91 protein-coding genes and 2 pseudogenes (2 of these 93 cut by a window edge) are annotated in these 115,343 nt (G+C 34.4%); 51 read left to right on the top strand and 42 right to left on the bottom strand.

The genetic code is table 11. From position 1 onward, the window contains the following. From LNP81_RS04295 to LNP81_RS04235, 13 genes and pseudogenes are all read left to right on the top strand, one after another. Positions 1-395 carry the 3' portion of a SusC/RagA family TonB-linked outer membrane protein gene (locus LNP81_RS04295; protein ID WP_230033697.1) on the top strand. 2,731 nt of this gene lie to the left of the window's left edge, so 395 of the gene's 3,126 nt are visible here — the last part of the coding sequence; the start codon falls outside the window, past its left edge; it ends in the stop codon at positions 393-395. Between the two features lie 11 nt (positions 396-406). Then, a complete protein-coding gene (locus LNP81_RS04290) occupies positions 407-1,978 on the top strand; it encodes a RagB/SusD family nutrient uptake outer membrane protein (RefSeq protein WP_230033696.1) in 1,572 nt (523 codons plus the stop codon). 22 nt (positions 1,979-2,000) lie between these two features. After that, complete coding sequence (locus tag LNP81_RS04285) at positions 2,001-3,371, top strand: hypothetical protein (RefSeq protein ID WP_230033694.1); 1,371 nt, start codon at positions 2,001-2,003, stop codon at positions 3,369-3,371. Between the two features lie 124 nt (positions 3,372-3,495). Beyond that, complete coding sequence (locus LNP81_RS04280) at positions 3,496-5,985, top strand: glycoside hydrolase family 2 TIM barrel-domain containing protein (RefSeq protein ID WP_230033692.1); 2,490 nt, start codon at positions 3,496-3,498, stop codon at positions 5,983-5,985. A gap of 28 nt (positions 5,986-6,013) precedes the next feature. Further along, the gene (locus LNP81_RS04275) at positions 6,014-8,413 is read left to right on the top strand and encodes a glycoside hydrolase family 31 protein (protein WP_230033690.1); all 2,400 of its coding nucleotides are present in this window, start codon (positions 6,014-6,016) and stop codon (positions 8,411-8,413) included. A 403-nt stretch (positions 8,414-8,816) separates the two neighbouring features. Then, entirely contained in the window at positions 8,817-10,823 is a 2,007-nt protein-coding gene (locus tag LNP81_RS04270) for a glycoside hydrolase family 97 protein (RefSeq protein ID WP_230033688.1), read from the top strand. 205 nt (positions 10,824-11,028) lie between these two features. Further along, positions 11,029-13,008, top strand: a complete 1,980-nt coding sequence (locus tag LNP81_RS04265; RefSeq protein WP_230033687.1) for a glycoside hydrolase family 3 C-terminal domain-containing protein — start codon at positions 11,029-11,031, stop codon at positions 13,006-13,008. Between the two features lie 12 nt (positions 13,009-13,020). Beyond that, a pseudogene (locus tag LNP81_RS04260) lies at positions 13,021-13,185 on the top strand (fibronectin type III-like domain-contianing protein); the annotation flags it as partial. Positions 13,186-13,187: 2 nt separating this feature from the next. After that, positions 13,188-14,768, top strand: a complete 1,581-nt coding sequence (locus LNP81_RS04255; protein WP_230033686.1) for a GH39 family glycosyl hydrolase — start codon at positions 13,188-13,190, stop codon at positions 14,766-14,768. A 45-nt stretch (positions 14,769-14,813) separates the two neighbouring features. Then, entirely contained in the window at positions 14,814-17,054 is a 2,241-nt protein-coding gene (locus LNP81_RS04250) for a glycoside hydrolase family 3 C-terminal domain-containing protein (protein WP_230033685.1), read from the top strand. A 319-nt stretch (positions 17,055-17,373) separates the two neighbouring features. Further along, positions 17,374-18,885, top strand: a complete 1,512-nt coding sequence (locus LNP81_RS04245; protein WP_230033684.1) for a cellulase family glycosylhydrolase — start codon at positions 17,374-17,376, stop codon at positions 18,883-18,885. Positions 18,886-18,989: 104 nt separating this feature from the next. Then, entirely contained in the window at positions 18,990-20,939 is a 1,950-nt protein-coding gene (locus LNP81_RS04240) for a sialate O-acetylesterase (protein ID WP_230033683.1), read from the top strand. A 290-nt stretch (positions 20,940-21,229) separates the two neighbouring features. Further along, positions 21,230-23,635: a glycoside hydrolase family 95 protein gene (locus tag LNP81_RS04235; protein WP_230033682.1), complete on the top strand. Its 2,406-nt coding sequence runs from the start codon at positions 21,230-21,232 to the stop codon at positions 23,633-23,635. 639 nt (positions 23,636-24,274) lie between these two features. On the opposite strand, the gene LNP81_RS04230 is transcribed toward LNP81_RS04235, so the two are convergent. Continuing rightward, on the bottom strand, positions 24,275-24,829 hold the full coding sequence (locus LNP81_RS04230; RefSeq protein ID WP_230033681.1) for a CvpA family protein: 555 nt from the start codon (positions 24,827-24,829) through the stop codon (positions 24,275-24,277). Positions 24,830-25,218: 389 nt separating this feature from the next. Between LNP81_RS04230 and LNP81_RS04225 the strand changes: the two genes are divergently transcribed. From LNP81_RS04225 to LNP81_RS04210, 4 genes are all read left to right on the top strand, one after another. Continuing rightward, the gene (locus tag LNP81_RS04225; protein WP_029270935.1) at positions 25,219-25,575 is read left to right on the top strand and encodes a hypothetical protein; all 357 of its coding nucleotides are present in this window, start codon (positions 25,219-25,221) and stop codon (positions 25,573-25,575) included. 149 nt (positions 25,576-25,724) lie between these two features. Then, a complete protein-coding gene (locus tag LNP81_RS04220; RefSeq protein ID WP_230033680.1) occupies positions 25,725-26,174 on the top strand; it encodes a hypothetical protein in 450 nt (149 codons plus the stop codon). A gap of 85 nt (positions 26,175-26,259) precedes the next feature. Continuing rightward, complete coding sequence (pheS, locus tag LNP81_RS04215) at positions 26,260-27,279, top strand: phenylalanine--tRNA ligase subunit alpha (protein WP_230033678.1); 1,020 nt, start codon at positions 26,260-26,262, stop codon at positions 27,277-27,279. Positions 27,280-27,469: 190 nt separating this feature from the next. Beyond that, positions 27,470-27,877 carry a hypothetical protein gene (locus tag LNP81_RS04210; protein WP_065448758.1) on the top strand — a complete coding sequence of 136 codons (408 nt, stop codon included), beginning with the start codon at positions 27,470-27,472 and terminating at the stop codon, positions 27,875-27,877. Between the two features lie 195 nt (positions 27,878-28,072). Here LNP81_RS04210 and LNP81_RS04205 read toward each other — a convergent pair whose 3' ends face one another. The 5 genes from LNP81_RS04205 to LNP81_RS04185 all read right to left on the bottom strand — a co-directional run bounded on the left by LNP81_RS04205 (position 28,073) and on the right by LNP81_RS04185 (position 36,220). Next, on the bottom strand, positions 28,073-29,212 hold the full coding sequence (locus LNP81_RS04205; RefSeq protein ID WP_230033676.1) for a cytochrome-c peroxidase: 1,140 nt from the start codon (positions 29,210-29,212) through the stop codon (positions 28,073-28,075). A 2-nt stretch (positions 29,213-29,214) separates the two neighbouring features. Next, positions 29,215-30,813, bottom strand: coding sequence for a DUF6850 family outer membrane beta-barrel protein (locus LNP81_RS04200; protein WP_230033674.1), 1,599 nt, complete (start codon positions 30,811-30,813; stop codon positions 29,215-29,217). 11 nt (positions 30,814-30,824) lie between these two features. Further along, positions 30,825-32,132 carry a DUF4876 domain-containing protein gene (locus tag LNP81_RS04195; protein ID WP_230033672.1) on the bottom strand — a complete coding sequence of 436 codons (1,308 nt, stop codon included), beginning with the start codon at positions 32,130-32,132 and terminating at the stop codon, positions 30,825-30,827. Positions 32,133-32,148: 16 nt separating this feature from the next. Continuing rightward, positions 32,149-34,821 (bottom strand): TonB-dependent receptor, encoded by a 2,673-nt coding sequence (locus LNP81_RS04190; protein WP_230033670.1) that lies wholly within the window; start codon positions 34,819-34,821, stop codon positions 32,149-32,151. 403 nt (positions 34,822-35,224) lie between these two features. Beyond that, positions 35,225-36,220, bottom strand: a complete 996-nt coding sequence (locus tag LNP81_RS04185) for an NAD(P)H-dependent glycerol-3-phosphate dehydrogenase (RefSeq protein WP_230033668.1) — start codon at positions 36,218-36,220, stop codon at positions 35,225-35,227. A 183-nt stretch (positions 36,221-36,403) separates the two neighbouring features. Between LNP81_RS04185 and LNP81_RS04180 the strand changes: the two genes are divergently transcribed. Continuing rightward, entirely contained in the window at positions 36,404-38,890 is a 2,487-nt protein-coding gene (locus LNP81_RS04180; RefSeq protein ID WP_230033666.1) for a toxin-antitoxin system YwqK family antitoxin, read from the top strand. A gap of 256 nt (positions 38,891-39,146) precedes the next feature. Here LNP81_RS04180 and LNP81_RS04175 read toward each other — a convergent pair whose 3' ends face one another. Both LNP81_RS04175 and LNP81_RS04170 read right to left on the bottom strand, forming a co-directional pair. Then, entirely contained in the window at positions 39,147-40,304 is a 1,158-nt protein-coding gene (locus LNP81_RS04175; RefSeq protein WP_230033664.1) for an iron-containing alcohol dehydrogenase, read from the bottom strand. Positions 40,305-40,482: 178 nt separating this feature from the next. Then, positions 40,483-41,244 carry a type 1 glutamine amidotransferase domain-containing protein gene (locus tag LNP81_RS04170; protein WP_230033662.1) on the bottom strand — a complete coding sequence of 254 codons (762 nt, stop codon included), beginning with the start codon at positions 41,242-41,244 and terminating at the stop codon, positions 40,483-40,485. An 85-nt stretch (positions 41,245-41,329) separates the two neighbouring features. Here LNP81_RS04170 and LNP81_RS04165 point away from each other — a divergent pair, with 85 nt between their 5' ends. The 14 genes and pseudogenes from LNP81_RS04165 (at position 41,330) to LNP81_RS04095 (ending at position 53,868) form a co-directional block, all read left to right on the top strand. After that, a complete protein-coding gene (locus LNP81_RS04165) occupies positions 41,330-42,235 on the top strand; it encodes a LysR family transcriptional regulator (protein WP_230033661.1) in 906 nt (301 codons plus the stop codon). Positions 42,236-42,424: 189 nt separating this feature from the next. Further along, positions 42,425-43,117 carry an NUDIX hydrolase gene (locus LNP81_RS04160; protein WP_065448749.1) on the top strand — a complete coding sequence of 231 codons (693 nt, stop codon included), beginning with the start codon at positions 42,425-42,427 and terminating at the stop codon, positions 43,115-43,117. Positions 43,118-43,192: 75 nt separating this feature from the next. After that, a complete protein-coding gene (gene prs / locus LNP81_RS04155) occupies positions 43,193-44,020 on the top strand; it encodes a ribose-phosphate diphosphokinase (RefSeq protein WP_230033660.1) in 828 nt (275 codons plus the stop codon). Beyond that, complete coding sequence (locus LNP81_RS04150) at positions 44,017-44,835, top strand: TIGR02452 family protein (RefSeq protein ID WP_230033659.1); 819 nt, start codon at positions 44,017-44,019, stop codon at positions 44,833-44,835. Before prs ends, LNP81_RS04150 begins: the two co-directional genes overlap by 4 nt. Positions 44,836-45,009: 174 nt before the next feature. After that, complete coding sequence (locus LNP81_RS04145) at positions 45,010-45,345, top strand: hypothetical protein (protein WP_031455095.1); 336 nt, start codon at positions 45,010-45,012, stop codon at positions 45,343-45,345. 2 nt (positions 45,346-45,347) lie between these two features. Next, the gene (locus LNP81_RS04140; RefSeq protein WP_230033658.1) at positions 45,348-46,208 is read left to right on the top strand and encodes a hypothetical protein; all 861 of its coding nucleotides are present in this window, start codon (positions 45,348-45,350) and stop codon (positions 46,206-46,208) included. A gap of 157 nt (positions 46,209-46,365) precedes the next feature. Beyond that, positions 46,366-47,448, top strand: a complete 1,083-nt coding sequence (locus tag LNP81_RS04135; RefSeq protein ID WP_230033657.1) for an adenylosuccinate synthetase — start codon at positions 46,366-46,368, stop codon at positions 47,446-47,448. A gap of 9 nt (positions 47,449-47,457) precedes the next feature. Next, positions 47,458-47,985, top strand: coding sequence for a riboflavin biosynthesis intermediates N-glycosidase (ybiA, locus tag LNP81_RS04130; RefSeq protein WP_230033656.1), 528 nt, complete (start codon positions 47,458-47,460; stop codon positions 47,983-47,985). A gap of 8 nt (positions 47,986-47,993) precedes the next feature. Beyond that, positions 47,994-49,466, top strand: a complete 1,473-nt coding sequence (locus LNP81_RS27440; protein ID WP_346432734.1) for an O-acetyl-ADP-ribose deacetylase — start codon at positions 47,994-47,996, stop codon at positions 49,464-49,466. A gap of 139 nt (positions 49,467-49,605) precedes the next feature. After that, on the top strand, positions 49,606-50,076 hold the full coding sequence (locus tag LNP81_RS04115; RefSeq protein ID WP_230033654.1) for a macro domain-containing protein: 471 nt from the start codon (positions 49,606-49,608) through the stop codon (positions 50,074-50,076). A 17-nt stretch (positions 50,077-50,093) separates the two neighbouring features. After that, a pseudogene (locus tag LNP81_RS04110) lies at positions 50,094-50,642 on the top strand (RNA 2'-phosphotransferase). Between the two features lie 37 nt (positions 50,643-50,679). After that, on the top strand, positions 50,680-51,519 hold the full coding sequence (locus tag LNP81_RS04105) for an ADP-ribosylglycohydrolase family protein (RefSeq protein ID WP_230033652.1): 840 nt from the start codon (positions 50,680-50,682) through the stop codon (positions 51,517-51,519). A gap of 13 nt (positions 51,520-51,532) precedes the next feature. Next, a complete protein-coding gene (locus tag LNP81_RS04100; protein WP_230033650.1) occupies positions 51,533-52,267 on the top strand; it encodes a metallophosphoesterase family protein in 735 nt (244 codons plus the stop codon). A gap of 131 nt (positions 52,268-52,398) precedes the next feature. Next, on the top strand, positions 52,399-53,868 hold the full coding sequence (locus LNP81_RS04095; RefSeq protein WP_230033648.1) for a nicotinate phosphoribosyltransferase: 1,470 nt from the start codon (positions 52,399-52,401) through the stop codon (positions 53,866-53,868). A gap of 268 nt (positions 53,869-54,136) precedes the next feature. Here the strand turns inward: LNP81_RS04095 and nadD are convergent, their stop codons facing one another. The 6 genes from nadD to LNP81_RS04065 all read right to left on the bottom strand — a co-directional run bounded on the left by nadD (position 54,137) and on the right by LNP81_RS04065 (position 57,919). Next, a complete protein-coding gene (gene nadD / locus LNP81_RS04090; protein ID WP_230033646.1) occupies positions 54,137-54,742 on the bottom strand; it encodes a nicotinate (nicotinamide) nucleotide adenylyltransferase in 606 nt (201 codons plus the stop codon). Between the two features lie 68 nt (positions 54,743-54,810). Then, a complete protein-coding gene (locus LNP81_RS04085; RefSeq protein WP_230033644.1) occupies positions 54,811-55,233 on the bottom strand; it encodes a DoxX family protein in 423 nt (140 codons plus the stop codon). Positions 55,234-55,308: 75 nt separating this feature from the next. Continuing rightward, positions 55,309-55,884 (bottom strand): guanylate kinase, encoded by a 576-nt coding sequence (gmk, locus tag LNP81_RS04080; protein ID WP_055094037.1) that lies wholly within the window; start codon positions 55,882-55,884, stop codon positions 55,309-55,311. Between the two features lie 77 nt (positions 55,885-55,961). Further along, on the bottom strand, positions 55,962-56,342 hold the full coding sequence (locus LNP81_RS04075) for a hypothetical protein (RefSeq protein ID WP_230033643.1): 381 nt from the start codon (positions 56,340-56,342) through the stop codon (positions 55,962-55,964). Positions 56,343-56,363: 21 nt separating this feature from the next. Further along, positions 56,364-57,224 (bottom strand): YicC/YloC family endoribonuclease, encoded by an 861-nt coding sequence (locus LNP81_RS04070; protein WP_230033642.1) that lies wholly within the window; start codon positions 57,222-57,224, stop codon positions 56,364-56,366. 341 nt (positions 57,225-57,565) lie between these two features. Next, positions 57,566-57,919: an arsenate reductase family protein gene (locus tag LNP81_RS04065; RefSeq protein ID WP_230033641.1), complete on the bottom strand. Its 354-nt coding sequence runs from the start codon at positions 57,917-57,919 to the stop codon at positions 57,566-57,568. Between the two features lie 78 nt (positions 57,920-57,997). Between LNP81_RS04065 and LNP81_RS04060 the strand changes: the two genes are divergently transcribed. Further along, on the top strand, positions 57,998-58,453 hold the full coding sequence (locus tag LNP81_RS04060) for a DinB family protein (RefSeq protein WP_230033640.1): 456 nt from the start codon (positions 57,998-58,000) through the stop codon (positions 58,451-58,453). Positions 58,454-58,492: 39 nt separating this feature from the next. Here the strand turns inward: LNP81_RS04060 and LNP81_RS04055 are convergent, their stop codons facing one another. The 14 genes from LNP81_RS04055 to uvrC all read right to left on the bottom strand — a co-directional run bounded on the left by LNP81_RS04055 (position 58,493) and on the right by uvrC (position 76,284). After that, positions 58,493-58,987, bottom strand: a complete 495-nt coding sequence (locus LNP81_RS04055; RefSeq protein ID WP_230033639.1) for a septal ring lytic transglycosylase RlpA family protein — start codon at positions 58,985-58,987, stop codon at positions 58,493-58,495. Between the two features lie 89 nt (positions 58,988-59,076). After that, the gene (locus LNP81_RS04050; protein ID WP_194617311.1) at positions 59,077-59,499 is read right to left on the bottom strand and encodes a hypothetical protein; all 423 of its coding nucleotides are present in this window, start codon (positions 59,497-59,499) and stop codon (positions 59,077-59,079) included. Between the two features lie 105 nt (positions 59,500-59,604). Continuing rightward, positions 59,605-62,421 (bottom strand): TonB-dependent receptor, encoded by a 2,817-nt coding sequence (locus tag LNP81_RS04045; RefSeq protein WP_230033638.1) that lies wholly within the window; start codon positions 62,419-62,421, stop codon positions 59,605-59,607. 319 nt (positions 62,422-62,740) lie between these two features. Next, on the bottom strand, positions 62,741-64,384 hold the full coding sequence (gene pgi, locus LNP81_RS04040) for a glucose-6-phosphate isomerase (RefSeq protein ID WP_230033637.1): 1,644 nt from the start codon (positions 64,382-64,384) through the stop codon (positions 62,741-62,743). A gap of 137 nt (positions 64,385-64,521) precedes the next feature. Further along, positions 64,522-65,058, bottom strand: a complete 537-nt coding sequence (locus LNP81_RS04035) for a hypothetical protein (protein WP_230033635.1) — start codon at positions 65,056-65,058, stop codon at positions 64,522-64,524. Positions 65,059-65,061: 3 nt separating this feature from the next. Next, positions 65,062-65,217, bottom strand: coding sequence for a hypothetical protein (locus tag LNP81_RS04030; protein WP_230033633.1), 156 nt, complete (start codon positions 65,215-65,217; stop codon positions 65,062-65,064). A 132-nt stretch (positions 65,218-65,349) separates the two neighbouring features. Further along, positions 65,350-65,970 (bottom strand): hypothetical protein, encoded by a 621-nt coding sequence (locus LNP81_RS04025; protein WP_230033631.1) that lies wholly within the window; start codon positions 65,968-65,970, stop codon positions 65,350-65,352. 38 nt (positions 65,971-66,008) lie between these two features. Then, on the bottom strand, positions 66,009-67,229 hold the full coding sequence (locus LNP81_RS04020; RefSeq protein WP_230033629.1) for a M23 family metallopeptidase: 1,221 nt from the start codon (positions 67,227-67,229) through the stop codon (positions 66,009-66,011). Positions 67,230-67,250: 21 nt separating this feature from the next. Beyond that, positions 67,251-68,192 carry a tryptophan 2,3-dioxygenase family protein gene (locus tag LNP81_RS04015; RefSeq protein WP_230033627.1) on the bottom strand — a complete coding sequence of 314 codons (942 nt, stop codon included), beginning with the start codon at positions 68,190-68,192 and terminating at the stop codon, positions 67,251-67,253. Then, the gene (locus tag LNP81_RS04010) at positions 68,192-68,962 is read right to left on the bottom strand and encodes a DUF3108 domain-containing protein (RefSeq protein ID WP_230033626.1); all 771 of its coding nucleotides are present in this window, start codon (positions 68,960-68,962) and stop codon (positions 68,192-68,194) included. Before LNP81_RS04010 ends, LNP81_RS04015 begins: the two co-directional genes overlap by 1 nt. 299 nt (positions 68,963-69,261) lie before the next feature. After that, a complete protein-coding gene (gene hppD / locus LNP81_RS04005; RefSeq protein WP_230033625.1) occupies positions 69,262-70,422 on the bottom strand; it encodes a 4-hydroxyphenylpyruvate dioxygenase in 1,161 nt (386 codons plus the stop codon). Between the two features lie 225 nt (positions 70,423-70,647). Then, positions 70,648-71,805 carry a homogentisate 1,2-dioxygenase gene (locus tag LNP81_RS04000; protein ID WP_055094003.1) on the bottom strand — a complete coding sequence of 386 codons (1,158 nt, stop codon included), beginning with the start codon at positions 71,803-71,805 and terminating at the stop codon, positions 70,648-70,650. Between the two features lie 306 nt (positions 71,806-72,111). Continuing rightward, positions 72,112-74,481 carry a patatin-like phospholipase family protein gene (locus LNP81_RS03995; protein ID WP_230033623.1) on the bottom strand — a complete coding sequence of 790 codons (2,370 nt, stop codon included), beginning with the start codon at positions 74,479-74,481 and terminating at the stop codon, positions 72,112-72,114. Between the two features lie 9 nt (positions 74,482-74,490). Beyond that, positions 74,491-76,284 (bottom strand): excinuclease ABC subunit UvrC, encoded by a 1,794-nt coding sequence (gene uvrC / locus LNP81_RS03990; protein ID WP_230033622.1) that lies wholly within the window; start codon positions 76,282-76,284, stop codon positions 74,491-74,493. Between the two features lie 135 nt (positions 76,285-76,419). Between uvrC and LNP81_RS03985 the strand changes: the two genes are divergently transcribed. Both LNP81_RS03985 and LNP81_RS03980 read left to right on the top strand, forming a co-directional pair. Next, positions 76,420-77,412 (top strand): succinylglutamate desuccinylase/aspartoacylase family protein, encoded by a 993-nt coding sequence (locus LNP81_RS03985; RefSeq protein WP_230033621.1) that lies wholly within the window; start codon positions 76,420-76,422, stop codon positions 77,410-77,412. Next, positions 77,399-77,968, top strand: a complete 570-nt coding sequence (locus tag LNP81_RS03980; protein WP_230033620.1) for a 5-formyltetrahydrofolate cyclo-ligase — start codon at positions 77,399-77,401, stop codon at positions 77,966-77,968. Before LNP81_RS03985 ends, LNP81_RS03980 begins: the two co-directional genes overlap by 14 nt. Positions 77,969-78,329: 361 nt before the next feature. Here the strand turns inward: LNP81_RS03980 and LNP81_RS03975 are convergent, their stop codons facing one another. The 8 genes from LNP81_RS03975 to LNP81_RS03940 form a co-directional block, all read right to left on the bottom strand. Further along, complete coding sequence (locus tag LNP81_RS03975; RefSeq protein WP_230033619.1) at positions 78,330-79,076, bottom strand: tetratricopeptide repeat protein; 747 nt, start codon at positions 79,074-79,076, stop codon at positions 78,330-78,332. Between the two features lie 138 nt (positions 79,077-79,214). Then, the gene (locus LNP81_RS03970) at positions 79,215-80,978 is read right to left on the bottom strand and encodes a BatD family protein (protein ID WP_230033618.1); all 1,764 of its coding nucleotides are present in this window, start codon (positions 80,976-80,978) and stop codon (positions 79,215-79,217) included. Between the two features lie 100 nt (positions 80,979-81,078). Beyond that, a complete protein-coding gene (locus tag LNP81_RS03965) occupies positions 81,079-81,849 on the bottom strand; it encodes a tetratricopeptide repeat protein (RefSeq protein WP_230033617.1) in 771 nt (256 codons plus the stop codon). A gap of 132 nt (positions 81,850-81,981) precedes the next feature. Then, complete coding sequence (locus tag LNP81_RS03960) at positions 81,982-83,016, bottom strand: vWA domain-containing protein (protein WP_230033616.1); 1,035 nt, start codon at positions 83,014-83,016, stop codon at positions 81,982-81,984. A gap of 78 nt (positions 83,017-83,094) precedes the next feature. Then, entirely contained in the window at positions 83,095-84,096 is a 1,002-nt protein-coding gene (locus LNP81_RS03955) for a vWA domain-containing protein (protein ID WP_065448716.1), read from the bottom strand. After that, positions 84,096-85,730 (bottom strand): hypothetical protein, encoded by a 1,635-nt coding sequence (locus tag LNP81_RS03950; protein ID WP_230033614.1) that lies wholly within the window; start codon positions 85,728-85,730, stop codon positions 84,096-84,098. Before LNP81_RS03950 ends, LNP81_RS03955 begins: the two co-directional genes overlap by 1 nt. Positions 85,731-85,917: 187 nt before the next feature. After that, entirely contained in the window at positions 85,918-86,781 is an 864-nt protein-coding gene (locus LNP81_RS03945) for a DUF58 domain-containing protein (RefSeq protein WP_230033612.1), read from the bottom strand. A 95-nt stretch (positions 86,782-86,876) separates the two neighbouring features. Continuing rightward, positions 86,877-87,881, bottom strand: coding sequence for an AAA family ATPase (locus tag LNP81_RS03940; protein WP_059116622.1), 1,005 nt, complete (start codon positions 87,879-87,881; stop codon positions 86,877-86,879). 212 nt (positions 87,882-88,093) lie between these two features. Between LNP81_RS03940 and LNP81_RS03935 the strand changes: the two genes are divergently transcribed. The 4 genes from LNP81_RS03935 to LNP81_RS03920 all read left to right on the top strand — a co-directional run bounded on the left by LNP81_RS03935 (position 88,094) and on the right by LNP81_RS03920 (position 91,600). Then, positions 88,094-88,966 carry an aldo/keto reductase gene (locus LNP81_RS03935; RefSeq protein ID WP_230033610.1) on the top strand — a complete coding sequence of 291 codons (873 nt, stop codon included), beginning with the start codon at positions 88,094-88,096 and terminating at the stop codon, positions 88,964-88,966. Between the two features lie 15 nt (positions 88,967-88,981). Then, positions 88,982-89,488, top strand: a complete 507-nt coding sequence (locus tag LNP81_RS03930; RefSeq protein ID WP_230033609.1) for a GNAT family N-acetyltransferase — start codon at positions 88,982-88,984, stop codon at positions 89,486-89,488. A gap of 92 nt (positions 89,489-89,580) precedes the next feature. Further along, on the top strand, positions 89,581-90,333 hold the full coding sequence (locus LNP81_RS03925) for an SDR family NAD(P)-dependent oxidoreductase (protein WP_230033607.1): 753 nt from the start codon (positions 89,581-89,583) through the stop codon (positions 90,331-90,333). 115 nt (positions 90,334-90,448) lie between these two features. Next, positions 90,449-91,600: an ATP-binding protein gene (locus tag LNP81_RS03920; RefSeq protein ID WP_230033605.1), complete on the top strand. Its 1,152-nt coding sequence runs from the start codon at positions 90,449-90,451 to the stop codon at positions 91,598-91,600. A gap of 136 nt (positions 91,601-91,736) precedes the next feature. Here LNP81_RS03920 and LNP81_RS03915 read toward each other — a convergent pair whose 3' ends face one another. From LNP81_RS03915 to LNP81_RS03905, 3 genes are all read right to left on the bottom strand, one after another. Continuing rightward, complete coding sequence (locus LNP81_RS03915) at positions 91,737-92,045, bottom strand: hypothetical protein (RefSeq protein WP_230033604.1); 309 nt, start codon at positions 92,043-92,045, stop codon at positions 91,737-91,739. A gap of 10 nt (positions 92,046-92,055) precedes the next feature. Continuing rightward, positions 92,056-92,532 (bottom strand): DUF6932 family protein, encoded by a 477-nt coding sequence (locus LNP81_RS03910; protein WP_230033603.1) that lies wholly within the window; start codon positions 92,530-92,532, stop codon positions 92,056-92,058. Between the two features lie 94 nt (positions 92,533-92,626). Then, positions 92,627-93,370, bottom strand: coding sequence for a DUF3298 and DUF4163 domain-containing protein (locus tag LNP81_RS03905; protein ID WP_230033602.1), 744 nt, complete (start codon positions 93,368-93,370; stop codon positions 92,627-92,629). A 105-nt stretch (positions 93,371-93,475) separates the two neighbouring features. On the opposite strand from LNP81_RS03905, the gene LNP81_RS03900 reads away from it, so the two are divergent. Beyond that, positions 93,476-94,618: a cystathionine gamma-synthase gene (locus tag LNP81_RS03900; RefSeq protein ID WP_230033601.1), complete on the top strand. Its 1,143-nt coding sequence runs from the start codon at positions 93,476-93,478 to the stop codon at positions 94,616-94,618. A gap of 84 nt (positions 94,619-94,702) precedes the next feature. On the opposite strand, the gene LNP81_RS03895 is transcribed toward LNP81_RS03900, so the two are convergent. Continuing rightward, positions 94,703-95,497 (bottom strand): THC0290_0291 family protein, encoded by a 795-nt coding sequence (locus LNP81_RS03895; RefSeq protein ID WP_230033600.1) that lies wholly within the window; start codon positions 95,495-95,497, stop codon positions 94,703-94,705. A 326-nt stretch (positions 95,498-95,823) separates the two neighbouring features. On the opposite strand from LNP81_RS03895, the gene gdhA reads away from it, so the two are divergent. From gdhA to LNP81_RS03860, 7 genes are all read left to right on the top strand, one after another. After that, positions 95,824-97,167, top strand: a complete 1,344-nt coding sequence (gene gdhA / locus LNP81_RS03890; RefSeq protein ID WP_194617340.1) for an NADP-specific glutamate dehydrogenase — start codon at positions 95,824-95,826, stop codon at positions 97,165-97,167. Positions 97,168-97,418: 251 nt separating this feature from the next. Next, the gene (porZ, locus tag LNP81_RS03885; RefSeq protein ID WP_230033599.1) at positions 97,419-99,701 is read left to right on the top strand and encodes a type IX secretion system anionic LPS delivery protein PorZ; all 2,283 of its coding nucleotides are present in this window, start codon (positions 97,419-97,421) and stop codon (positions 99,699-99,701) included. 261 nt (positions 99,702-99,962) lie between these two features. Then, complete coding sequence (gene recO / locus LNP81_RS03880; protein ID WP_230033597.1) at positions 99,963-100,676, top strand: DNA repair protein RecO; 714 nt, start codon at positions 99,963-99,965, stop codon at positions 100,674-100,676. A gap of 131 nt (positions 100,677-100,807) precedes the next feature. After that, positions 100,808-102,697 (top strand): outer membrane protein assembly factor BamB family protein, encoded by a 1,890-nt coding sequence (locus LNP81_RS03875; protein ID WP_230033595.1) that lies wholly within the window; start codon positions 100,808-100,810, stop codon positions 102,695-102,697. Between the two features lie 56 nt (positions 102,698-102,753). Continuing rightward, positions 102,754-104,673 (top strand): hypothetical protein, encoded by a 1,920-nt coding sequence (locus tag LNP81_RS03870; RefSeq protein WP_230033593.1) that lies wholly within the window; start codon positions 102,754-102,756, stop codon positions 104,671-104,673. A gap of 202 nt (positions 104,674-104,875) precedes the next feature. Continuing rightward, complete coding sequence (gene ileS / locus LNP81_RS03865; protein WP_230033591.1) at positions 104,876-108,277, top strand: isoleucine--tRNA ligase; 3,402 nt, start codon at positions 104,876-104,878, stop codon at positions 108,275-108,277. A gap of 7 nt (positions 108,278-108,284) precedes the next feature. Further along, a complete protein-coding gene (locus LNP81_RS03860) occupies positions 108,285-108,665 on the top strand; it encodes a TraR/DksA family transcriptional regulator (protein ID WP_007807070.1) in 381 nt (126 codons plus the stop codon). Between the two features lie 235 nt (positions 108,666-108,900). On the opposite strand, the gene LNP81_RS03855 is transcribed toward LNP81_RS03860, so the two are convergent. Beyond that, entirely contained in the window at positions 108,901-109,281 is a 381-nt protein-coding gene (locus tag LNP81_RS03855; RefSeq protein WP_230033589.1) for a hypothetical protein, read from the bottom strand. Positions 109,282-109,315: 34 nt separating this feature from the next. Continuing rightward, positions 109,316-109,672 carry a roadblock/LC7 domain-containing protein gene (locus LNP81_RS03850; protein ID WP_230033587.1) on the bottom strand — a complete coding sequence of 119 codons (357 nt, stop codon included), beginning with the start codon at positions 109,670-109,672 and terminating at the stop codon, positions 109,316-109,318. Between the two features lie 178 nt (positions 109,673-109,850). Between LNP81_RS03850 and LNP81_RS03845 the strand changes: the two genes are divergently transcribed. The 4 genes from LNP81_RS03845 to kbl form a co-directional block, all read left to right on the top strand. Next, on the top strand, positions 109,851-110,066 hold the full coding sequence (locus tag LNP81_RS03845; RefSeq protein WP_230033585.1) for a hypothetical protein: 216 nt from the start codon (positions 109,851-109,853) through the stop codon (positions 110,064-110,066). 124 nt (positions 110,067-110,190) lie between these two features. Further along, entirely contained in the window at positions 110,191-110,787 is a 597-nt protein-coding gene (locus LNP81_RS03840; RefSeq protein ID WP_230033583.1) for a lipoprotein signal peptidase, read from the top strand. 223 nt (positions 110,788-111,010) lie between these two features. Further along, positions 111,011-114,169 (top strand): UvrD-helicase domain-containing protein, encoded by a 3,159-nt coding sequence (locus LNP81_RS03835; protein ID WP_230033581.1) that lies wholly within the window; start codon positions 111,011-111,013, stop codon positions 114,167-114,169. Between the two features lie 81 nt (positions 114,170-114,250). Continuing rightward, a protein-coding gene (kbl, locus tag LNP81_RS03830) for a glycine C-acetyltransferase (RefSeq protein ID WP_230033579.1) crosses the window boundary here: on the top strand, positions 114,251-115,343 show its 5' portion. It continues 101 nt past the right edge of the window; the window shows 1,093 of its 1,194 coding nt (coding positions 1-1,093); its start codon is at positions 114,251-114,253; the stop codon falls past the right edge of the window.

The raw sequence follows: 115,343 nt of genomic DNA, 5'->3' as shown, positions 1-115,343 counted from the left end.
ACCAATCTGGTGCTTACGGAAATTATACTTCTGCGATATTAGATCGTTGGCACGGAGAAGGTTCTTCTAATACGGTACCAAGAGTAACAGAAGACAATAAAAACTTTACACAATTTTCTGATCAATATATTCAGGATGGTGATTTCTTAAGAATTAACACTGTAACATTAGGATTTGATTTGGCAAAAATGAAACAATCAAAACCATTTTTTGCAAGTCAGTTCAGAGTTTACTTTTCAGTATTAAACCTTTACACTTTCACGAAATATAATGGTATGGATCCTGAAATTGGATTTGGATCTTCAAACGATGACCAGAAATTTTCATCAGGTGTAGATGTTGGATATTATCCAAGACCAAGAACATTCATGTTAGGATTAAATGTTAAACTTTAATAAATAAAAAGATGAAAAATACATATTTATATATTTTCTGTTTGAGTTTATTGTCTCTGGGTTCTTGTAGTTTAGAAACAGAGCCTTTGACTCCAATAGATACAAGTTTTTACAAAACCAAAGACGATGCTTATGTAGCATTAGTAGGTTGTTATGATGGATTGCAGGTAGCAACAGGCGGAGCAGGAGTGGGAGTTCCTGTGTTAAGTGAAGTAATGTCTGATAATTGTTTTGGAGGTACAGGAAATTCAGATCCTTACAATTATGCAGTTATGGATGAGTTTGATACTTCAAGATCTCCTTCAGATGTTGACATACTTAATACCAACTGGATCGCTTATTACAAAGGAATTTATCGTTGTAATATGTTATTGTCCAAAATGGATCAGATTGAATGGGAAGGCGATACTGCTTTAAGAAATACATACGAATCTGAGACTAAATTTATCAGGGCTTATCTTTATTTTGAAATGACCCGTATATGGGGAAGTGTGCCTTTGTTGACAGTACCAACTTCTGAAAATGTTCCGCAGGCAACTCCTGAAGAAATTTATAAAGTAATAGCAGAAGATTTGGTTTTTGCATCAAACAATTTACCTACAGAAGCTTATAATGCGAAACCAAACGGACGCATTACAAAATGGGCAGCAAAATCTTTACTAGGACGCGTTTATTTATACTACACAGGATATTACGGAAAATCTGATTTAGTTGGTGTAGTAAGTAAAGCACAGGCATTAGGACATTTAGAAGATGTTATCGCTTCTAGTGGTCATGGTTTAGTAGCTGATTTTTCTACGCTGTGGCCAGCTGCTTCAGTAGATAAATATGCAGGTGAAGGCAATAGAGAATTTGTCTTTTCAATAAAATACACTTATACAAGTGATTATGACGGAAATACAGATAGTAACCAATGGATGGTAATGTTTGGGATGAGAGAATTCTCATCTTATCCATACGGCCGTGGTTGGGGAGTTACTGTAAACTCAAAATTATGGAATGCTTACACTACAACAGATACAAGACGTACTGCAAGTATCATTGGAGTTGATGAAGAAAAAATACCATTTGATAAAAAAAATAGCCAAAGAGAATACACTGGATATTACAACAAAAAATATTCTCCAATGGTAAATAAAGACGGAGTAGATCTTCCAATTGCTATGGGAAGCCGTTTTTGGGATATAAGCCAATTTCAGGATTATGTGGTGTTAAGATACGCAGATGTTTTATTGATGGCTGCAGAACTAGGAAGTGGAAATGCGCAGAATTATTTTGATGAGGTTAGAAGAAGAGCTTACAAAGAGAATTTTGTTGCATTACCAGTAAATGCTGATAATATTTTGAACGAGAGACGTTTGGAGTTTGCTCTTGAAGGAGTAAGATACTATGATTTATTACGTCAGGGTATCGGAAAAGCTTCTTCTGCAATTGCAGAATCTACAACATTATTAAATGGTGGAGTTCCTACAACAAAAACAATTTCGGTAGGTAAAATTCAGGAAACAAAAGGACTGATGCAAATTCCGAATACTCAGATTACATTATCTGGAGGACTTTTGAAACAAAATGCTGGTTGGTAATTTTAACTAAAAAATCAAAGAAATGAAAAATATTAAATTATTAATTACATCATTTTTGGTGTTAGCACTAATGCTGGTTTCGTCTTGTTCTCCAGATTCATATGCTCTGGACAGCGCAATGGACAAATCGGATATACATTTTGAAATTACCCAGGATTTAGTAGTAGATCCGGGTGGAAACACTGTAATACTAAAAAATACAACTCCCGGAGTGGTATTAAACTGGGATTATGTTACAGGAAAATCAAGTAAGGCAGAACAAAAAGTACAATATGCTTTTAAGGGTACTTATACCATCAAAATTTCTGCAACAACTGGTGGTGGTCTTGTCGAGCTTGATCCGGTAACTATTACGGTAAGTCAGGATAATTTAAATTATGTTAATGATCCACTTTGGACTGCATTATCTGGTGGAGTTAACCATAAAAAATCGTGGGTACTTGACAATGGTAAATATGGTTTAGCTCAGGGAGCAATGTCGTATGCAGATCCAGGTACAGTAGTAGAATGGAATAAATTTAGTCCAAACTGGGAACCTACAGGAAATGCAAATTCAAGTACAGATGCAGATATGCACTGGGGAAGATACATGACATTTAGCCTTGATGGTGGACCATTTATGACTACTCATGAAGCTGACGGAACTACTATAGAAAGCGGAGCTTATTTCTTAGATGTTAATGCACATACTTTAACAACTACAGGAGCAACTATCCTAAGACCGGATAATTATATTGCAAATGCAAGTAACTGGAATACTGATATTAAAGTGTTAACGCTTACAGACAATCAGCTAAGAATTGCAATTAAGAGAACCAATAGCGAAGGACCATGGTGGTACATCTGGAATTTTGTTTCTAAAGAACATGCAGAAACCTACGTTCCTCCAGTTACAGTACCAGTTTTTGACGAAGGTTACAATCCAACTTTTGCTCCTGGCGAATTGTTGACAATGCTTACCGGTGGCGCTGGTGCAGGAAGAGTATGGAAATTAGATGCAGCAGGAAACCCTGTTGACTGGGTAGGAAAAGGTATAGGCTGGACAGTTGATGCCAGCAGCTCTTCTGATTGGGGATGGAACCCTGGTTGGGCTACAGTAGCAGGTAATTCATGGATTCGTTTTGATCAATGGGGAGGTAAATTAAACTATACCCGCAGTCAAAATGGTGTAGTAACTACAGGTTTATTTACCATAAATGCAGCAACTAACGAAATTAATTTAGGAACAGAAACATTGATTCAAAATGCAGATAGCTGGATGAGTCCAACTGTAAATGTTATCAAAGTAGTAAAAGCATACAATAAAGATTATCTTCAAAAAGGAATTTGGTTAGGGACATCTTACGATACGACTAAAGATGAGTGGTTCGTTTTCCATTACATCATCCCTTAAATAATGGCGGTTTTTATAACTAAAAACCAAATTGTTTAAAAGTATAAAACAACCGGTAGGGGATTTACAAAGTCGCCTATCGGTATGTTTATATTTGTTTTTAAATATTAAAAATCCTTTCAAAATGAAGAATAAAAGAAAATACTTCAATAATGGACTACCATTATTAATGCTAGTCGGAATTATCTTGTTGGGCTCTTGCAGCAAAAAAGAGGATGCTTTTGCAAACAGAAAAGTTTCTTTTAATTCAGATTGGAGTTTTCATTTAAATGATAGCATAATAGATAAAGATACCATTGGAACTTCTACCAAATGGCGAACCTTAAACGTTCCTCATGATTGGAGTATCGAAGGTAATTTTGATGAAAAAAGTCCTGCCGGATACGGAGGCGGAGCATTAAACGGAGGTTTAGGCTGGTATAAAAAAACATTCAAAGTTGCTGCTGCAGATAGTAGTAAAGTAACTTCAATTACTTTTGATGGCGTTTACAAAGACAGTGAAGTTTGGGTAAACGGACGTTATTTAGGAAAACGTCCAAACGGATATATTGGTTTTCAATATGAAATCTCGAAATACTTAAATTACGGAGATAAAAACAATGAAATTATTGTAAAGGTTGACAATTCAAAACAACCCAATTCACGCTGGTATTCAGGATCAGGAATTTTTAGAAATGTCTGGATCGAAACCACCGATAAACTACACGTTGCACAATGGGGAACTTATGTGACAACACCCAAAGTTACTGCAGAAAAAGCTTCTGTGAATTTTGAAACTACGATTCAAAACCAAAACACAGCTTCAAAAAAAGCAACAGTAACCACTACTATTTTTAAAGAAGATACAAAAGTAACATCGGTTACTCAAAATATAACGATTGCTGCTAATGGCAATCAAACCATCAAACAAGAAGCTCAGGTCGAAACACCAATTTTATGGTCGGTTGAAAAACCTGAATTGTATACAGCAGTTACCCAAATTTCGGTAGATGATAAAATTGTAGATCAATACAAAACCAGTTTCGGAATCAGGGATTTTAAATTTGATCTTGATAAAGGTTTTATTTTGAATGGAAAACAGGTAAAAATAAAAGGAGTTTGTTTACATCATGATTTAGGTCCGTTGGGTGCTGCGATTAATACGCGCGCTATCGAACGTCAATTGGAAATCATGAAAGAAATGGGCGTAAACGGAATCAGGACTTCTCATAATCCTCCCGCTCCGGAACTTTTAGATCTTTGCGATAAAATGGGTTTCATTGTCATGGATGAAGCTTTCGACATGTGGAAACAAACCAAAACCAAATACGACTACGGAAATGATTGGGATAAATGGCACAAGAAAGATTTAATCGATCAATTGCTGCGCGACCGTAATCATCCAAGTATTTTTGTTTGGAGTATTGGAAACGAAATTCCGGAACAATGGAATGAAAAAGGGGTTGAAATTGCCAAAGAATTAGCCGCAATAACACGCCAATACGATAAAACACGTCCGTTGACTGCAGCGATGAATCCGCCGTTAAATATGAATATCGATGACGTAACCTTACAATTCGAAAAAAATAACGTTCAAATCAATCCGCTTGCAGCATCTGGAGTTTTAGATTTAATTGGTTACAATTATGCGCATCAAACATACGAACATCATCAAAAAAACTTTCCAAATACACCTTTTATAGCAACAGAAACTACTTCGGGTTTACAGACAAGAGGTTATTATGATGCTGTTTCAGATACCATAAAAAAATGGCCGGTTAGTTGGGATAAAAAATTTGAAGGAGGAAATCCGGGAAATACCGTTTCAGCTTACGATCAGGTTCAGACACCTTGGGGTTCTACGCATGAAGCGACCTGGAAAGTGATTAAAAAACACGATTTCCTTTCAGGAATGTATATCTGGACCGGTTTCGATTATATCGGAGAACCAACACCGTATGAATGGCCGTCGATCAGTTCTTATTTCGGAATTGTTGATTTAGCCGGTTTCCCGAAAGATGTGTATTATATGTACCAAAGCGAATGGACAGACAAAACCGTGCTGCATATTTTCCCGCATTGGAACTGGAAAGCAGGACAAACTGTAGACGTTTGGGCATACTATAATAAAGCAGATGAGGTTGAACTTTTCCTTAACGGAAAATCAGTCGGCATCAGAAGTAAAAAAGGAGATGATTTACATGTAATGTGGAGAATTCCTTTTCAACCTGGAACACTAAAAGCCATTTCCCGTAAAGACGGAAAAACAGTTTTGGAAACCGAAATTAAAACAGCTGGAAATCCATCAAACCTAAAACTAACAGCAGACAGAAGTACAATCAAAGCCGATGGAAATGATCTGTCATTTGTAACCGTAGACATTCTCGATGCAAGAGGAACTTTGGCACCAAATGCCAATAACGAAATTAATTTCTCATTAAAAGGAAACGGAAAAATTGTTGGCGTTTGCAGCGGAGATCCGGTAAGTCACGAACCGTACAAAGGAACTAAACATACCGCTTTGGCAGGAAAATGTTTGGTCATTGTTCAGTCGGATACGAAAACAGGAAGACTGGAATTAACCGCTAAAGCAAATGGACTAAAACCGGCCACAATTGTAATTACAACAGAATAACCACTATTAATAAACTAAAAAAGACACAATGAAAAAAATACAGATAGCCTCATTATCTCTATTCATGGGTTTTGGATTATTGCTTGCGCCAAAAGCGTCAGCACAAATTCAGAACGCAGATGTGCTTAACGCTCCGATAGACATCAGCAAAGATTTTCAGAATTACCTGAACACCTTTTATTTTGCCGATGAATTAGCTTCTTTTGATCCTGCAACAGGAAAAGGAACGATTAAATATCTGAGATATAACTATAAAACACGTCAGGCTTTCAACAACATGATGATGAAACCAGATGTTGAAAAAGCAAACGAATTTCCAACAACAGAGTATGAAGAATCTCCTGTTTTGCCATTCGAAATCCAGTTTGTTTCAGACAGAACCATCAGAATCAAAACAACTTCAGGACCACAATTTCATCCTCAAAAAGAGTCTTTGATGCTGATAAATGGAGTTGCGCCCAATCATCCTGAATTATGGAAATATTCTAAAATAGAAGGCGGACACAAATACACCAGCAAACACGGAGTTGTAGAAATCTTGACAAAACCTTGGCACGTAAAAATCTACGATGAAAAAGGTAAATTGCTGACAAGTACGCTTCACGATACCGATTTTAAAAACACCTACACACCAACACTTCCGTTTTCGTATGTGCGCAGAAACAGCGATTACTCCAGAAGTATGGGAGCTGCTTTTAGCTTAGAACCGGACGAAAAAATATTTGGTTGTGGAGAATCTTTCACACAATTTAACAAACGCGGGCAAAAAGTTGTTTTATGGACGGATGACGCCAACGGAATCCAGAATGAAACCATGTACAAACCAATTCCGTTTTACATGAGCAGCCGTGGTTATGGCGTTTTCATGCACCATTCGACACCTATTACAGTTGACTTTGGAAAATATTTTTCAAGTGCTAACGAAATGTATATTGGAGACGATGAAGCCGATTTGTTTTTCTTTATCGGAGAACCCAAAGACGTTCTGGATCAATACACAGATTTAACCGGAAAAGCAGCAATGCCACCACTTTGGTCGTTTGGTTTCTGGATGAGCCGAATCACTTATTTTTCTGAAAAAGAAGGTCGTGACGTTGCAAGAGATTTACGCAAATATAAAATTCCAACAGATGTAATTCATTTTGATACTGGTTGGTTTGATGTAGATTGGAGAAACAATTACGAGTTTGCAAAATCTCGTTTCCCGGATGCTACAAAAATGATGTCGGATTTAAAGAAGGACGGTTTCGAGGTTTGTTTATGGCAATTGCCCTATTTCACACCAAAAAACACCTTATTTCCTGAAATCATGGAAAAAAACTTAGCCGTAAGAGACCGCAAAGGAAATCTTCCGTATGAAGATGCCGTTTTGGATTTCTCTAATCCTGAAACCGTAACCTGGTATCAGGCAAAATTGAAAAAATTATTCGATCAGGGCGTTTCGGTTTTCAAAGTAGATTTTGGAGAAGCAGCACCGCCGGACGGAATTTACCATTCAGGAAGAACAGGTTTTTACGAACACAATTTATACCCGTTACGATACAATAAGGCTGTAGCCGAAATTACCCAAAAAGAAAAAGGATATACTTTAATTTGGGCAAGAAGTACATGGGCAGGATCTCAGCGTTATCCGTTGCATTGGGGAGGAGATTCTGAAACCTCAAACGGAGCAATGTCGGCAGAATTACGCGGCGGACTTTCATTAGGATTAAGCGGATTCAGTTTCTGGAGTCATGACGTAGGAGGATTTGCTACAAAATCTCCGGAGAATTTATACAGAAGATGGGCACCTTTCGGGATGTTTACTTCGCACGTAAGAAGCCACGGCGAACCTCCGCGCGAACCTTGGTTGTACAGCAAAGATTTCCTTGAAGGATTTAGAAAAGCAGATAATATGCGTTACGAATTGATGCCATATATTTATGCTCAGGCAAAAGAAAGTTCTCAAAAAGGATTACCAATGATGCGTGCTTTATTTGTAGAATATCCAAATGATCCGGGAGCGTGGTTAGTAGACAACGAATATTTATTTGGTTCAAGCATGTTGGTTGCACCACTTTTTGAAGAAGTTACAGAAAGAGATGTTTACCTTCCCGAAGGAACCTGGATCGATTATCAAACTAAAAAAGTATACCAATCAGGCTGGCATAAAATCAAAGCCGGAGAAGTGCCAATTGTAGTTTTAGTAAAAGACGGAACAGCTTTGCCCCACATCGCTTTAGCACAATCTACAAAAGACATGGATTGGAGTAAATTAACGCTGAAAGTTTATGCAAGCGATAAAACAACTTCGGCGACAGCCAAAGTATTTTTACCGGACGGAGATGCAGTTCAAGAAATAAAAGTGACCAAAAACGGAAACAATTTCGACGTAACTTCAAACCCATTTCAAGGAAAAACGACTCTAAAAACAGAGTGGGTGAAATAAAAAAGTTGCTAATTAAAAGAATTAAAATTGAGTGATTTTTATCCCGTAGGGATTTCATGTCGGTAACAATATCAACCAATGTAGTCATTTTTCCCGTTAGGGAATACACAAAAGAAGAACATGTAGTCCCTGACGGGACATTGAAACCGGTTTTCTGTTTTTCTACCGACATGAAATCCCTACGGGATAAAGAATTAAAAAATTAAAAATTAAAAATCTGCATGATCTGCTAAATCTGCGAGAAAAAATAAATACACAGAAAAAGAAATCATTTAAAATCCTTTAATCTGTGGCAAAAAAAATAATCCAAATTAAGGATAAAAATAAGTTTTTGTTGAGTTTCTAAATCGGGTGAAAGCACAAGCAACACCCGATTTATTAAAAATGAATTAAGAAAAATATCATGAAAAATTACCTCATTCTTCCCGCTTTAATCCTTTCAGTTTCGATGGGATACAGTCAGAAAAACAAAAATGCTTACGAATTGGCATCGCCAAACGGGCAAAACAAAATTAAATTTGAGTTAGTAAAAAACGCACCAAAATATGCTGTTTCACACGGAAAAACCGAAGTGATTACACCATCAGATTTAGGATTTTTACTAAAAGGAAATGAAGACTTTAGTTCTAATTTCGAAATCAAAAATGTAAAAAACTCAACCTTCGATGAAACCTGGGAACAAGTTTGGGGAGAAAAGAAAAACATAAGAAACCATTACAATCAGTTAGTAGTCGAGTTACAGCAAAAAAGCGGTAACAAACGTAAATTAGAAATTCAGTTTCGTGCTTTCGATGACGGAGTAGCATTTCGATATGTATATCCAAAACAAAATGTAAAAGACAGTATTTTCATTATGGATGAAAAAACGACTTTTAACCTGAAAGAAGATGGAAAAGCATGGTGGATTCCGGCAAACAGAGAAAACAGAGATGAATATTTGTTTGAAGAAGCACCGGTTAGTAAACTCGATACCGTTTTAACCCCGTTAACAATCGAAAGTAAAAGCGGATTAGCATTAAGTTTTCACGAAGCAAACCTTATTGATTATGCAAGTACAACTTTGGTAAACAATGTAGGAACACAACTAAAAACAGATCTTGTGCCTTGGTCAGATGGTGTAAAAGTTCGTGTAAAAGATACTTTCACATCTTCGTGGAGAACCATTCAGATTGGAGAAAAACCAACAGATTTAATTACATCTTATCTGATTTTAAACCTGAACGAACCAAATAAGCTAAAAAATACAGACAGTTATTTTAAACCTTATAAATATCTTGGAATTTGGTGGGGAATGCACATTGGAAAATATACTTTCTGGGAAAGCGACAAACAAGGTGCAACCACAAAACACGCCGAAGAATATATCGATTTTACCGCAAAAGAAGGATTTCATCATTTATTGATCGAAGGATGGAACAAAGGATGGACACCAGGTTGGTATGAAAACCGCATGCACATGTTTAGTTTTACCAAAAATGCAGACAATTTCGACTTAGAAAAAGTAGTAGAATATGCGAAGAAAAAAGATATCGAATTAATTGGATATCACGAAACAGGTTCGAACCTAATCAATTATTTACAACAAGTTGATGAAGGTTTTGCCTTATACAAAAAACTCGGAATTCATACGGTAAAAATTGGACACGTAGGTTCTAAATTAAACATGAAAGAAATGCACTTCGGGCAATTTGGAGTAAACTATTTCAGATATATTTTAGAAAAAGCAGCACAATACGATTTAGCTGTTCTATACCACGAATCAATAAAAGATACCGGAGAACGCAGAACTTTTCCCAACATGGTTTCGCGAGAAGCAGCGCGCGGACAAGAATATAACGCCTGGAGCGAAGGAAATCCGCCAAATCATTTAAGCATTATTCCGTTTACAAGATTACTTTCAGGACCAATGGATTTTACACCTGGAATTTTTGATGTTGAGGTAAAACAAGGATATCCAGGAAAAAGAATTCAGGGAACAGTGGGGCAGCAATTGGCGATTTATGTAACAACCTATTCGCCAATTCAAATGTTGGCCGACCTTCCTGAAAATTACGAAGGAAAACCAGCATTACAATTCTTGAAAGATGTACCAACAGACTGGGAAGACACAAAAGTGCTGAACGGAGAAATTGGTCAATACATTACAACAGTTCGTAAAGACAGAAACAGCGCCGATTGGTTTTTAGGAAGTATCACCAATGAAAATGCAAGAGATCTTGAAATTTCATTATCCTTCTTAGATAAAAATGCGACATACGAAGCACAAATTTATGCTGATGCCGAAGGAACAGATCAAAAACACAATCCGGAAGCAGTAGCAATTTCGAAGAAAACCGTTAAAGCTTCAGACTCACTAAAATTACATTTAGGCGGAGCAGGAGGAACAGCAATTAGATTTAAAAAATTATAGATATAGAATTTCAAACCCGACAGGTTTTTAAAACCTGTCGGGTTTATCAACGTAACGATTAGATTTTGTTATCCTAACAGGTTTCCGAAATTTGTTAGGTATTTACCAAGCACAACAATTAGATTTTAAAAATATAATTTATAAAAATTCAGACCCGATACGTTTCAAAAAAAGGTTTCGGGTTTAATAACCACAATTTTTTTAAATGAAAAACCTCACCCTGTATATTGTTTTTCTTTTGTCGGTCAATTTGGTGTTATCACAACAAAAGCAATATCCTTTTCAGGATCCTAAATTAGATACTGAAAAGCGTATTGATAATTTGTTATCGTTGATGACCCTGGATGAAAAAGTTCAGGCTCTAAGCACGAATCCGTCGATAAAAAGATTGGGCGTTACAGGAACAGGACATGTAGAAGGATTGCACGGTTTGGCACTTGGCGGACCGGGAGAATGGGGAGGAAAAAATAAACCACCCGTTACAACCACCACTTTTCCTCAAGCTTATGGTTTGGGAGAAACATGGGATGTTGAACTGCTTCAAAAAGTAGCACAGGTTGAAGGTTACGAAACACGTTATGCATTCCAGAAATACCATCGCGGCGGATTAGTCGTTCGAGCTCCAAATGCTGATATCGCAAGAGATCCGCGTTGGGGACGTACCGAAGAAAGTTATGGAGAAGATGCTTTTTTTAATGGAAAAATGACTGTTGCGTTTGTAAAAGGATTGCAGGGAAATCATCCTAAATATTGGCAAACGGCTTCGCTAATGAAACACTTTTTGGCCAACAGCAATGAAGATGGCAGAACTTATACATCATCTGATTTTGACGAAAGATTGTGGAGAGAATATTATGCTTTGCCTTTTTATATGGGCGTTGTCGAAGGCGGCTCGCGCGCTTATATGGCAGCCTATAATAAAGTAAACGGAATTCCGGCAATGGTACATCCAATGCTTAAAAATATTACCCAAAAAGAATGGGGACAAAACGGAATTATTTGCACCGATGGAGGCGCATTCAAATTATTGCTTTCAGATCATAAATATTACGACAATCAATATCTTGGTGCTGCAGCTGCGGTAAAAGCAGGAATCAATCAGTTTTTAGATGAATATATAGAAGGCGTTTATGGAGCACTTTCGCATGGATATTTAAAAGAAAAAGATATTGATGCTGTTATTCGCGGTAATTACAGAATCATGATCAAACTTGGGATGTTGGATGTTTCAGAAGATAATCCATATTCTAAAATTGGAACAGGAAAAGATACCATTGATCCGTGGAAAACAGAAGCGCATAAAAAAATCGCTTTAGAAGCCACTCAAAAATCGATTGTTTTACTTAAAAATGACTCGGGATTATTGCCTTTACAAAAAGAGAAACTAAAAACAATTGCCGTAATCGGACCTCGTGCTGATGAAGTATTGCTGGATTGGTACAGCGGAACGCCACCTTATATTATTTCTCCTTTACAGGGAATTAAAAATAAATTGGGGAATAATGTTGAAGTTCGTTACGCTAAAAACAATATTGACGGCAAAGCAGCAGAAATTGCTAAAAAAGCAGATGTTGTAATTGTAATTGTAGGGAATCATCCGGTTTGTAACGCAGGCTGGGCAAATTGTCCCGTTCCGAGTGAAGGAAAAGAAGCTGTCGATCGTCAATCATTGACTTTAGAACAAGAAGATTTAATAAAAGTCGTGTATCAGGCCAATCCTAAAACTGTTGTTGCCCTGATTAGCAGTTTTCCGTATGCCATAAATTGGACACAAGAACATGTTCCGGCAATTGTACACATGACACAAAACAGTCAGGAAACCGGAACGGCTTTGGCCGATGTTTTATTTGGAGATTACAATCCTGCCGGACGTTTGACGCAAACCTGGGTAAAAGACATTACCGATTTACCTGCATTATTAGATTATAATATCCGCAATGGCAGAACGTATATGTATTTTAAAGGCAAACCCTTATATGCTTTTGGTCACGGATTGAGTTATACGACTTTCAAATACAATTTGGTTGAAACCAATTCTGAAACCATTGCGAAAAATGGAGAATTAAAAGTTACTGTTTCTATTACGAATACAGGAAATAAAGATGGAGACGAAGTTGTTCAGTTGTATGTAAAACAATTAAATTCAAAAGTAGAACGTGCCCAAAAAGAACTAAAAGCATTTTAGAGAGTTTTCTTTAAAGCCGGAGAAACCAGAAATGTTTCTTTAATTTTAAAAGCTAAAGATTTAGAATATTGGAATACATCCAAACAACAATTCGAACTAGAAAATAATGCAGTTGAAATTCAAATAGGAAGTGCTTCGGATGCTATTCTTCTCACTAAAAATATAACTGTCAAATAATTATGATGAAAAGAAATTTAATACTACTCTATATCTTATTTTGTCTGACAAATATTCAATTGTTTGGACAAAATAATGCTGAAAACAGAATCATAAAGGTAGATTACAACAAAACTTCGGGCGCTTTAAACACCATGTTCAAAGAATGTATTGGTGCCGGAAGAGCAAATGAAGGCCTGCGTGCCGACTGGCAACAGCAATTGGCCATGACCAAAAAAGAATGTGATTTTAAATACATCAGAATGCATGGTTTATTGTCTGATGATATGGCGGTTTATCGTGAAGATTCAAAAGGAAATCCCGAATACAATTATCAATATATTGATGCTTTGTATGATTTTCTTTTAAGTATTAAAATAAAGCCTTTTGTAGAATTGGGTTTTATGCCTAATGCATTAGCAAGCGGAAGTCAGACTATTTTTTGGTGGAAAGGGAATGTAACTCCTCCAAAAGATTATAAAAAGTGGGAAGATTTAATTCGAAATTTAGCCCAGCATTTCACAGAACGTTACGGAGCCGAAGAAGTAAAAACATGGTATTTTGAAGTTTGGAACGAACCTAATTTAACACCTGGTTTCTGGACAGGAACTCAGGCAGAATATTTCAAATTATATGAATATGCAGCACGCGGAATCAAATCTGTAAATCCTGCATACAAAGTGGGCGGACCAGCAACGGCGGGAGCAGGCTGGGTTCCGGAAACAATAGATTTTTGTGTGAAGAATAATGTGCCGTTAGATTTTATTTCGACGCATACTTACGGAGTAAAACAAGGTTTTCTGGATGAATTTGGGACTACAGGAACTGTTCTTAACAAAGAAGAATCGAGTGTGAGCGGTGACGTAATTAATTCGCGCAAACAAATTTCAAATTCGGCTAAGCCAAATCTTGAATTGCATTATACAGAATGGAGTTCTTCCTACACTCCGGCAGATCCTGTTCATGATAGTTACCATTCAGCAGCTTATATTTTGCAAAAGCTAAAACAAGTTGGCAATGCTGCAAACTCGATGTCGTACTGGGTTTTTACCGATATTTTTGAAGAACCGGGTCCTAGATTCACGCCTTTTCACGGAGGTTTCGGATTATTGAATACGCAGGGAATCAAAAAACCGGCCTATTTCTCTTATGCCTTTCTAAATAAATTAGGCGAGACAGAACTTCAAAATAAAGACAGTTCTTCATGGGTAACTAAAAATAAAAAAGGAGATGTTCAGTTGCTGTTTTGGGATTTTACCAATACGCATCCGGGAGATTCAGTTAATAATCAATCGTATTATATTAAAGATTTACCCTCTCAACCCAAAGGAAGCGTAAAGATTGAAATTGATGGTTTGCAAAAAGGAAACTATACTTTAGAAATTTATAAAGTAGGATATAAAGTCAATGACGCTTACGCCGATTATCTGGCTTTGGGAAAACCAAGTCAGTTAAATCGTGAACAAGTTCAAAAGATCAAAGAAAAAAACAATGGTGCTTTGATCGCAACAGAAAAAGTGACCATCAATGCAAAAGGAACTTACAGTAAAGTATATAAAATGAATGAGAACGATGTCGTCTTGTTCAATTTGGTAAAACAATAATTCATTAAAAACAGCTATCAAGAACTAAAAATAAATTTATTAAGCATGAAAAACAAAATCATATACCTATCAGCAGCATTAGCTTTTGCAGTATTTACCTCTTGCAAAAATGATGCAAAAAGTACAACAAGCTCAGATTCAGGTGAAGCAAAAGAGTATCAGGGAAAAGAAATAGGATCAGAATTTGATGCCGAAATCGACAAGTTAGTCGCTCAAATGACATTGGAAGAAAAAATCGGAATGTTGCACGGTAACAGCATGTTTACTTCCGGTGGTGTAAAACGTTTAGGAATTCCGGAATTAAAAATGGCGGACGGACCGCTAGGAGTTCGTGAAGAAATTTCACGCGATAATTGGGCTCCGGCAGGTTTAACAAATGATTTTGCAACCTATTATCCGGCAGGCGGAGGTTTAGCCGCAACATGGAATGCGGATATGGCATACACTTTCGGAAATAGTTTAGGACAGGAAATGCGTGCACGTGATAAAGATATGTTGCTTTCACCAGCCATAAATATTGTGAGAACACCGCTTGGAGGAAGAACATACGAATACATGTCTGAAGATCCGTTTTTGAACAAAAAAATTGCAGTGCCATTGATTGTTGGTTTACAGGACAATGATGTTATGGCTTGTGTAAAACACTTTGCAGCCAACAATCAGGAAACCAATCGTGATTTTGTCGATGTTCAGATTGACGAACGTACACTTCGTGAAATTTATTTACCAGCTTTCGAAGCTTCTATAAAAGAGGCTCATGCGTATAGCGTTATGGGTGCTTACAATAAATTTAGAGGAGAATATTTATGTGAGAATGATTATATGCTAAATAAAATCCTTCGTGACGAATGGGGATTCAAAGGCGTTGTCGTTTCAGACTGGGCTGCGGTGCATTCGACAGTAAAATCTCTTAAAAATGGATTAGATATTGAAATGGGAACTCCAAAACCATTCAATGAATTTTTCCTTGCCGATAAATTAATAGCTGCCGCTAAAAACAAAGAAATCTCAGAAGCAGAAATTGATGTTCACGTAAAAAGAATCCTTCGCACTTTATTTCAGGTAAAAGCAATGGGCGGAAAAGAACGTGCAAAAGGAAGCATTGCAACCGAAGCACATTATCAGGACGCTTATAAAATTGCTGCGGAAGCCATCGTTTTATTGAAAAACGACAACAACGTATTACCATTAAAATTAGACGGAGTAAAATCGATTGCTGTTATTGGAAACAATGCAACAAAGAAAAATGCTCTTGGCGGATTTGGTGCAGGTGTAAAAACAAAAAGAGAAGTTACACCGCTTGAAGGTTTAAAAAACAGATTGCCATCGTCAATAAAAATCAATTATGCCGAAGGATATTTAGAGCGTTACGACGAAAAAAACAAAGGAAATTTAGGAAACATAACCTCAAATGGTCCGGTAACAATCGATCAGTTAGATCCTGCTAAATTGCAGGAAGCAATAGAAACCGCTAAAAAATCTGATGTTGCCATCATTTTTGCAGGTTCAAACCGTGATTACGAAACAGAAGCTTCTGACCGTAGAAACTTAAAATTACCATTCGGGCAAGAAGAATTAATTCAGAAAGTATTGGCAGTAAATCCAAAAACGATTGTAGTTATGGTTGCCGGTGCGCCTTTTGATATTGATGCAGTAGGCAAAAAAACGTCAGCTTTGGTATGGACATGGTTTAACGGTTCTGAAGGAGGAAATGCTTTGGCAGATGTAATCTTAGGAAAAGTAAATCCGTCAGGAAAATTACCCTGGACAATGCCTAAACAAATCATGGATTCTCCTGCACATGCGACAAACAGTTTTCCTGGAGGAAAAACAGTAAACTATGCCGAAGGAATTTTGGTAGGATACCGTTGGTTTGATACTAAAAATGTTACGCCATTATATCCTTTCGGATACGGATTGTCATACACCACTTTTGCTTTCGATAATGCAAAAACAGACAAAGAATCGTACGCACAAAACGAAACAATCACAGTTTCTGTAGAGGTTAAAAACACAGGAAAAGTAGATGGAAAAGAAGTAGTGCAATTATACACTTCAAAATCAGATTCTAAAATAACACGTGCAGCACAGGAATTAAAAGGTTTCCAGAAAACATTGGTAAAATCAGGAAGTTCTAATACTGTAACCATCAAAGTTCCGGTAAAAGAGTTGGCTTACTATGACGTAGCCAATAAAAAGTGGACAATTGAACCAGGAAAATATACTTTGAAACTTGGAAATTCCTCCAGAGATATTAAAAAAGAAGTTGTTGTAACAATAAAATAAGCTAGAAACACTAATGCTCTTTGATTTTTATTAAAGAGCATTATTTTAACCTGTAGGAGTGTAATTATTTTTAACACATAGAAACATAAAATTTATTGAACTCAAAAAGGCATTTCACTTGCATTAACACATCCCGATAGCTATCGGGACTATGTGTGAGAAACTAGTTTCTTTTTGATTTCTTTTTTTCAGAATCATAGTATCTATGTTTCTATGTGTTTAATTAAATTTTATCTATTACACCAACGGTTATTTTAATAAATAAAAAGGATTTTGCGTGAATAAAACTTAAAACTAACTATTAAACCAACCAAACCAAATGAAAAATACTATTAAGAGTTACCTGTTTAGTGCCATTTTATGTTTGTCGTTCTTAACTATCTGGGCTTGTAGTGCAGACAAAGATGCAGCAGATCCGGCACCTGTAGAAAATACGCTGACTGCAGATACCAATAAAATTGATTTTTTAGGCAAAAGCAACGAATCTATTGTAAAAGTTACTGCCAATGTGCAGGTCTGGACAATTACGAGTACAAATGCAAACTGGATACAATTAAGCCAGACATCAGGAGTAAAAGGAACTGTTATCGTAAAAATAACAGCTTTAGAGAACACTACCAAAGAGGCGAGAACGGCAACCTTAACATTAAGCTCAGCTGAAGCCCCATCAATTCAAATTGCAGTTTCGCAAGCAGCAGGAAATCCTGTTACAGGTTTATATCCAAGTTACAACACAAACCCAATTGCGGCTGATGCTTCAGGAATGTCAAGTACCGCAGTGCAATTAGCAGCAAAAATAAAATTAGGATGGAACATTGGTAACACTTTAGAAGCCACTAACGGAGAAACCGCCTGGGGAAATCCAAAAGTAACCAAAGCGCTAATCGATGCTGTAAAAGCAAGTGGTTTTAATGCAATTAGAATTCCGTGTTCTTGGAATCAGTATTTAGAAAATTCGGCTACAGCCAAAATCAAAGCAGATTGGCTCAACCGCGTAAAAGAAGTCGTGCAATATTGTGTAGACAATAATATGTATGTGGTAGTAAACATTCACTGGGATGGTGGATGGTTAGAAAACAATATCACCGAAGCCAAAAAAGAAGAAAACAATGCCAAACAAAAAGCATTCTGGGAACAAATCGCAACACAATTACGCGGATTCGATGAACATTTACTTTTTGCAAGTGCCAATGAACCAGCGGTTGAAGATGCGGCACAAATGGCAGTTTTAACCTCTTATCACCAAACTTTTATTGATGCTGTTCGTTCAACAGGAGGTAAAAACGCTTACAGAACATTAGTAGTTCAGGGACCAACAACAGATATCGAAAAAACAAATAAGTTAATGACTACCTTACCAACAGATGCAGCAGCAAATCGTATGATGGTCGAAGTACATTATTACACGCCATGGAATTTCGCCGGATTAACCAAAGACGAAACCTGGGGAAAAATGTTCTATTACTGGGGAACAGGTTATCACTCGACAACAGATACAGATCGAAATGCAACTTGGGGAGAAGAAGCTGATTTAGAGAAATACTTTAAACTCATGAAAACCCAGTTTGTCGATAAAGGAATTCCAGTTTTACTAGGAGAATTTGGTGCCATTCGCAGAACCACTTTAACCGGCGATGCATTAACTTTACATCTAAACTCAAGAGCTTATTATTTAAAAACAGTGGTAAAAACAGCTAAAGCAAATGGTCTATTGCCATTCTATTGGGACGAAGGAAGTCTGGGAGACAACAGTTTCGGAATCATTAATAGAGCCAATAATACAGTTTCCGACACTCAGGCACTAAATGCAATGATCGAAGGATTACAATAAAAATAATGAATTCACCACATAAGTGATATAAGAAAACATAAGTACAAGCCACGTGCAAAACTTAAATTATCTTATATCACTTATATGGTTTAAACAAAAAAACAATGAAGAAAAACATCATCTTCCTTTTTATAATGTGCAGCATATTGGTGAATGCCAATGTTAGAATGCCTTTATTATTTTCTGACGGAATGGTACTGCAGCGCAACAAAGAAATTCCGGTTTGGGGTTGGGCAGATGCCAATGAAAAAGTCGAAGTTCATTTTAACAAACAAACCAAAACCATCCAAGCCGATAAAGATGGAAAATGGATGATAAAATTATCTGCCGAAAAAGCAGGCGGACCTTTTGAGTTATCCATTACAGGAAAAAACAAAATCGTCATCAAAAATGTTTTGGTTGGTGAAGTCTGGATTTGCAGTGGACAATCGAACATGGAATTCCAGATGTACAAAACCATGAACGCCGAAAAAGAAATGGCAGATGCTGATTATCCCATGATTCGTCATTTTGGCGTTGCACAGGATTTAAGCGGAACTCCAAAAGAAGATCTTAAAGCCGGAAAATGGTTGGTTGCCAACAAAGAAAACATTCGCGATTTTACAGCAGCAGGTTTCTTTTTTGCCAAAAAATTATACGCAGAACTTAAAATCCCAATCGGAATCATAAATACTTCCTGGGGCGGAACAAACGTAGAAACCTGGACAAGCCGTGAAGCATTCGAAAAAAGCGACGACTTTAAAAGCATGATTGCCGATGTGCCTCAGGTGGATATGGATGCTGTTTTTGAAGTATATAAAAAATCGGTTTTAGATAACATAAAGAAAGTTCAGGGTTTTGATGTTTCGATGGAAAACGAAAGCAAGTTTAAGGAATTCAGTTTTGATGATAAAAACTGGCCAGAAATAAAAGTTCCATCTTTATGGGAAAATCAGCAAATAGGCAATATTGATGGCGTAGTCTGGATGCGAAAAACGATTACTTTAACCGCAGAACAAGCCAAAAGCGAAGCCGTTTTACATCTTTCAAAAGTAGATGATGAAGATGTAACTTACGTAAATGGTGTTCAGGTAGGAACAAACAAAATTTGGGAAGCCTTAAGAATTTATAAAATTCCAGCCGGAACTTTAAAAGAAGGCAAAAATGTAATTTCAGTAAGAATTGCAGATTACTCAGGCGGCGGGGGAATTTACGGCGATCCAGTCGATTTGAAAATTCAGTTTAAAGACACCAATATACCACTCGAAGGACTTTGGAAATTCAATGTCGTACAAGTAAAAATTGCCGTTTCACCAAACAGTTATCCATCATTATTATACAATGCAATGGTAAATCCGTTGGTTCCGTATGCGTTTCAGGGCGTTTTATGGTATCAGGGCGAAGCCAATGTCTGGCGCGCAAAACAATACAAAAAGTCATTTCCGTTAATGATCAACGATTGGCGAACAAAATTCAAACAAGGCGATTTTCCTTTCTACTTTGTTCAATTATCAACCTTCAACGAGTTCAACGGAAATAGCAAAGTCGGCAGCCGTTGGGCAGAACTTCGCGAAGCACAATCAGAAACTTTAAAATTAAAAAATACCGGAATGGTCGTAACCACCGATATCGGTAACGCAAAAGACATTCACCCAACCAACAAACAAGACGTTGGTTTGCGTTTGGCCGCAATTGCGCTACACAATGTCTACGGCAAAAAGCAAGTTTATAGCGGACCAACTTTTAAATCTCAGGAAATAAAAGGAAACCAAATCATTCTGATATTCGATAATATCGGTTCAGGATTAGCGACTCCGGACCATTCAGAAAACGTAAAAGGATTCGAAATTGCCGGTGCCGACAAAGTTTTTCATTCCGCGAAAGCGATAATAAAAGACAACAAAATAATCGTTTCCAGCGACGAAGTAAAAAATCCCGTTGCCGTTCATTACGGTTGGGCAGACGACGATACCGAAATCAATCTTTTCAATAAAGAAAAATTTCCCGCATCGTCTTTCAGAACCGACAATTGGGAAATGATTACGGCAAATGAAATATATAAGGTTAGTAAATAATATTTTTGTGTGACATTTGGGCGTGACCGTATTTACAAAAGGCGCTACTTAACAAACCGCTTATGTGCGCCTTTCGCAAATACGGTCGGGCTATCCACATTACTTCGGTAATTGCTCCTATCCCTCGCGCGCGCATATTGGGTTAGAATAAATACGATTAAAAAAGTTCCAGAGGAACGACATATTTCTAGCAACGGATGTTAATCCGTTGATAAAAAAATCAGGAACGTAAAGAGAGTTCCATAGGAACGGCATATATTTAAACGAAATTCAAAATCAAAAAAGAATACATGAAATCAAACCTCATAAAAATATTCTTCATTGTACTATTAACCCCTTTCTGTACAAATATGACGGCACAATCCAGTCATGTTTTGTGGTACAATCAACCCGCAGAATTCTTTGAAGAAAGCTTAGTTCTAGGAAACGGAAAAATGGGAGCAACGGTTTTTGGCGGAGCAAACTCAGATAAAATTTACCTGAATGACATTACGCTGTGGTCAGGCGAGCCCGTAAATGCCAATATGAATCCCGAAGCCTACAAAAACATTCCGGCCATTCGCGAAGCGCTCAAAAACGAAAACTACAAACTAGCCGAAGAATTAAATAAAAAAATTCAAGGGAAAAATTCTGAATCTTATGCTCCGCTTGGAACATTAGAAATCAATAATTCCGAGAAAGGAAAAGCGGTAAATTATCGCAGGGAATTGGATATTTCGAACGCAATATCAAAAGTAAGTTATGAATTAAACGGTATAAAATTTACACGTGAATATTTTGTTTCAGCACCAGACCAAATCATGGTAATTAAACTGACGAGCAGTATAAAAGGCGGTTTAAATTTTGACATTAATTTAAAAAGTTTACTAAAGTCAAATGTCGAAGTAAGAAATAATATCCTGGTAATGACCGGAGTTGCACCAATTCATGAAAATGCAGGATACCAGGTTGTACCAAAATATCAAAAAATACAAGATAGAGGAACAAGATTTACTACTTTAATTCAAATTAAAAAAACAGACGGAAAAGTGACAAGTTCCAGAGATTTTTTAAGTTTAAAAGATGCCACAGAAGCATATGTTTACGTGTCTGTTGCGACAAGTTTTAATGGTTTCGACAAAAATCCAGCAACCGAAGGATTAGACGATGTATCAATTGCTTTGCAAAACCTAAATAAGTCATTTGCAAAATCATTCGATCAATTAAAAGAGAACCATACAAAAGATTATCAAAAATTCTACAATCGCGTAACTTTAGATTTAGGCAAAACAACCGCTCCGGATTTACCAACAGACGAACGCTTATTGCGTTACGCTGACGGAAAAGAAGATAAAAACCTCGAAATCTTATATTTCAATTTCGGACGTTATTTACTCATAAGTAGTTCCAGAACTTTAGGCGTTCCGGCCAATTTACAAGGCATTTGGAATCCGCATTTAAATCCGCCATGGAGTAGTAATTACACCATGAATATCAATCTGGAAGAAAATTATTGGCTGGCAGAAAACACCAATCTTTCAGAAATGCATTTGCCGCTTTTAAGCTTTATAAAAAATCTTTCGGTAACCGGAAAAGTAACCGCAAAGACTTTTTACGGAGTCGATAAAGGCTGGGCTGCGGCACATAATTCTGATATTTGGGCAATGACAAATCCCGTTGGGCAATTTGGCAAAGAAGATCCAATGTGGGCCTGTTGGCCACTCGCCGGTGCATGGTTAAGCACGCATATTTGGGAGCATTATATTTTTACACAGGATAAAGCCTATTTAAAAAATGAAGGTTATCCGATAATGAAAGGTTCTGCTGAATTTCTTTTAGGATGGATGGTAACCGATAAAAACGGAAATCTAATCACATCGCCATCCACATCGCCCGAAAATCAATACCTGACACCTGATGGTTTTGTTGGTGCAACCATGTACGGAGGAACGGCTGATTTGGCCATGATAAGAGAATGTTTCGATAAAACGATAAAAGCTTCGAAAGCCTTAAATACCGATGCCGATTTTAGAGCAAAACTAGAAACAGCACTTTCAAAATTATATCCGTATCAAATTGGCAAAAAAGGAAATCTGCAGGAATGGTATTTCGATTGGGAAGATAAAGATCCTAAACACCGTCATCAATCGCAATTGTTCGGACTTTTCCCCGGAGATCATATCACTCCAGAGAAAACACCAGATTTAGCTGCAGCTTCAAAAAAGACTCTGGAAATAAAAGGTGACGAAACCACAGGTTGGTCAAAAGGCTGGAGAATCAATCTTTGGGCAAGACTTTGGGACGGAAATCGTGCCTACAAAATGTTCCGCGAATTATTGCGTTACGTAGATCCTGACGGAAAGAAAACCGAAAAACCAAGAAGAGGAGGAGGAACATACCCGAATTTATTCGACGCGCATCCGCCATTTCAAATTGACGGAAACTTTGGAGGAGCCGCAGCCGTTGCCGAAATGCTGGTTCAATCAAACGAAAACGAAATCAGATTATTACCTGCTTTACCTGACGCCTGGGAAACAGGATCAGTAAAAGGAATCTGCGCCCGTGGCGGATTTGAAATCGAAATGAATTGGGAAAATAAGATCCTGAAAAAAGTGACGGTTTCCTCTAAATTGGGAGGGAAAACAACTTTAATTTCTGGCGATAAAAAACAAAATATCACCTTGAAAAAAGGAGAAAAACTAGAAGTAAAGTGGTAAAATAGTTCTAAACGCAATCTTTGTCAAACGCGACAGGTTTTAAAAACCTGTCGGGTTTCGCTGTAAAGGCGTTTATTCTTTTTTATAGATCTTCGGGATTGAAATTGTTGGATTTACTATTTTTAAGCTTCATAGGAGCGCCATGTTTATAGCAAATAATTTGTACGTCTGGTAAATCAAGCTCCATCGGAGCGACATATTATATTTCACCCCGATGGGGTTCTATGCTGATACCGTTAAAAATTTCTATAAAAATTTCATCCCTCTGGGATTTAAATTTCTTTTGAAAACAAAAATAATAAACCCGACAGGTTTTTAAAACCTGTCGGGTTTCGCTATAAAGGCGTTTATTGTTTTTTACAAATCTTCGGGATCAGAATTGTTAGATTTACTATTTTAAGCTCCATAGGAGCGCCACGTTTATAGTAAATAATTTGTACGTCTGGTAAATCAAGCTCCATCGCAGCGACATATTATATTTCACCCAGATGAGGTTCTATGCTTATAACGTTAAAAATTTCTATAAAAATTTCGTCCCTTTGGGACTTAAATTTCTTTTGAAAACTAATGTCATCCTGAGCGAAGTCGAAGGCTTACTTTATATAAAGGGCTTCGACTTCGCTCAGCCTGACAATTCAATTATTCCTTTTCGGTAGTAGTTTCATTTGATTTCTCTTCAGAACTTTTAGCATGTTCTTCTTTAAAAGTATCATACCATTTCTCAATTGAAGGATAAACAAAGGCCGCTACTTTTTTTATTGGATTATAAAAATAATATTTATCGAGCGTTTCTTTTTTAGCAAACGTTTCATTGAAGTTCATTTTCTCAAAAAGGGCGATAAAAATACTCATAATCAGAATCGTTTTTAAGATTCTAAAGAAACCTCCACCCAATTTATTCGCCCATCCCAGAAAAGCAAAATCAGCAATTCCGGTAAGGATTTTGGCTAAGAAATAAACGCCTATTACGACCAGAATAAAAGTCAGGATAAAAGCCGTAACCTGTATTGTGTTCGGATTCCAGGAAACATGTTTCATGATGAGTTCCTTCATAAACGAAGAGAACTTAATCGCAATATAAATTCCCAACAATAACGAAATAAAAGAAGCGATTTCTACAAAAAGGCCGTTTTGGATTCCTTTATATAAACTAAAAGCCAAAAGAGCAGCAACAATAATATCAAAAAAACTCATGGTTCTGTTTTCATTTAATTAAGGCGCAAATATAAAAGAATTATCTGCTTTCGGCGGGCAAAGTTTTTGAGTAAGTTTTGATAGCCCGCAGATTAAACGGATTTAGCAGATTAACGCTGATTAATATTATTTCAATTGGCTGAGGTTTTGCTTATACATGGCGAAAGGATTTACAGTACAAAAAAGTAACCTGTGTTAATCCGTTCAACCCGTTAAATCCGTGGCCCATTTATTTATAATGTATGAGAAATCTTTAATTTTAGGTCTTTGGATTTGAACTTCCTATCTTTGCGATAATAATTTTAGAGCTATGATAGTAGAAATTAAGTTTAAATAATCTTTAAATCGTTCTTCAGTCTAAAATCTAAAATCTAAAATCCACAAATAAAATGTCCAGAGATACACAACTAAAAGAGCGATGGGAAAAGCTCGTCGATATACTATCTAATCAGTTTTCGCAAGGAGAAGACTTAGATTTAGATGCCATAATTTACCTTATTGGAGTTCAGGAACTCGGAAAAGTACACCGCGAATTCAAAAAAGACGAAAAATTAAACCTGATGCACATCGCCATTTGTCGATTATTAGAGCCTTACGGGTTTTATGAATTCGATTTTTTTGATGCCGAAGGATGGCCACACTACAAAGTAAAAGAAGAATTACCACCACTAAAAGCAGGAGAACAATCGGTTTTGATGAAAGAAGCCATTGTGAATTATTTTTTAGAAAGAGAACTTATTGAATAGTTTTTTAGTTTTCAGTTTACAGTGCCAAACTGCGACTGCGACTGAAAACTGCGACTGAAAACCAGAAAGAAATGTGTAGATATGCAATGGTTTCTTATAAACCACATTATGCTTGTTTTAATTGTCGAAAGACATTTAAAAGAAGATTGATGAATGACATACAAAGAGGTGAAAAATCAGTTCAGGAAGCTAAATGTCCGGAATGCGGGGACTTAATGGCGAGTATGGGACTTGATTTTGAATCGCCCAAAAAAGACGATCTCAAAAAATGGGAACATATGAAAAGTCTCTATTCTGTTGGAATCGCTTTTCATTCTTGTGGCTGCAGCGGGCCGGGTTATATTCCTAATTCTAAAGAAAAACTAATCGAGTATTTTGAAGATTTAAAAGAAAAATACTTTAAAAATATAGAGTTTTGGCGTTCCAGAATAGAACCGACGAATAATATCGAACGAGATAAAGAATGGAATAAAAGCTGGGCTGAACTAGGTAAAGTAGCATCAAAACATAAAAAAGAAATTATTAAAAACGACGAAGGAATAACTTTTTGGCTGGAAAAAGTCAAACAAATAGAACAGAAAATTAGTTTGATAAGATAGATTCATGAATTTGAAAGGAAACTTTAAATTTTAGACCTCATACTTAGAACAAAATCCTTAAATTTGCACCTTCAAAGTAAGATCGATGATAGACAAGATAAAACAACATATAGAGGAAGCTAAAGCCTTTAATGATAAAAATAAAGAATCCTTAGAGCAATTCCGTATTAAATATTTGGGGAGTAAAGGATTGTTGAAAGAACTTTTTTCAGAGTTCAAAAATATTCCAAACGATCAGAAAAAAGATTTCGGACAAGTTATAAATACTTTAAAAGCTGTTGCCGAAGAGAAAGTTCGTGTTATACAGGAAGAACTTGAAAGCAAACAGGAAGTCAAAGGAATGTTTGGTGATTTAACGCGTGCAGCAGAACCGGTAATTATTGGTTCGCGTCACCCTATTTCGATCGTTAAAAACCAAATTATAGATATTTTTGCCAACATTGGTTTCAACGTTTCCGAAGGTCCGGAAATCGAAGACGACTGGCATAATTTTACTGCATTGAACTTACCGGAATACCATCCGGCGCGTGATATGCAGGATACATTTTTCATCCAGACCAATCCTGATGTGTTGTTGCGTACGCATACATCATCTGTTCAGGTGCGTTATATGGAAAATCACAAACCGCCAATTCGTACTATTTCTCCGGGACGTGTATTTCGTAACGAAGCAATTTCGTCACGTTCTCACTGTATTTTCCACCAGGTCGAAGGTTTATACATTGACAAAGATGTATCGTTTGCCGATTTGAAACAAACACTGCTTTATTTCACTAAAGAAATGTTCGGAAAATCGAAGATTCGTTTACGTCCGTCATACTTTCCATTTACAGAACCAAGTGCCGAAATTGACATTTATTGGGGTCTGAAAACCGAAACCGATTACCGTATCACAAAAGGAACCGGTTGGTTAGAAATTGGAGGTTGCGGAATGGTAGATCCTAACGTTCTTAAAAATTGCGATATCAATCCGGACGAATACAACGGTTTTGCTTTCGGAATGGGAGTAGAGCGTATTGCAATGTTATTGTACCAAATTGGCGATATCCGTATGTTTTACGAAAACGACGTTCGTTTCTTAGAGCAATTCAAAGCAAATATATAATATCATCATAATTGTAGTCGGAATTAGGAGCTATTTCCAGCTGTCCGCTATATCTTTTCCTGGCTAAAGAAGCCAGAAAAAGGATGCCGCTTCCATCTGGGCTAGGGCTTTACGACTTAAATTACCTTTATAATAAAACAAACCTTTGTTGAAGTTTAGACTTTGACAAAGGTTTTAAAATTTAATAAAAATGAAAGCAGATATAACAATCCCGGAAGTAGAAAACGTATTTATTGCCGCTGTTCAGGAATGGAGCGACGATTTTATGGAGAAAGTGTGGTACGCTTATCTAGTAAACGACAGCGACTTTAATCTTGACAGCGTGATGGTCGTTTCTAAAGCATTTGGAACGATAGATGGCGAAATGAAAAAGACTTCGGTTTTACGTCACGCCTTTGTTGAAGTTCCCGCAGTTTCGGTAGTAAAAATCGAAATGGTCGAAAAGAGTCTTTTGGTTCTAAACAACGAATTCATGGTTACTTTCTTTATCGACAATAAACTGTACGACAAGAAATTCATTTTCAAATCAAATCTAATCAACGAGAACGATACAGAAGAAGTGCCGATTCTTTTTGTTGAAGGGGTGATGGTGAAGTAGGCTAGTTTTCAGTCTCAGTCTCAGTCTCAGTCTCAGTCTCAGTCTCAGTCTCAGTCTCAATTTTTATCAAGCTTATAAAGTTAGAATAATTTATAAATAAAAAGAGTCCGGAAAATTATTTTCCGGACTCTTTTTATTATTTTTCAAGTACTCACATTGAAACTGAAAACTGCGACTGCGACTGAAAACTAACCACTATTGCGGTAACTCAGGTGGTCTCATTTTATAAGCTCCGGTTGATAAACTATTTATAAAAGCTTCCAGAGCATTAACCTCTGATTGTTTCAATTGTAACTTTTCAATCAATCTTGATGTTGTCGGGAATAATGTGTCGTTCGCTTGGCTTTCCTTTCTTTTGGGCTGAGGCATTCCAGCATTGTACATGTTCAAAACACCACGTAAATTTGGGAATAAACCATTGTGCATATATGGTGCGTTTTGAGATACTCCGCGTAAAGATTGGGTTTTAAATTCCCCTACATTTTCTGCTTTTCCGGTTACGTTATATCTTCCTAAATCCTCATATTCTCTTCCGTAATAGGTCAAACCTATGTTGTGGAATTTATTGTCTGAGAAAGTAGCTGTATTATGGCAATTGATACAACGTGCTTTGGTTCTAAACAAATGCAAACCTTCAACTTCTTTATTACTTAATTGGGTAGAATCTCCTGCGACAAACTTATCAAATCTGCTTTTCGGGCTTATCAAAGTTCTTTCGAAAGTGGCGATTGCTTTTAGAATCTCCGTCTGAGTTAGTTTTTCTTTTCCAAACGCCTTTTGAAAATAAGGTTTGTATCCTTTTATTTTATTCAGTCTTTTTGTAGCCAGATCGATATGGAAGTTCATCTCTTTGGTATCTTTTATAGGAAAGCTTGCCTGATCTTCAAGCGTTGCCGCTCTTCCGTCCCAGAAGAAAACTTTCGCATAAGCGATATTCATCAAACTCGGAGAATTTCTAATCCCCTGTAACCTTCCTTCTCCATACGAAACCCTTCTGGCATCGCCCCAATTCAGTTCGGGATCATGGCAATTGGCACAGGAAATTTGCCCCGATTTGGATAATCTCGGATCAAAAAAAAGGACTTTTCCTAAAGCTGCTTTTTCTTCGGTGTATTTATTGTCTTCAGGAAATTCAGGTTGGCCCAGAGTTCCTATATCTTCAAAACCCTGCGCGTAAACAAGTGAATCAACTTCTGGTTTTGGCCATTTTTGATAATCGCCGCTGCTGTATAATCTTTTTAATTCGGAAATAGAAAGCGTTGGGTTGATCTTAGCATAAGAAACGATAATAAGTGATAATACCATTACCCCAATGGCAATAAACTTTGTTTTCATTTTTAATAATTTAATTGTACACCACACTGAATCCAATAAGTAGTATTGGTATTGATAATGGCGGTGTAATCATTTTGTTTTTTCAGTGCTATTTTTTCTTTAAAATTGGTAAAGAAAACCACTGTTTTATTGTTTTTTACCGGATAGCTGTATTCTAATCGCAACGCAGGAGCAAAATAATTTGTGGTACTCACGACATAATCATGAATAATGACTTCGTTTAGAAAAGCAGCATTTGTGCCACCGGAAGTATCGTAATATTCTAATTTTGACGCAAGCGGAAAATACATATTAAAACTTACGGTGGAGTTTAGTTTACTTTTCCCAAATGAAAAATCCCTGCTTCCAAATATCCCTGTATTAAGCGAGTTTATTTCAATATCATTTGTCGCCATAATATCATTGTATTGGTTTTGCTGGTAAAGAACATCTAATCCAAATAGATAATCAATATGCGAGCCTGTTTTTTGTGAAACAGCACTTAACCAACTAATTGCATTTAAACTGTTTTTATAATTATAGCCGTTGTTTTTTAAATCATAATTTTGAGCCTTGCTTTTGTCAAATTTCAATGTTGTTTTTATTTCTTTTTTATCCCATTTATGCAAAGCAAATAGCTCAGCATGATTGGTAGTTGTTTTAATAGTCAGCCTTTCGTTATCTGGATTGTCAAAAACGTCGCTGTAGAAATTGTTATCTGATTTTTGGTTGTAATATAAAACAGTAAACTTGGTGTTATTAGTACTAAAGTTATAACCTAAGCCCATTTTGTTTTGATTTTCCTTATAAAGAAATCGTGTACTGTTGTAATAATTAGACTTGAAATAATTAATAATTCTTCCGTACCCTGTATTAAATCGCAAATAAGTATCCGGATTGCCCTCTACATTAGAATGTGTATCCTTGTATTTGTATGAAAAATCTTTATCAGATCTGGAATAATCTACCAGAGCAAAAATTTTATGGTTTTCTTTCAACTGATATCCCAGCTGTAATTCTCCTCCAATTTTCCTTGAAATAATTTCAGGCCTCGGATCCAGATTTCTACTGTATTTTCCGGTATTGTAATTAAGTTTTGCAGCAATTGATATGTGATTGGTAATATCCTTAGAAAGTCCCCCGCTAATTTTATATTCCTGATTGGTCCAGTTTGCTTTTCTTGGAACATAAAAATAATGAGGAAGAATAACCTCTTGCTCTTCAGAACGATCATCAGAAAGTACCCATCCCAAATCTTTTTCATCTGTTTTTTTAAGGGATAAATTACCAAAAAAATTCCATTTTGATTTTGTTGTATAATACCCCTGAGCCAAAAATTGATAAGAATTGATTTCATTCGCGATCTGTTTTCTGGCAAATTGATTTTTTTGATATTCATATGATAGTTCTGTAAAAGTGAAATCTTTGATATGCTTTTTGGTATAATTTACAGGATATTTGAATATTTGATTTTTAAGCTGGGCATCAATAACATGATTGGTTACAATTATAGTATCCTGAGCTTGTACTGAAAAATGACTAAAAATAAATAAAAGAAGTAATACCCAATATTTCAGGGCATTACTTTTGGTATTATTAAGTGTAACAGTTGTGATTTTCATTAATGAAAATTTTAGTTAAATCCTCTTGGATTTGCTTTTGTTTCTACAAAATCGTTAGTTGAGTTATTGGTGTCCTGTAAAATAATTCTTCCTCCAATTGTTGTTTTTGTCTTTCTCATTACAGATTTTGAAGAATAAGAACCACTTGGCAAATAAGTGTTTCCTCCGTCTACTTGTGCAGGCAGCTTTTTTGGTACAAGACCAGATCCTAAATCTTTTGTAAGCTCAACACCGTCTGTAATTATTGTACTAGGAATCTGTAAATACAAATTCTTATCGCCTTTAGGATTTTTGTATTTTTTTAGACTTGCAAATTCAACAGTATTCATATTAAAAATTGCAAAAGATTGTCTTCCGCTTGGATCCAGAATCAAGTCATTATTTCCATTCCCCCAATATGCAATTCCTAAATCTGGTACTGCGGGATTTTGAATGTCAAATTGATAAAGATCACCAGAATAAGTTCCTAAAAATGCTTCAAAATCTGCAGTACTTAAATCAACCGTTAATTCAGGGCTTAGTATGCTTACCGATTTTCCTGTATTGTCTATATAGTTCGATTGGTGGTTAATAGCATTTTGAGCAATCACAATACTTTTTCCTGGCTGTATTGGATATTGTGTGCCGTTTCCTGGAATTTGTACAACATTAGAAGCGTATACATAATTTTTGTTTGCATCATCACCTATTGTCATTTCTTCAGATTTACTCCAGTCAAATTGACCTGTAGAAAGTGTATAAGCAAATACTGTTGTAACATTGGTACCATATAATTGCGCGATATACAATCCGTCAGCATATTGTATTGTATTTGAATTGTTGTAAATTTCAATAAACTGATCTCTAAAAACAGCCCCTTTTTTGGTGTCAGAACCACCATAGTAAATTTGTTTAATTACAAAGTCACCTACTTTTGATGTTTTCATTGTAATATTTATTGGAGTAGTTTCTGTGTTTACCACTAAGCTTGCTTCGGCACCATTAAAATTCACTTCAGTTTCAGTTGGGGTATAACCAAAAGTCTCTGTAAACTCTTGAGAATGCATCACTTTAGTAGCAGAAACTGAATATATACCAGGCAAAATCTGATTGAATTGTGCAATACCATTATTGTCACTTTCTACAGTGTATTTATTTCCTGTTTCGTTATTTACAATAAGAACAGTTGATTTTTTTGTTGCAAGATTATTGAATGTGTCATCATATTTAAGCGTTATGGTTAGGTTTACAAGTTTTAACGCCTCGTCGTCGTTATTGCTGCAGGATTGTATTAATAACCCTAACATGAAAGTTATAGTAATAAGGAATTTTTTTTTCATGGTATATATATTTAGTTTAAAATTGATAATTAAGACTTGCTCCAAATGTAAGAGGGGCAATATTAGATAATACTTTCAAGCCGCTTGTGTCGTAATAATAAGGTTTGAGGTTTAAAAAGTTGGTAGAATAAAGCGAAACGCTGAAACCATTTAAAAAATCCTTAGAAACTCTCAAATGAAAATTATGAAGGACGTTTTGAAGTTTGCTCTGTGTTTCACCTGGAATTCTTATCAGATGTCCGTATTTCTGAATGTTTGTTCTGTCTTCAACCGGAATTTCATGATATACAAGTTCAGTATCTAGGTATCCGTTTAAGAAATTGCCTGTTGGCGATTTGGAATTTCGTAATAAAATGTGTTCACTTCTCACGCTAACAAGCAAGCCAACAGCCGGAATATGATAGTTAAAATTAAAGCTTGTTGTAAAATTATCCATCCAATAGTTTTGTTTATCATATACGCCGTATAGTTCAGGTGAAAGAAGACTAGATGAAGGATAATATTCTTTTACGTCTGAAAAATCTTTTGTAGAGGTATAAGAAGCATTCATACTTATATCCAGATTAAGTGCTTTTATTTTTTTGAAATTGATGGTTGTTTCCAAACCTTTATCTTCTGAGCTGCTGTTGTTTGTTATTGCGTTGCTCATGTAGTAAAACTTTTCAGTTCCGTTAATTTCATAAGTTGGAATCTCAGTTCCTGTAACGATAACCTGTGCCTTTGGAATTATTTTATAAACCGGAACCTGCTGGCCTGAAAAACCATCAAAGAGTTTGTTGTAATATCCTGTAAAATTGACAGAAGCAAATGGCAGTTTAATATCTAAACCAACTTCTGTTCGATAGGATTTACTGGGTTTTAAGTTTAAATTATCACCAGGAGTTATAACGGTTTGTATCCAGGCTTTTTGATAAATTCCGGGATAGGTATAAATTCCGCTTCCTACTAGTTTATCAAAATAACGGTCACCTGTATACAACTGGTTTAAGGATGGTGCTTTTGATGATATCCCTCCTCCGGCGCGTAATCTGAATGTTTTATTAAGGGTATAAGATGAATTTATACGGGGTTGTAAAGAAATACTTCCCATTTGATTGTCAAATCGTAGGCCTAAGTCAACATTTAAAAGTTGATTATTTTCAAATTTTTTAAATATTCTGTCCTCAAGGTAAGCAGACGTCTGATATTCTGTTTTTGTTTGATCGAAGTCATAATCTCTGTAAGCAAGAGTACCTGATCCTTCTTTTCCAAGTGTGTAAAGATTAAATAATCCCGTAGCAGCATTTTTTCTTCCCTCTCCTTTATTAGAACTTATTCTGTTTGAAATTCCAAAAACCAGACTATGGATCCAATTGCTTTTGTTGGTCAAAGTTTTTGTCGTTTCCAGTGTCACAAATGTCGAAATAGGAATACCTTCTACGGTACTAATACTCGTGTACTGCGAAGGAACAATGATAGCTTCGTGTATGCCTTCCTCACGACTATCGGTTGCAGCTGAAGTGTATGTGTTAAGCCATCTTTCTCTACGGGTAAATTGTCGGTCATAACTCAAACTTGCGTTGACATTAATTCCATCTACCCATAAATTTTTAGGTTTCCACATTAAATTATTCGATATAGAAAATCCTTGCTTTTCATTTTTTACTATAACGGCCGTAATATCGTCCGGATCACTCTTTGCATCATCGAGATTCATTCTAAAAGAGGTACTTACCGTGTTTTTTACAGTAGCATCGTTGTTTTTATACTGCCAGGATATATTTCCGTTTACCCTTTTAAAATTTAAAATGTTATCTCTAGGGTCAGCTTTAGAATCCAGATAACTAATGCCGAAATTCATGGAGTTATTAATGTTAAATTTCACTCCTTTGGTTAAATTAAGCTGAGATGTTGCATCCCTTATCGATGCAGATATACGATACGGACTATTCCCAACCTTTGTCGTTATTAAAACAAGTCCAGAAGTCATATCGCCATATTTTGCAGAAGCAATTCCCTGAATGACTTTTATTTCTTCAATATTATTAGTCGATATCTCTCTTAAATCGACTCCTTTATTGGTATTCGTAAAAGTGTTAGTTTTTGTACCAAAAGAATCGCCAAGGCCCGAATTGGGATTAAAGGCCTGCATATTCTCATTATTTGAAATTGGAATATCATCCATAACAAAAGAGGTTCCAAAAGCTTTGGTTGCATAAGAAATTGAGGCTTCTGATGCCGTACGAAAAACAATATTTTTATACTCGTTAAGATTAAATTTTGTTGTGGTCTGCCCAGGAAGCTGTTGTAAAACATCATCAAGAGAAAAAGCCTGAACATTATTTATCGCATTTGTTCCCAGTGTTAATTCAGAATACTTTCTTTCCTTTTCGGCAGTAACAACTACTTCTTTTAAGTGTAATGTATTGTCTTCTAAATAAACTGTAAGATAGTTTTGATCATTTTTTACAATTTCGTTGATGTCTTTTTTTCCAAGAATAGAAAAATTTAGTTCAACGTCCTGATAATAAACAAGAGTGATTTTAAAATTTCCATCTTTATCAGAAATACTCCAGTTATCAGACTTTGTATCCCGAATAAAAACTCCCGATAAAGAAGTTGAGGATTCTTTATCTATGACTTTACCTGTAATCACTCTTTGAGAGAAAACAGAACCCGAAATAAGAAGGAAAAATAAAATAAAACGCATTGTATTTAATTAGAATCAATAAAAATAATGCGCAAATCTATCAATAATTCTTTGTGAAGCAATGCAAAATAAGGGGATTGTAAAAAGGAGTATACTTCAATTTGTCAGAAAAACATATTCGGCAGGATTCTAAAATTTTCAGTTAGAGTATTGATAAACAATTGAATAGTGCTTTGGTGATTTTGTAAGTACAACGACTTAACTTTTTTTTGGTAAGATGTAGGTTTGATGTATTCTGAAGCAGAATATTTCTTGTTAATTCGTGTGGTTCAGCTTTAAATTTTAAAAATTGAGCATAAAAAAAAGAGTCAGGAACTTTATATTTCCCTGACTCTTTTTTTTTACTATAGTAAAAATATAGTCTTTACACCTGCTATTGAAAACTGTGATTGCGACTGAAAAATTAATCTAAAGATTCCGTCAGTTTTTTAAAGACAGATTTAGCATCTTTTCCTTCATATAAAATAGCGTAAACAGCATCGATAATCGGCGTTTTTGCTCCGTAACCCTGATTGAGTTTATAAGCACTTTTGGTAGCATAATAACCTTCGGCAACCATACTCATTTCCATCATGGCACTTTTTACGGTGTAGCCTTTTCCAATCATGTTGCCAAACATTCTGTTTCTCGAGAAAACAGAATATCCTGTAACCAATAAATCGCCTAAATATGCCGAATCATTAATGTTACGTTTCATTTTATGAACTTTTTTGATGAATTTTTTCATCTCACGAATTCCGTTACTCATCATAACTGATTGAAAGTTATCTCCGTAACCTAAACCGTGAGCAATTCCGGCGGCAATCGCGTAAATGTTTTTAAGCATTGCAGCATATTCAGTACCAATAATATCATCAGAAATTTTGGCTTTGATGTAATTTCCGGACAATGTTTTAGCAACCACTTTGGCTTTTTCAGGATCACCACAAGCAATTGTCAAGTACGAAAGTCTTTCTAAAGCTACTTCTTCAGCGTGACAAGGCCCCGTGATAACACCAATATTATAATACGGAATGTCGTATTGAATATGAAAGTGTTCTCCAACAATTAAACTCGTCTCAGGAACAATTCCTTTAATGGCCGAAAAGATGATTTTATCAGACAAAGAAACCGTTAAGTTCTTTAATTCAGCATCTAAGAAGGCTGACGGAATAGCAAAAATGACATAATCTGCATATTCTACAGCTTCGTTTATATTGTTCGTTAACTTAAGTTTTGCGGTATCAAATTCAACCGAACTTAAATAATTTGGATTGTGTTTGTATTTCTGAATGTGCTCGATCGCAGCATCGTTACGCATATACCAGGCAATTTCTGAAAGATTCACGCATAACATTTTTGCAATTGCCGTAGCCCAGCTTCCTCCTCCAATTACTGCAAATTTTAGATTTTCGCTCATTTTTTTAATAATTTAAAACAAAAGTACTTAATAATGCAGTAATATCACAAAATCTGATTTAAGAAATTAAAATTGATTGTTGAGATCTAAATATCAGGAGTTGAATTTTATGCACTATTTTTTATCTTTAAAAAATTAAATGAATTCAAAAAAGCCTTACATTCGGTGAAATTTCTCTCAAATATGACAACTAAAATTTTTAATATTATTTTGATTTTGACAAGCAGCTTTTCTTTCTCTCAAAATGCAGATCGTATTTATTATGATAAGGACTGGAAAGAAACTACTAAAGAAAACGCTTCTTTTTATAGAATTAAACCATCAAAAAAAGTAGGTAATCTGTTTTTAATGGAAGATTTCTACAGTAATAAAACTCCGCAATTTCAAGGTTATGCTTTGCAAAGCGACGAGAATAGTTATGTTGGAGATATTGTTTGGTATGATGAAAACGGTTTCGATACATCGGAATATCAATATTACAATAATTCTGCCGTTCCCGTTTTGACCTATTATTATCCTAATGGAAAAAAACGTAAAACCATTGAATATAAAAAAGGGAGGAAAAACGGGTTCTCGATTGTTTATCATCAGGACGGAACTGTTTTAATGAAAGGAAAATATCTTAATGGCAAGCCGGTCGAAGGAGATTTTGAAGAAGTTAGAAACTGGGATGATTACCGAAACAACAAGTCAGAGGAAGAAGCTTATCAGGAGCAGACCGAAGTTATGGTTGAAACGGCACCTGTAATGGTTGAAGATTATCAGACTGGAACTAAAAAAAAGGTTATAACGAAAATAGTGAAGAAAAAAATATTCTGGATCAACTCAAAACAATTGGCCCAGGAAACCTGGTATGATATTGAGTACGACCGAATGCACCCTTTTAAACAGATAAATTATGATGCGACAGGAAAAGTACTGCAAACCATCAATCAAAATGATTTTGAGGAATACGGTAGTGAGATTTCAAACGGTAATGATTATCAATATTATACTCAAAACAAATTTGCAGTTTCTATTAAATCGAAAACCGGTTATAAGCAGGGACAGAAATTTGGCGAAGAAATTAAGTATTATTCAAATGGTAAAATTCACGAATTGACTAAATATACCGATGGTGAAAAAGTAGGCGATGAAATCGTTTATAATAAAGATGAAACCATAATGAAAAAACGATTATATAAAAACGGCGAACCCTTTGAGGGGAATTTTGAAGAAAATTTTGCCGGAAGATTGCTAATTAATCAAAGTTATGTAAAAGGTTTAAAAGAGGGAGAAGCAATAGTAAAAACGGATACTGACAGTATTGTCGCCAAAGGTATTTACAAAAATGGCAAACCTTATAATGGAACATTTGTTGTAAAAACCGGAGAAGATCTTCATGAGTTAATTCATGTTGCTGATTTTAAGAAAAACGGATTGCAAAAAGTTTTTAATTACGACATTAATAATCCTGTAAAAACGTACAACGCTGTAAATGATATTATAGATGGTGAAACTATTTTTTATGATAACGGAGAAGTAACCGGAAAACTCGAATATAAAAATGGTTTGCCTTATGAGGGAAAATTAGCAGAAGCTGAAAAAGCAATTATCTATAAAAAAGGAGCAATTGCCGAGGAAATATTTTATAGAAGTACATATGGAAGAACGGATGAAAACAATATTTTAAAATCAAAACATTATACAAACGGAAAACTCTCAAAAATAGACGATCGCTCTTTTACCCTTGCAGAAAACATGCAGGATTCTTATGAAGGAATTTATAAAGATGAAAAACCTTATTCGGGATATTTTTCAGCAGATCTCAGAGAGTTTAATTATGTTGATTATTATGAAAATGGTACAAAAAAGTATCAGTATTCAAACAATTATCTGGAAAATCTCGAAAAATATCAATACCCAAATTACGATATAAAATCGACTTACAAAGAAGGGAAAATAGTCGACGGTCCTGAATACATAAAACAAGGCAGACAGTTTATTTCGAAATATTGGAAAAATGGAGTTTTAAAGAGTTTTGATTTTGATGTTTTTGCCATGCATTATTTTAATCGTTATCATTTTGAGTTAAAAAACAATGCTATCGAACTGGAGGAATTTAATAATAAAGTAAAAGGAAAAATCGTCTTAGAAAAATCAGGCAATAGGAATATCGGGAAATTTAGTATTGATAATAAAGTGCTTGCTACTAGTTGTTTATTAGAAGTTAATGATGCCACACCTGTAGAAACAGGAAGTATTTTGTATTTTGAAACTAATAATCAAATTGAGGCGAGGCTTTTTACTGTAACAGAAGGGAATGACGATAAAAGACGAGATTCAGAAATGTTTAATACCGTATTTACGTTGTATCTAGATCATAATAAAACGATCGAAGAAAATTTTAATTTAATAGCTGAAAGAATTTCATCAGAAAAAGATGTTGAATTATTATTTGGCAATGAGTTGAAAGGAAATATGATCGCCGGTCTCAGACTTAATCAGGCAAAAAAACCGGAAATAGGAACGCTGATATTGAAAAACAAAAATAATTTGTATGATTTGAAATTATTTATGAAAGAAAAGCTTTTAGCAGAAAAAAAGAATGTGGATCTTAAAAATGTAAAAGCAGAAACGAAACTATTGCATGAAATTCTAGAAAAGAAAATGAATGAAGACTTTAAATAAGCCGTTTTCTACGATTTTAGAAGAAGATCAAAAAAAATAAAAATTATTTTTAATTATACACAATAAAAATAAAACTACTACGTTGTAACTACTTGTAAATTAGAATTTAATGAGTTTAGCAAAAATTGAGTTAGTTAGTTTTGTTTTAGTATTGTAAAAAGGCGTTCCTGAAAAATTCAAGAACGCCTTTTTTTTTTAGTTTTCAGTTTACGGTCACAGTTTTCAGTTTGATTGCGACTAAATACTGCGACTGAAGCTAGTAGCTCATCTCAACAATCGATTTTACTTTATCTAAAGTAATCAATTGTTTTTCGCCTAAACCTTTCCAACCTCTTTTGTCGAAACGATTTACAATAAAATCTGCTGTTTTGCTGTAATCCTCAATATATTGAGAAAGTTTAGTATCCATTCCCATAGTATGGAAAAATTCAACAGTTTTGTCGATAGCTTCTTTGGCTACTTTGTCATCAGAACCTGTTAAACCAAAAATTCTTCTTCCGTATTGCGCTAATTTTTCTTTTTTAGTATCAAACATCACCTCGTATAAACTTGGGCCAATAATAGCCAAAGTTCTCGCGTGATCAATTCCGTATAAAGCAGTTAATTCGTGACCAATCATGTGCGTTGCCCAATCAGACGGAACACCTTTTTGAATCAATCCGTTTAACGCCATTGTACAGCTCCACATAAAGTTCGAAGCCAAAGCATAATCGGTAGGATTCTCCACCACTTTTGGACCAACTTCAATTAATGTTTGAAGAATTCCTTCGGCAATTCGGTCTTGCAAATAACCTTCGTGCGGATACGTTAAGTATTGCTCCATTACGTGAGTATAAGCATCTACAACACCGTTTTGCAATTGTCTTTTTGGTAAAGAAGCAATAACAGTAGGGTCGCAAATAGAAAATTGAGGAAACATCGCGCTTCCGCCAAAAGCCAGTTTTTCCTGAGTTTCGGTAATGGTAACCACAGCTCCTGAATTCATCTCACTTCCTGTTGCCGGTAAAGTCAAAACAGTTCCAAAAGGCATTGCATTTTCTTTAATCAACAAACGTTTTTGCAAAATATCAATCGGATTTCCGTCAAAGTTTACAGCTGCCGAAATAAATTTTACACCGTCAATAACAGATCCGCCACCAACAGCCAGAATAAAAGTAATTTTTTCCTTTTTGATTACTTCTACAGCTTTCATTAAAGTTTCAAAATGAGGATTCGGCTCAATTCCGCCAAATTCAACGATATCAAAACCTTTAAGATTCTTGATTACCTGTTCGTGAATTCCGTTCTGAAAAATACTTCCACCACCGTAAGCCAATAAGATTTTAGCGTCTTTTGGAACCAAAGTCGAAAGTTTTTCTATTTGTCCTTTTCCGAAGATTAAATTCGTCGGATTATATAATTCAAAGTTTAGCATGTTTTTTTAAGTTTCTGAGATGCTAAGTTTCTGAGGTTCTAAGTTTTTTTTCTTTGAATTTACCCAGCAAACTTAGCATCGTTATTATTTAAATTTTATTAATTAGTGAATAAGATATTGAGTTTTTAAGTTGCCAGCAGAAAATCTTAGCAACTTAGAACCTTAGTCCCTTAGCATCTTACTTTAATTTCTCCAATAATTTACCAGCTACCAATTTAGATGATGCCGGGTTTTGTCCTGTAATCAAAAGACCATCTTCTACAGCATATGGTGCCCAGTTTGGTCCTTTTGAGAATTTACCGCCGTTTTGGGTTAAAGCATCTTCTAATAAAAACGGAACAACTTTGGTTAATCCAACTGCTTCTTCCTCTTCATTGGTAAAACCGGTTACTTTTTTGCCTTTTACTAAAAATTCACCGTTTACTTTTACGTTTTTCAAAACTGCCGGAGCGTGACAAACAAAAGCTACTGGTTTTTTGTGCGTATAAAAAGATTCGATTAAAGCAATTGAGTTTTTATCTTCGACTAAATCCCAAAGTGGTCCGTGACCTCCAGGATAAAAAACAGCATCATAATCTTTTTGATTAATAGTCGAAAGTTTAAGCGTGTGTTTTAATTTTTCCTGTAATGTTTTATCGGCATCAAAACGTTTTGTGTCTTCAGTTGCAGATGCAGGATCGGCGCTTTTTGGGTCAATTGGTGGCTGACCTCCAAGCGGAGTTGCAATTGTAATTTCTACTCCCTGATCTAATAATTCATAATAAGGTGCAGCAAGTTCTTCTGACCAAAATCCAGTTTTTTCTCCTGTATTGCCCAGTTTATCGTTACTGGTTACAACAAATAATACTTTTTTCATACTTTTTTTATTTGTTTTTTGAGCTATAGCGGTTGAGCTAAAAGCTGTTAAGGTTATAATCGTAAGTAATGCTATTTTTTTCATAAGTTTAAATTTTTGTCAAATTTACAGCTTAAGTGATATTTGTAAAAATAAAATAAACTATGTTTGTTATAAATAAATTTATGTCATGGTAAATCTCGAATGGTACAGAACATTTAAAGCGGTTTATAAAAACGGAAATTTTTCTATCGCTGCAAAAGAGTTGTTTATGAGTCAGCCTGCAGTTAGCCAGCAAATCTCAATGCTGGAAGCTCATGTGGGTAATAAATTGTTTAACCGAAAGTCAAAGGGCGTAGAACCAACGGAATACGCTAAGTTACTGAATAATTTAATCATTGATGCGCTCGATCGCCTTGAAAATGTAGAGAATACTTTTAGGGCAAAGGCTGAGGACGCAAACAGATTAATATCGGTAGGTATTTCGAAAGATCTTTTTAATTGTATTGGCAATTTGTTAATCTCTAAATTTGATTTAATCGATTTTACCTTTGCAGATAATGATGCGCTATTTGCGCTTGTCGATGCCAAAAAACTTGATTTTGCCATCACCACAAAACGTTTTGATACGTTTGACACTATTTATGAAATCGTCGGAAAAATTAAGCTGATTATGGTGGCGCCAGTAAATTTGGATGCAACAGAATTTCGTCAGAAATTAAAAGCAGACAATTTTACAGACTTAGAGCTATGGCTTAACGAACAAAAATGGTACAGTCACGATGCCAGAATTCCGCATATAAAATTATTCTGGCTGCACGCTTTTAATAAAAAACGCCCATCGATGGTGCCTAATTATATTATTCCGTCAGAATCTGAAATGCTTAGAATGTTGGTAGATAATGAAGGAGTAGCCATAACGTGGAATTGTAATGCGAGAAAATATATCAAAGAAAATAAACTGCAATTATTGTGGAATAGTTTTCACGTGCCGGAAGAATACGTTTATTTATTAACGGCTAAAAACAATAATCTGAATTCTTTTTTTGATATTATTTCTAAAGAATTGAAGTTGTTTTTTGGTAATAGATTATAATTTTTTTAGCCACAAAATCTTTTTTTTTGGCCACGAATTCCACGAATTAGCACTAATTCTTTGTGGTTAAAAAGTTAGCCACAGATTAAAAGATTCTCACAGATTCGAAATCATTTTAATCTTTTAATCTGTGGCAAAATAATAATTCGATAAAATTAGTGCAATTCGTCGCAAACTCTTTTTTAAGTTATGGAAAATTTACAAAATATTAGAATCGCCGTTGATGCCATTGTTTTTGGATATAAAAACAATGGTTTATATGTTCTTTTAATCGAACAAAAATTTGGTTCGGCCGATAAATATTGGGCTTTACCAGGCGGATTAGTAAAAAATGATGAATCTTTGAGTGATGCGGTAATTCGGGAATTACACGAAGAAACCAATGTCCAGCTTACTTTTATGGAGCAGCTGTACACTTTTGGAGATGATATTCACAGAGATTCCAGAAATCGTGTTATTTCGGTTGCGTATTACGCTTTAGTAGATGCTTCGAATCTGGAAATTAAAGCCGATACCGATGCGGATAAAGTACAATGGTACAAAATTGACGAAATCCCTTCTTTGGCATTCGATCATAATTTAATTATTGAGAAAGCCATTTTAAGATTAAAAGCAAAACTGACTTACGAACCAATTGGTTTCGATTTGCTTCCGGCGGAATTTCTGTTTTCAGACCTCGAAAATCTTTATTGTACCATTTTAGAGAAAGAAATCGACCGAAGAAATTTTAGAAAAAAAATCCTTAGTTATGGATTTTTAGAAGAAACAGAAAAATTTTCACCCATAAAAAGTGGTCGTCCGGCAAAATTATTTCGATTTAATAAATTGAAATACAATGAATTAATAGATAAAGGCTTTCACTTCGAAATAAAGTTTGCGTAATTTTTACACAAAATAAATTGTTTATTTAAAATTTAATTCTACATTTGCGTATAATTAACGCAAACTATAAAAGCTATGATACTTAACCTAGACCCAAAATTCACTCCGATACTTAATCAGGAAGAAATCAAATTTCAAAGTTTTACATTTTCTGGCGGAGAACCACACATTAAAATCAATCCAGATTTTGATCACACTGAAAAAGTAACCATCACACATAGATTAAATTCATTCAACGATTTGGGTTTATTGTGTATCACGGTAGATGCTTTACGCAGAATGGATGTTAAAGTAATCGATTTGTTTATTCCGTATTTTCCGGCGGCAAGACAAGATCGTGTCATGATAAAAGGAGAACCGCTTTCTGTAAAAGTATATGCAGATATCATCAACGGACTTCAGCTAAACAAAGTTTTTGTTTTTGATGCGCATTCTGAAGTTACTCCGGCATTGGTAAACAATTGCGAAGTGATTCCGAACCATACTTTTATTCAACAAGTTTTAAAAGTAATTGGCGAAAACGTAAAATTGATTTCTCCGGATGGTGGCGCTCTTAAAAAGATCTACAAAGTTTCTGAATTTTTAGGTGGAGTTGATGTAGTAGAATGCAGTAAAAGCCGCGATGTAAAAACCGGAAAATTATCTGGTTTCAAAGTATACGAAGACGATCTAAACGGCATGGATTGTTTAATTGTAGATGACATTTGCGACGGCGGCGGAACTTTTGTTGGCTTAGCCGAAGAATTAAAAAACAAAAATGCCGGAAAATTATACTTAGCCGTAAGCCACGGAATCTTTAATAAAGGTTTTGAAGTTTTAGATTGTTTCGACAAAATATTTACAACGAACTCTTTTAAAGATTTTGATGATGAAAAGGTTGAGGTTGTAAAATTAGAATTATGAATAAAAATTACAGAGTCGAAATAGCCAATAAAACCTTAGAAATCGTAAAAAATGGTTTTTATGAATATAAAGGAAAAAAGGTAGTTATAGAAAAAGAACTCAAAGAATCGATACAAAATACGTTTACAATTGCGCCAAACGATTGGGATGCAATCCTGAAAACACCAATTTCTAATACGTTTGAAACAGAAATTGTCACCAAAAACTGTTCTACAATTGAAGCAATCGTTGAAGAGAAAAACGGTAAAATCTGTGTTCTGAATTTTGCTTCTGCAAAAAATCCGGGCGGTGGATTTTTAGGAGGCGCTTCGGCTCAGGAAGAAAGTCTGGCAAGATCTTCAAACCTGTATGAAACGCAGATCAAAGACAAAGCGATGTACGATTTTAATAGAAATCAATCTTCGTTTTTATATTCAGATTACATGATTTATAGTCCGAATGTTTTGTTTTGGAATGATGATAATGGAGATTATTTTGAAAAACCATTTGTCGCAGACGTAATTACAGCACCTGCACCAAACAAAGGCGCGATGCTGCAGCATAACCGAAAAGAAGAAATTGCTGAAACAGAAAAGGTCTTAAAAAACAGAATGGATAAAGTTTTGGCAATTGCTTTACAACAAAAAAGCGAAACATTGATTTTGGGAGCTTGGGGCTGCGGTGTTTTTAGAAATGAACCCAAAGATGTAGCACAATTATTCAAAAAAATTATTGCTGAAAAATATGCAGGTGCTTTCAAAAAAATAGTTTTTGCGGTATTTGACAATTCCGAAAAAAAATTAAATTTCAAACAATTTGAAGAAATATTAAATTAAGTTGAAAGGTTTCAAGTTTCAGGTTTCACGTTCTATACGGTAACTTGAAACAAGAAAAACCTGAAACAAAACAAAAAGCTATTAACCGTTTCAAGTTTAAGATTCAAAGTTTTAAGTTCAGTGCGCAACCTGAAACCTGAAACAAAGAAAACCTGAAACAAAACCACAAAAGAAATGAGTGATGATTTAAAACCAAGATTTATTGAGTCTTTAAAAAGAAACAATGATCAGATTAGAGAAGACAGAGCCAAAACCATTGGTGAAGACTCTGAATTAATTTACAGACGTCGAGTTGAAGATATCGAACTTAAAATAAAAAGACTCGAAAGAGAGCAGGAAGGCCTTATCGACATTAGTCCGCTTGACAAGAATAGTTTGACTTTTGCTGACTTTCAACCGGAAGCATTTGTGCAAAAAGATATGGAATTATCATTAACAATCAGAAATTTAAATATTCAGTTTGAAGTGACAAAAAAGAGATTCGAATATTTATTTGGTAAAACATTTTAGTTATGGGAGGTACAAGATATGACTTAGGCGCTCGTTTGAGCAGAGCAAAAGAAGCAGGTTACGGATTTAAATCTGCAAGTGAGATTTTCGTGCAAAATCAATTAGGAATGGCACATGAATCTATGAATCCAAACGGCATTACATTTCGTGAAGCCAGAGATTCTGAAGTGCATCCAAATACAGTTCCAATTATTTTAGGATTGGATGTTACGGGAAGTATGGGACATATTCCGCATGAATTGATCAAAGACGGATTACCAAAATTAATGGGCGGAATCATTCAGGGCGGCGTTCCGGATCCGGCACTTTTATTCTTAGGAATTGGAGATCACGAATGCGACAGATTTCCGCTTCAGGTTGGACAATTCGAATCTGGTGACGAAGAACTGGATATGTGGCTAACCAGAACTTATATTGAAAGTGGAGGCGGAGGAAACGCCGGAGAAAGTTATCTTTTGGCGTGGTATTTTGCCGCTTTTCATACCAAAACCGATGCTTTCGAAAAAAGAGGTCAAAAAGGATTGTTGTTTACCGTTGGTGACGAACCAAATTTGCCAACACTTCCGGCATCTGCCATAAAAGAAATTATGGGTTCAGGACAGCAAACGTATACGTCCCTTGAATTATTAAAAGAAGCGCAAAAACGTTACGAAGTGTATCATATCAGCGTTTTACATTCTGATCAGGCGGTAAGAGCAAATGTAGCGTGGAAAGAATTACTGGGACAAAATTGTTTGTCTATAGAAGATCACAGAGAAATCCCGAATGTAATCAAGAAAATCATTTGCGATACACATAAAAATTCAGGGTCAGGTTTAGGAACAATTCCGCTTGACGGTTTAGATAATATAGAAATGCTTTAAATTAAATACATAGAAATGTAGATTTAATTAAAAATTGAGAATTAAAAATTAAAAATTTTTGAAACCGCATTTCACATAGCTATGAGATTTATTATAAGTGAAATGCCTTTTTAGGTTCTTCAAAGCTATGTTTCTATGTGTTTAAAATAATATTAAAATGAAAACAGCTCAAATAGTTATAGGTTTAGGATTTGGTGATGAAGGAAAAGGAATTACAACAGATTTTCTGGCGAAGCAAAACCCTGAATCTATAGTTATTCGGTTTTCTGGGGGACAGCAAGCGGCACACACCGTAATGATTGATGATAAAAAACACGTTCATTCGAGTTTTGCCAGCGGAGCACTTCGCGGTTTGCCTTCTTATTATAGCGAGCATTGTACAATTCATCCCGTTTTTCTATTTAATGAAAGAGAAGAACTAGAAGCAAAAGGCGGAAATGTTGAACTTCATATTCATCCGTTAGCCAAAATAACAACTCCTTTTGATGTTTGGCAAAACCGAAACAATGTTAGAAACCTGGATCACGGAACTTGCGGAAAAGGTGTTGGAGCGACAATGAAACGCAACGAAGGTCAGTATAAACTTTACGCCATAGATTTGATCGCGCCAAGGCAAATGCTTTTAGAGAAATTGCAAAAAATCGCTTATTACTACGGTTTTTTAAATGAAAGTGAAATTGATGCTGAAGTAGATCATTACTTAGAAATCATTGATCAAATAAAATGGAATATCAGCGATTACAGTTTTTTAGGCAACTACGAAAACCTGATTTTTGAAGGAAGCCAGGGAATTTTACTCGACATGGATCATGGTGTTTTTCCGAATGTTACGTATGCCAATACAACATCCAAAAATGCAGTTGAAATCTGCGAGAAATTAAAAATAGATAATGTTGATGTTTATTATGTTACAAGAAGTTATTCAACCCGACATGGAAGCGGCTGGATGGCAAATGAAAGAGAATTAAAATTAAAAAATAACGAAGAAGAAACCTGTGTTTACAATGATTTTCAGAAAGAATTGCGAACCGGCGATTTAGATTATGAACTATTAAATTATAGTTTAAAGTTGGATGCAGCTTATAGTTTAAATGCCAAAAGAAATTTGGTTGTAACCTGCATGGATCAGATCGAAGTGGATTATGAATTTGAAAAAATAACAACAGAGTTTAAGGAAATCTACGGATCGTTTTCACCCGATTCTAAGGATTTCAAACAGTTAACTTCTTTGTATCAATAAAGAGAAAAAATGAAATATACTATAGAAAATATAACTCCGGAAAATAAATTTTTATTTTTCTGGGGACATCAGCCCAATAAAGACGGAAGCATTTCTAAAACCTGTTTTAGTCAATGGTGGCTGAGTTCTTTTGAAGTTGATAAAGTGACTTACAAAACGGCAGAACACTGGATGATGGCCAAGAAAGCTGAATTGTTTAAAGATGATGCAGTTCTGCAGAAAATCCTTCAGGCTAAATCTCCTGCCGAGGCTAAAAAGTTTGGTAGAGAAGTAAAAAATTATAATGAAACGCTGTGGTTAGCCGCGAGATTTGACATTGTAAAAGAAGGGAATTATCATAAATTCAGTCAACATCCGGATTTAAAAACTTTTCTACTAAATACAAAAGACAGGGTTATAGTAGAAGCAAGTCCGGTTGATGCAATTTGGGGAATCGGGATGGCCGGTGATCATAAAGATGTTATGAATCCGAAGAAATGGAAAGGGTTGAATCTTTTGGGTTTTGCTTTGATGGAAGTTAGGGATGAATTGAAATAAAATTAATTATGGAAATAGAAATTCTCAAAGCAGACATTGCTGAAATTCAAGTTGATGCAATTGTAAATGCAGCGAATACTTCTTTACTTGGCGGAGGCGGAGTTGACGGGGCTATTCACAGAAAAGGAGGAAAAGCTATTTTAGACGATTGCGTTAAGATTCGAAATAAGCAAGGCGGCTGTAAAGTTGGAGATGCCGTTATTACAACTGCTGGTAATTTACCCGCAAAATATGTAATTCATACCGTTGGTCCGGTTTGGAATAATGGCAAAAGTCATGAAGAGGAATTGTTGAAATGCTGTTATTTAAGTGTATTGGAATTAGCGGTTGAAAATAATATCAAAACGATTGCTTTCCCTAATATAAGTACAGGGATATATAAATTCCCTAAAGAATTAGCTGCAGAAATTGCAATTAATATGATTTCTATTTCTGAACACAGAGAGCAATTCGAAAAAATCATTTTTGTTTGTTATGATGATGAAAATTTCAAAATTTATAGTGATATAATAGAAAGCGATTTTGAGTATAAAGTTAAATCAGGATTGTTTGGAGTTGCCGTTGGTGATGCATTGGGTGTTCCGGTTGAATTTAAATCAAGAGATATTTTAAGAGAAAATCCTGTTTCAGATATGATGGGTTATATGTGTTGGAATCAGCCTCCAGGAACCTGGAGCGATGATAGCTCATTAGCTTTTTGTACTGCAGAAAGTTTGTGCAAAGGTTATGACATAGAAAATATGGCACTACTTTTTGTTAAATGGATGCAGGAAGGATATTGGGGAGCGCATCATAAAGTATTTGATATAGGTGGTTCTACACGATATTCTTTAGCAAGAGTGGTTCAGGGAGAATCTGCGAGGTTTTCAGGTAATTTCTTTGCAGAAGACAACGGAAATGGTTCTTTGATGAGAATTTTACCTTTAGTATTTTATCTTCAAAATGAAAGAGATATTGAAGCTATTTATAAAAAAGTAAAAGAAGTTTCTTCGATTACCCATGCTCATTTTAGATCCGTATTTGCTTGTTTTATCTATGTCGTGTATTGTTTAGAAATTTTAAATGGTTCTGATAAAATAGAGGCATATAAAAATATGCAAAAGATTGTTTCTGGTTTTTTAAGTGATAAACAATTTAATCCTTCTGAAATTCAGTTGTTTGATAGGGTCTTAAAAAATAATATAGCGGATTATCCTGAAAATGAAATTGAATCATCAGGTTATGTTCTTCACAGTTTAGAAGCTAGTTTTTGGTGTTTTTTAAATTTTAATACCTATGAAGGCTCTGTTTTAAAAGCAGTGAATTTAGGCGGAGATACCGATACAACCGCAGCAATTACCGGAGGCTTGGCTGGAATGTATTACGGAATTGATAATATTCCACAAAAGTGGATTTCCACATTAGCAAGAAAAAATGATATTGATGATTTGTGCGAAAGACTGTCTTTAAAATTAAAAAAAAATGAAATAGACAGTTTATAATTTTTAGAAAGAATAGATCGGAAATAATGAATTGTAAAAGCGCGATTTAGTTTTCCATAGGAACATCTCATCGGTAGATAAAAATAGTGTCGTATTGTATTACGTTCCGTAGGAACGTTTGATTAAAATAATGAAATAAATGAAAGATATTCAATATACAAAAGGAGACGCAACGGCTCCTCAATCAGAAGATAATAAAATTATTGTACATATCTGTAATGATATTGGAGGTTGGGGAAAAGGATTTGTTATGGCGATTTCAAAAAGATGGAAAAAACCTGAAAATCAATATAGAGAATGGTTTAAATCAAAAGATGGTTTTGAATTGGGCAAAGTTCAGTTTGTTCAGGTAGAAGAAGATCTTTGGGTAGCAAATTTAATTGGTCAGCATAAAATCAATAAAGATGAAAACGGAAATGCTCCAATACGATATGATGCTATTGAAGATGGCTTGAAAGAAGTAGCTTCGTTCGCAAAAGAAAATAATGCCAGCGTTCATATGCCAAGAATTGGCTGTGGTTTAGCAGGCGGAAAGTGGGAGATGATAGAACCTATTATTCTCAAAATACTTTCAAATAATGATGTTGAAGTCGGTGTATATGACTTCTAGAAAAAAATATATTAATCATGAATGAAAATATAGCAAAAACAGTGAGCAAATTTCTAAGTTTAGTACTTAGACATTCGCCGGAAAAAATAGGATTAAAACTAGACGAAAACGGTTGGGCAGATGTAGAAGAACTAATATTGAAATGTTCTCAAAAAGGAAATAAACTAGATGCTGTTCTTTTAGATTACGTAGTAGAAAACAACGATAAAAAACGTTTTGCTTTTAATGAAGATAAAACGAAAATCAGGGCAAGTCAGGGACATTCGATTTCGGTTGAATTGAATTTAGCAGAAACAGAACCTTCAGAATATTTATACCACGGAACCGTTGGGAAGTTTATGGAGAACATTCAAAAAGAAGGTTTGAAAAAAATGAGCCGTCAGCACGTACATCTTTCCAAAGATAAAGAAACGGCAATAAAAGTAGGAAGCAGGTGAGGAGTTCCTCAAATTCTAACCGTAAGAAGCGGTGCGATGCACAGAGACGGATTTAAATTTTATTTGTCTGAAAATAATGTTTGGTTAACAGATGAGGTTCCGGCAAAATATATTGAGTTTAAATCATAAATAGAATCCCCCAAATTAACAACCAAAAATAATACTTATGATACTAGAAGCAGCAATAGGCGACGCATACGGAGCAGGTTTTGAATTTCGGGATTTAGATTTTATTTCTCAAAACAACAATCTGACACAATATCATAAACACGGACTTTATACGGAGATTTATAAAAGATATACGGACGATACTCAAATGGCAATTGCAATTTCGGAATTGTTATTAGAAGATGAAAATTGGAATGAGATTAAAGTTGCGGATAAGTTTGTCGAAGTTTTTCACAGAGATAAAAGACGAGGATATTCTGATAGAGTTTATAATGCTTTAGACGCCAGTAAAAATGGAGCTGATTTTATCAAAATAATCAATAACGGCAGTAACGGAAACGGTTCTGCAATGCGAGCATATTCTATTGGTTACGTAAAAAATATAGAGCAATTGATGGAGTTTTGCGAAATTCAGGCAAAGACTTCTCACCTTACCGTTGAAGGAATTGGTTGCGCAAAACGTATCGCTTTGGCTGTGCATTATTTTAAATACAATTTAGGTGACGGATCGACTTTGATTGAATTTCTAAATGAAATTTTAAAGGAAAATGAGCATTATAGAATTACTTCTCCAATCGATATGCACGGTTATCCAACGACACAAGCCGTTATAAAAATTGTTTCTGAAGCAACTTCAATGAAAGATTGTTTGAAAACAAGCATTGATTATGGAGGAGATACAGATACTGTTGCCGCTTTGTGTATGGCGATTTTAAGTCATAAACAAAATTGTGATAAAGTTTTGCCTTCGTTTTTGTATGAAGAACTAGAAAACGATAAATTCGGGAAAGACTTTTTGACTAAATTAGATTTGGACCTTTTGAATAAGTTTCAATAATTAAGCGAATATCATGAAACGAACTTTAGTTTTTGGAGATATTCACGGCGGTTTAAAAGCATTGATTCAATTATTAGAACGAATTGATTATTCAGAAAATGACCGATTTGTTTTTCTGGGAGATTATGTCGATGGCTGGAGCGAATCGGCGCAAGTGATTGACTTTCTGATTGAATTATCCCAAAAGCAAGAATGCATTTTTATAAGAGGAAATCATGATGTTTGGTGTCACGAATGGCTGAAGAATGATGTTGTAAACGACATTTGGTTTGTACACGGAGGAAAATCAACGATAGAAAGTTATCAGAATATTGATTCTTTCGAAAAAGAAAAACATTGTAATTTTTTTGAAAACATGAAAGATTATTTTGTAGATGAAAATAATAATTTGTTTATTCACGCAGGATTTTCGTCGATGCATGGTCCGGACAAGGAACATTACAAAACAAATTTTTCCTGGGACAGAACCCTTTGGGAAATGGCATTAACAATGGACAAAAGAATCAAAAAGGATTCGCTTTCGTATCCGAAAAGATTATTGCTTTATAATGAAATTTACATTGGCCATACGCCAACGCTTCATTACAATATAGAGATTCCAATGCAAGGTTGCAATGTCTGGAATATTGATACCGGAGCGGGTTTTTACGGAAAATTAAGTTGTATCGATGTTGCAACTAAAGTATTTTGGCAAAGCGATGCTGTACAGGAATTTTATCCCAATGAAAAAGGAAGAAATAAAGCTTAAATATTACACAAGACACACGAAGAAAAACACAAAACAGCACAAAGAAAATTAAAACTTGGCGAGTCTCTGTGATAAGCTTTGTGGATCTCTGTGAAACCCAAAATTTACGAGAATTTAAATAATTAAAAGATATGAACCCACTATTATTAACAGACGGTTACAAAGTTGACCACAGAAGACAATATCCGGACAAAACCACATTAGTATATTCTAACTGGACACCTAGAAAATCAAGAATTGAAGGTCTTGATGAGGTGGTGTTTTTTGGATTGCAATATTTCATCAAAAAATATATCATTCACGATTTTGATGCTGATTTTTTCAAACAGCCAAAAGAAGAAGTGGTTAAAAAATACTCACGAAGAATCAATAATTATTTGGGCGAAAACCAGGTTGGGACAAAACATATCGAAGATTTACACGATTTAGGATATATTCCGATGGTTTTTAAAGCATTGCCAGAAGGATCAAGCGTTCCTTTGAGAGTGCCAATGTTTACGATGTACAATACACTTCCGGAATTTTTCTGGTTGACGAATTATTTCGAAACCTTACTTTCTGCGGTAATTTGGCTGCCATGTAACTCTGCTACAATTGCAAAAGAGTATAGAAAAGTATTAGACAAATATGCTGACGAAACTTCATCTGTTCCTGAATTTGTAGATTGGCAGGCACATGATTTCTCAATGAGAGGAATGGGCGGAATCGAAGCGGCAATCACTTCTGCAGCCGGACATTTATTGAGTTTTACAGGATCAGATACCATTCCGGTAATTGATTTCTTCGAAGATTATTACAATGCCAATTCAGATACCGAATTAATCGCAGGTTCAGTGGCAGCAACAGAGCATTCTGTAATGTGTATGGGAACTACCGAAGGCGAGTGCGAAACGTTTAAAAGATTAGTAACAGAAGTTTATCCAAAAGGAATCGTTTCTATCGTTTCTGATACCTGGGATTTATGGAAAGTTTTAACGGATTATTTACCACGTTTAAAAGAAGATATTGTTGCCAGAGAAGGTAAAGTTGTGATTCGTCCTGATAGTGGAGATCCGGTTGATATTATCTGCGGAAATCCAAACGGAAAAACAGAACAAGAAAAGAAAGGCGTGATTGAGCTTCTTTGGGATGTTTTTGGAGGATCAACTAATGCAAAAGGACACAAAGAGCTTATTCCGCAAATTGGAGCTATTTACGGCGATAGTATCACGGTTGCTAGAGCAACTCAAATTGCAGAACGATTAAAAGAAAAAGGTTTTGCTTCTACAAACGTTGTTTTAGGAATTGGTTCTTTTACATACCAATACAATACCAGAGATACTTTTGGTTTTGCCATGAAAGCAACATATGGTGAAGTAGACGGAGAAGGAAGAGCGATCTTTAAAGATCCAATTACAGATGACGGAACTAAAAAATCAGCCAAAGGATTAATGAAAATTGATTTAGTCGACGGCGTATATCATTTAACCGATAATGTTTCATGGGAAGAAGAAAAACAAGGCGAATTGAAAGAAGTTTTCAGAGACGGAAAACTTTTAGTTGATCAGTCTTTAAGCGATATTAGAGCGAGAGTTAAAAGTGATGTTAATATTGAAGCATAAAAACAAGAAAGCCTGAAATTTTAATTCAGGCTTTTTTTGCTCTATTTTTTCATTTCGAGGAAAAAGGAATTTTCATAAACACCAATATTTTATATTCCGTAGGAATATCTCATCGGTAAAAAAGTAGTGTCGTTTTGCGCTGTGTCCTGTAAGGACACCTGATTTTATTGATACAGGATATCCGTACCGTTAATCAAACGTTCCTACGGAACGTATAATCATAATTTAAATTTAGTTTTACCCAGCAGACATTCCTACGGAATAATTTTTATTTCTTATAAAAATTATTATGATCGATATATTCCCAAACTTTTGGAGGTAATAACGGTTGAATGTTTTTTCCTTCTTTTATGCTTTTTCTAATAAAAGTAGCAGAAATTTCTACAATTGGAGCATCAATAATATGAATATTAGGGTGCGATTTTAAAGTATTTGGTTCTTCTTCTAAAGTTTCACCAGTTTGTGTTTTGTCTTCGAGTCTTGGATAAACATAAATTTCATATTGATCCAGAAGTACCTCGTAGTTTTTCCATTTATGAAGCGTTTTCAAATTGTCTTCGCCCATGATTAAGGAGAAATCATGCGTTGGATACTTTTCATGCAAATGAACCAAAGTATTCACTGTATAATTAGGCTGAGGTAATTTAAACTCAATATCCGAAGGTTTAATTTTTGGATAATCTTCTGTTGCCAGATGCACCATTTCTAAACGTTGATGATCGTCTAATAAGGTAGATTTCTTTTTTAGCGGATTGTGAGGCGTAACCACCATCCAAATCTGATCTAAATCGGCAAACTCCGCCATGTGATTGGCAATAATTAAGTGGCCAACATGAATGGGATTATACGTTCCGAAATAAAGGCCTATCTTCATAAAAGAGTTTTTTTCATAATTCAAATGGTAAATATTACATTCAAATTAATCTGTGGTATTAAAATAACTTAGTAGCGATTCTTTTTTGAAATCAAATAATCAATAGAGAATTTACCACTTCCGGTTACCAAAAGAAGTACATAAAACAGTAAATATAATATTCCCATTTCTTTTACATCGATTGGGTCAGCTCCATGAATAACAAATACAGCAACTAACATTGTAATAATTAATGGCAAAGTCGCCAATCTTGTGGCTAAACCAATGAAGATAAAAAAGGAGCAAAGTACTTCTGCAAAAACGGCAAGAGTCAACGAAGCTGTTTTTCCTACTCCAAGCGGGTCAGGAAACTGAATTTCACCTCCGGCCAAAAGCATATTCAGTTTAGATAAACCATGAGAAATCATCAATGTCGCAATAGCTATTCTAATGACAAGAATAATGATACTCAGATAATTTTCGTTTCTTTTTATTTCAAATAAATTAATCATAATACAGATATTAATAGCGGTTACATCAAAAGCTAACGGCTGTTTTTCTAAAAAAGTATTGATTTTATGAAGTTTCTAGTCTTTATTTACAAAAGCTTTCACTAATTGATACGCTTCTTCTTTAGCCGTATCTAAATCGTAATTTTTTATAATCGTGTCAAACTGAGGCGCAGTAGCCAACTCAACAGAAGCTTTTGCAATACGCATATTAATTTTGTCATCACTTTCGGTAGAACGCTCTTTCAATCTGCGTTTTAGTTCATCTACACTTGGAGGTTTTACAAAAACAGCAAGCGTTTGATCCGGAAATTTATGTTTAATACGCAATCCGCCGGCAACATCAATATCAAAAATCACGTTTTTGCCCAAAGCCCAGATACGTTCAATTTCGGCTTTAAGAGTACCGTAAAAATTGTCACGATATACTTCTTCCCATTCCAGGAAATTTTCGGCTTTAATGTGTTTTTTGAATTCTTCCAGCGAAATAAAATAATAATCTTTTCCGTGTTCCTCTTCTCCGCGTGGGTCGCGTGAAGCCGCTGAGATCGAAAATTCTAAATTTAAATCCTCTTTCCCAAGTAAGTGTCTTACTATAGTTGTTTTTCCCGATCCGGATGGTGCAGAGAAAACAATTAATTTTCCTTTGTTCATTACGTATGCTTTTGGCTTGTGGCGTGATGCTTTAAGCTATAATTTGTATGTTGTTTCGCATTTTAATGCGTAATTGTTTATTCTATTTTTTTATAAATTGTCGAACAGCCTTCGTCGCAAATAAATTGGTATTCAGCATTTACAGGATCTAGCGACATTTTTTTAGAGTTTCCTTCCGTACGAAAGAAATAGTAAAACTCCTCCTTAGCAAAAACAAGGTGAAGACTATCTCCGGTAAACTCATATTTACCCTTGTTGTTAAGATGATCAATTACAATATTATTTTTCTCAAAAGTAATTTCATTCCCATCTTCAATTTTGGTAGTGAATTTATTCGCTCCATTGCTTCCTGTTGACTCAATTGGTTTCCATTTTCCAATTAATGTAAAATCTTCATTTTGAGATTTACAACTTGCAGTGAGAATTAGGATACAGAATACAATGAATATTTTTTTCATAGAGAAAAGGGCAACGTAATATTACAACACATTCAAAACCTGTTCCTTAATCTTTTCCAATTCATCCTTCATCATCACGACTAATTTCTGCATTTGCGCGTGATTCGATTTAGAACCCATTGTATTGATCTCGCGACCCATTTCCTGAGTAATAAAACCTAATTTACGACCATTAGCTTCAGTACCTTTTATAGTTTCTAAGAAATAATCTAAATGATTCGTCAAACGAACTTTTTCCTCCGTAATATCCAGTTTTTCCAGATAATAAATCAATTCCTGTTCGAAACGATTTTCATCAACATTCACTTTCAATTCAGAAATTGCAGTTTGCAAACGGTCTTTTATCGCCTGAACACGTTCCGGATCAAGAGCCAAAGCATCGTTCATATATTGGCGTATATTCCCAATTCGTAAGTTGAATTCTTTTTCAAGAGATTCACCTTCGTCTTTTCTAAAAGTCAGGATATTTTGTAAAGCCTCCTCAATAATAACCTGAATTTGTTCCCAATCGTTTTCATCGATTTCCTCACGTTCCGTTTTTAGCGTATCAGGCATACGAACGGCCATTTTCATCAATTCAGTTTCGTCAGCGCCAGGATAAACTTCTCTAAGCTGAGCAATGTAGTTTTTTACAACAGGTACATTTACTTTTGTCGAAGTTTGTTCAGAAGTACTTTCAATGTAAATCCCGAAATCAATCTTTCCTCTTTCAAGTTTAGTAGAGATCAGGGTTCTTAAACCAAGTTCCATTTCGCGATAAAGCGACGGCATTCTTACGTTTAAATCCAAACCTTTACTATTTAAGGATTTTACTTCAACGGTAATTTTTTTTGTAGGCAATTGCAAAGAAGCTTTGCCAAACCCTGTCATAGATTGTATCATATAATTGAGTATAAAGGCGCAAAGATAAATAAAACTTTGCAGTCTTGAGTTTTAAATCGCTAATCTGTTAAAGTCAGCTTTGTATAAAGTTTTTTTACCGCAAATTTCACAAATTTCCACAAATTTTTTCCAGGCTAACTTTGAAAATATTTTCAGAATTCAAATTAAAAAAGAATGAAATTTGTGAAAATTTGTGGCTAACTTTTTTCACCACCGGCGTTTTAGTTTTTGGGCGTTCCCTCCGGTCGGGCTATCCGCTCCCAATCTTTTTTTGAGCAGAAAAAGCTCAAAAAAAGGATTTCCGCTGCTATCCCTAACGCAAACCTGGGCACTTTAGAACTTTATTTTTCTAAAGCTTTCATCACCTGCAATGTTACAGGTTGTGTATTACCAATGTAAATTTTTTCATCAATAATAAAAACCGGACGACTGATAAACGTATAATGTTCTAAAATATATTTTTTATAATCTTCTTCAGTCAAAGACTTATTCTTTAAATCCATCGATTTGTACAATTGCGCTTTCTTGCTAAACAAAGCTTCGTAACTTCCGGCAAGCTTATGCATTTCTTCCAGTTCTGCCTCCGTAATAGGGTTTTGTTTAATATCGTGAAAAACCAGATCATTATCTTTTGGTAAGCTTTTGATGATTTTGCGACACGTATCGCAAGAAGCCAAATAGTATATTTTATTCATGTTTTTTTAATTTAAGAGACTACAAAGAAAATTCATTTAAAACTGAAAAATGCCTAATTTTAGAAAAAAAATAAAATTATGAACTCAGTTTTTGAAGTACAGAAAACCATTAGGGAAATTCTGCTAAAGGTTTTAGACCACCATTCATTAGAACAATTAAACAAAATTCCGCAAGGATTTAGTAATAATCTAATCTGGAATATTGCGCATTGCATCTCCTCGCAACAGGTTTTAATCTACAAATTGTCAGGTTTGCCTACGATGGTTTCAGATGAATTTATTGCAAAATACAAAAAAGGAACCAAGCCAGAAGGTGATGTTTCGCAAGCTGAGGTCGACGAGATCAGAACCTTACTTTCTGCAACTTTGCACCAAACAGAACAGGATTTTGCAAATAGCCTATTTGTGAATTACAATGAATATACTACAAGCTTAGGATTTACACTAAAAAATATAGATGGAGCTTTAGATTTCAATAATTATCATGAAGGAATCCATACCGGAATTATCATGAGCATTAGAAAGTTTGTTTAAAAGAAAATCCCGTCTTGAATGATTCAGGACGGGATTCTTTTATTCTACTATAGTTTCTATTGTTACCTTCATAGCACCACTTCCTTTACTTTTGGTGATTTCCATAAAAGCCCTTTTAGATAAATCAAGTTCTCTTGTTCTCACAAACGGACCACGGTCTGTAACTTTTACAATGACAAATTTTCCGTTAGCTTCATTTGTTACTTTTATTCTGGTACCAAATGGCAGTTTTTTGTGTGCTGCAGTATATTTACTATTGCTGAATCGTGCTCCACTTGCAGTTTTTTTTCCGTTAAAACGGTCAGCGTAATAAGAGGCGTGAGCATTTTTTTTATAAGGTTTTAGCTTTAAACCTTTATCAGTAAAAACAGAATCAGTTGGAATGGCAAGTATATCCGGTTTTACCATTTTTACCGTATCCTGAGTAATTTTAGGCTTAGGCTCTGTGGGTTTTGTTTGACTTATAACATAAGTAAAACAGCTTAAAAAAGTTATTGTAAGGCTGGTAAGTATAATGTTTTTTTTACTTCTCATTTTTTATTTTTTTTCAGACTTGGGGAGTTTGTACAAATAATATGCCGAGATAAAAAAAGCCCTATTATTTTAGGGCTTTAATTGGTTTTTTAGAACCATAGGTTCCATGGGATTCTACTTAATATAAGCAATAATCCTAATCCGTAATAAATAGCAAAAGTTTTAAATTTAGCTTCGCTATTAATTAATTTTTTATGTTTCGACCATCCAATAGTGATCAAAATGATCGCAATAAGATTGATTAATGGATGTTCTAGTGATGTTAATCTTAGTTCTGCATTAGACATTTGTCCAAAAGCTGCTTTTCCAAGCGGAGAAACAAAATAAAGTATTATTCCAATCAATAATTGAGTGTGAGTTCCTATTAAGGCGAACAATGCAATTTTACGATCCTTGGCTGTAAAATCTTTCTTAGAAGTTACTCCAATAATGGCATTTACAACTGCAATTAATAAAAGCAAAAGTGCTAAATAAGCCCAGCCAGAATGGAATTTTTGTAGAAAATGGTACATAAATTAATTTTTTTGTTAAAACAAATATAGCAAAAAAGGCATAAAAAAAACGGCATTAGACTAAAAGTCAACGCCGTTTTTTGGTATTTATTTAGATTCTAAATATTAGAAATCATAACGTAGTGTAAAGTTCCATGTTCTTCCAAATCCGAAGTAAACCTGGTTAGCATCAGCTAAACCTTTGTAAAGTCTGTTGTTAGAAGCATAAGTTCCTAAAGCAGCATTTGTCGTACTTACGTTGTCATCAGAAAAAATGTTAGTTCTTGATTCAGCAATGTAAACTTTATCGAAAAGGTTGTTTACGTTTAATCTGAAGTTTACAGATTTGTCTTTGTTTTTACCAGTTAACATTTTGTATGAGAAACCAGCATCTACTAATCCGTAAGAAGGCAATTCTAATGCTCCTTTGTTGTCAGGAGACGAAAAGTTAATTGGGCTTAATCCAGCGTATAACTTATCGTTAAAGTTGTAGTTAGCATCAATAGTAACTCTTGTTAAGATTTCGTAAGCAGCGCCTAACGAAGCTGTCATTTGAGCAGCATCACCAACTTTTACTTTGTCCATGTATACTGGAATTCCAGAGAATCCTGGTACTGCTGTATTGTCTACTTGGTAGTAAGCATTAACAGTAGCGTTTCCTTTGTATTCCCAAATTCCGTAAGAGAACATAGCATTAAGTTTCAATCTTTCTGTTAAGTTAGAACTTGCTTCTAACTCAAATCCAGAGTGAACCTCGTTAAGACCTACGTATTCTGTGTAAGTATTGTTATCGCTTGGAAGAGCGTTACCTTTCAAGTATCTGTCGTTCCATGTAGTATTGTAAAGATTTACTGTAGCAGTAAATGTTCTTGTACGGAAACCATATCCAGCTTCAAAACCAAGGATTTTCTCGTTAGTTAGGTTAGGGTTTACAGTTGATCTGTTGTTAGGATAAACTGAATTAAAGAAAGGTTGTCTAGAGTAGTAACCTGCATTTACATAAACGTTGTTTTTCTCATCAAGGTTATAGTTTGCTCCAGCTTTTACGTTTCCACCTAAGATGTTTTTGTAATCAGTAGAAGATAATGGATCTGTTGGTAAGTAAACAAAATTATCTTCTCTTTTAAATCCTTGTTCTGAGATTGCTCCCTGAACGAATGCAGTTAAGTTATCTTTAGAGTACTCTAATTGTGTAAATACACCATACCATTTAACTTTTCCAGTACTGTTAAAAGATATTTTTTCATAGTCTTTTTTGTCAAAAACATTCCATTGAACATCTGTAGCGTAAGTTGATGTAATGTGTCTTCCTGCTGGTTTTAAACTTGCAATGTTGTTGTCGAAAAATTCTCCACCGCCAAGTAAATCATTTACTACTGTAAAGTGATATCCTGTGTAAGTTCTTGCATCGATACCAAAATCTAAAGTTAAGGTATTGCTTAATTTTTTATTCAAGTTGATAACAGCTCCAAACCAGTCATGAGAGTTGATAGAAGAAGTTTGTGAGATACCAGATGTAGTATTGTAAACATATGGAGAAGCAGTTGTTCCTTGTCCTGTTCTACCAGTTGAAGAACTATTTTGGTAAACACCACCAATTTTTGTTCTTGTTTGGTTTGCTCCGTTAAAGAAAACTTGTCCTGTACCGTTATTCCATGCTTGAATTTTGTCGTAATTAACAGATCCGTCTGCATTTAAGAAAACTGATCCGTTATATGTTGCTCCACCAACACCACCACCAGCACTTGCACCAGCTCCACGTCCCATAGACGCATAAAGAACAGTTGAAAGTTTAGTAGTTTCGTTGATTTTGTAATCCCAGTTAACAGATGCAACTGGTTTGTGGTAGTAGTTTTTTCTGATGTTGTATTGTTCGCCATTCAAATATCCTGCATCAGCATTATATCTTGTATTTGGTTCACCATTTACACCATATTTTTGGTAAGTAGCAATTGTAGGAGTAGTAGATCTTTGGTTGTGCCATTGTGGCGCTCCTGTTACTGTAAGTTGAAAGTCATGCTTGTTATTTTTAGTAGCATATCCTAAAGCTACATAGTAGTTAGAACCTTCAAATTGAGTTCCTTGGATGTATCCGTCTCCCATTGTTTGAGATAACAAGATCGAAGCAGAAAGTCCGTTGTCTAATTTTCCAGTACTGTATGAACCTTGAATTTTGAAGTTTCTTCCATTTCCGAAACCAGAAGAAAAAGATCCTCCTTCTTTTCTGTCAGAAGCTTTAGTTACAATGTTGATTGTTCCCCCAACTGAAGGAGTTGCAAGTTTAGAAGCTCCTAAACCTCTTTGAACCTGAATAGCAGAAGCAACTTCTGATAATCCAGCCCAGTTACTCCAGTAAACAGAACCGTTTTCCATGTCGTTAACTGGCATACCGTTGATCATAACAGCAATGTTGTTTTGGTTGAATCCACGAATGTTGATTCTTGCATCTCCAAAACCACCACCTGATTTAGTAACATATACTGACGGAGTGTTTCTTAAGATCTCTGGAAATTCCTGAGTTCCTAATTTTTCCTGGATTTCAGCAGCTTTAATTGTAGAAACTGCTACAGGAGTTTTTCTGTCCTTTGCAATATCGACAACTGAACTTTTTACAACAATTTCGCTTAATTCATTTGAATTAGAAGTTAAAACGATTGTTCCTAAGTTGGTAGTTGAACCACCAGAAACTGAAAATCTAACAGTTTTGTTTTCGTAACCTAAAAAAGAAATAACGATTTCTCCTGTACTTGTTGTTGCATTCAAAGTAAATTTACCATCAAAATCTGTAGAAGTTGCAGTCGCAGATCCTTTGATCACTACGTTTGCTCCCGGTAATGATCCAACTCCGTCGGTAATCATACCTGTAATTTTTCCTTGAGAAAATGCGGTTGAAACTATCATGAACAATAGTCCAGTGAGTAACCAATTTTTCATTGTCTTCATTTGTTATTAGTTTATTGTTTTTGGCAAAATTATAACAATTAAATCAGATAGTGTTATCAAAATGTTAAGAAAAATAAGTTTTATCTAATCTGTTGCGCATTAAAATGATTTTTTCTTTTTTTCTTAAATAAAATAACGTTTTTTTGATTTTTTGGGATAGTATTTTGTTAAAATCGTAATGATTCTCATGGTCTTGTAGTGCTAAACTTGCAAGAATCAGTGTTTTAGCGTTATTTAGGGTGCTATTTATACGAAAAAACGCCTTAATTTTTCTTAAATTAAGGCGTTTCAGTTTGTTGTGAATATTTTTATTCGAGTTCTATTTGTTCTTCAAAAAGTGATTTAACAAAAATGAAGTTGAACTGTCATGATTTTTCACCGTCTTAGTGTTAATTTCATCTAAAATAGAATTCGCTAATTGCTTTCCTAATTCTACTCCCCACTGATCAAAACTAAAAATATTCCAAATAACACCCTGAACAAAAATCTTGTGCTCATATAAAGCAATTAACGAACCTAAAGATTTAGGAGTTAATTTTTGAATTAAGATGGTATTAGTTGGTTTATTTCCTGTGAAAACTTTGAATGGTAATAAATACGATGCTTTTTCTGCAGAAAGTCCTTGCTTGTCAAATTCAGCTTGAACTTGCGCTGCCGTTTTTCCGTTTAATAAAGCTTCTGTCTGAGCAAAAAAGTTAGACATCAGTTTGTCATGATGATCTTCATTTCCGTATAATGGTTTTACGAATCCAATAAAATCAGTAGGGATTAATTTTGTTCCCTGGTGAATCAATTGAAAAAAAGCATGTTGCGAATTTGTTCCCGGTTCTCCCCAGATAATAGTTCCGGTTTGATAGTTTACAGGTTTTCCGTCGCGGCCAACACTTTTTCCGTTACTTTCCATAGTTGCCTGCTGCAAATAAGGAGCCAGTTTAGATAAATATTGTGTGTATGGAATCAAAGCTTCACTTTCAGCTCCAAAGAAATTATTATACCAAACACTTAATAAAGCCAGAATTACAGGAATGTTTTCGTCGAATTCTGCCGATTTAAAATGTTCGTCCATTTCATTGGCACCTTTCAATAAATCATTGTAATTGTCAAAACCTATTGCTAAACTAATGCTTAATCCAACAGCGCTCCATAAAGAAAATCTTCCTCCAACCCAGTCCCACATCGGGAAAACATTGTCAGGATTGATTCCAAATTCAGTTACTTTTTGAATATTAGTTGAAACAGCAACGAAATGTTGTGCAATATCTTCCTGGGAAGCCGATTTCAAAAACCATTCTTTGATCGTTTCAGAATTTGATAAGGTTTCCTGAGTAGTAAAAGTTTTAGAAACAATTAAAAATAATGTTGTTTCAGGATTTAATTTTTTGATGACTTCATTAACGTGGTCACCATCAACATTAGAAACGAAATGTAAGTTTAAATGATTTTTGTAAAATTGCAAAGCTTCAACTGCCATTACCGGACCAAGGTCAGAACCTCCGATACCAATATTTACAACATCAGTAAAAGCTTTTCCGGTGTATCCTTTTCTTTCTCCCGAAATTACTTCGTGGCTGAATTGTTTGATTTTATTTTTTACTTCGTAAACTTCAGGAATTACATTTTCTCCGTCAACTTTTATAACTGCCGATTCCGGAGCACGTAATGCCGTGTGTAAAACTGCACGGTTTTCAGTTTGATTGATGATTTCTCCTCCAAAATATTGAGCGATCGCTTCTTTTAATCCAATTGAATTGGCCAATTCTAATAAAAGAGAAACAGTTTCCTGGCTGATATTGTTTTTAGAATAATCAACTAAAAAGTCATTCCATTGTAAGTTGAATTTTTCAACGCGGGCATTATCTTGTTGAAATAATTCTTGTATCGTAGTTTCGTGAATTGCGTTATAGTGGTTTTGCAGATTTTTCCACGCTTCAGTCCCGGTTGGGTTTGTTGTGTTTAAAGCCATTTTTTGTTTAATTGAAAATGTGGTTATAAAAAAACAAAAATACTGAAATTACTTTTAATAGCTTTAAGCTTCACAATTATATAACAAATAGTTACGAAAACGATTTATAACGTAACCACAAATCTGTTTTTTAGTTTTTATTCTAATCTGGTTAGGTCAAAATACATAAATCGATGTTTTTCTTCTTTATCAGAATCTAAGAGAAATATAAAGTCATTTTTTTGATAGGTAGAAAGTTGTATTGGCTGATTGTAGGCGTCTAAAATCAATAACCTGCATGCGGGTTTGTGTTCTATAAATGTCCAGCCTTTAATGAAATCAAGAAGTTGGTGAGATAATCCGTTTCCTTTAAATTTTTTATCGATTCCTAATCTTGCTATTTTTACTGCTGGATATTGTCTGATTCTTTTTTCGTTGGGTAATTTTATTTTTCGATGTAATTTATTCCAGATAGAATTTTCATATCCCAAATCATTTAAGCAATCATTAGATATAGAAAAGAACGCTGCTATTTTATGGCTCTCTTTAAATAAATAGGTATTGGTAATTTTTTCGCTTTGAAAATTTTTAGAATCTTCAATTAAGAATTCATTTATTTCGTTGTCTTCACAGTCAAAACTATCTAAGATGTCATCATTATTTAAAGATGAAAAAGTAAAATCAGATAAATCCATTCTTTATACCTGTTTTGCCAGTACTTTATTTACTAAAGAAAATATTTTAGCTTTTTTTTCTTCCGAAATTTTATTGGTTTTATTTGTGGCTATGGCAGCATTGAATCTTTCAGATTCCTTGCCTTTTACAATGGGAGTAATTTTGATTGTAGTTGCCATAATTGTTTTAATAGATAGTAAATGAAGTTGCAAATATAGTAATTCTTTATAACTCAAAACGTAAAAAGTAAGTTAATTCTTTATTTTTGAATAATAATGATTTATAATAATCAAATTATTTGAAGCTTTTATTTACCAAATTTTCCACCATGGCTTTTTATTTACTTCAATAGTTTTCTTGGCAATATTAATTTCTATTCTTTTTAATGGTTCAGTTTTAATTTTAGAATCATCAAAAAATAATTGGCCATTTTCGTCAATTCCAATTGGGGATTTAGTTCTTTCTTTCCATTTTTCGGTTTGTAATTCCGGAACTAATGGTAAATTGATTTTGTCTGAGAATTTTTTCCTGGCCTTTTCTATAATTTCTTCTTCTAGGTTTGAAGTTGAATTTTTAAGAAGTGTCAATGAATTATCAGGAATATTTAAAAGAAATATCTGAGTTTTATTTCCGAGTCTATAAATGTCCAGTACTTTAAAATAAGCAATAGAATCTAAAAGAAAGTGACCGTTATTTGCTGAATCAGGATTGAATTTAGATAAATCTTTTGGATGAGCACTTGCAATTAAATATCTTAAGTTGCCGGAAAGTCCGCCACCCAAAGAACTCATATCGGTAAAACCTTTTTCCTGAATAATTTTCCCGATTTCATATTTTGAAATTAAGTCATCGGATAAATTAGTGTCTCTGTAAAATAGTTTTAAGCCTGAAAAAGTTTCATTATAAATTGCTTTAAGACGAGCGTTTTTCATATCCGGCTATTTTTTAAAATGAAGATTTTAATCAAAATTTACAAATTCCCAATACTATCTAATTCCCTTTTCAAAGGTTCAATTTGTTTCATGAAACGAGTTCTGTCATTTCCTGTCAGGGATTCTCCGGTAGGTAAATTCAATCTAAGGGCATCAACCTGAACTCCGTTTTTCCAGAAGCGGTAGCAAACGTGAGGTCCTGTTGCTAATCCCGTGCTTCCTACTAATCCTATGGTTTGTCCTTGTGTAACTCTTTGTCCGCGTTTTACTAAAATTCTCGACATGTGTAAATATTGAGTCGAGTAGGTTCCGTTATGCTTTACTTTTACAAAGTTTCCGTTTCCTGCTGTGTATCCTGTTGCTTCTACAACTCCGGATGCTGTTGTTGAAATTGGCGTTCCGGTAGGAGCAGCATAATCTGTTCCTTTGTGTGCTTTCCAGGTATGTTGAACTGGGTGAAACCTATTTGCGGTAAATCTTGAAGTGATTCGGCTAAATTTGATTGGTGTTTTCAGGAAGAAATTTTTCAATGTTTTTCCTTCATTATCATAATATTCTACTTTTCCTGAAAGTGTATCTTTTTCAAACGGAAAAGCATAAATGATCTTTCCTTTGTATTCAAAAAAAGCAGCTTCAAGATCTTCAACTCCGTCGTACGTTTTTCCGTTTATAAAACGTTCGGTAAAAATCAATCCGTAACGATCTCCTTTTTTAAGTTTAAAGAAGTCAATAGACCATGAGAATACTTTTGTAATTCTGCTGGCAAGTGCTGTTTCTACGCTTTCATTTCCTAAAGTTTCAGATAATGAACTTTTTAAAACGCCACCAATAATTTTACGTTTAAGTGTAACGGGTTTTACCTTTTTATACGCTTTTGCAATACTATCGCGAAAATCGATTACATAATAAGATAATGCATCAGGCTGATAAATAAAAACCTGTAGTTTGTTTGTTTTATTTTTTGATCGAAGAATAGTATAAGGTTTGTTGTATCGAATAGTTCTTACATTAAAAGAATCTTTGATTTGCTCCACAACATCAAAGACTTTTTTGTCTCCAATATTTTGGCTTTGAATGATCGATCCAAAAGAATCTCCTTTTTTTATAGTATCCTGAACCACATTAAAATCAGTGTAATTAAAACCAAATTCTACCTTTTTTGCTTTAGGTTTAGTGATTTTGATTTCAACTTTTTCAGCGGTTTTATTACATGAAACTATTGATAATAATAAGGTTATAAGTACGAATGCTTTTTTCAAACTTTAAATTTTTTTAGGAAATTAAGTGGTTGTTTCATTTCCCCAATTGGACAATTCTTCTTCGGTCCACAATTTAGGAAAAAAGATGCGTCTTTGGTATTTTGGATGCATATATTTTTGCCAGTCACTTCCTCCTGTGGCTTCACCATTGCCTTTTCCGCTTTCTAAAATATATTTTCTTGCAGTATTTAAATGTTGCATAACCCAAGTGATATTCACCGTTTTATCATAATGACGCATGGCCGCAATTAATTCTTGGTTTTGCTGATCTTCGATAGGAAGTTGTGTGAATTTCTGCCAGATATTTTTTGTTTTGAATGAAGAAATTTGTCTCAGAAATTGATCTTTATATTTATTTTCAAATTCTTTAAGCAAGTATGATTTCTCTCCGGTATGATAATCTTTTCCGGCAGCCTGCCAGTACAAATGTTCAAAACTGGTTTCTAAATCTGTATTCTCGTCAAAATTATCTTTGTATCTGCGATCCGTTAAATTGATGACATCTGTCGAGGCAAATTCGATCAATCTATATTGTGCGCTTTGAAAACCACTTGCAGGAGTTAGTGTATTTCTGAATTTCATGTATTGATCAACGTCCATTCCGTTTTCCATAATGCTGAACGAATTGGTCAGCATGTCGAAATAACGGGTTATTCTGGATAGTCTTTCGCTAAAAAAATCAACCTGAATGTTTTGCGTTTCGGCAATTTGGTCGATTTCCCATAAGATCATTTTAAAGATCAGTTCGTTTACCTGATGATACATGATAAAAACCATTTCGTCAGGAAGCGTGGTGCGTTGTATTTGTAAATTTAGCAGCGCATCAGTCTGAATGTAGTCCCAATAAGTAATTGGTTTTGACCAAAGCAATCCCTCTAATTGAACCTCAGTTTTTTGATTTATTGCTTGAAATTTAAGGTCAATTTCCTTTAAAATTGATTCAGAATGATCTGTGGTATTCATTATTTTTTTACTTTAAACGGATTTTTTAATCCTTTATATTCGTCAAGATCTGCTTTAAGTGAACCTACAGCAAGATCTGCTTTTATTCTAACAGGAACTTTGTTGTCGTCATCTGTGATCCAAAGTGTTACGCTTTCTTTTTCTTTAAAAACGCGTCCTGTTTGTACCAAAGGCTTAAACATCATTGTAGAAACGGTTCCAAATTTAGTTGTAATATCTTGACGACCTACATATTTTAACTTAAATTTTGTGATTTCATCGTCAAAAAACATATCTATTGTAATCGCTTCACCTGTTTTAAGTTTGTCAATATTAGGGTGATTTCTTAAGTAATAAAAAGACGAGATAATATCCTGGACATTTTCTGAGGTTACAATTGTCTTTTCGGTTTTGCGTTTGTAATCTTTTACAAGAACTCTGTTTTCATTTTGGTTAAAGAAGCCTTCCTGATCTTTTGTGTAACCGCCTTCATTGATTTTTCGAACATATCGATAGGGACTTCCGGTTTGTTTGTCAAAATAACTTTCGTATAAATCTTCGACTTTAAAAAATAGTTTTGACATTCCGGTTGTAAAACCTTTACCAACAGCATGAAATACTTTTTTATTGCTTATTGTGGCGTCTTTTACCTCAAGTGTGGCGTAACCTGCGTTTATAATTCCGTAATGAATGCGGAATTTAAAGTATTCTCCAGTATCAAAAGCATCTTCTTTGAAGGTGTCGAAGCTCATTGAGGTGAGAATTAATATAAGTAGGATTAATTTTTTCATAGTACAATATTTACATTTTATTATAAAGATAAAGAAATGCAAATTCTATTCCAAATGTACCAAAACAAAAAAACTCAGTCAAGGAATGACTGAGTTTTTATGCTATTAACTAACCAAAAAACTATAAATTATGAAATTTATATCAATTCAGAAGGAAACCACCCCTTCTTGATTTGCGAGTGCAAAGATATATAGAAAATTCAAAAAAGAAATAGCAAAAGGTAAGTTTAACATAAAATTTGCATAAAAACTATCGTTTTACAGAGAATTATGCTGTTTGATGTAAAAATTTTATGATTTTATAGTGTTCCTCTCAATTCTTGCTCTCTCTCAATCGACTCAAAAAGCGCTTTAAAGTTCCCTGCGCCAAATCCTTTTGCTCCCATTCTTTGAATAATTTCGAAAAAAAGCGTTGGTCTGTCCTGAACTGGCTTCGTAAATATTTGTAATAAGTAACCATCTTCATCGGCATCGACCATGATGGCTAATTTTTCAATTTCGTTAATATCTTCTTTCATCATATCCATATGAACTCCTAATCTTTCAGGAATTGCTTGGTAATAAGTATGAGGAGGAGCAGATAAAAATTCAACCCCGCGGGCTCTCAATTCAGACACGGTTTTAATAATGTCATCGGTTGCAATTGCAATATGCTGAATTCCGGGACCTCCGTAGAAATCTAAATATTCTTCTATTTGAGATTTTTTCTTTCCTTCTGCCGGTTCATTGATTGGGAATTTAATTCTTCCGTTTCCGTTAGACATTACTTTACTCATCAATGCAGAATATTCTGTAGTGATTTGTTTGTCATCAAACGAAAGGAAATTTACGAATCCCATTACTTCTTCGTAAAATTTTACCCAGGTATTCATTTCGTTCCATCCCACATTACCAACCATGTGGTCAATGTATTTTAAACCTGTTGGTTCAGGATTGTAATCTGATTTCCATTCTTTGTAACCTGGAAGGAAAACACCATTATAGTTTTTTCTTTCTACGAAAATGTGAACTGTTTCTCCGTAAGTATAAATTCCTGAACGAACCACTTCTCCAAATTCATCTGATTCTACAGTTGGTTCCATAAACGAACGTGCACCACGTTTCATGGTTTCTTCATAAGCACTTCTGGCATCTTCAACCCAAAGAGCGGCAACTTTTACGCCATCGCCATGTTTTTTTAGGTGTTCGTGAATTGGCGAATCCTGTGTTAAAGGCGTCGTCAGAACAATTCTGATTTTGTCTTGTTTCAAAACATAAGAGGCTTTGTCTCTAACTCCGGTTTCTAATCCTGCGTATGCTAATGACTGATATCCGAAAGCTGTTTTGTAATAATGTGCCGATTGTTTTGCGTTTCCTACATAGAATTCTACGTAATCGGTTCCTAATAATGGAAGGAAATCTTGTGCTCCTTCGAAGATTTTTTCTAAACCGTATTCTACTGATTTTACTTCTTTACTCATTGTGTTTATTTGTTTAATCGGTTAATCGTTTATTTGATGTGCCGAAATGTTTTTTTAAGATTTTTTTTTACCGCAAAGTCCGCTAAGAATTTTATCAGTAAGATTTTGTAAAATTGCAAAGCACGCAAAGCTTTGTGAACTTGTTTTGATAAAACTTAGCTAGGAAATCTTTGTGAACTTTGCGTAAAATCCTTTGCGGACTTTGCGGTTAAATCGATTCGCTAATTATTCAGTCCAGGATTTATAATATTGCCCATCATCTAATCCCATTGCTTCTTCGGTTACCATAAGTGGTCTGAAAGTATCAACCATAACGGCTAATTCGTGGGTTTCTTTATGACCAATGCTGCGTTCCATTGCGCCTGGTGCGGGACCATGCGGAATTCCTTTTGGATGTAAGGTGATATGACCTTGCTCTATATTATTACGGCTCATAAAATCACCATCTACATAATATAGCACTTCGTCTGAATCTATATTGCTGTGATTGTATGGCGCCGGAATTGCTTTCGGGTGATAATCGTAAAGTCTAGGGCAGAATGAACAAACGACAAAAGTGGCCGTTTCAAAAGTTTGGTGTACCGGAGGCGGTTGGTGAACACGTCCCGTTATAGGTTCGAAATTATGAATCGAGAATCCGTATGGGAAATTGTAGCCGTCCCAGCCCACAACATCAAAAGGATGTGTGGCATAAACTACTTCGTGAATCATTCCTTCTTTTTTGATTTTAATTAAAAAATCACCTTTCTCATCATGCGTTTCCAGTTCGTTTGGTAAAATAAAATCACGCTCGCAAAATGGAGAATGTTCTAAATGTTGTCCTGATTGGTTTTTATAACGTTTTGGAGTATAAAAAGGAGAATATGACTCGACATAAAAAAGTCGGTTTTCTGTTGTTTCAAATTCTATTTGGTAAATAATACCTCTTGGAATGATCAAATAATCTCCATATTCAAAAGGAATATTCCCTAACATGGTTCTTAGTTTTCCTTTTCCTTTATGGATGAAAAGCATTTCATCGGCATCGGCATTTTTATAGAAATAATTTCGAAGTGATTCTTTTGGAGCAGCTAAACCAATGATACAGTCTTTATTGACCAACATGGCTTTGCGACTGTCCAGAAAATCATTTTCAGGTTTCAATTCGAAACCTTTAAAAAGTAATGATTTTATATTTTTTCCGATTGCAATTTTTGGTTCAACCGAATAAGAGTTTAAAATTTCTTTAACCTGTGTAGGCCTGTGAACATGATAAGACAATGATGAGTGTCCGTGAAAACCTTCGGTGCCAAATAATTGTTCGTAATAAAAACCTCCGTTGGGTTTTTCGAATTGGGTGTGTCTTTTTTGAGGAAAGTTTCCGAGTTTATGATATAATGGCATGGCTTTTCTATTAGATAATTGTAAATTAGATAATTCGAAAAATTTGAATTGTGTGAACAGATAATTAGCTCAATGTTGTCATTGCCTAATTATCTCAATTCGGTAGTTTTATTCAGGATTTCTCTTGATAAGGAATTGAAGATACTCTAATAAACCTGTCCATTTTGTTTTCATTATAACAAATGTCGTAATTTTTATTGATTTAAATTATATATTGTATTAATTATTAACGCTAAAAAAACATTAAAAATATTTTTAAGTATAAAATATTAATATTTATTGGGTTAATGTTTTAGCTTAAATGTATTAGAATTGGAACCCGATACTAAACCATGTAAAACTTTTAGACATTTCAGGAGACCATGATTGTTTGATCTCGATTGGGCCAATAATTGTTTCTAAGCCGTAACCTACAGCATATCCTGAATATTTAGGCATAGAAACCCAGTCGACACCAGTAAAAATATCATCGCCTAAGTTGGCGAAATTGGCAGTAAAGTTAATGTGATTCTTTTTTAAAATTTCGTAATCTAAATTAATTTCGGCCTTTATAAAACTATTTCCGGCAATGCTTAGAAAGTCGTATCCATAAAAATAATTAAAGTTGTTGATTTTGCTGTATCCAAAGCCTCCTAGTATAAAATCGAAAAACGGAACGCTGTCACTGCCAATATTAAATCCTGCATCGGCTCCAATTTTAATGGTGGCTTTCCTGAATAAAGTTCTCGCAATAGCAATCTCGGCTTTTGCAATCGAGAAAGGCTTGAATTGTTTCGTATAATCTGATGATGCCAAATAGGTTTGTAACTCTCCGGAAAAATATAAACCAGTATGAGGGAAATATTTATTATCGAACGAATCGTATTTTAAATATCCAAAAAGGCTGAAATAATTACTTTTCTCGATAGTATTTTCTGTGTTAGAAAGAGTTGGCGAGTCTATTTTTAGGTATTTATATTCCAGACCGCCACCCATTAAAAACTTTTGTACAAAGATGGTCTGAAAATAAGCCTGATTGGTGATGTCTAAAAAATCGACATTAATCAAATTTACATTTGAATTTTGAGCAAACAAATTACTAATGCTCGTTGTTACATTTCGATTAAACTGATTCATTCTTGAACGAAACCCAAAGCTAATGTTGAAACCATTTTCGACATAATAGTTTAAATCGTACCTGAAATTGTCGCCAAGGATAATGTCCAGCGATGTTACATCATTTTTTAGAAATGTTTTTTTATGAGTAAGATTTAATAGTATAGCACTTTTATAAAGTCCGTCATAATGCAGCCCAAGTTTAAGGTAGGTTTGTGTTGGATTTTCTTTTAAAACCAAATCAAGATCGTCTTTTGTGCCATCTGGTTGCAGGCAATAAGAGATCGCGCTAAAGTTTTGAGTAGCATTTAAGTTGTTGATTCCTGCTTTAAGATCATCGTATGTAATGGTACTTCCTGGTTTGAAACGAAGTTTTCCGCGAATGTATTCTCTGGTATAATTGTCTAGTTTGTCGCTATTTATTTTCTCTATTTGTATGGTATCGGTAGCAATTTTTAGTTTTGGTTTTTTGTAAAAATTGTCTTCGTTTACCAATGTTTTAATTTTTTCGTAAACGGCAAAAGCGGCTTCTTCACCTTTTCTGATAATTTGTTCGCCTTTGTCGAATGAAATAACGCCATAATCACGAATGTCTGGTTTGATATAAACATCAGTATCTTTTATTTTGTTTTTCATTTTATCAATCGACTGCAAATTGGTAATCTGAACTAATATTCGGGTAGCGTTTTTCAGGTTTTTTCGTTTCATTAAATCGTCCTGAACATCGACACCAATAATAATATCAGCGCCAAGATTGCGAACTTCCTGAATAGGATAATTGTTTACTACACCGCCATCGACCAATAAATTGCCGTCGATTTCTACGGGAGTAAATAAGGATGGAAAAGCGGCACTTGCCATCATGGCCTGGACCAGATTCCCTTTGTTTAGTAAAACTTCTTCGCCGGTTTCGATATTGGTACCAATACATAAAAACGGAGTTGGAAGTTTATTAAAATCACGTACATGACGCACGTTACGGGTAAGACTGCTTAGTAAATTGTAATTGTACATTCCTTTTGAAAGTGCCTCTGGAATCCCGACTCTAAAATTGCTGAATGGTAAAACTATCGCATATAATTCGTCATTTTTTTTGCCGTAAAAGTTTTTTGAGGAACGCGGAATGTAGTCATTTATAAGTTCGTCGAAATTGGTTCTTTTAAAAATCGAATCAATTTGAGTGGCGTTGTAACCGGAAGCATAAAGTCCGCCAATGATAGATCCCATGCTGGTTCCGCCAATATAATCGATTTTGATTCCGGCTTCTTCGAGAACTTTTAGAACTCCTATGTGTGCAAATCCTTTTGCGCCTCCGCCACTTAAAACCAAACCTATTTTGGGTCTTTTGGCTTCGTCCTGTTTTGCCTTTTCGGTATTTTCTTGTGAAAAAGAGTTTTGTGTGTTGAAAAATAAAAGCGTGAAAAGCACCAACTGTACGCCCCAGATGGAAATGGAAAACTGCGAGAGGCAAAACGATATTTTTTCCTGTAAAAAAAGAGCGACTTTAGAAGCTCCTTTTTTTGCAATAGAAAAAAATCGTTTTGACCGAGTATTTGAAATGGACAGCTGGATTGGGCGCATAAAAAATAACTAGTTGGTTTTGTAAAAGTCGACAATTTTTTTGGCTTTTGATACACCAACGACATCAGATATTTCTTTTTCGGTTGCGAGTTTCAATCTTTTAACACTTTTGAAATGTTGTATTAACGTAAGCATGGTTTTTTCGCCAATGCCCGGAATGCTTTCTACTGAGGAATTCAGGGCTGCTTTACTTCGTTTATCACGATGAAAAGTGATCCCGAATCGATGCGCTTCGTTTCGTAATTGCTGAATTACTTTTAATGTTTCGGATTTTTTATCGAGATATAATGGGATAGAATCTCCGGGATAAAATAATTCTTCGAGACGTTTTGCAATCCCGATAATGGCAATTTTTCCGCGTAATTCTAATGCATCGATACTTTTTAATGCGGCAGAAAGTTGTCCTTTTCCACCATCGATGATGATTAATTGCGGCAAAGGTTGGTTTTCTTCTAATAATCTTTTGTAACGGCGATAGACAATCTCGGTCATCGAGGCGAAATCGTCCGGACCTTCGACGGTTTTTACATTAAAATGACGGTAATCTTTTTTGCTGGCTTTTCCGTCTTTAAAAACGACACAGGCCGCAACGGGATTTGTTCCCTGAATATTCGAGTTATCAAAACATTCTATATGGCGTGGTTCAACAGGCAATCGCAAGTCTTTTTGCATTTGCGCCATGATACGATTGGTGTGTCGGTCCGGATCTACAATTTGCAATTGTTTGAGCTGTTCGATTCTGTAAAATTTGGCGTTACGAATCGACAAATCCAGAATTTGTTTTTTGTCACCCAATTGCGGTACGGTTGTTTTGATGTTTTCGCCCAAATTCATTTCGAACGGAACAATGATTTCTTTTGAAAGTAACTGAAAACGTTCGCGAAGTTCGATAATCGCCAGTTCTAACAATTCTTCATCGGTTTCATCGAGCTTTTTCTTCATTTCTAAAGTATGCGAACGAATGATCGATCCGTGCGAAATTTGAAGAAAGTTGACATAAGCAGTACTTTCGTCAGACACGATCGAAAAAACATCGATATTGGTAATCTTGGGGTTTACAATCGTAGATCGCGATTGGTAATTCTCGAGAACTTCTATTTTTTCTTTGATTTTCTGCGCTTCTTCAAAACGTAAATCCTGAGCATATTGGTTCATCAATCGCTTAAAATCTTTCATGCTTTCTTTAAAATTCCCTTTCAGGATTTCGCGGATCGCATCGACTTGTCTTTGATATTCTTCAAGTGGTTCAAGACCTTCGCAAGGACCTTTGCAATTGCCAATATGGTATTCGAGACAAACTTTGAATTTACCTGAATCGATGTTGGATTTACTTAAATCATAATTACAAGTTCTAAGCGGATACAATTCCTTGATTAATTCGAGAATAGTATGTACGGTTTTGAAACTGGTGTAAGGACCAAAATATTCTGATCCGTCTTTGACCATTCGTCTGGTCGAAAATATTCTCGAAAACGGTTCTCTTTTTATGCAAATCCAGGGATAACTTTTATCATCACGAAGCAGTACATTGTATCGTGGTTGCAGGGTTTTGATTAAATTGTTTTCCAGCAAAAGAGCATCGGTTTCGGTAGGAACGACGATGTGTTTTATGGTTACAATCTTTCGAACCAATACATTTGTTTTGGCCGTGTCGTGAATTTTATTGAAATAGGAGGAAACCCTTTTTTTTAAATTTTTGGCTTTTCCAACATATAAGATCTTTCCCTCTTTATCATAATATTGATACACGCCAGGATTGTCCGGCAGGGTTTGGATTTGAAGATCTAAGGACGGTTTTTGCATTCTGTTTTGTTTCTGAAGGAGCTGAAAAGCATTTTCGAAAGTTGTTTTGATTCCGGAAAAAAGCTTAACACTGATTTAGTTTCAAATTTACGAAATCAAAAGAATAATTTCTATATTTAGATTTTATAATTCTACATGAAAAATAGTACACCCCTGGTTATTTTTGGCGAATCGATTTTGCCTGGAGAAAATAAAACAATAAATGTTGAAATTGCGAGGCTGCATACGACAACAAAGCTTAATATTCCGGTTATTGTACGCCGATCAAAAATTGAAGGTCCGGTAGTTTTATTCTCGGCCGGAATTCATGGCGACGAAATTAATGGTGTTGAAATCGTGCGCCAGATCATCAGCAAGAAAATTAATCGTCCTGCAAAAGGAACTATTATTTGTATCCCGATTATCAATATGTATGGTTTTGTAAATAAATCCCGTGAGTTTCCTGACGGACGTGATTTAAATCGCGTTTTTCCGGGAAGCAAAAAAGGTTCGCTGGCGAGTCGTTTTGCGTATCATATCGTTGCCGAAGTTTTACCGATTATTGATTATGCGGTCGATTTTCATGCCGGAGGTGCGAGTAGATTTAATGCTCCGCAAATTCGAGTGACCGAAAACAATCCTGAATTAAAAATTCTAGCGGATGTTTTTAATGCTCCGTTTACTTTATATTCTAAAAACATCAACGGTTCTTTTAGGAATACTTGCGAAAAGGCGAATATAAAAATGTTGCTTTTTGAAGGCGGAAAATCATTAGATATAAATAATGTAATTGCCAATGAAGGAGTAATGGGAGTGAAGCGTTTGTTGCATTATCTGAATATGCTTGATCCTAAACAAGTCGTTGAGTATGCAAAGGAAGAATCTATTTATATTAAAAATTCGGTTTGGCTGCGTGCTAAATGTTCCGGTTTGCTGCACGATTATAATTTGATTGGAAAATTTGTGACCAAAGGAACTATTCTGGCGATTATTACGGATCCGTTTGGTAAATTTGAACAGAAAGTAAAAGCGCCACATGACGGTTTTGTCATCAACGCCAATCATTCGCCCATAGTTTATGAGGGCGATGCGATTTATCATATGTCTAAAAATAGCCCCGATAATAATCCTGAAAATGCAGAAGAATAAAAAGGAATTACGCTTACACTATAAAAATCTCCGGGCAGCACTTTCTCTGGATGATCTTGAAGAAAAGAGTTTGGCTATAGCCAATAATCTAATCAAATTACCCATTTGGGATAAAACGTATTATCATGTATTTCTCCCGATCGAAGAACAAAAAGAAGTAAATACAGAATATATTTTGCATTTACTTTCCGGAAAAGATAAAGAAATTGTGGTGTCTAAAAGCGATTTTGACACTCGCGGAATGACGCATTTTTTATTAACGGATAATACCAAAATCAAAAAAAACGAATATAATATTCCGGAACCTGTAAATGGTTTGCCGGTTCCGTCAGCAACTATCGATGTGGTTTTTGTACCGCTTTTGGCTTTTGATCTTTCAGGAAATCGTGTTGGTTACGGAAAAGGTTTTTACGATAAATTCCTAGCCGAATGTAAACCGGAAACGATTAAAATTGGTCTTTCTTTTTTTGAAGCTGAAACTGAAATAGAAGATGTTTTTGAATCAGATGTAAAGTTGGATTATTGTGTTACGCCTGAGAAGGTTTATAGTTTTTAGTTTTTAAACCATATAAGTGATATAAGTAATTATAAAAACTGGATGTGATTTTTTACCGCAAAGATCGCAAAGAAATAAGGCTTAGTTTGTGATGATTTTAAGTTCGCAAAGTTTGTAATATGAGAGCTTTATCTATTATAATTTTAATCTTTTTTAATTTTTACATTTTATTCTGTACGTCTCTACAATATGAGGGGCGGATACTTCGTGTTATAAATAAAATATTTACTTAATCGAATCAGACTTCAATTTACTTATATCACTTATATGGTTTAAAGACTTAAATTGACATAAAAAATCCCAAATACCAATTGTTATTAAGTTGGGAATTTGGGATTTTTTATTTTAGATTTTAAAAGCGTTATTTCACTTCCCTAATAGTCGAGCCGTCAATCCAGCCTTCAGCTCCGTCTGTTAGTTCGATTTTTTTCCATTGTCCTACAGTTTCGATAACGTAGACTTTTGCTCCTTCGTGCAATAATATAATGGCAGCGCCTGCTTTTTGTGGTTCGCTGCGAACTTCGCTTAACTCTGCAAAAACAATTGCGGGACGATCATTTTCAAAATGATTTTTTTCAGACATTCCGGCAAAAACACTTAGTAATAAAGCAACAAGAAAGATAAACATTCCAATAAAAAAGAGTCTTTTCGAAAGCGTAAGCTGCGAGAAATAATACCCAATAAAACTCAATAAAAAGATAAACGCAATCCCTATGGAAATCTTTGCCCACATATTATAATCAAAAATTCCTGTAAAGCTTTGAATCAGTTTTGCAAAACCAACTTTAGGGATTTCCTTGATCTCGTCGATAGTTAATTTTTTAGCAAATTTTAAATTATTTAATGTTTCAGGATCGTTAGGTTTTAATACGAGAGCTTTCTCGTAATTATAAATCGAAGGCGCTACTTTGTTGAGTTTGTAATACGCATTCCCTAAGTTAAAATATAACTCTGCAGATTGTTGCTTGTCTTCTTTAATAATACTTTCATAAACATCAACAGCTTGCTGGTATTGTCCTTTTTGGTACAACGCATTTCCTTTCTCAAAGCTGCTTTGAGCAAAGAAAACCTGACTGATTAATAAAAAAAGATATACTATATTTTTCATTTTATTTTCTTTAAACCTTATGGATTTTAAAACCCATAAGGTTAGTTTTTTAAACTTCGTAATGCACTTTGCGGCCTTAAAATCAGCTCAATCTAAAACCTTTTCGTAGCGCACTTTGCGGTAAAAATTAATTTCGGGTTAAACAATTTGCTTTTCTAATTCTGAAATGATTAAAACAGCTTTGTCAAAATCCTGCTGGATCGAAGCGCTTGATGCCGGGGCATAACGGGCAAATTCACAGTTTTCTGTCAGATTAATGAAATTCTGCACCGATTCAGGATTTGCACTTCTCGACAATAATAGTTCCTGAATATTTGCCTTGCTCATTTCTGAGGTTTCAATATGCAATTTCGCTTTTAGGAAATTATGCATCGCTTTTTCTAACGCAATATAAAATGCCTCTTTATTGTTAAGTTGTTTTTTAGCCTGAGATAAATATTTCTTCGCTAATTTATTGTTCATTCTAATTCGGTTTCCTGTTACATCACCGTCAATTGCTTCTTTTCGTTTCTTAGCCAAAACAATAATTGGTAAGATAACGAAAGGCGCGAACAACAGAAGATAATACAAATTCGAACCGTAAAAATCGTTTTTAGCTATTGCAACTAATGTTGTTTTTGGTTTGATATATTTGAATTGTTCTGTTTTCGTAATTACATTTTTAGACGCGTTTGCAGTTGCATTTGCTTCTGCCTGCATTGGTCCGTCTAATACATCAACCATAATTTCTGGAGAAGTTATTGTTTTGTACGAACCGGTATTCAAATCAAAATAAGAAAACTGCATTGGTTTTATCGCATATTTCCCTTTGTATTGCGGTACAATAGAATACTTATCGGTAATTTTTCCTGACATTCCTGAAAGTGAAGTCGTTACCTGCTCATCATGAACCGGATCGTACATTTCTAATGCATTAGGAACAACAGGTTTTGGTAAAGTAAACAATTTCATGTTTCCGCTTCCTGAAGCGCTTACGATTAAATCCAGACTTTCTCCACTTTTAAGTGTTGTTTTAGACGGAGTAACAGTAAAATTAAATTTACCTACAGCACCACCAAATCCTTCTGGTTTTGTTGCTTCCGGAAGTGGTCGTACATTAATAGTTTTGGCTCCGGCCGAAACTACTTTATTATCATCTGTTAGAATCATCTGACCGTACATATCACGACGATTTGTAGGCAATTGTACGCCAATATCTAATGAAAGCGGTTCAATAGTTAATCTTCCTGATTTTTGAGGATATAAAATGGTCTTTTTCAGGATTACGAAATAGCATCTTTGTCCCTGAAAAGTTCCTTCTTCAATCGATAATTGTTTGATGTCTATATTCTGGTTCCAGAAATCATTATACTTAGGTTTAGCCAATTCTTTAAAACCGGTAACATTAATATTGTTAAAGTATAATTTATAAACCACTGTAATAGGTTCATTCAGGTACGGACTTGTTTTCGAGATTTCGGCTACAAGATTCAAAGTTTCATTAGGAATACCTTGTTGACCTTGTGGTCGGCTGTTGTCATAAGGGTCTCTTTCTTGTGCAACTGCATTTGTTACTACGATTTTTATAGGCTGTGTTTTGTAGATCTGGCCATTATATTCGATAGCAGCTTGTTTGATAGAAAATGTTCCTTTTTGATTTGGCTGTAAAATATAAGAATATATTTTCTGAAAAGAACTTCTACCGTTTACCCAAGACTGACTTACCTGCTGACTTGGTCCGCCTACAACTCTAAATCCGTCAAATGAAGGTTGGTCAAAGTTATCTCCATCAACATTCATAATGAAGTCAATACGGAATCTTTCGTTCAGTCCGAGCGTGTTTTTGCTTACTCTGGCTTCAAATTGAACTTGAGCCATAAGCCCTTGAAAAGTGAATAGTAATAGAATTAAATATCTTTTCATTAATTGTTTATCAGTGTTTTTATATTAACTGCTTAATCGCTAATTTATTTAATCGGGTTTACAATTAAACAAATTAACGATTAAACAGATCAACTAAGTTTTACCAGTCTTTTTCTGTTTTTCTAGGGGTTCCTTTTACTTTTTGAGCGTTTACTTTATCCTGAATTTTCTTTTCTTCGTTGTTTACGGCATCTAATAAATTCTGAACGCGGTCTTTAGAAATTCCTCCAGGCTGTGGTTTTGGTTCTCCTTTATTGTCAGACTTGTCATCTTTCTTAGGATCATCTTTACCATCTTTTTTATCCTTGTCCTTATCGCCTTTGTCGTCTTTCTTGTCTTTGTCCTTATCCTTGTCTTTATTTTTATCCTTGTCCTTGTCTTTATCTTTATCCTTGTCTTTGTCCTTATCCTTATTCTTGTCTTTATTTTTATCGTTTTTAGGAGGATTTTCTTTTAGCTTTTGTTTGGCTAAGGCATAATTGTAACGTGTTTCGTCATCGGTAGGATCGTTACGCAAAGCTTCTTTATACGCTTCAACGGCTTGCGTATAATCTTTCTCTTTCATGAAAACATTTCCTAAGTTATGGTAAGCTTTATGTTTTTCAGGTCTTGTTTTGGCGTTCTTTATGGCTTTCGCGTAGGCGAACTTAGCTTCAGAAACCTGATTTTGTTTGTAAATAGTATTTCCTAAGTTATAAGGAGCAGTAGCGCGTTTTGGAAATTTTGATTCTGAAATTCTGTAATTAGCTTCAGCGTCAATAAATTTATTCTGCTTATATTCTTCATTGGCATCAGGCAATGTCTTATCTTTCTCCTGAGCTGAAACTGCCAAAGAGAACGTGAGTAAAATATAAAGAAGTAAATTTTTCATTCTAATTTTTTATGTTTTTTAGTTTGCCACGAATTTCATCAATTATCACTAATTAATTCTTTGCGTTAGTTTTACGAATAAAGTTTAAATAGTTTTATTCGTGTAAATTCGAGTAATTAGTGGCTAACTTTATTATTTCTTTTCGTTAAATAAATTCAACTCTTTTATCCAATTTGTTTTTCTTTCTAAAAGGAAAATGTCAACAAACAATAATAAGAAGGCAAAGCCAATGAACCACTGAAATTGCGATTGAAAATCGGCCATTTGTGTTGCTTCAAATTCAGTTTTTTGTATGTTGTTTAAAGCATTTTTGATGTATTCTAAAACTTCTTTAGTGCTTCCGCCATATACATAACCGCCTTTTGTAGCTTTTGCAATGGTTTTTAATCCTTCCTGATTTAGTTTTGTAATAACAGTTTGTCCGTTTTGATCTTTTTGGTAGTTTTTGACTACGCCATTTTCTTTCAACGGAATTGTGCCTCCTTTTTCTGTTCCAACACCAATTGTTATGATCTTCATTCCCAATTTATTGGCCTCTTCTGCTGCCGCCGAAGCTCCTTCAGAATGGTCTTCTCCATCAGAAATCAAAATCAATAATTTACTGGTTTTGCTTTTTTCATCGAAATAAGTCGATGATAATCTAATCGCTTCATCAAGCGAAGTTCCTTGTGATGAAACCATATCAGGAGTCATACTTTGCAGGAACATTTTGGCAACACTATAATCTGAAGTGATAGGTAAAACCGGAAAAGCACTTCCTGCGTAGGCTACAATTCCAATTCTGTCACTTCCTAAATTATTGATGATTTGCGAAACCAATTGTTTACTTTTTTCTAAACGACTTGGTGCGACATCTTCGGCAAGCATACTTTTAGAAACGTCGACAGCAAAAACGATATCAATACCTTCGCGTTTTACGGTTTCCATTTTAGTTCCAATCTTCGGATTTACTAATCCGATAATTAAACAGGCAAGCGCCAAAAGTATTACTGATAATTTTAATACCGGTTTAAAAACAGATCTTTCCGGGCTTAGTCTTTTCACCATTTCGAGATCACCAAATTCGCGCTGTTTTTTTCTTTTCCAATACATATTGAAAAGGAAAACACACACCACAATTGGGAGTAATAATAAAAGGTATAAATATTTTTTTTCGTCTAATTCCATTTTTAGTTCTAGTTTTCAGTCGCAGTTTTCAGTCGCAGTTTCAGCTGTAAACTGTAAACTGTGACCGCGACTAAAATATTATATAAAGCTTCTGTAAACTGTATTTCTTAAACCAACTTCTAATAATAATAAAAAGGCAGCTAATAAAACAAATCCTCTGTATTTTTCGTCGTAATCATAGAATTTTAATTCCTGGATTTCAGTTGTTTCTAATTTATTAATCGCGTTGTATATTTCGGCTAATCGATCATTACTTGTTGCTCTAAAATAAGTTCCATCGGTTTTACGGGCAATATTTTTCATTAATTGTTCGTCGATTTCAACTTTTTGCATTTTATATAAAAAGCCTCCGTTTGGTGCATAAGCATAAGGAGATTCAGCCATTCCGTTGGTACCAATACCAATAGTGTATACTTTTATTCCGTATTGTTTTGCTATGTCTGATGCAGTTTCCGGCTCAATAAAACCGGCATTATTCACACCATCTGTCATTAAAATAATAACACGGCTTTTTGCTTTACTGTCTTTCAGGCGATTTACGGCAGTTGCCAATCCCATACCAATTCCGGTTCCATCTTGTAAAACTGTATCGTATTTAATGCTTTTAATAGCTTCAAGAATAATAGCTTTATCACTTGTAACAGGTGTTTTGGTATAAGCTTCAGAAGCGTATAAAACCAATCCAACTCTGTCATTAGGTCTTTCGCCAACAAAATCTGCGGCAACTCTTTTTAAAGCTTCCATACGGTTTGGCTTTAAATCCTTTGCAAGCATACTTCCTGAAACGTCAATCGCCAAAACAATATCAATTCCTTTTGTGGTTTTAGTCTGACTGCTAATGTCAACCGTTCTTGGTCTGGCCAAAGCTATAATTAAGGAGCTTAGTCCTAAAATTCTAAAAACGTATAAAGCAGGTTTTAATTTCGTTAATAACGATTCGCTGTTTTTAAAACCCTGAGTCGAACTCATTTTTAAAGTAGCCGATTGCTGGTTGCGTTTCCAGAAAAACCAAGCTATCGCAATTGGGATTAATAGAAACAACCAAAAAAATTCCGGATTTAAAAAAGTTATTTTATTCATTAGTTACTCGCTTTTCTAAGTTCAACAGAATTTAAAATTCGGGTTGCAATATCGTTTCCGTATGTGTCACCTTCTTCATGCAAAATCATAATTTGTTGTAATCCCTGATCTTGTTTGAATAATAAAATCTCGTAATATGCTTTTGTGCTCGTTTTATCAACCGGATTTAAAATCGACATTGTTCCGTATCCTTTTAATCCCTGAACACCTTCATTGGTCTGAAAATCTTCTTGTTTTACAATAATATTTTGTCCGCCCTGTGCTTCAATTATTTTCAAAGTACCTTCTAAAGTTTTTGCTAAATCAAGTTCTACAGGATTTTTGAATTTACTTGTCGAAACGGTAATATAAAAGTTGTCGATCATGCTTCCGTATGAAAACAGTTGCATTTCTTTAATCAACGCCATAGTTTCTTTCGGAAGTACTTTTTGAGTATCCATACGTTTTAAAACCTTTGGAGTTTCAATTAAAACACCAGGATTTCCGTATTCACTTTTTACCCATTGACCTTCTAATAATTCTTTGGTTGGATGCCCAATCAAATTATCTTTTACAAATTTGAAACCTTTGGTCACAATAAAGAATGCCGTAGTCGCTATTAATAAAAACAAAACAGTTCCTACTGCAATAGCAATACGTTTGTTGCGTTTTTTTAATAACTGCTGTTTAATTTGTTTTTGTCTTTGCGCTTCATTCAGTAATTGATCTTCTTCTTCGGCAGGAACTTCTGTTGGAATTGCATTGTCCAGCGTTAAAATTACTTTCTGAATTTTATTTCTGTCATCGGTAATTTCAAAATCAAGCGGTTTCGATTTAGCAAATTTTACTAAATCGGCCTGACGTAAAACACGTTCCAGATTCTCAACAGTTTCAGGAGTTAAGGTCATCTTCTTTTTAGTCGATGCCGTTCTGATCGCCTGAATCAATTCAGAAGTAGTACTTTCCATTGCCGGAATATGAATTGCTTCTTCGATGTAATTACGGGCAATATCTGTTAATTCACTATAGTATTCTTTAATTTCTCCTTTTTGAACCAGTTCTTTTTGTTCCAGGTTGTTTAATAAACTTGTCGCTTTTTCGATAGGAGTTTTATAAACTTCTTCTTCGATTTTTTTCTGTTGACGTTTTTTAACAAACCAATAAACAAAAGCTCCAATTCCAAGAATGATTATTAAACCTAAAACATATTTCCACCAATCACCAATTCCGTTATCAACAGCTGTAATGTCTTTGATGTCGTACATTTTTTGCTGTAAAGTATCCACTTTTACACTGGCAACTTCAACACGGATTGAATCTGTTAAGAAAGGTTTTTTATCAATTAAAATTTTAATACTCGGAATAGTATATTTCCCGGAATCAAATTGCGTTAAGCCATATTTTTTGATTAATTCGTAAGTGTCATTTTTCTTAACCGTGTCAATTGGATACGACTGAATTACTTCAAGTTGTCCAATGGTTTTTAGTTTAGGGAAAACAACTTTCGACTTTGAGCTCACAACCGTTTTAAGTGTTAGCTTAAATTCGGCCCCAATTTTATTTTTTGTAGTATCAATGCTTGTCTCTACTTGTTTTTGCTGGGCAAAAATAGATGAGGAAAGTAAAAATAAAAATATGTAAAACTTTAATTTCATTTGATTTTGTTTTCAGATTTTAGTCTAAAACGAATGTTTAAATATGGCACACGGATGACGCGAATGGCACAGATTTAAGCGGATTTTTTATTTATATAATGTTAAGCAGAAATCAATAATTTATAAATCTTTAGAAAAAATCTAAAATCTATCCCGATAGCTATCGGGACTGCACTCTAAAATAAACTTATCTTGACTTGAAATAGCCCAGTAATTTGGTAACATAGTTTTCATCAACTCTTGTGTTTACAACTCCAGCTCCGGATTTACTAAAAATATCTTTGAAATAATTAACTCTTTCCTGATAGTGTTTTTCGTAATTCATTCGCACTGTTTTTGAACCTGTATCTACCAATTGAATTGTTCCCGTTTCGGCATCAAGCATTGATACCATTCCTAAATTCGGAATTTTTTCTTCACGTATATCGTAAACCCTAACACCGGTAATATCGTGTTTTTTAGACGCAATCTTCAAAGTCTGCTCATAATTTTCAGACATAAAATCAGAAATCACGAAAACAATCGCTTTCTTCTTCTGAGTTCCTGATAAAAATTTTAAAGCAGCTCCAACATCTGTTTTTAGGCTTTTTGGTTCGAATTCGATCAGTTCACGAATGATTCTTAAAACGTGGGAACGACCTTTTTTTGGCGGAATATACAATTCTACATTATCAGAAAATAATATTAAACCAATTTTGTCATTATTTTGTGTAGCCGAAAAAGCCATCGTTGCCGCAATTTCGGTGACGATGTCTTTTTTGAATTGACTTTTAGAACCAAAACCCTCTGAACCTGAGATGTCAACCATTAAAACCATGGTCAATTCGCGTTCTTCTTCAAAAACTTTTACGTGGGCTTCGTTATAGCGTGCAGTTACATTCCAATCGATGTTACGAATGTCATCGCCATATTGGTATTGACGTACTTCACTAAAAGTCATCCCTCTTCCTTTAAATGAAGAGTGGTATTCTCCCGAAAAGATATGATTGCTCAGTCTTTTGGTTTTGATTTCTATTTTCCGTACTTTTTTTAAAAGCTCTTTTGTATCCATTTTTTTGGATTGTAGATTGTAGATTTTTGATTTTAGATTGGAGCTTAGACTGCTGATTTTAAATCTAAAATCAGCAATCTAAAATCTAAAATTTTTTAAGGTACTTCAATCTCGTTTACGATTTTGTTGATAATGTCTACAGAAGTAATGTTTTCGGCTTCAGCCTCATATGTTATCCCAACTCTGTGACGTAAAACATCATGTACAACTGCACGAACATCTTCTGGAATTACATAACCACGACGTTTGATAAAAGCGTAACATTTTGCTGCAACAGCTAAATTGATACTTCCACGTGGTGATGCTCCAAAACTAATAAGAGGTTTTAAGTCGGCCAATTTGTACTTCTCTGGATAACGAGTAGCAAATATGATATCTAAAATATATTTTTCGATTTTTTCATCCATGTAAACTTCACGAACCGCTTCTTGCGCGCGCAAAATTTGTTCTACAGAAACTACAGCATTTACTTTTTCGTAAGTTCCTTTTAAGTTTTGACGAATTACAAAACGCTCTTCGTCAATTTTTGGATAGTCAATTACAGTTTTTAGCATAAAACGATCGACTTGTGCTTCCGGAAGTTGGTATGTTCCTTCTTGCTCTACCGGGTTTTGTGTTGCCAATACTAAAAACGGACGATCTAGTTTAAAAGTTGTGTCGCCAATAGTAACTTGTTTTTCCTGCATCGCCTCCAAAAGTGCCGACTGAACCTTTGCCGGAGCACGGTTAATCTCATCGGCAAGGACGAAATTTGCGAAGATTGGCCCTTTTTTGATAGAAAACTCGTTTGCTTTGATGTTGTAAATCATCGTTCCAACGACATCGGCAGGTAATAAGTCAGGTGTAAACTGAATACGACTGAATGAACCTTGTACTGCTTGAGACAAAGTATTTATGGCTAAAGTTTTTGCTAATCCGGGAACACCTTCAAGCAAAATATGCCCTTGTCCCAAAAGTCCAATTAGTAAACGCTCGACCATATGTTTCTGGCCCACAATAACTTTGTTCATTTCCATTGTAAGAAGGTCTATAAAAGCACTTTCTCTTTCAATTTTTTCATTTATCGCTCTAATGTCTAAAGTCGTTGTATTTTCTTCCATATAAATATTTTTAAAACCTTGATTTCTATGCGTAGCTTTTGAGAGTGCAAATTGAATATTTTTTGAGAAGTAAGATGTTAAAGAATGGTTAAAACTTCGACCAACGACCTAATTTTAAGGACTAATTGTGAATCTATTTTTATATTTTTAAGAACTTTGGTGATTATGCTTCAGAAAAGCATATTTATTACCAAAAATAACGCAATGAAACCATGAGTAAAACAGCATTATCGCCCATAATTTCGGGCACTATGAATTGGGGAGTTTGGGATAAAAACCTTACAACTAAAGAAATGGAAAACCTGATACAACTTTGTATCGAAAACAAAATTACAACTTTTGATCACGCAGATATTTACGGATCGTATACCACAGAAGCTGATTTTGGAAAAGCATTTCACAACAGCAAAATCTCGAGAGAGAAATTACAATTAATTACCAAATGCGGAATTCAGATGATCGCCGAAAGCCGCCCAAACAAAATCAAACATTATGATTACTCCAAGGATTATATTGTTTGGTCAGTTGAAGAATCATTAAAAAAACTGAAAACAGATTATGTTGATGTTTTTTTATTGCACAGACCAAGTCCATTAATGCAAGCCGATGAAATTGCAGAAGCGGTTGAAAAATTGAAAGCAGAAGGGAAAATTATTGATTTTGGACTTTCAAATTTTACAAGTTCTCAAACCGAATTGATTCGTCAGAAAACCGAAGTAAGTTACAATCAGGTACAATTTTCGGCAACGAATTTTGAACCAATGGTTGACGGAAGCTTTGATTACATGCAAACACACGGAATCCGTCCGTTGTCATGGAATCCGCTTGGGACTGTTTTTAGAGAAGACACTAAAAAAACACGTCGTTTGAAAAAACTGCTTGCTGATTTAGTTCAGAAATACGGTTTTGGGTCAGACACACTTTTATTGGCCTGGATTTTAAAACATCCGTCAGCGGTTATTCCAATTGCAGGAACAGTAAATATTGCCAGAATTCAATCACTGATGAAAGCTGTTGAATTAGAAATGGACAAAGAAGACTGGTTTGCCATCTGGACAGAAAGCAGAGGGGAAGAAGTTGCTTAAACCTTTGATCATATAATGATACGATTAGAAAAATTCGATGCAGCGTTTTATCCGCAATTAATTGATAGTATAAAAGATGCTCGCGAGTTGATGCAATTTGCAGGACCGGAATTTACTTTTCCTTTAACCGAAAAACAGATAGAAAAATCACTTTCGGATAAAAACAGGATTGCTTTTAGGGTTGTAACTATTTCTAATGGTTCGACTATCGGGCATTGTGAAATTTGTTTTAAAGACAACTTTGCAAATCTGGGAAGGATTTTGATTATGGATCAAACCATTAGAGGAAAAGGAATTGGAAAACAAATAGTGACTTTGCTTCTGGAATTTATTCTTGAAAATAGTAAGCAGAGAAATGTTGAGCTAAATGTTTTTGATTTTAATGTTGGTGCCATCAAATGCTACGAAAAGATTGGTTTTGTCATTAATCCTGATAAAAAGTTTGTTAGAGAAATGGATGATGAAACCTGGACGGCTCTAAATATGAAGTTGGATTTAGACAATTGGATCAGAAAAGATTGAAAAATTTTTTTTTTGCCACAGATTGAAAGATTCTCACAGATTATACATCATTTTAATCTGTGGCAAAAAACTTTAAAAATAAAAATAGTAGAATGAAAAAAACAGTTTTAATTACTGGAGCCACAAGCGGAATTGGTAAAGCAACCGCTCAAATCATGGCAAAAAATAACTACAAAGTGGTGCTTTGCGGAAGACGTAAAGATCGTTTGGCCGAACTTGAAAAAGAACTTTCGGCTTTTACCGAAGTACATTCTTTGTCTTTTGATGTCAGAGATAAAAATGATGTTCTGGAAAGTATTGGTTCTTTGCCGGAAGCATTCTCAGATATTGATGTTTTGATCAATAATGCCGGAAATGCACATGGTTTAGACCCAATTCAAACCGGAGAATTAGACGATTGGGATGCCATGATCGATATTAATGTAAAAGGACTTTTGTATGTTTCGAAAGCAGTGATTCCGAAAATGACAGCCAAAAATTCCGGACATATTATTAATATTGGTTCAACAGCTGCCAAAGAAGTGTATCCAAATGGCAACGTATATTGTGGAACAAAACATGCTGTTGATGCCATTACTGCCGGAATGCGAATAGATTTGAATCCGTTTAGTATTAGAGTAGGAGCAATTCACCCGGGAATGGTAGCGACAGAATTTAGTAAAGTGCGTTTTAAAGGCGATGTCGAAAGAGCTTCGAATGTTTACAAAGGTTTCGATCCGTTGCAGGCAGAAGATATTGCACATATTATTCATTTTGTGGTTTCAAGACCCTATCATGTAAATATTGCCGATTTGGTGGTGATGAGTACCGCTCAGGCATCATCTACAATAGTCAAAAGGGACTAACTTAGACTTCTTAGATTTGAAGTTTATGTAATCCAATTAATCTAAGAAGTTAAAGATTAAAAAGTTCGATAGTCGAAGAAGTCTAAAATTCTAACAATCTAAGAAGTCTAAAAAAATGATCAACAAACGCCTTTTAATAAAAAATCTACTCGCCCATAATGACGAGAGCAGTTTTTATGATAAAAAAAGGCAATTGAATTTGCATTCTCGTGAAGGAAAAGGAAAATTCCTGAAGCATATTTGTGCTTTGTCGAATTCAAACCCAACCAATAATTCTTATATCGTGGTTGGTGTAGAAGATCAGGATAACGAAATTGTAGGCGATGACTTTTTTGATGATAGCCGAATTCAGAATCTTGTAAATGCCTTTCTGGAAAACCCTCCAAAAATTCAATATGAAAATGTACCATTTCCGAATCTTCCAAAAGATAAAGTAGTAGGATTGGTTACGATTAAACCCAAAAGTAAAACATCTTATTTCAAAAAAGGAATTCATACAACTCCGGCTAATAGTGTTTTTATTCGGCGCGGCAGTAATTCGGTTCCGGTTGAAGGGGAAATAGAAAAGAATTATCAAAATACCGAAACGGTAATCGGAATCGAAAATAGCTCCCGAAATAGTATACAATATACACTTGATGGTGTTTTTGATTTTATGAATTTCAGGCACAAAGACATGTCGCCTAAATACCATGTTTTTAAAGAATTGTTTGTGATTTGCTGGGCAGGAGTTCCGCATAAAACTCGCGATAAAACTTTCTTATCCCGCGTTGATATCGAATTGATCAACGAACAAATCAAACTTTTTTATTCGGCGCAGGATGTGGTTACGATTGTTTTTGATGACGATAGTTTTACCATAACCGAATATGTTCCGTTGGGCTTAAATGACAAAACGAGTTATTATCCTCTGGAAAAACAAACGATTCATTTTTTTGATAACGGTTATTATAAAATCGACCGCGAAATGCTTTTTCAACCTCCGGAATTCAATAGAAAAATGCTGTATCATATTTATAATGCGAATATGGCATTGCTTCAAAAACTGCAAAAAGGAATTGCTTTGTCAGATCGTGAAGTAAAAGATCTCGAAAATCTTCCGTCGACTTTTATGATTTGTTATCTGAATGGTTTTGATGATGCGAAACAAAAACTTATTGATGCCAAATTGCTATTGAAACCATTCGGAAATATTTATTTATCGTTTAAAGAAGCTTTAAGGATTTTAAGGAAGATGAAATACGATTTTCAGGAAGGGAGTAAGTAAGGTTCTAAGTTGCTAAGGGACTGAGATACTAAGATTTAAAAAAATGACAAAGATTTTCTGTAGAGAAGCACTGCAGTGCGTCTAACCTGAGACTTTATAGTTTTTTGAATAGCCTCCAGCTTTAGCTGTAAATTTATTAGGCGTAATTTTCAATAAACACGTCTTCAATCTTTTTTAGGTTATCATTCTCCTCAAATTGTAGATGATTCATTTCGTTATTATAGAATTTCTCTATAAAAAGTTTAATGATGTACATGACTTCTGTTCTGTTGTCGCTGTTGGTCAAAAGTTCTTTAACCAAATAATTACTTAGTTTTAATTTTTGATTTTTATACTGGTTTGACATTAAATCAGAATCCGAATCTTTATGTAGGATAATCATTTTGTCAACTTTATCTATTTCTTCTATCAAGTCTAAAATATGATATAACTTGTTATCTTTCATTTGTTGTAAATTAAAATTTTATTTCCAAAAAGCCTTTTGATAACCTATTTCCTCTAATTCTTCTTGTTTTTGTAAATCGATCCAGCCAATATGCTTTATCACTTATATATCTAAAATTATTAATATGATTTTCAGGATAAACTTCAATAATATAAGCGTCAACACCATAAATAATTTCAGAATTCGGATATTTAAAATTATCTAAATTTGATCCTAATTGAGAAACAATATTGTAATCTAAAAAAGTAATTAAATCAATATCTCCCGGATTATTCTTTTTCGTTACATAAGATCCGTTAATCCATTGATGTAGCTGGTCTAAATTACATACTTTTTTGAAATCCTCGTTATATTTAACATAAGCTTCAAAAATTTCCTTTCTTTTTATAGAAGGAATTTTTATAACGAACTCGTTTTCTAATTCTTGAACTGTTGAAGTTATTTTGTTATCCGGAACTAATAGCCCTGAATGTTTAAAGGTTAACATATACGAAAAAATTAAAATAAAGACCAAATATACTAAAAGTAAGAAAAGGTTTATTTTTTAATTTGACATTTTTAAGAGTCGCATTTAGAAATGATTATTGATATTTCAAATATTTACGCACTTTTTCATACGGAAACAAAAGTTCTTTTGGTCCATCTGCATACGAAGCGGCTTCATAGGAGTTATAATATAAAAGCAACCCACCATTAGTATAAAAGATATTTTGCGGCAACTGAAATTTGTCATTTTCGAACATTAAACCTGTTGCGTTAATGTTTGCTTTTGCAGGAATTTTATATTTAGCCCTAAATTCTTTTTCGGCGAAAGCCTTAAACTCTTTTTCGTTTTTGAATATTTCATCGGTAAAAATGGTTTTTCCAGTTTTAGGATGAAATAATAACGATCGAAAACCCTGATAACCGTGAGCTCCGCCGGTAAAAGTATAGTGATCGATTTTGATATTAATAATCTGATCAGACTCAAACTCAACATTACCTTTTATTTTTCCTTCCCAGCCAAAAGTTTCGGTGGGGAATTTTTTATGCATTTCTTCATACGAAGTAATAAAAGAGGCGGCCAAAGATTTGTAATCATTCGCTTTTGAAGGATCTTCCTCAAAATAAACAATCTCTTTTACGACCAAAAAAACTTTTTTGTTAATGCTGTCCACGACAATAGGGATGTTTTTAGCAATAGGCACGTCAATCGTAATTTTTGGACAATCTTTTTTGCAGGGAATAGTAGATTCTTTTTCAAATGTCTCATTTTCAAATGAAAGCTCTTTGTTGCAACTTGCAAGTGTCAGGAACAAAAAGGCTAAAAAAGTGTAATGTTTCATGTCAAAAAGTGTTAATTATATACAAAGGTAAGAAGTTGTGTCAGGATTAAAATAAATTTAACGGTAAATTTGTACCACGTTTAAGCATCTAAAATTTGTAACTATATGAAATTCAATACAAAAGTAATACATGGTGGTCAGCATCATGATCCAAGTACAGGAGCTGTTATGCCTCCGGTGTATCAAACTTCAACTTTTATACAAACTAGCCCGGGAAAACCTTTGGCGGATTATGAATATAGCAGGGCGTCGAACCCAACACGTACCGCTTTAGAGAATGCTTTGGCAAGTATTGAAAATGGTGCTCGCGGATTGGCATTTTCATCTGGTTTGGCTGCAACAGATTGTGTTTTAAGATCGTTTAAAGCGGGTGATGAAATCATTGCAATGGATGATTTATACGGAGGAACGTATAGAATGTTCTCTCGAATTTATAAAGATTCAGGAATTAAATTTCACTTTGTTGATATGACAGATATCGAGAAATTGAAATCATTAATCAACGAAAATACCAAACTGATTTGGGTTGAAACACCAACAAATCCGTTAATGAAATTGGCTGACATTGCTGAAGTTGCCAAAATCACCAAAGCCAATAATATTTTATTTGCTGTTGATAATACTTTTGCAACACCATATTTGCAAAAGCCTCTTGATTTAGGAGCTGATATTGTAATGCATTCGGCTACAAAATATTTAGGCGGACACTCTGATGTTATTGCCGGAGCTTTGATTGTAAAAGACGAAGCTTTAGGAGAACAATTGCATTTTCAGCAATTTGCAACCGGAGCAACTCTTGGACCAATGGATAGTTTTTTGGTTTTAAGAGGAATCAAAACACTTTCGTTACGCGTGCAAAGGCATTGCGAAAACGGAGAAAAAGTGGTAGAGTATTTAAGCAATCATCCTAAAATAAATACTGTTTATTATCCGGGATTAAAAAGTCACCCATTTCATGAAATTGCAAAAAAGCAAATGAAAGCTTTTGGCGGAATGGTTTCGTTTACTTTTAAATCAGGTAAAAAAGAAGATTCTATTGCGTTTTTAGAGAAACTTAAAGTTTTTACTCTGGCAGAATCTTTAGGCGGAGTAGAATCATTGGCCAATCATCCGGCTTTGATGACGCACGCTTCGATTCCGGCAGATAAAAGAGCCGAAGTTGGTATTACCGATAATTTGGTTCGATTGAGTGTGGGTATTGAAGATGCCGAAGATTTAATCGCAGATATTGAGCAAGCTTTGGCATAACAGAATAAAATTCTAAAATAAAAAATCCCAAATTCCAATTGTAATAATCTTGGAATTTGGGATTTTTTTTATGTTGGGATTTCTTTAAAATTCTAGATAGTAAATATATCCTGCGTTGAACCAAACTTGTGAATCGTTTGATTTGTTTTCTTTATAAATATCTTTATTTGGATTTAAACCATCAACCCAATCAGAAGCGTAACCCTGATAACGAATTTCAAACATTAAATCGCTCATTGTGGTTAGTTTGTAGTGTACACCAGCACCTGCTGTTCCTGATACAACTAAACCATTTTCGTTAGAAAAACCAAACTGACGTCCGTCAGAAGGTGTTAGGTATTTTGGATAGGTGGTTAATGGAAGTCCTAATGTGCCAAGTCTTGACTCAACTTTGGTTCTGTAATAACTCACCTGGAAACCTAAACTTATATACGGGCTAAAACTACCAATTGTATTTTCGAAATCATGAATTTTCATAAAAGGAGAAAATTCTAATTGAGCTCCAAGATTTACTAAAGTCGAGGTGCCATGCATTCCTCTAAGATGTTGTACAAGATTTTTCTTTTTTTCGATATCAACCCATTCGCCAAAATGTTCCAGCTTGGTTTGATTAAAAGAAAGTTCAGATCTTACTTTAAAATGTTCTGTAAAAAAACTCTCCCTATTGTTATTGGCAGAAAAGTTTATAAAGTGAACAATTCCTATCCCGAATCCTGTGTTTCCAACATTAGTGTCAAAGTTATTTCTTTGGCCAAAATCAGATTGAAACGTAGAAGGTCCGAATATTATTCCTACTTCTTGGGCGAGACTAGATTGTGCATTTGCTATTGATGGTATTCCGAAAAAGGCGAATAGCGTGATTATTATAGGTTTGAGCATGTTTTTGGGCTTTCAAATCTTGGCAAATATATAAAAAACCCTGTCGAATCAAAATATAAAATACCTGTATTAAAAATTTAGTAACAAAACACTTAAATGTCTAACTTTAAGTGCTGTAATTTCATGCAAAATCAACAGTGTAAAATCGTATTTTTAGTATTGTTTAGAAATAACACAATTTTGCTCCAAAAACGAAAAATATTAACAAACCATGATCGTTTTGCATTATCTTTGCGCGTCATTACGAAAACGTTTTCTTAAAGCATGTTTTTTTAATTGAATTGACTTAAAATTTATAAACTATTTATTGAATAATTTATTTAAAAATGGAACAAAAAATAAATGAATTTATGGCTCTTGTTGAGTCTAAAAATCCAAACGAGCCAGAATTTCTTCAAGCCGTTAGAGAATTTGCAGAAACGGTAATTCCGTTTATAGCAGAGCGAAAAAAATATGATGGAAAAAATTTACTTCTAAGAATTGCTGAACCGGAAAGATCTATAATTTTTAGAGTTCCCTGGGTTGACGATAAAGGAGAAATAATTGTAAACAGAGGATTCAGAATTCAGATGAACTCTGCAATTGGACCTTACAAAGGCGGAATCAGATTTCACCATACAGTAAATTTATCTGTTTTAAAATTCCTTGCTTTCGAACAAGTTTTTAAAAACAGTTTGACAACATTACCAATGGGTGGTGGAAAAGGAGGATCTGATTTTGATCCTGAAGGAAAATCTGATGGCGAAATTATGCGTTTCTGTCAATCATTTATGACTGAATTATGTCGTCATATTGGTCCGGATCTTGACGTTCCAGCAGGAGATATTGGTGTTGGAGCAAGAGAAATTGGTTACTTATTTGGCCAGTACAAAAGAATCAGAAATGAGTTTACCGGAGTTCTTACAGGAAAAGGACTTGCTTACGGTGGTTCATTGATACGTCCTGAAGCTACAGGATACGGAGTTGTTTATTTTACAGATCAAATGCTTCGTACTATTGGTCATGAAATAAAAGGTAAAAGAGTTGCTATTTCAGGATTTGGAAACGTAGCCTGGGGTGTGGCACTAAAAATAAATGAATTAGGCGGGAAAGTAGTTACGATTTCTGGTCCTGATGGATATATTTATGATGAAGAAGGAATCTCTGGAGAAAAAATCGAGCATATGGTCGAAATGAGAGCAACAGGAGATAACAGAGCTGAACTTTATACAAAGAAATATCCAAATGCTGTTTTTCATAAAGGAAAAAGCCCTTGGGAAGTAAAAGTTGATATTGCTATTCCGTGTGCTACTCAAAATGAATTAACAGGAGAAGATGCTAAAAAACTAATTGATAATGGTGTTTTATGTGTAACCGAAGCTGCAAATATGCCTTCTACATTAGATGCTATCAAATTATTTTTAGATAATAAAGTACTTTTTGCTCCTGGTAAAGCTGCAAATGCCGGAGGAGTTGCTGCATCTGGATTAGAGATGACGCAAAACTCAATTCGTTTGAACTGGACAAGTGAAGAAGTGGATTTGAGATTAAAAGATATCATGGTTGGAATTCACAACCAATGTAAAAAATACGGTATGGGAGAAGATGGTTATGTAAACTACGTAAAAGGAGCTAACATTGCCGGATTTGTTAAAGTAGCCGATGCTATGCTTGCTCAGGGTGTAGTGTAAGTTTTAATTACAATGCTAAGATGCCTTCATTTGTCTTTTTAAAAGATGATTGAAGGTATTTTTTTTTATTTTCTGCCAAGAATTCGCAAAGTGTTTTGGTTTTAAATCACCTTTTAGGATAGATTTTTTTCATATTTAAAGCTTGAATTTTCTTAATCTCTTAATGGTTCAAAAAAGAGCTTTATTTAAAGCAGAACAAAATTCAAATACTTTCGTTTGTAGTATATTTGTCTATCCGAATATCTGAAGTAATGAAGAGAAGTTTTCTGTATGTTTTGTTTTTACTGTTGTTTCAATTTAGTTTCGCGCAGAATAAATTGTCATGGCAGAGTTATTTTTCATTTAATGAAATAAAAGATATTTCAGAAGCTCCAACAACAGTTTTTGCAGCTTCAGAAAATGCATTGTTTTCTAAAAACACGGCAACCAACATAATCAAAACAACAACTACTGTTGATGGACTTTCGGGTCAGACGATTTCGGCTTTATACCATAGCGAAGGATTCAACAAAACGATAATTGGTTACGAAAATGGTTTGATGATCGTAATCAATGAAAAAGATGGAAGCATCTTAAAAGTTGTCGATATTATCAACAAACAATTGCCGGCAAACCTTAAGAAAATCAATCATTTTATGGAACATAACGGTTTAGTTTATGTTTCTTGTGATTTTGGAATCGTGCAGTTCAATTTAACAACTTCCCAATTTGGAGATACTTATTTTATTGGTGATAACGGAGCAGAAATCAATATAAGACAAACCGCTTATTTCGATGGATTTATTTATGCAGCGACTTCAAACGGAATCAGAAAAGCCAATAGTACCAATGCCAATCTAATTGATTATAATCAATGGATTTTGGTAAATTCAGGAGATTGGTCGAGTATAGAAACTTTAGATACAACACTTATCGCGATCAATTCAGGCGGATATATTCATCGTTATAATTCAAATACATTTGTTGGGTTTTTGCAGCTTCCGCAACCTGCGACAGATATGCGTGCTGTAAATCATAAATTGTTTGTTACAACACCCAATACGGTTTTTGTTTATTCAAATCAAATGGTTTTAAACCGCCAAATTGCAAATACTCAGGTTTTAGACAATACATTAAGTTTTACTTGTGCCACTGCTATTGGAGAATCGTTGTACATTGGAACAAAAGAAAAAGGATTGTTTGCATCAACACTCTCAAATGTTTCAGCTTTCGAGAACAATACGCCGCCGGGACCAACAAAAAACAATATTTTTTCGCTAGATGTAGCGCCAAATGTGCTTTGGACGGTTTATGGAGATTACACTTCGTCTTATAATCCTTATCCGCTAGATAGTTATGGTATAAGTAAATATGATACTTCCGGATGGCTAAATTTGCCGTATGAAGATGTTCTTGGAGCAAAATCTATGACTCGTATTATCGTAAATCCCAACAATGAAAAACAAGTTTATGCAAGCTCATTTTTTTCGGGTTTATTAAAGATCGAACAGGATGTGCCTACGTTTTTATATAACGAAAAAAACAGCGGTTTAGAAAGTATTACAACCGAAGGTCCCAATTATATAGATGTTCGTATCAACGGAACCGCTTTTGATAAATCAGGAAATCTCTGGATTACCAATAGCAGGATCAAAAATGGTTTAAAGGTTTTAAAAACAAACGGACAATGGCAAAGTTATTCAACCGCGACAATTCTTGATAATGCCGAACTTGCCAGTTATGCCAATATTGTTATTGATAAAAATAATACAAAATGGATATCGACCAATAGAGAAGGAGTGATTGGTTTTAACGAAAGTACAAATACATTCAAAAAAATAACTTTTGGTGCAGATGTCGGAAATTTACCAACTGCAGATGTTCGATCTGTTGCTGTCGATACTAAAGGGCAGTTATGGATTGGGACTATAAAAGGATTAAGAGTTTTGTCTAACGTTGGGAGTTTTCAGACAGAGAGTCAGCTTAAGGCAAATCCTATTATTATAATGGATGATAATCTGGCGCAGGAATTGTTATACGAGCAATTTATAAATGTAATTGCGGTAGACGGAGCCAATAACAAATGGATTGGTACCGGAGATTCCGGCGTTTTTATGGTATCGCCAAACGGTCAGGAAACCAAATATCATTTTACAATAAATAATTCGCCGTTACCAAGTAATGTTATTAATGATATTAAAATTAATAGTGCAACAGGCGAGGTATTTATTGCTACAGATAAAGGTATGGTTTCCTTTAAAGGAATCGCAACAGAGGCCAACGAGGATTTAAATAATGCTTATGTTTATCCTAATCCCGTTCGTCCCAATTATTCAGGAACAGTAAAAGTTGCCGGATTAATCGATAAGGCTAATATTAAAATTACCGATATCGAAGGCAATTTAGTATACGAAACCACTTCGACAGGCGGAACAATAGAATGGGATACAACAGCTTTCGGGCGATATAAAGTAGCCTCGGGAGTTTATATGATTTTTATCTCAGCGCAGGATGGTGGTGAAACGAAAGTTAAGAAAGTTATGATTATTCGTTAGTTTTCAGTCGCAGTCTCAGTCTCAGTCTCAGTCTCAGTCTCAGTCTCAGTCTCAGTCTCAGTCTCAGTCTCAGTCTCAGTCGCAGTCGCAGTCGCAGTCGCAGTCGCAGTCGCAGTCGCAGTCGCAGTCGCAGTCGCAGTTTTCTAAAAAAAATAAAAATTGATTAATCAATTTTTATTTTTTTTAGAAAATCTAAAATCTAAAATCTAAAATCTAAAATCTAAAATCTAAAATCTAAAATCTAAAATCTAAAATCTAAATTTGTTAGTCAAAACCAAAGCAATAGTAATCTCTTCGCTAAAATTTCAGGAAAAAAGTTTGATTGTAAAATGTTTTACGCTTTCAAACGGTCTGAAGTCTTATTTTGTGCGCGATGCTTTTTCGAGCCGAAAAGCCAGTCAGAAAATTGCTTACTTTCAGCCTTTGTCGATTCTCGAAATCGAAGCCGTGCATAAAAACAAAGGCACGTTAGAAAACTTCAAAGAAATAAAAACCGCAGTTCCTTTTCAAAGTATTCATACAGATATTATAAAAAGCACCATGGTCATGTTTTTGTCTGAGATGCTTCATTATTCTATTCAGGAAGAAGAAAAAAACGAATCGCTTTTTGTTTTTCTGGAAACGGCTTTAACCTGGCTGGATCATCATGACGAAATTTCTAATTTCCATTTGATTTTACTTTTAGAAATCACCAAATATTTGGGTTTTTATCCGGATGTCTCAGATGTTGATTTGCCTTACTTCGAAATAAACGATGGTGTTTTTACCCTTTTTCATGGTTTGACTGCCCTTACAGAACATGAAACCAACCTCTTTAAAAAATTAATTGATTTGAAATTTGACAATACCGAAAAAGTTTTTCATGTCATCGAAAGACAGATTTTATTGAAGATTCTGATCGATTATTATAGCTTTCATTTAGACGGTTTTAAGAAGCCGAAATCACTTGATATTCTGAAAGAAATTTTTTCTTAAAGTGAATGCTATTTTTATATATTTGCGCAGTGAATTTTTATTAAAATTTTCTTAATTATTATTTTAATAAGTGAATTCATTACTAAAAACCCCAGCCTAATTATTAAATTTTTTAAAGAAAAAAAATTACTATGAAGAAAATTGCTTTTTCGATTATTTTGGTTTTCTTAGTTGCTTTTTCGGCGACTGCTCAAAGAAAATACGACGAAATAATCACTACAGAGAACAGTGTCAAAGACATGGTTCAAAACGAAATAACAGGAATTGTTGTTTTTAAAGAAGGTGGAACTGTAAAAGGTTTAGATCCTGAAACGAAAAAAATTGTTTGGACATTAACAAAAGAGGATTTTGGAGCAACTTCAGCGGGTGATATCCTGACTGATCCTGATTTTGGAAAAGTTTTTAAAGAAAAAAGTGATTTATCAAGTGTTCCCGGAAGTCCTTATGTAGAGGCTTACATCAATAGTAAATATATTATCATTAATACAGATGGTGGTAAAGTGGTTTACAATTCGTCTAAAGAATCTTTCTGGGTAATGCAGTCAGATTTTATTCCTGAAACAGATGAGTATTTGCTTACTTTGAAAAAAGACGGAGATATGGCAATTGCTTTATTAGATATGAAAACAGGAGAATTAAAATGGAATACTACTGTAGATAAAGCAAAATCATTATTTAGCTTCTCATTAAAAGAGTCTTCAAATACCAATAAAGCGACAGTACACGGATCAGTAATTTATTATTTATTGTACGGAAAACTATATTCGTTTGACAGAAATTCAGGAAAATTAAACTGGAAAGCCGAAGAGGATTATTCAAGATTCTTTTTGACTCAAAATGATAAAAATATTGTAGTTGTAAACAGTAAAGGTTTATTTGCAGCCAAAGAATATTTGAATGTTTTGAACACAGAAAACGGGAAAAGTATCTGGAAAGAATCTATTAAAACAAAACGTGTTGTTTATTTAGAAGACTGGGGTACAAAATTATTAATTGCTCATTATAGTGGTTTTAACTTTTTTGACCTTAATACAGGAGAAAAAGTTTGGAAAAAAGATGCTCGTGGAGATGGTTTGAAAAGAGTAATCCCGATCGATCAGGATTTCTTATATGTTGCAGAAAATGAAATGATGCTGATCAACAAAGACGGAGAAAAACTTTGGAAAAAATTCATTGAAATTTCAGACGACAAAGAAGATCCAATTTATTACTTAGGAAAAGTAGGTGAAAAAGTAATGTACCTTACAGGAACTTACGGAAACATGGTAGATTATAAAACAGGAGTTAAACTTTGGAAACGTAATATTAAGTTTGAAAAAGATCGTCCGGTTTTACCAACTTACGACGAAGCTACAAACTCTTACTTAGTATATAATGACGAGAAATTGTACAAATTTGATCCAAGCATTAGCGATAAGCCAGAACCATTTGCTAAAGTAAATATAAAAAAAGAGAAAGAATTAAATAGTATTGAATTATTTCCTTGGGGAGTTGTGCTTTCGGGACCGCTTGAAGTAATGGGAGTTAATATGGATGGAACTATAAAATACCACCTTACTTATACACAACCAGGTGAAGGAACAAGACGTTTACTTAAAAGCGCTGCAATTGCCGGAAGTATTGGTTTAGGTGTTGGTTATGGAGTAAGTTCAGTTAAAGGTGCTGATATAACTATGACATATCGCGATTCTGAAGGTAACATGAGAACCGCAGTTGCAAAAGGAGATCAGACAAATAAGGATCAGGCAAAAGCTTATGCAGCCGGGTCAGCAGCTCTTGGTATAGTAGCAGCTAAATTTAATTCTCGTTTTAATGCAATGAAACAAAACAGAGACTTCTCTTATATTTTTGCAAAAGCAGATTCTGGAGAAAAAATTCTTGTAAAAGTGAGTAAAGTTGATGGAGTTGAGGTTGATAAAATTATTTTCAATAACAATAAACCAGTTTATGAAGTAGATCCTGCGACACAAAACATTTTTTATGTGTCTGATAAATCTATTCAAATTTTCAATAAAAAGTAAACTAAATAAAAACCTAAGGCCATCAGAATTTATTTCTGGTGGCTTTTTTTTTGCCTATGAAAAAAACATTACTCTTAATTGCTTTGCTTGTAATTGGTTCAATTCAGGCACAAGAAAAAATAAGTTCGAAGAAAAAGAAATTTTATATACCTGTAATTGGTTATCCTGAATTTCCTGTTCTTGATAATGTATTAACGCAAACCACTTTTTATCAAATGGATAAACAGTTAATACAAGAAGAAGAGATATTGAAAAAACATTATTTTGATATAGAGGGGTTTATAAAAGACCCTGCGAACGGAAAACTGAAAATTTATTTAACGATTGCGCTACCTGTATATAATGAAACGAAAATTGATAGTGTCTTTGATAAAAAGAAGAATTGCTGGAAATTTCAGGTTAATTCTTGTTATAGTGTAATGGTAAAAGTTGAAGCAAAGTGTGCTGATAAAATCTTGTTGTCCCGGGATTTTAATAGTATCGAATCATTTTTGGTTGAAAGCAGTTATCAAAAAGGTGATTTGAAAGCTTCTGTAGAGAAACATAATAAATGGATTGAAGAAAGAGATAAAAATGGACTTTATACAGCAGAAGAGTTAGGACTGGATAAAATTGTATATGCCTGCGTCAAGCCAATTAAGAATTATCTGAATTATAAATTAAGATATACAAAAGACGAGTCTAAAGTAAAGTTTGAATTTGTAACTTCAAAAGAACATTCAGAGTATAAGCAAATGCTGGATTTTGAAAATGAAATTACTGCTCAAATGGAGAGAATAACCTTCGAAAAGGGGTTGGATGAAAAATTACTGGCGCCCCATTTGCGATATTTAGAAAGTCTTTTAGTAAAATACCCTCCTTCACCTGTAAATGAAAATATCCGGTTTATTGTAACAAATAATTTAGCCGAAACTTATTTTTTGCTTGAGAATAAAGAAAAAGCATTGCTTTATGCTAATTTATTGATCGAAAATGACAAGCAAGATTCAAGAGGGGCATCAATTATTAAAAAAATTAATAATACAATTTTTGCAGATAAAAGATTAAGAGGTCATACAACTCGTTTTGTAGATCTTGAAAAGTTAGGACTTAAAATTGCCGAAGAAAAGGAAGAGAAAAGATTGGCTTTTTTTGAAAAAATAGAACAACAGGACGCTGAGTGGGAAATGGAGAAATCGAATCGTGAAGCACATTTAGAAAAATCAAAAATGCAACGATTCAATATGCTTGATTCAATACCTTATCAGCTTAATGCAAATTTGCTTGCTAAAGTAATAGATAATTTAGGAGGCAGTCAGGCTTTGAAGAAAGTAGAAAAAACACATTTGTTCTCTAAACTTTCTATAGAAGGAAATAAAATACCTCAAACGGAAGAAAAATGGGCAACAAACACCAATTATCTTCTTAGAAAGAAAATGCCGGAAAGCTATTATGAAGTCGTGAATGGTGCAGAAGCCTGGAGTCATGACGATCGAGAAAGCGGTGTAAATGCTAAATGGGCAAAACTCACTTCGTACGATTATGGCAATTTGTCTAAAAATGTCGACTTAATCAATTTTCTAACCGATTTAAGACTTGATTTATGGAATAATTTTGAGCTTTTACCAGATGAAATGTACGAAGGCAGATTGTGTTATCATTTAAATTATTTTGAAAAAACATTAAGTTCAGGTAACAGAACAATTCCTAAAACAGATTATCATGTTTTTATCGATAAAGAAAATTTCAATATAGTTTCTACGGAGAAAACAGAATTTGATAACGGGAATAAAAGCTTTTTCGAAAGAAAACTTTTTGGAGATTATCGACCTGTTGCGACATTAAATTCCGGAAAAATTCCGCATAAGATTAATTATGAAATAGAAGATTTTAACGGAGAAACCCATTATCAGGAAATCCGTGAAAAAGTAGAAATAAATCCTGTATTTGGTAATAGAATTTTTATGAAAGAAGTTTATTTCGGAGGATTTAAATAGTCTTTTACATTAAAAAAAAGAATAATAAGAATTGATTGGTTTTTGGTTTAATGGCTCAATTTTTTGAGTTTAGTACCGGAAACTAATCAATTCTTTTGTTTTTGTACTCATTATCTCAACAAAAGTTTGTGAAATTTCAAGAAAGTGGCGGTCAATAATCCAAAATTCCTTACTTTCGCACCTCGTTTAAGAAAAGGATAAAATGAGCACAAAATTTACTGAATACAAAGGACTTGACTTGCCAACAGTAGCGTCAGAAGTACTTGATTTTTGGAAGAAAGAAAATATATTTGAAAAGAGCGTAACAACTCGCGAAGGTGCTGAGCCTTACGTATTTTTTGAAGGTCCGCCTTCAGCAAATGGTTTACCGGGAATTCACCACGTGATGGCACGTGCGATTAAAGATATTTTTTGCAGATATAAAACTCAAAAAGGTTTTCAGGTAAAAAGAAAAGCCGGATGGGATACACACGGATTACCTGTAGAATTAGGTACCGAAAAAGAACTTGGAATTACAAAAGAAGATATTGGTAAAACAATTTCTATCGAAGAATATAACGAAGCGTGTAAAAAAACCGTAATGCGTTATACTGACGTGTGGAATGATTTGACCGAAAAAATGGGATATTGGGTAGATATGGAAGATCCGTATGTTACTTATAAACCAAAATATATGGAGTCTGTTTGGTGGCTTTTGAAACAAATCTACGATAAAGGTTTGTTGTACAAAGGATATACGATTCAGCCTTATTCTCCAAAAGCAGGAACAGGATTGTCTTCTCACGAAGTAAATCAGCCGGGAGCTTACAGAGATGTTACAGATACTACGATTGTTGCGCAATTTAAAACATTGCCGGAAACTCTTCCAGGTTTTTTACAAGGTTTTGGAGATATTCATATTTTGGCCTGGACGACAACTCCCTGGACATTGCCATCGAATACTGCTTTGACAGTTGGTCCAAAAATCGATTACGTTTTAGTAAAAACTTTCAATCAATATACTTTTGATCCAATCAATGTTGTTTTGGCTAAAAATTTAGTTGGAAAACAATTCGGGAAAGGATTTTTCTTAAGTGAAGACGATGCTGACTTTGACAATGTAAAAGAAGGTGATAAAAAACTTCCGTACAAAATTTTAGCGGAAGCAAAAGGAATAGATTTAGTTGAAATTCGTTACGAGCAATTGTTGCCATACGTATTACCTTATCAAAATGCCGAAAATGCATTTAGAGTAATTGCTGGAGATTTCGTAACAACAGAAGACGGAACCGGAATTGTACATACTGCTCCAACTTTTGGTGCTGATGATGCTAAAGTAGCAAAAGAAGCGAAGCCGGAAGTGCCGCCAATGTTAGTTCTTGACGAAACCGGAACAGCAGTGCCGCTGGTAGATTTACAAGGAAAATTTACTTCGCATTTAGGGGAATTGGCTGGTAAATACGTGAAAAACGAATATTATGATGCAGGACAAGCGCCAGAGCGTTCTGTTGATGTTGAAATTGCTATTCGATTAAAAGAAGAAAATAAAGCCTTTAAGGTTGAAAAATACGTGCACAGTTATCCACACAGCTGGAGAACTGATGAGCCGTTATTATATTATCCACTAGACTCCTGGTTCATTAAAGTAACCGATGTAAAAGATAGAATGTTCGACCTGAACGAAACTATCAATTGGAAGCCTAAGTCTACTGGTGAAGGACGTTTTGGAAATTGGCTTAAAAATGCCAACGACTGGAACTTATCTCGTTCTAGATATTGGGGTATTCCGTTGCCAATTTGGAGAACTGAAGACAAAAAAGAAGAAGTTCTTATTGGTTCTGTTGAAGAATTATACAACGCGATCGAAAAATCTATCGAAGCTGGTTTTCAAAAAGAAAATCCGTTTAAAGGTTTTGAAATCGGAAATATGGCTGAGTCTAACTATGATTTAATCGATTTGCATAAAAATGTAGTTGATCAAATTACTTTAGTTTCGGCTTCAGGACAGCCAATGAAACGCGAAAGCGATTTAATTGATGTTTGGTTCGATTCAGGAGCTATGCCTTATGCGCAATGGCATTATCCTTTTGAGAACAAAGATAAAATTGATGAGAATAAAGATTTTCCTGCGAACTTTATTGCCGAAGGTGTCGATCAGACACGTGGATGGTTTTATACCCTGCACGCGATCGGAACTTTGGTTTTTGATAAAATCGCCTATAAAAATGTAGTTTCGAATGGTTTGGTTTTAGACAAGGACGGAATAAAAATGTCTAAGAGTAAAGGGAATACTATAGATCCTTTTAAAACTATCGAAGAATATGGTCCTGATGCTACACGTTGGTACATGATCATGAATGCGAATCCTTGGGACAACTTAAAATTTGATCTTGAAGGAATTGCTGAGGTTCGCCGTAAATTCTTCGGGACATTATACAATACCTATTCATTCTTCTCATTATATGCGAATATCGATGGATTTAAATATGAAGAAGCTGAAATTCCGTTAAACGAAAGACCTGAAATCGATCAATGGATCATGTCTGAATTGCATTCTTTAATAAAATTTGTTGATGAATGTTACGAAGATTATGAGCCTACAAAAGCAGCAAGAGCCATTTCTGATTTCGTTCAGGAAAACCTAAGTAACTGGTACGTTCGTTTATGTCGTCGTCGTTTCTGGAAAGGAGAATATGCACACGATAAAATCGCGGCTTATCAAACGCTTTATACTTGTCTGTTAACGATCAGTAAATTAAGCGCTCCAATTGCTCCATTTTTTATGGATAAATTGTACAGAGATTTGACAAGTTCGACAGAATCTGAGCAATACAGCAGTGTTCACTTGGCTCAGTTCCCGAAATTTGTCGAAAACTTTGTTAATAAAACGTTAGAAAGCAAAATGCAGAAGGCGCAGACCATCTCGTCTTTGGTTTTATCGCTTCGTAAAAAGGAAATGATAAAAGTGCGTCAACCTTTGCAAAAGGTAATGATTCCGGTACTTGACGAAAATCAGAGAGCCGAAATTTTAGCTATTTCCGAGCTTGTAAAAGCAGAAGTAAACGTTAAGGAAATCATACTTTTAGAGGACGATTCAGATATTCTGGTAAAACAAATTAAGCCTAATTTTAAAGCCTTAGGTCCACGTTTTGGTAAAGATATGGGTTTGATTTCCAAAGAGATACAATCTTTTTCGGCAGATCAGATCAATCAGTTAGACAAGCAAGGCACGTTAGATATTGTTATTGCTGGAAATAATGTAACTTTATCACTAGAAGACGTCGAAATAACATCGCAGGATATCGAAGGTTGGCTGGTTGCAAATTCAAACGGGATAACAGTTGCGCTTGATATTACAATCTCTGAAGAATTGAAAAACGAAGGTATTGCGAGAGAATTAGTAAACAGAATTCAAAACATCCGTAAAGATTCAGGATTTGAAGTTACTGATAAGATTAAAGTTCAAATAAAACGAAACGGTATTTTAGAAGAAGCAATTCTAAAAAATATAGACTATATTAAGTCTGAGACATTAACAGATGAATTGGTTTTTGTGGATAGTTTAGAAAACGGCACAGAAATTGAATTTGATGATATAAAAACAATGATATTAATTTCAAAATAAATATAAAATGATAGATGAAATTACAAGATACTCTGACGCTGATTTGGCAGAGTTCAAAGAAATAATCCAAAATAAAATACAAAAAGCACAAGCCGATCTGGATTTAATAAAAAGTGCTTACATGAATGATTTGAATAACGGAACAGATGATACTTCTCCAACTTTTAAAGCATTTGAAGAAGGAAGTGAAACAATGTCTAAAGAAGCGAACTCACAGTTGGCTATCAGACAGGAAAAATTCATCCGCGATCTAAAAAACGCATTATTCCGTGTAGAAAATAAAACATACGGTATTTGCAAAGTAACAGGTAAATTAATTGGCAAAGAAAGGCTTAAAATCGTTCCTCATGCAACAATGAGTATCGAAGCGAAGAACTTGCAGCGATAATAAATACTGAATGAAATAAGCGCTCCTTTTAGGGGCGTTTTTTTTGTTTAATGTTTTGTGGTAATGTGTTTAAACCTTTTGAAAGAATTTGATTATAATTAAAAAAGAAGAGCTAAAATTATAAGTCAATTTTTTGTAAGAAGTAAAAAGTATGCGATTTGGGGCAACGAAAAGTTTTTTTTAATTAGAACTACCTTGATTGTAGATAGCTCTAATTAAAAAATAAAAATAAAAACTAAGCTAAGTTTTTCTCTAGCTCTAATTTGTGTTTTTTTAATACAGCTCTTGTCATTCCTAAATTTGCCTTAGATGAATCTGCAGCAAGATAGATCATGAATTTTTTGTTTGGAGAAATATCGATAATGTGAATTTGATTCGAAAGGGTAATCAAAATATCTTCGATGTCCTGATTTAAATTTAAAGCTTTTACGGCGCTTAATTTTGCTTTTACAACTTCAAGATTATAGGCTGCTGCAAGTTCAGGATCGAACGCCGGATCAATTGTTAGATTTCCAAAGCTTAATCCTGATTCAATTTCGGTTACAGCTACCGCTATAAAGCCGTTTACGTTGGTTTTCATTTCATTTAAAAAAACGTTTAAAAAGTCGTTACTCATAGTTTAGGGTTGTTTTTGGGTTAATAGATTTATGTTATTTTAATAGGGAATTCTTACTTAATTCTGTAGCGACTTCATCAGTTGAGCGCATTAATAAACCCAGATTACTTCCGTCTTTCGAAAATGCAATTATAAAGTTGGTGCCGCTTATTTTATTTCCAATAACAACACCTTCCGAGGTTTTTAGAAATAGTTGTTTTAATGCTCCTTTATCTAAATCAATTAAGAATTTTTCGCTCATTGATAAGATAGCAGCGCTCATTGCGGCAACGCTATCTGCATAATCAATCTCTAATGATGTAATTAATTTTCCTTTTCCGTTTATTATTAATGCAGCAGAAGATTTAGTAGTAACCAGGAAGTTGTTTAGAGTAGATGTTATTTCAGTCATATTTGTAGGATTTAGGAAAACTGTTAAAATTAATTTATTTTGATGTCTATTGGTGAGAAATGTTGCTTTTCGATCTAAACAAGTGTTAATTTTTACTAACAAATATAAATTAAATTATGTATCATTGTAATACCAAATCATTAATAATTTTATTTATTTAACATAAAAAACTTACACAATGGCTAAAGTATTGAAATTCAAAGATGTAAACTCTGATGTTGAGCATAGAATGAAAGAATTTGAAAAAATCCGCGTTAAATTTAAGGCCGATGTAAAAAAGGCTGAGGCTAAAAAAGCAACGGCTGGAAAAGAAGGAAAAGGTTTGCTTAAGTCTATTTCTGAGTTTTTTAGTGATTCTCCAAAGACGCCAGCGCAGCCAAATAGTAAAAAATAAACCTCACATTAATGAATAAAAAAATAATTTAACACACTTAGGTGGGTGTTAGATCGAATTAACGCTCCTTTTGGGGCGTTTTTTTTGATTAAATTGTTACTTTTGCCCATCAAAATTTAATAAAATGTCATTACGAAAAGCGTATTTCCTTATATTCTTAGTTTTAATTGTTGATCAGCTTTCAAAAATATATGTAAAAACCAACTTTGTTTTAGGTGAAGAAGTGGTGGTTTTTGATTGGTTCAGGATTCATTTCATAGAAAATGAAGGAATGGCTTGGGGGACTAAAATACCAGGGCAATACGGAAAATTAATTTTGACTGTTTTTAGAATTTTCGCAGTATTCGGGATTGCATATTGGTTGTCTGATTCGATTAAGAGACGCCATTCTAGTTATTTGATCGTTGCAATTGCTTTAATTTTTGCAGGAGCAGCCGGAAATATAATCGATTCTGTTTTTTACGGAGTTATTTTTGACGGCAGTCAGGGTAATCTGGCAACATTGTTTTCGCCTGAACCTTACGGAACCTGGTTTCATGGTTTGGTAGTGGATATGTTTTATTTTCCTCTCTGGAGAGGTACTTTGCCAGCTTGGTTTCCTATTTGGGGAGGCGAACAGGTTTCTTTTTTTAATGCTATTTTTAATGTTGCCGATATGGCGATTTCTACAGGAGTTGGAATTTTGCTTTTCTTTAATAAAAGAGCTTTTCCTAAAACGTAGTTTTAAATTCCAAAATTTTTAAATTCCAAATTCCAATATTTGACGCATTAATTGCGCTTGGATATTAGAATTTGGAATTTTCATTTTCTGTATGCCGATATTAAATTTGGAATTTTTCTTTATTGAAATTTCATGTTATTGTTGTTCGAATTTGGAATTTCATTTTAACTAGAATTTATTTTTAATATTTATTGTGCTATTTTTACAATATAAAACTGAACTTATGCAAAGTCCGTCTTTTTCTATTTATGATGCATCTGCCGGTTCAGGAAAGACCTATACTTTGGTGAAAGAATATCTCAAGATTATTCTTTCTTCTCCTAAAAACGATGCTTATCGAAATATTCTTGCAATAACCTTTACTAACAAAGCGGTTCATGAAATGAAAAGCCGTATTGTGGGAAGTTTGTCTGAATTTGCCAAAGAAGAGCCTTCTGCCAAAGCAGTTGATTTAATGGAAGACTTGTCTCGTGATACGGGACTTTCGATTATTAAAATAAAAATAAAATCTCAAAATATAATAAAGCATCTGATTCATAATTATGCTGCTTTTGATATTTCTACAATCGATAAATTTACGCATAAAGTAATTCGTGCTTTTGCGCATGATCTTAATTTGCCTATGACTTTTGAGGTAACTTTAGATACGGAGAATTTATTGGTAGAAGCTGTTGATGCAATTATTGCGCAAGCCGGCCAGGATGAAACTTTGACAAAATTACTTATCGATTTTACGATGGAAAAAACCGACGATGATAAAAGTTGGGATATTTCGCGTGAGATTCTTGAAACCGGAAGATTGGTTTTGAATGAAAATAATCGAAATGAAATTTCGCATTTTCAGGATAAGTCTATCGAAGAATTTGTCATAATCAAAAAGAAAATCCTGGCTCTTTGTAAGGAGCTAGAGTCAGAAAATGAAAATTATGCTACAGAGGCGCTTTCTTTGATTGATAAAAACGGAATTGATTTAAAATCCTTTTCCCGCGGAACTTTTCCAAATCATTTAGAAAGTATTCGTGACGGAAAATTTAATCCCCGAAATAAAACCTTTCATGAGTTCGATGATATTGCGATTAACAAGACAGCAAAAGACAGGGTTTTAATCGAAAATATAATTCCGGAACTACTTCTGACTTTAGAAAAGATTTATAAGAATTTTGAAAAAAGAGATTTCTATAAAGCCTTTCTGAAAAATATAACGCCACTTTCTCTTCTGAATACGGTTAGTAATGAATTGGCTAAAATTCAATCAGAACAAAATATCTTATCAATTTCTGAATTTAATGCCATTATATATCGCGAAATTCAGAATCAGCCAGCTCCGTTTATTTATGAGCGTTTGGGCGAGAAATACCGTCATTTTTTTATTGATGAATTTCAGGATACTTCAGAGATGCAATGGCAAAATCTGATTCCGCTAATCGATAACTCTCTTTCGGGTATGGATGATTTAGGGAATAAAGGAACTTTGATGATTGTTGGTGATCCTAAACAGTCTATCTATCGTTGGAGAGGTGGAAAAGCAGAGCAGTTTATTGAATTAAGTAAAGAAGCGAATCCGTTTAATAATCCTGATAAAGAAATTAAGCATTTAAATACAAACTACAGAAGTTATAGTGAGGTAATTGATTTTAATAATGCTTTTTTCAAACTGATTTCGACCGAATTTTCAAATGAAGATTATAAAGATTTGTATGAAAATCATAGTTTTCAGAATTCGAATTCAAAAAAAGGAGGTTATGTAAATATTTCTTTTCTTCCAATAATAGAAAAAAATGATTTTGCAGAGGAAGAAGAAGTAGTCGAAAAATCAGATTTATATGTTTTGGCAACTTTAAATACAATTCAAAAAGTAGTTCGGGAAGGTTTTGAGTATAAAGATATTGTTATCCTAACGCGAAAAAGAGATCAGGGAATTGCGATTGCCAATTATTTGACAGAACAAAATATCCCGCTTTTGTCTTCAGAAACATTGATGATTCAAAATGCAACCGAAGTTCGTCTTATAGTTCATTTGTTGAAATATTTAAACAATAGTGCCGATTTAGAATCAAAAGCTAATTTTTTGCATTTTCTTGCTTCAAATAAAGAAATTCAGCTGCCGGTTCATGATTTTATAGCTCAGGGAATGGCGCAAAAGTTTGAAGTTGATTTTGAAAAATGGCTTTTGTCTTTTGATGTTTCTCTTTCTTTTGAAAATATTCGAAAAAAATCGCTTTACGAAGCGGTAGAAATTATCATTTCGAAATTTATTCCTCTTTCGGAAGGAAATGCCTACGTGCAGTTTTTTCTGGATATTGTTTTGGAAAGAGATATTAGAAATCAGGCAGGAATCGCAGACTTTCTTAATTATTGGGACAAAAATGCGCATAAATTTAGTATTCCGTCTCCGGAAGGAAATAATGCGGTTCGAATTATGACGATTCATAAATCAAAAGGATTAGAATTTCCGGTCGTAATAATGCCCTTTGCAGAAGAAGATTACAATCGAAAGCCTAAAGATAAGTTATGGCTCGATACTGAAGATGTAGATTTAGGAGTTCCAAAAGCCCTGATTGATAATAGTAGTGCCGTTGAAGGTTTTGGTGAAAGTGCTTCGGCTGTTTTTAATTTAAAAAAGCAGGAAGAATTACTGGATAATATTAATGTTTTGTATGTTGCGTTAACACGTGCAGAGGAACAATTGTATGTCATTTCTCAATCTTTAAAAGAGAGAAAAGACGGTGAATTCCCGAATAATATGGCCTCCTTTTTTATTAAATATTTAATTAATAAAGGGGTTTTTGATCCTGATAAATTAGAATATGAGTTTGGGGATAAGATCAGGCTTTCGAAATCAACGGAGTCAGTTGATTTGGTGAAAAATATTCCCGTTGTTTCAGAGGTTTTGAATCCGAAAAATATCAAAATAGCCCAAAGAGAATCCCTAATGTGGGGAACGCATCAGCAGGAAGCAATATCGTACGGGAATATAATTCACGAGATTTTAGCCTTTGTAAAAGATAAGTCGGATATTGATTTAGCGGTGACCAAAGCTCTGGAAAATGGATTGGTTACAATTGATAAGGTAGATATGGTTTTAAAATCGCTTCGGGAAATTGTAAATCATCCTGAATTAAGTTTTTGTTTTGATGGGAGTTACAGTATTTTGAATGAGCAGACAATCGTTCAGAAAGAAGGCAGGATATTAAAGCCGGATAGAATTGTTTTGACTCCTAACAAAGAAGCTTATCTTTTGGATTATAAAACTGGGGCAATAAATTCGAAATACACACAACAAATTCAAGAATATCAGGATGCTATTGAAGATTTAGGATACAAAGTGTTAAAAAAGGCTTTGGTGTATATAGGAACAGAAATCGATGTAGTAAATTTGTGAAGAAATTAATCACATGTTAAAGGTATATTTGGATCTTAACAGGTTTAAGTTGTTAATTTTTAACGTTTTAAATAAATAAAAATGTACGGTAAAATAAAAGAACATTTGCAAAGTGAGTTGCAAACTATTGAAGAAAACGGAATTTTTAAAAAAGAAAGAATTATAACTTCTGCTCAGGATGCTGAAATTACTATTTCGACAGGAGAAAGAGTTTTAAATTTTTGTGCTAACAATTACTTGGGGCTTTCGTCGCATCCTGAAGTAGTGCAGGCAGCAAAAGATGCCATGGATACGCATGGTTTCGGAATGTCGTCAGTGCGCTTTATTTGTGGAACTCAGGATATTCATAAAACATTAGAGAAAAAGATTGCTGATTTTTATGGTACAGAAGACACGATTCTTTATGCAGCAGCTTTTGATGCAAACGGAGGTGTTTTTGAACCTTTGTTAGGAGAAAATGATGCAATTATTTCAGATAGTTTAAATCATGCTTCTATTATTGATGGAGTTCGTTTGTGTAAAGCAGCGCGTTACCGTTATGAAAATAGTAATATGGAGGATCTTGAACAGCAATTAATAAAGGCAAATGAAGCTGGTGCTCGTTTTAAATTAATTGTTACGGATGGTGTTTTCTCTATGGACGGTCTTGTGGCGCCTTTAGATAAAATTTGTGATCTGGCAGATAAATACGATGCTATGGTTATGGTTGATGAATGTCATGCAGCCGGATTTATAGGGGCTACCGGAAAAGGTACACTTGAAGCAAAAGGAGTTATGGGAAGAGTTGATATTATAACCGGAACTCTTGGTAAAGCTCTTGGTGGAGCAATGGGAGGTTATACAACTGCTAAGAAAGAAATAATAGAATTATTACGTCAGCGTTCAAGACCTTATTTGTTTTCTAACTCATTGGCGCCGGCTATCGTTGGAGCATCTATAAAAGTTTTTGAGTTATTGGAAAAAGATACTTCTTTACGTGATAAATTAGAATGGAATACGAATTATTTCAAAGACGGAATGAAAAAAGCCGGATTTGATATTATTGATGGTGATTCTGCAATAGTTCCTGTGATGCTTTATGATGCAAAATTATCACAAACAATGGCCAATGAACTTTTAAAACAAGGGATTTATGTAATCGGATTCTTCTTTCCTGTTGTGCCAAAAGAAAAAG

The organism is Flavobacterium piscisymbiosum, assembly GCF_020905295.1.
Taxonomy (GTDB): domain Bacteria; phylum Bacteroidota; class Bacteroidia; order Flavobacteriales; family Flavobacteriaceae; genus Flavobacterium; species Flavobacterium piscisymbiosum.
The sequence above is the reverse complement of the archived record's forward strand: the minus strand, read 5'-3'. Positions and strand labels throughout refer to the sequence as shown.

What these genes read in the sequence shown, in the direction of transcription:
- LNP81_RS04195 (WP_230033672.1), bottom strand. Translation starts at nt 32,132, where the DNA reads ATGAAAAAAAAATTCCTTATTACTATAACTTTCATGTTAGGGTTATTA.
- ybiA (WP_230033656.1), top strand. Translation starts at nt 47,458, where the DNA reads ATGAAATATACTATAGAAAATATAACTCCGGAAAATAAATTTTTATTT.
- LNP81_RS04190 (WP_230033670.1), bottom strand. Translation starts at nt 34,821, where the DNA reads ATGCGTTTTATTTTATTTTTCCTTCTTATTTCGGGTTCTGTTTTCTCT.
- LNP81_RS04210 (WP_065448758.1), top strand. Translation starts at nt 27,470, where the DNA reads ATGAAAGCAGATATAACAATCCCGGAAGTAGAAAACGTATTTATTGCC.
- LNP81_RS03965 (WP_230033617.1), bottom strand. Translation starts at nt 81,849, where the DNA reads ATGAAAAATTTACTTCTTTATATTTTACTCACGTTCTCTTTGGCAGTT.
- hppD (WP_230033625.1), bottom strand. Translation starts at nt 70,422, where the DNA reads ATGAGTAAAGAAGTAAAATCAGTAGAATACGGTTTAGAAAAAATCTTC.
- LNP81_RS03855 (WP_230033589.1), bottom strand. Translation starts at nt 109,281, where the DNA reads ATGAGTAACGACTTTTTAAACGTTTTTTTAAATGAAATGAAAACCAAC.
- LNP81_RS04105 (WP_230033652.1), top strand. Translation starts at nt 50,680, where the DNA reads ATGATACTAGAAGCAGCAATAGGCGACGCATACGGAGCAGGTTTTGAA.
- LNP81_RS03960 (WP_230033616.1), bottom strand. Translation starts at nt 83,016, where the DNA reads ATGGAATTAGACGAAAAAAAATATTTATACCTTTTATTATTACTCCCA.
- LNP81_RS03995 (WP_230033623.1), bottom strand. Translation starts at nt 74,481, where the DNA reads ATGCGCCCAATCCAGCTGTCCATTTCAAATACTCGGTCAAAACGATTT.
- porZ (WP_230033599.1), top strand. Translation starts at nt 97,419, where the DNA reads ATGAAGAGAAGTTTTCTGTATGTTTTGTTTTTACTGTTGTTTCAATTT.
- LNP81_RS03940 (WP_059116622.1), bottom strand. Translation starts at nt 87,881, where the DNA reads ATGGAAGAAAATACAACGACTTTAGACATTAGAGCGATAAATGAAAAA.
- gdhA (WP_194617340.1), top strand. Translation starts at nt 95,824, where the DNA reads ATGGAACAAAAAATAAATGAATTTATGGCTCTTGTTGAGTCTAAAAAT.
- LNP81_RS04230 (WP_230033681.1), bottom strand. Translation starts at nt 24,829, where the DNA reads ATGAGTTTTTTTGATATTATTGTTGCTGCTCTTTTGGCTTTTAGTTTA.
- LNP81_RS04055 (WP_230033639.1), bottom strand. Translation starts at nt 58,987, where the DNA reads ATGAGAAGTAAAAAAAACATTATACTTACCAGCCTTACAATAACTTTT.
- LNP81_RS04240 (WP_230033683.1), top strand. Translation starts at nt 18,990, where the DNA reads ATGAAGAAAAACATCATCTTCCTTTTTATAATGTGCAGCATATTGGTG.
- LNP81_RS04115 (WP_230033654.1), top strand. Translation starts at nt 49,606, where the DNA reads ATGAAAGATATTCAATATACAAAAGGAGACGCAACGGCTCCTCAATCA.
- gmk (WP_055094037.1), bottom strand. Translation starts at nt 55,884, where the DNA reads ATGAACAAAGGAAAATTAATTGTTTTCTCTGCACCATCCGGATCGGGA.
- LNP81_RS03910 (WP_230033603.1), bottom strand. Translation starts at nt 92,532, where the DNA reads ATGTTAACCTTTAAACATTCAGGGCTATTAGTTCCGGATAACAAAATA.
- uvrC (WP_230033622.1), bottom strand. Translation starts at nt 76,284, where the DNA reads ATGCAAAAACCGTCCTTAGATCTTCAAATCCAAACCCTGCCGGACAAT.
- LNP81_RS04290 (WP_230033696.1), top strand. Translation starts at nt 407, where the DNA reads ATGAAAAATACATATTTATATATTTTCTGTTTGAGTTTATTGTCTCTG.
- LNP81_RS04145 (WP_031455095.1), top strand. Translation starts at nt 45,010, where the DNA reads ATGAGTGATGATTTAAAACCAAGATTTATTGAGTCTTTAAAAAGAAAC.
- LNP81_RS03905 (WP_230033602.1), bottom strand. Translation starts at nt 93,370, where the DNA reads ATGAAACATTACACTTTTTTAGCCTTTTTGTTCCTGACACTTGCAAGT.
- LNP81_RS03980 (WP_230033620.1), top strand. Translation starts at nt 77,399, where the DNA reads ATGCAGAAGAATAAAAAGGAATTACGCTTACACTATAAAAATCTCCGG.
- LNP81_RS04050 (WP_194617311.1), bottom strand. Translation starts at nt 59,499, where the DNA reads ATGTACCATTTTCTACAAAAATTCCATTCTGGCTGGGCTTATTTAGCA.
- LNP81_RS04165 (WP_230033661.1), top strand. Translation starts at nt 41,330, where the DNA reads ATGGTAAATCTCGAATGGTACAGAACATTTAAAGCGGTTTATAAAAAC.
- LNP81_RS03835 (WP_230033581.1), top strand. Translation starts at nt 111,011, where the DNA reads ATGCAAAGTCCGTCTTTTTCTATTTATGATGCATCTGCCGGTTCAGGA.
- LNP81_RS04065 (WP_230033641.1), bottom strand. Translation starts at nt 57,919, where the DNA reads ATGAATAAAATATACTATTTGGCTTCTTGCGATACGTGTCGCAAAATC.
- LNP81_RS04255 (WP_230033686.1), top strand. Translation starts at nt 13,188, where the DNA reads ATGATGAAAAGAAATTTAATACTACTCTATATCTTATTTTGTCTGACA.
- LNP81_RS03875 (WP_230033595.1), top strand. Translation starts at nt 100,808, where the DNA reads ATGAAGAAAATTGCTTTTTCGATTATTTTGGTTTTCTTAGTTGCTTTT.
- LNP81_RS04035 (WP_230033635.1), bottom strand. Translation starts at nt 65,058, where the DNA reads ATGGATTTATCTGATTTTACTTTTTCATCTTTAAATAATGATGACATC.
- LNP81_RS04060 (WP_230033640.1), top strand. Translation starts at nt 57,998, where the DNA reads ATGAACTCAGTTTTTGAAGTACAGAAAACCATTAGGGAAATTCTGCTA.
- LNP81_RS04175 (WP_230033664.1), bottom strand. Translation starts at nt 40,304, where the DNA reads ATGCTAAACTTTGAATTATATAATCCGACGAATTTAATCTTCGGAAAA.
- LNP81_RS04030 (WP_230033633.1), bottom strand. Translation starts at nt 65,217, where the DNA reads ATGGCAACTACAATCAAAATTACTCCCATTGTAAAAGGCAAGGAATCT.
- LNP81_RS04010 (WP_230033626.1), bottom strand. Translation starts at nt 68,962, where the DNA reads ATGAAAAAATTAATCCTACTTATATTAATTCTCACCTCAATGAGCTTC.
- LNP81_RS04025 (WP_230033631.1), bottom strand. Translation starts at nt 65,970, where the DNA reads ATGAAAAACGCTCGTCTTAAAGCAATTTATAATGAAACTTTTTCAGGC.
- LNP81_RS03950 (WP_230033614.1), bottom strand. Translation starts at nt 85,730, where the DNA reads ATGAAATTAAAGTTTTACATATTTTTATTTTTACTTTCCTCATCTATT.
- LNP81_RS03955 (WP_065448716.1), bottom strand. Translation starts at nt 84,096, where the DNA reads ATGAATAAAATAACTTTTTTAAATCCGGAATTTTTTTGGTTGTTTCTA.
- LNP81_RS03920 (WP_230033605.1), top strand. Translation starts at nt 90,449, where the DNA reads ATGATCAACAAACGCCTTTTAATAAAAAATCTACTCGCCCATAATGAC.
- LNP81_RS04235 (WP_230033682.1), top strand. Translation starts at nt 21,230, where the DNA reads ATGAAATCAAACCTCATAAAAATATTCTTCATTGTACTATTAACCCCT.
- LNP81_RS03915 (WP_230033604.1), bottom strand. Translation starts at nt 92,045, where the DNA reads ATGAAAGATAACAAGTTATATCATATTTTAGACTTGATAGAAGAAATA.
- LNP81_RS04070 (WP_230033642.1), bottom strand. Translation starts at nt 57,224, where the DNA reads ATGATACAATCTATGACAGGGTTTGGCAAAGCTTCTTTGCAATTGCCT.
- LNP81_RS04280 (WP_230033692.1), top strand. Translation starts at nt 3,496, where the DNA reads ATGAAGAATAAAAGAAAATACTTCAATAATGGACTACCATTATTAATG.
- LNP81_RS04185 (WP_230033668.1), bottom strand. Translation starts at nt 36,220, where the DNA reads ATGAGCGAAAATCTAAAATTTGCAGTAATTGGAGGAGGAAGCTGGGCT.
- LNP81_RS04135 (WP_230033657.1), top strand. Translation starts at nt 46,366, where the DNA reads ATGAAAACAGCTCAAATAGTTATAGGTTTAGGATTTGGTGATGAAGGA.
- LNP81_RS03970 (WP_230033618.1), bottom strand. Translation starts at nt 80,978, where the DNA reads ATGAAAAGATATTTAATTCTATTACTATTCACTTTTCAAGGGCTTATG.
- LNP81_RS04000 (WP_055094003.1), bottom strand. Translation starts at nt 71,805, where the DNA reads ATGCCATTATATCATAAACTCGGAAACTTTCCTCAAAAAAGACACACC.
- LNP81_RS04150 (WP_230033659.1), top strand. Translation starts at nt 44,017, where the DNA reads ATGAATAAAAATTACAGAGTCGAAATAGCCAATAAAACCTTAGAAATC.
- LNP81_RS03930 (WP_230033609.1), top strand. Translation starts at nt 88,982, where the DNA reads ATGATACGATTAGAAAAATTCGATGCAGCGTTTTATCCGCAATTAATT.
- LNP81_RS04095 (WP_230033648.1), top strand. Translation starts at nt 52,399, where the DNA reads ATGAACCCACTATTATTAACAGACGGTTACAAAGTTGACCACAGAAGA.
- LNP81_RS04220 (WP_230033680.1), top strand. Translation starts at nt 25,725, where the DNA reads ATGAATGACATACAAAGAGGTGAAAAATCAGTTCAGGAAGCTAAATGT.
- LNP81_RS03935 (WP_230033610.1), top strand. Translation starts at nt 88,094, where the DNA reads ATGAGTAAAACAGCATTATCGCCCATAATTTCGGGCACTATGAATTGG.
- LNP81_RS04225 (WP_029270935.1), top strand. Translation starts at nt 25,219, where the DNA reads ATGTCCAGAGATACACAACTAAAAGAGCGATGGGAAAAGCTCGTCGAT.
- LNP81_RS03860 (WP_007807070.1), top strand. Translation starts at nt 108,285, where the DNA reads ATGATAGATGAAATTACAAGATACTCTGACGCTGATTTGGCAGAGTTC.
- LNP81_RS03925 (WP_230033607.1), top strand. Translation starts at nt 89,581, where the DNA reads ATGAAAAAAACAGTTTTAATTACTGGAGCCACAAGCGGAATTGGTAAA.
- LNP81_RS04265 (WP_230033687.1), top strand. Translation starts at nt 11,029, where the DNA reads ATGAAAAACCTCACCCTGTATATTGTTTTTCTTTTGTCGGTCAATTTG.
- LNP81_RS03985 (WP_230033621.1), top strand. Translation starts at nt 76,420, where the DNA reads ATGAAAAATAGTACACCCCTGGTTATTTTTGGCGAATCGATTTTGCCT.
- LNP81_RS04100 (WP_230033650.1), top strand. Translation starts at nt 51,533, where the DNA reads ATGAAACGAACTTTAGTTTTTGGAGATATTCACGGCGGTTTAAAAGCA.
- pheS (WP_230033678.1), top strand. Translation starts at nt 26,260, where the DNA reads ATGATAGACAAGATAAAACAACATATAGAGGAAGCTAAAGCCTTTAAT.
- LNP81_RS03870 (WP_230033593.1), top strand. Translation starts at nt 102,754, where the DNA reads ATGAAAAAAACATTACTCTTAATTGCTTTGCTTGTAATTGGTTCAATT.
- LNP81_RS04160 (WP_065448749.1), top strand. Translation starts at nt 42,425, where the DNA reads ATGGAAAATTTACAAAATATTAGAATCGCCGTTGATGCCATTGTTTTT.
- LNP81_RS03975 (WP_230033619.1), bottom strand. Translation starts at nt 79,076, where the DNA reads ATGAAAAATATAGTATATCTTTTTTTATTAATCAGTCAGGTTTTCTTT.
- pgi (WP_230033637.1), bottom strand. Translation starts at nt 64,384, where the DNA reads ATGGCTTTAAACACAACAAACCCAACCGGGACTGAAGCGTGGAAAAAT.
- LNP81_RS03840 (WP_230033583.1), top strand. Translation starts at nt 110,191, where the DNA reads ATGTCATTACGAAAAGCGTATTTCCTTATATTCTTAGTTTTAATTGTT.
- LNP81_RS04285 (WP_230033694.1), top strand. Translation starts at nt 2,001, where the DNA reads ATGAAAAATATTAAATTATTAATTACATCATTTTTGGTGTTAGCACTA.
- LNP81_RS04180 (WP_230033666.1), top strand. Translation starts at nt 36,404, where the DNA reads ATGACAACTAAAATTTTTAATATTATTTTGATTTTGACAAGCAGCTTT.
- LNP81_RS04085 (WP_230033644.1), bottom strand. Translation starts at nt 55,233, where the DNA reads ATGATTAATTTATTTGAAATAAAAAGAAACGAAAATTATCTGAGTATC.
- LNP81_RS04140 (WP_230033658.1), top strand. Translation starts at nt 45,348, where the DNA reads ATGGGAGGTACAAGATATGACTTAGGCGCTCGTTTGAGCAGAGCAAAA.
- LNP81_RS04245 (WP_230033684.1), top strand. Translation starts at nt 17,374, where the DNA reads ATGAAAAATACTATTAAGAGTTACCTGTTTAGTGCCATTTTATGTTTG.
- nadD (WP_230033646.1), bottom strand. Translation starts at nt 54,742, where the DNA reads ATGAAGATAGGCCTTTATTTCGGAACGTATAATCCCATTCATGTTGGC.
- LNP81_RS03945 (WP_230033612.1), bottom strand. Translation starts at nt 86,781, where the DNA reads ATGGATACAAAAGAGCTTTTAAAAAAAGTACGGAAAATAGAAATCAAA.
- LNP81_RS04250 (WP_230033685.1), top strand. Translation starts at nt 14,814, where the DNA reads ATGAAAAACAAAATCATATACCTATCAGCAGCATTAGCTTTTGCAGTA.
- LNP81_RS04205 (WP_230033676.1), bottom strand. Translation starts at nt 29,212, where the DNA reads ATGAAAACAAAGTTTATTGCCATTGGGGTAATGGTATTATCACTTATT.
- LNP81_RS04275 (WP_230033690.1), top strand. Translation starts at nt 6,014, where the DNA reads ATGAAAAAAATACAGATAGCCTCATTATCTCTATTCATGGGTTTTGGA.
- LNP81_RS03895 (WP_230033600.1), bottom strand. Translation starts at nt 95,497, where the DNA reads ATGCTCAAACCTATAATAATCACGCTATTCGCCTTTTTCGGAATACCA.
- prs (WP_230033660.1), top strand. Translation starts at nt 43,193, where the DNA reads ATGATACTTAACCTAGACCCAAAATTCACTCCGATACTTAATCAGGAA.
- LNP81_RS03845 (WP_230033585.1), top strand. Translation starts at nt 109,851, where the DNA reads ATGGCTAAAGTATTGAAATTCAAAGATGTAAACTCTGATGTTGAGCAT.
- ileS (WP_230033591.1), top strand. Translation starts at nt 104,876, where the DNA reads ATGAGCACAAAATTTACTGAATACAAAGGACTTGACTTGCCAACAGTA.
- LNP81_RS04200 (WP_230033674.1), bottom strand. Translation starts at nt 30,813, where the DNA reads ATGAAAATCACAACTGTTACACTTAATAATACCAAAAGTAATGCCCTG.
- LNP81_RS04075 (WP_230033643.1), bottom strand. Translation starts at nt 56,342, where the DNA reads ATGAAAAAAATATTCATTGTATTCTGTATCCTAATTCTCACTGCAAGT.
- LNP81_RS04045 (WP_230033638.1), bottom strand. Translation starts at nt 62,421, where the DNA reads ATGAAGACAATGAAAAATTGGTTACTCACTGGACTATTGTTCATGATA.
- LNP81_RS03900 (WP_230033601.1), top strand. Translation starts at nt 93,476, where the DNA reads ATGAAATTCAATACAAAAGTAATACATGGTGGTCAGCATCATGATCCA.
- LNP81_RS04270 (WP_230033688.1), top strand. Translation starts at nt 8,817, where the DNA reads ATGAAAAATTACCTCATTCTTCCCGCTTTAATCCTTTCAGTTTCGATG.
- LNP81_RS04170 (WP_230033662.1), bottom strand. Translation starts at nt 41,244, where the DNA reads ATGAAAAAAATAGCATTACTTACGATTATAACCTTAACAGCTTTTAGC.
- LNP81_RS04015 (WP_230033627.1), bottom strand. Translation starts at nt 68,192, where the DNA reads ATGAATACCACAGATCATTCTGAATCAATTTTAAAGGAAATTGACCTT.
- LNP81_RS27440 (WP_346432734.1), top strand. Translation starts at nt 47,994, where the DNA reads ATGGAAATAGAAATTCTCAAAGCAGACATTGCTGAAATTCAAGTTGAT.
- LNP81_RS03850 (WP_230033587.1), bottom strand. Translation starts at nt 109,672, where the DNA reads ATGACTGAAATAACATCTACTCTAAACAACTTCCTGGTTACTACTAAA.